Below are 115,343 nucleotides of genomic sequence, written 5' to 3' on the forward strand. Positions count from 1 at the left end.
GTTAACGAAAAAGGCGAAAGCATTGCCACCCGTAAAGCGTCACAAAACACTATTGCAGAATTTGGCGCTGCATTGCCAGAGCTACTCGGTGGCTCTGCCGATTTGGCTGGCTCTAACCTCACCATGTGGAGCGGTTCTAAGCCTGTTACGCGCGAAGATGCCAGCGGCAACTATATTTACTACGGTGTGCGTGAATTTGGTATGAGCGCCATTATGAATGGTATTGCTGCTCACGGTGGCTTTATTAACTACGGCGCAACCTTCTTAATGTTTATGGAATACGCGCGCAACGCTGTGCGTATGTCTGCATTGATGAAGTTGCCAAATATTTTTGTTTACACCCACGATTCCATTGGTCAGGGTGAAGACGGCCCAACTCACCAGCCTATCGAGCAGTTGGCCGCGTTGCGTTTAACGCCAAACCTAAATACTTGGCGCCCAGCGGATGCAGTTGAATCTGCGGTTGCTTGGAAATCTGCAGTAATGCGTAAAGACGGCCCAAGCGCATTGGTATTTACCCGTCAAGGCGTTAAGGCGCAAAGCCACGACGACGAGCAAATAGCCAACATGGCGCGCGGTGCATACGTACTAGTAGATTGCGACGGCGAGCCAGAAGTGATGCTAATTGCCACTGGTTCTGAAGTGGGTATTACCGTAGATGCCGCAGCACAGCTAGCGGGTGAAGGCGTGAAGGTGCGTGTTGTATCCATGCCTTGTACCAATGTGTTCGATCAGCAAGATGCCGCCTACAAAGAATCTGTATTACCTATTGCGGTTACCCATCGCGTAGCGGTAGAAACGTCACACGTTGACTACTGGGCGAAATACGTAGGCATTGATGGCCGCGTAGTGGGCATGACCACCTTCGGTGAATCTGCACCGGGTGGCGCATTGCTTGAGTACTTCGGTTTTACTGTAGAAAACGTCGTAAACACCGTTAAAGAATTGCTAGAAGACTAAGCGTTAGCTTAAGGTTTTCTCGCTAAACAACAGGCCTGCACCATTTTTGCGCGCGATTATTTTTTAATTGCCGCATGAATGGCTGCAGGTTTTGTTGCTTATTGGGCTGTGAACCTTATAATCCGCGCATCGAAAGTATTTGGTCTAAGCTGCTTCTACTTGTTGCCACTATAAATTGGCCGCTAAGCATGCTACACGCTGCCAAGCAGTACTATAAACGTCACATACTCACCTTATCTTTTTTACCTAAGCATGACTCAAGAGGAAATATCCATGGCTGTTATTCAGATGAAGGACCTCGATCTTAAAGGCAAACGCGTTCTTATTCGCCAAGATCTAAACGTACCCCTACAGGATGGTGAAATCACCTCCGATGTACGTATCCAAGCATCATTGCCTACCATCAAAGCCGCAGTAGACGCGGGTGCTAAAGTGATGTTGATGTCTCACTTGGGCCGCCCTACCGAAGGCGAATACGCTGACGAATTTTCTTTAAAGCCTGTTGCTGCACGCTTAACCAAATTGTTGGGCAAAGAAGTGGGCTTGGTAAAAAACTGGCAAGAAGGCGTTGCTGTTGCTGAAGGCGAAGTTGTATTGCTAGAAAACGTGCGCTTTAACGTGGGCGAGAAAAAAGACGACGAAACATTAGCTAAAGCGTACGCAGCATTGTGCGACGTATTTGTGATGGATGCATTCGGTACCGCGCACCGCGCGCAAGCATCTACCCACGGCGTCGCGAAATTTGCACCGGTTGCCTGCGCAGGCCCGCTATTGTCTGGCGAGTTGAGTGCATTAGAAAAAGCCCTAGCCAACCCTGCGCGCCCAATGGTTGCGGTGGTAGGTGGCTCTAAAGTTTCTACAAAATTAACCGTATTAGATGCGCTTTCTAAAATTGTTGATGTAATGGTTGTGGGTGGCGGTATCTCCAACACTTTCGTTGCTGCTGCCGGTAACGAAGTAGGCAACTCTTTATACGAAAAAGATTTAATTCCAGAAGCGCAACGCTTGTGTGCAGAAACTGAAGTTATTTACGCGCACGATGTGCGAGTAACTAAAGAGGGCTTCAGCGATTGGAATCACAACTCTGTAACTGAAGTTAAAGTACCTGCAGATATTCAAGCCGACGAAGAAATTATTGACTACGGCCCAGAAACTGCGCAAAAAGTTGCCGCTATTTTGAAAGATGCTAAAACCATTATTTGGAACGGCCCGTGTGGCGTTTTCGAGTTTGATGCGTTTGCTAAAGGTACCGAAGTGGTTGCGCGCGCAATTGCAGAAAGCGAAGGCTTCTCTATTGCCGGCGGCGGTGACACCTTAGCGGCAATTGATAAATTCGGTTTGGCCGACGGCGTTTCTTACATTTCTACCGGTGGGGGTGCTTTCTTGGAATACGTAGAAGGGAAGCCGTTACCCGCTGTAGTGATGTTAGAAGAGAGAGCTAAGGGTTAAGGGATAGGTGACAGTTGACAGGGAACAGTTAACAGCTTGAAAAAAACCGCCGATTGGCGGTTTTTTTATTAGTGATTAGCTATTCGCGATTAATTATTGGTATCTAGTGTTTCTATTCCGCCAAAGGCTTTTACTAGGTCTTTAATCATTTGCGATAGTTCTACGGTCATAATGGCGAATTCTTGGTCGAATTCTTCGGCCATGCTGTCGGCGTTACTGGATTGGGCTTTTTCTTGGATTATTTCTTCGAATTTTAAGCGTTTGAAGGCGAATTGGTCGTCGATAATTAATTGCACGCCTTCTTTCCAAATAACCGCAATTTTATTTACAACCATACCTGTGTTGATGTGGCTTAGCACTTCGTCTGCGGTTAGGTCTTGGTTTTTGCAGCGAATAATACGGCCATCTTTAGGGGCGGTAAGTTCGCATTCTTCGCCTAGCTCTAAGCCTGCGCTTATGGTGTTGTCACGCAGCCAGCTGGTCATTACCGAGGGCGGTGGTTGCGTTGGGTTGAGTGGCACACAAGGGAAGCTGCCTACTGCTTCACGCAGTGCTGCCATTAAATCTTCTGCGCGTTTAGCTGACGAAGCATTCACCACTAACAATTTTTCGTTGGTATCTATATACGCAAAACAAATATTCGATTTAGTAAATGCCTTGGGCAGTAGAGTAAAAATTATTTCGTCTTTTAATGTTTCGCGTTCTTTACGGCTTACGTGGCGAGCTTCTTGTTCGCTTATTTCTGCCACCTTTTGTTCTAGGTGATCTTTCACTACCGCGCTTGGGAGTATTTTTTCCTCCTGCTTAAACGCCACCATAATGTAGCCGTTAGCAGCGTGCACAAATTCGCTGCCGTGGCGCCCCAGTGGGGGTACCCAGCCGCCGCGCTGTGGGTCGAGCTTGCCACAGGGTTGAAACTCAAAGGGCGCGAGTAAATCGTGCAGCTGCTCGGGGGAGTGCTCGAAGGGTTGGGTAAGGCGATAAATGCGAAGGTTTTTGAACCACATAGTGTAAAAAGTCTGCAGTAAGGGGTGAATTTAGCTGGGGGCGAAGTGTAGCACGGGTGAGCGCTTATGCGGCCAAGAGATAGGGGGGCGGTTATCGCTCAAACATCATTATTAGGGCTGAGAGTGTTAAGCTAAATGGCCGTATGCGCGAGTGTGTGGGGTATCACACTTTGTATCTTTACCTTCCGGCTCGCCGTGCCATTTACCCCCTCCGCCGACTCTGGCTGGTATTTGCGGGGTGAAAATACCACTATAACTGCGCTTCCGTTCATTCGGCGTAATTGGCACCTATAACAATAATACGAATACTCTTTTGTAGCCCAGACAAAGTTCTTGTTTATTCGATCTTAAAAATACCGCACATGCTCGTCGTTTGGTGAAGCCGTGTCGTGCCTGCTTGCTTTGCAAGTTTGGCTGTTCAAAATCTAATAAAAGAATGTCGACTATGAAAAGGCTACTGCATATCACTATGTTTAGCTCACCTATTGGCCGCAAATTATTGCGCGGTTTAATAACGTCTGGGCTACTACTACTCTCGTTACTTTCTATTTCGCAGGCTACTGCGCAAACGAATTTAGCTTTAAATAAACCTATATTTGCCTCTTCCACTCAGGTTAGGTTAGAGGTAACTGCAGCTAACGATGGCAACCTTGGCACACGCTGGGGAAGCGACTGGGAAGACCCGCAATGGATCTACGTGGACTTGGGCCAACCAAGCACGATTTCTGAAGTAGAAGTTGTGTGGGAAGGGGCTTACGGCTCGGATTACGATATTCAATTTTCTAATGACGGTAGTAATTGGGCTACCGTTGCCTCTGTTACCAACGGTACTGGCGGCACCGAGCGCACCGCCGCTGGCGGCAGCGCGCAATATGTGCGCCTGCATTTGTTGGCGCGCGGTACCGGCTGGGGTTACTCGCTGTTTGAGTTTGGTGTGTACGGCTCTAGTGAGCCTGAGCAGCCCACAGACGACACAGACTTAGCCGAAGGCAAGCCCACTTACTCCTCGCTAATTGAGGGAGGTAACAGTGCCGGTGCGGCAACCGATGGCAACGAGTCTACCCGCTGGGGATCGGATTTTGTGGATGACGCGTGGATTTATGTCGACCTAGAGCAAGTGTCGGTAATTTCATCTATCGAGCTTTCTTGGGAAGCGGCCTACGGCAAAGAATACAAAATTCAAACCTCGAACGATGCGAATAATTGGACTGATATTTATTACACCGACTCGGGCGACGGCGGCAGCGACATTATTGCCGTAAACACTTCGGCGCAATTTGTACGCATGCAAGGTATTAGCCGTGGCACAGGTTGGGGTTATTCACTGTGGAGCTTTCGTGTCATTGGTCACGTTGGCGATAACTCGTCCACAATTGTCAATGTGCCTATTGTTGGCCCCTATGTGGAATTTATTAATTTAGGTTTATCGCCCGCCGCTAACGATGGTGTGGATGAAATTCGCGTGCAAAATATTGTGGTGGATGAATCGGTAGCCTACCTTGAAGGTACAACCGTTACCTTTACTAAGGACTTTGTAAGCCTTGGCCCCAATAACGATTTAGAAATTTCCGCAATTGATAAAAACGGCAACCTACTTAATCACTTCCCGTTAACCGTAACCGTTTATGACGGTTTGCAAATACAGGTAGAGGTTGTAGAAAAATCGTCTAATAATGATGATGACTTGGCGTTGGGTAAGCCGGTATATGCCTCTACCGAAGTGGGCGGCAACTACGCGCAGGCGGTGGCCGACGGCGATGACGAAACTCGCTGGGAATCGGAAGCTGCAGACCCGCAATGGATTTATATCGATTTAGATACAGCGCAAACTTTCCAGCGCGTAGTGTTAAATTGGGAAGTGGCTTACGGCGCTAACTACACTATTCAAATTTCTAACGATGCAAGCAATTGGCAAGATGTAGAAATTATTTTGGGCGGCAATGGCGAAGAAGATAACATTAACTTTGCCAATCCAGTAACCGCACGCTATGTGCGTATGTTGGGTAGCGCACGCGGCACCGGTTACGGCTTTTCGCTGTGGAGTTTTGAAGTTTACGAAAACACAGGTAATAGCGATTCGGAATTTGAAATTATTCCAGACCCGTATACCGCACCCGCTAAGCGTCCAGAAGTGGGTGCATTCAGGGTTCAATCACCAAAAGATCGCGTAGTCATTACCAACACCCGCAACCCCGTATTGCGCTGGGATGCTTTTGCCGGTGCAGGTGAATACGACGTGTACTTAAATATTACCCGCAACGACTATGACTTTACCCAAGCCGGTAACTTTTTAGATCGCTATACCAAAATAGGTACAACGTCAGATACACAATTTACCGCACCAGATTTGTCAGATCGCTGGACCTACAAATGGTTTGTGGTTGCTGTGGGCGGTGCGCAAACGCAATCCGATATTGGCACCTTTAGTGTATACCTGCCAGTGATGGAAAACGTAGACGACGGCGTTAATATTATTAATGGTTTCCGCGATGCAAATAAAAACGGTTCTATCGAACCCTTTGAAGATTACACCAACACCATTGATGTGCGTGTAAACGATTTGCTTGGCAGAATGAGCCGCGAAGACAAAGCCATGCAAATGTTTTTTGATAGCAAGGTATACCACAACGCTGGTTTCCATTTTGGCCCTATCACGCCAGCCGAAGATTACCAAATGCAATTGGATCACGCGCGGGCAAACGAAAATGGTATTCCGCCAATCACTACGGCAGACACTATTCACGGCTATGAAACCACTTACCCAGCACAATCGGGTTTAGCTGCTACAAAAAATTACGATTTAATTTATCAGCTTGCCGATATGCAGCGCCGTGAACAATTAGCGGTGGGTGCACGCGGTACCTTGTCGCCACTTGCCGAAGTGGGTACCAAAGTATTGTACCCGCGTATTCAAGAAGGCGGTGGTGAAGATGCCGATGTAGCCGCAGCCATGGTGCGCGCAATGTTGGTGGGCCTACAGGCAGGGCCAGAATTAAACCCGCAATCTATATCTGTAACTACTAAGCATTGGCCAAGCCAAGGTGCGGGTGGCGAACAGCAAATGGTATACGACGGTACAACCGTGCACTACCACATGCGCCCTTGGCATGCGGCTATAGAGGCGAACACCAGTGGCATTATGCCGGGTTATGGTGGCACGCGCTTATTTGGCCCTGATGATCACGGTGCGGGCGATAACCCCTATATTATTGGCTACTTGCGCAATGCCATGGGGTTTGAAGAAGGCCTAATTATGACCGATTGGCTGCCCAGCGGTTCGTGGGTGGGCTCGGCCTTGGCCGGTGCCGATGTAATGGGCGGCGCGGCACCTGCAGTAAAAGGTAACTTCACTATGGAAGTGCCAGAAGACCGCATCGACGATTCCGTGCGCAAAGTATTAGATATGAAATTCCGTATGGGTTTGTTTGAAAACCCCTATGCCGATGCCGAGTACGGAAGTGGTGAGTGGTTTTCTAGCCGCAACTATAAGCTTGCAGTGCAGGCGGCTCAAGAATCGATTACTTTACTTAAAAACGATAATATTTTGCCGATCAATACCGATCGAATAAACAGCATTGTTGTTGATGGGCCGTTCGCAGATATAGGCAACCAGTTTGGCATTTGGAAAAGTGGTTTTCACTATGCATCCGGTGCACTTACCGCTTACAAAGGGATTAAAAAGCGCGGTGAAGAGTTAGGTGTAAATGTGTATTTAAATGATGCGCCTACTCGCCCAGATGTAGCCGTAGTGGTGGTGGGTGAAGAGTCTTATACCCATGGTACGGCATGGCCAAACGAGCAGCCGTATTTACCACAAGCGCAGCTAGATGTAATACGCAAATACCGCAATCAAGATATTCCCGTGGTAGTGGTATATGTATTGGCTCGCCCAAGTGTGCTTACCGAATCGTTAGATTCTGCCAGCGCGCTAATGCTTACCTATCGCGCCGGTGATGGAGCAGGTCAAGCTATTGCCGATGTAATTTTTGGCGATTACGTACCCACTGGTACCTTACCTTGGCAGTTGCCGCGCTCTATGGCGCAAATTGGTAGCGACGATAAAAACGATCAGCAAGAACATTGGGATTTACCCTTCGACTTGGGCGCAACCGCTGCCGAGCGCGAAGAGATCCGCAATAAAATTGCGAATGGTGAAAAAATTCTACCCATATATGGCGACCCATTGTTCCAGTTTGGTTTTGGTTTGCAAAACTATGGTTTGAATGACGATTCTGCCCCAGCAAACTTTGGGTTAGTTGCACCTGGCAACAATACTTTCCATTCGCCCAATTTGCCCAGATTCCGCTGGAATGCAAGTAGCGATAACGAAACAGGTATTCGTCATTACGAAATATATGTAGACGACGAGCACTTAGCAACCGCCAAAAATACTGAGTGGGATCATCGCAATTTAGTGTTAATGAATGGAGGCCACACATGGTATGTAGAGGCCGTAAACTGGGCCGGTGGCAAAACACGTTCACCAACCTTTGATTTCGACTTAAACGATACCAGCGCACCGCCTGCGTTCAACGTTTACACCGCCGCTAGCGAAAACGACAGTAACTACAAAATTTACTGGAGCTTTGCTGCGGACGCAGGTAGTGGTATTGCCTCGTACGAAGTATTAGTAAATGGTGGTTTTGTTAGCGAGCAAGCGCCAATGGTATTGTCGGATGTTGCCGTTGCAGCCAATGGTAACCGCGCTCTAGGTTCTTCAACAATTGTATCTACGTCATCCGCCAGTATTGTGGACGCCGCAACCGATGGCGACCCCGCTACGCGTTGGCAGAGTAAATACAGTGATGCTCAGCATATTATTGTCGACTTGGGTGAAACTTATCTTGTTAATCGTGTAGTGCTTAACTGGGAGAGCGCTTACGGTCGCGCTTACCGCTTGCACGCTTCCACCGATGGTGAAAACTGGCAAGAAATGTATTACACCAACAGTGGTGATGGCGGCATAGATACAATTAATAATTTATCTGCCGTTGCTCGCTACATAAAAATGGAAGGCATAGAACGCGCTAGCGCTTACGGTTATTCGCTGTGGGAATTTGAAGTGTACGGCGATGTATTGCAATCCTATCGCGGCGAAAGCATGCCTTTTGGTAACAACACATGGACGATTCGCGCCGTAAATGGCACAGGCCTGGTTCGCGAAGCGAGTGTTAATCGTTAATTACTAGTCGCCCATCGCTAGTAATTGGCTGGCAATGGGTATTAGTCATTTTGAGTTCATAAGCCCCGCTAGAGATGGTGGGGGTATTTGTCCTACTGTTTTTGCAGGGGATTTGGAAGAGGTTCTAGTTCTTGGATATTCATCAAATCAAACTAATCTTTGGTTTGAAATGATTCGAAGTATGCAAAGAGATATGCAGGCTCAGCAAGCCGCAGAGGCTATGCTGAGGCAGGCCGCGCAGGCTCGGGAGTTGGAGCTTGCAGAGCAGAAACGAGCGTTTGGGAATTGTATGGGCCGCGCAGGATCTTCTCAGTATCAATGCAAAGATGCAGCGCAATTGGCTCATGTTGGCGATGTGAGTCGGTGCGGGGAGGCCGCGAGTAGCAATTTTTCGGGTAATATCAATTTGTCATTTAAAAAGTATATTTCAATCTCACTCGCATTGAGTCCAGACGGAAGGTTGACCGAATGCTTAGCATTAGCTACCGCATTTAGAGATAAGACGCTGTCTAATTGCGATATAATGTGGGATCGAGATATGAATAATTGTAGATCTCAATATGGTTATTAGTGTGAGCTGTACTATGGAGGGGGTATGAGCTATTCAAAAATTACTCGCACGTTTACTATTGCATTTCTGTTTGCTTTTGCTTTGATTGCATTGGCTTTGCTAGTGTGGAATAAAATTAACATGCCAGCATCTATGCCTGTTGAGGTCAAAGGCTTAAAAGGTGAAGCTTACGAGAAAAATATTAAGGTTGTATCGCATTCGGCGGCGGTTATCGATACACCTGAGCCCAGTGAAGAATTATTGGAAGATGAAACTATTCGTATAGGCTTACAATATTTAAGCTCACGCGGTTATGTAGATCCTGAGCAGAGAGATGTTTATCGCAATTATGATATTGCAACGCTAAGCGCTCTGGGGGATGACGGCGACTTAATCGCACTTTCTGTCTTAGGGGAAATATACAGTGGAACGGATAAGTGGGCACAGGGATTAGAGATTTGGCAAAAAGCGTCGATGTTTGGCGCAGTAAATACCGGAATGGCATTGGCCGGTTGGCATAGCGGGCAGAGCAGAGTGTATGCCGAGCTGGATGCTGAATTGAGTCGTCAAGCCTTAATCGAGGGGTTGGGGTGGTTGGAGTTTGTTGAGCTTCGTGGTGGTAGTCCTAGTCTGCAAAGTGAGCGCAAGCGTATTTTATCCGAATCTCAAACGGCATTGAGTAGCGAAGTGTTAAAAGCTGGTCGCGAAAGAGGGATCGCTATCTACGAGGGGCTTTCTCTTAGAAGAAAAGAACACGGGCTTGCGCCGTTCGACAATACTATTCCGGAGGATGCAAAGCCATTTTTGAATATGGTTTCAGAATCAAAGTTATAAATAGTCTTCGAGCTATTTTATTTATTAATACATAGAAAAAATAATATTTTACGGCATATTAACCCCGGTATTTTAACTGCTGGGGTTTACTTAATTCGGGAAAATTTAATAGGGTGTGTTGATTGATGTGATTGGGCCATGTTGATGTTTTTAGAGTGAAGAAATGAAAATGCATTTCGTTGTTTTAAAAACTATTGATTCACGCTTAAATACTCAATACTTTCCTTTATCCTTCCTACCGCACAATCAAGCCCCCTTATCTATTTCGAGTTGAGCATTGCGCTAACTAGGCGTAAAACTAAGCTATCGGAGTAGTCTTTGCTTGTGGTGGTTTTATTCCGCTATGCAATTAGCCGATCAAATACTAATAAAAACTGTGTTCTGTCGCGTTGCGCTATTTTAATTATAGCGGCAGGCGTTGCTTTGGACTTAACAGAAGTATTTCAGATCATCGAAAGATGCATAACCTTAATCGAACAACGAATTTTAACTTAATGTTGTAGCCGCTTTAGTGGGTCACTCATACACGTGATGCACGTATAGCTATTTGAAGTTAAATGTTAGTTGATACCGTTTAATTCAAAAAAAGGCCACGGCGGTTGCCAAAGGGTCGCTCTTGCAAACCAGCAAGAAATAGTGGGAGAAGCACCTGTGAAAAAACAAGCTTATACAACTACACCAGTTAAACCAAATGCGTTAGGTTTAGCCATTCGCACACTGGCCCTTGGTGGCCTAGCTGCGGGACTTGTAAACGTAGCGCATGCAGATTTATTGTCGGTAAATAAAACTGCTACGGCCAGCAGTGAAATGCAAGCTGCAGCTTACGCATTCGATAACAATCAAAATACGCGCTGGGAAAGTGCGCACGCGGTTGATCCAACCAGCATAAGTGTAGACTTGGGCGAAACCTACGATTTAGATAGCATTGTCGTTCACTGGGAAGCTGCCAACGCTGCAAGCTACACCATAGAGGGCTCCGATAACGGTGTTAACTGGACGCAAATAGGCACCTATACCGGTGGTACCTTTGGCAATAGAACCGATACCGTAAACGTAGATGGTAATTACCGTCACGTGCGATTAAATGGTACTCAGCGCAGCGATGGCAATGCATGGGGTTACTCCATATGGGAGCTGGAAGTTCACGGGACAGAAGTAACCGAACCACCTGTAGTGGAACCTCCTACAGAGCCTGGCGAGAATTTGGCAATATATGGCACGGCAACCGCCAGCTCTGGTAACGCCGATGTAGCTATTGATAATAACGCTGGTACGCGCTGGGAGAGTGACCACGGCATCGACCCTTCTAGTTTTACTTTAGACCTAGGCGCAACCTACAGCTTGAACCAAGTGGTTATAGATTGGGAGGCCGCCAACGCCAAGGTGTATGCTATCCAAGGCTCTAACGATGGCACTAACTTTACTACCCTTGCTAATTACAGCGGCGGTGAATTCGGCACGCGTACCGATACATTAAATATTGCTGGTGATTATCGCTATGTACGCCTGTTGGGTACTGAGCGCAGCGATGGCAACGCATGGGGCTATTCTATTTGGGAATTTAAAGTATATGGCGGTGGAAAAACTGAGCCACCGGTTACCGAGCCACCTGTGACAGAACCGCCAGTGGTAGAGCCCCCCATTTTTACCGACCTAAATTATCAGCCACTGTTTAACAACACACACAGCCCAGATACTGCGCAAGAGTGGTACACCAAGCCCGACGGTACAGTGGTAACAATTGCAAGTGGCCGCGCGCGTTCACGTCACGAATCGGAAGATATTTTTTACACTTTCCCAACGCATTATTTTGAGCACCGTACATTTGAAATAGAAATTCACGACCATACCCCTAAGGGCCAAAATTTGGTGGAGGTTTTCTACCACCCAGAATACGCCAACTATGTGCCGCCGGGTTGTCGCTCTTCTTACAGCAATGTTTGGCGTGCAGACTTTAACAACAACGCCGGCATGGATGAAAAACTGCAAACCGCCACCCCAGACGGTAAAGGTGAGCGTTGGGTATGCCGCATACAGCGCGACGCGCACAATGGCGACGACGGCATTTTAGATGTGGGTTCATGGATGGAGTTTGAATTACAACAATTCTTAGGCTTATATGAAGGCGACCCTAATGTGCGTGGCCAGGCCGTTTACTACACCGATACATACCGTTTTAAATTAGGCCAGCCCGGTATTTATATTGTGGGCGATGAAGCCATGGAGGAAAAAATTCGTGCGGGTGGCCGCGCTACAGCGCCTTATGTAAAAGGCGGCGACTCGGTACCTGTTAACGAAGTTATTTCGGTTAATGGCGACAACACACTTACCTACAAAGTAATGGCAAATGGTAAGTGGACGCAAAAAGATAACCCCAACGGCACTGTAGTTACTTTCCCTATTCGCGATGGCATTGAGGTATACGATAACTACGTAGTGGCGAGTGGCGTGGCCGATTGGACCACCTATTTCCGCGAAGCGTTAAATATTCAGTGGGATACGCACAACGCATTTATGCAGGGGCGGCGCGTGTTTCATACGCGTATGGATACCGGCGTACACGAAGAAGTGGGTAACCCAGACTTTCCCGAATTGGCAAATATTGCCGATGGTTTAATGGTGAAAAATTCGTGCTTGGGTTGTCATGTAAACAACGGCCGCGGTATTGCTCCGCAAAACGGCGCGTTATTAGATACGCTAGTCGTTAAAGTAGGCTCGGGTGCGTTCGATAACCTTGGCCAGCCACAACCACACAGTTATTACGGTGGTGTACTGCAAAACCTATCACTAGATGCTGCTGTGCCTGCAGAGGGTTCGGTTCGTGTAACTTACACCGCGCAAAACGGAACCTTTAACGACGGCACAGGCTACAGCTTGCAAGTGCCTACCTATTCGTTAGAAATGAACGATACCAACGGCGGGGCTATTCAGCATATTTCACCGCGCATGCCACAAAACATAACTGGTTTAGGCTTATTAGAAGCCTTACCCGAAAATGAAATTTTGGCATGGCACGACCCAGATGATAGCAATGGCGATGGTATTTCTGGCCGCGCTAATGTTGTTACCTCACCAGAAACGGGGCAACAGTTTATAGGTCGCTTTGGCTGGAAAGCGTCATCAGCAAGTTTGCGTGATTTTGCTGCAACGGCTTTAAGTGGCGATATGGGTGTAAATACCTCTGTGTTACCCAATGCAGATTGTGGCGCACAACAAACCGCCTGTATTCAAAATAGCGGTCAGGGCGTAGAGCTAAGCGACCTGCGTTTGAATGAACTGGTGGTTTACTTGCAAGCGCTGGGCGCGCCTTCGCGCAGGCCAGAAACTGTAGACCAGCCAATGGTAGTGGCCGGTGAGCAGCGTTTTACCGATATAGGCTGTGCCTCGTGTCACCGACCAGAAATGAACACCGGTCATAAGCACGATTTAGCTGAGTTGCGTGGCAACGTTATTCGCCCCTATACCGATATGCTGTTACACGATATGGGCCCAGGTTTGGCAGATAGCTTAACTCAAGCGCCAGAGCTAAATCGCGAATGGCGTACAGCGCCGCTGTGGGGCTTGGGCATGAACTTGGCTGTAAACGGTCACGACAACTTGCTCCACGATGGTCGCGCACGCAGTATTGAAGAAGCCATTTTATGGCACGGTGGGGAAGCGCAAGCCAGTAATAATGCCTATAAAGCACTAAGTGCGCAGCAGCGAGCAGAGTTAATAGCGTTTTTACGCTCACTCTAATTCCCGCTTTTTAAGTAAACCCAAGGCGGCAACGAAAGTTGTCGCCTTTTTTGCGTTTTAGCGCGTTTATCTTTACTTCGTTATTCGTGTGTTTTTAGGCTCAAGGAACCTCTGATTAGCTCCAACCTCTTTTTGGCTTTCAGGCATTTTTGTCCTCTAGGCATTTTGTTTAGGCATACTGGTTGTCTGCCGAAATAAAATAACGACGAGGACGAGAATGCCTGAAAGCCCCGTAGGGCGGGGCCAAAACGTCCATCCGTTTCGCTGTTCTTCTTGCTAAGGACTAAGGCCATTAGCTGCAAAGAACGCCTTGCGGCTGAACGTTTTGGCTCTTGCAAAAAGCAATTGGGGTTAATCAGAGTTTCCTTACTGTGTAATTAAAGTTATGAGTTTTTACCCTTGCTTGCTAGGCTTATGCCTATGTCGTTGAAAAATTTTATAAAACAGCTATCTAAAAGCCGCCACTTACAATATTGGTTTTTGCAATTTGTAGGTTGGACCGGCTTGGCCATATACACCTTGTTATCGCTTACCCTTTACTATCAAGCGAACCCTGAGTGGAAGCACATCGCTCATACCTTTTTACAATCGCCACTTGGCCTTATTATTTCTTTGCCCTTGCGGCCCTTATACCTGCGTATTTGGCACTGGTCGCTTATGGCGCGCCTGTTGGTGGTGTCGCTTGCGGTATTGGTATGCGCATTTATTTGGACTGTTACCCGCATGTTACTATTTATGTGGATGGCAGATGCAGAAGGGTTGTTTCAATCAGATTTTGGGGGCTGGTTTTTCCCCGGTATGTTTGTATACCTAAGTTGGACCTTGCTGTTTTACTGTATTCACTACTATCAACTGCAACAAGAAGAACACCTCATTGCAGTGGATTTAGCCGCGCAGCGCCAAGAGGAATATTTAAAGCGGCTAAAAGCAGAAACCATAGCCAAAGAGGCGCAGTTAAAAATGCTGCGCTACCAAATTAATCCCCATTTTTTATTTAATACCCTTAACGCAATTAAAGGCTTGGTGTACTTAAAAGAAAACGACGTAGCCGCAGATATGATTCTGCGCTTGTCCACTTTTTTGCGTTATTCGTTAGAAAGTAACCCTCTGCTTAATATCTCACTAGAAAAGGAGGTGGAATCGCTTAAAGTGTATTTGGATATAGAAGTGGTGCGGTTTGCCGAGCGCTTAAAAGTAGAGTACAAAATAACGGACAAAGCCAAAAAAGCCAGTGTGCCGAGTATGATTTTGCAACCTATAGTAGAAAATGCTATTAAATATGCCATAGCCCCAAGTGAAAATGGGGGTACTATAGAGATTAAAGGCTGGGTAGACGATACATTCCTATGCATAGCCGTATGTGACGATGGCCCAGGAATAGGCTTTACAACCCCCGCAGACAAGCCCGAAGGCTGCGGCGTAGGCCTGCAAAACACCCAAGAGAGGCTAGTGACCCTCTATGAGGACGATTACCAATTTACCTTATCTAACAAAGCCGGGGGTGGGTTAAGGGTGTATATTAGGGTTCCTTACCAAACGGTAGTAGCTAGTAGCTAATCACTAGCTTCAGCTGTTAGTTGATAGTGATTTTAAACTAGCTATTACAGGTTATAAATTAGAGATTATTTACTCGAGTTTTTACTAATAATTTAAAATAATAAGAGACTAAAAAGCCATGAGCGAACCAAAGCTTCCGAGCCTGAGGACGGTCATCGTCGAAGATGAGCCCATAGCCATGCTGCAAATGAAGAGCATGCTCCAGGGCTGCCCAACTATCGAAATAGTGGGCGAGGCGCGCAATGGAAAGCAGGCGTTAGACGTTATTCAGGATGTACAACCCGATTTAGTGTTTTTAGATATTCAAATGCCGGTGTTAACGGGGTTTGAAGTGTTGAAAGCACTGCAAGGCGATACCTTGCCGCTAATCGTATTTACCACCGCTTACGAAGAGTATGCCGTGCAGGCGTTCGACTTGCACGCCGTAGACTACCTATTAAAGCCCTTTAGCGAAGAGCGTTTAAATAAAGCGCTAGCCCGGGTAATGGAACGCTGGCAACTGGCCGAAGAAGATCAAAAAGGCACACTGTTACAAGCGGTGGAATTTATTCTAAATAAAGGCGAGGGGCCGTCGGTTAGCGCAGGTGCAGAGCCTAAATTAGCCATTAAAGAGTCCGGCGAGGTACTGTTAATTCCGCAAACAGAAATTGATTGGGTCGATGCAGCGGGTGATTACATGTGCATTCACTCCAAAGGGCAAACTCATATACAGCGCTGCACAATGAAGCAGTTGCTAGAAAAACTAGATAGCCGCCGCTTTTGCAGAATCCACCGCTCCACCGTTGTGAATGTGGATCGCATTACCAAAGTAATTCCACACACCAAAGGCGAAAGTTTTTTAATGTTAGATTGCGGCGAAAAATTAAAAGTAAGCCGCAATTGTCGCGAAGCTATTCAGCAATTTTTAGCATCGTAACTGCCTTGCCTTAATGCGAACTTGAAAATTATTTGCATTTACATGGGGTGAGTAGCCGTGCTTTCACCCAATAATAACCGGTGAATGTTTTATAAACAGAAGCCATTTTAGGTGTAAAAAAGGCGAACTAACTCACATCACGCTGGCCACTTTCTCGCGAGCTTAGCAGCCAACTGCTAAGCTCGCGCCATTTCTAGGGCATTGCTCTTGCGGTTTTGCAGACAATGTACAACTCTACCAATCAAAATATGGGCGCAACTGACGCGCCGATTACAATTACCAACCAGTAGAAAGGATTCTCTACTATGCTGCCAGCTAATCAAAAAGACCTTCTTATATCCACGCCAAACCAAGGTATCCCCGTAAGTTTTGCGCCTAAACTCATTGAAGACGCTATAAGCTTAAAGCGCGCCGCTCGCGAGTATTATTACCCGATGATGGCTTTAAAACATTTACGGGCGTTATCTTCCGGTTTAACCGGTAAAAACAACGTCTACATCCCCAATATTAACGATTTTAAAACCAACGCCCTACAGAGGGTTGTGGTATATGTTCCGGGCTTTAAGGCCACTGTTGAACGCCGTTCTAATGGTAACCTTGTGGTAACCGAATTTAAGCCAGATAATGGTTATGAGGGGATTACTAGGCGGAGCAAGGAGAAGCCTGGGGTTTATCAGGTGGATATCGGATCAGAAGATAAAATTCGCCTTACATATAAAAGAAATGGGCGAATAACTCCCGAAAAAGCAAGAAATGTTATTGTTGCTGGAACTGAATCCCACTCTCCGCTGGAAGCTGCAAACCAAGCCATATCCAGGATCGAAAAAACTGCAAGCAGGCATATTGTTACGAGGGGGAGTTTTGATATGTTTTACTCTCCGGTAGGAAAAAATCTAGGTGGTCTGCGGAGCTATACTCCCGAAATACATAAAGAAAGTTATTTATTTGGCGGTTTGTTGGCAGATGCAATGGAGCGAGCCAACAAGCAAGAGCGAGTTATTTGGGCATCGGAGTCCAGTGGGGGTGTTGTACTAACTCAGGCATTGCAGACACTGGCTCTTAAAAATGTATCGTTTGAGGGTATGGGGCACCTTGTGTATATGTATAGCCCAACCACTAATCCTGCTACTACTTTAAAGGCCATTAAAGATGTAAAAATGAAAGCGGATGAGCATTTGGCAAAGGGCGGCGGGCATGTATTCGCAGCTGCAGGAAGTGTATTAACAAATGCTTCTAGGGCGCGGGATAAAGATGACCACTATACGTGGGAAGATTATTTTAATGACCTTTCCGGTGGTACGATGGCTGCACTCGCTGTTGCTGGTGCCGCAAGTTTTGTTGCGACGGCGGTTACTAGCTCTACAGTTGCTTTGGGAGTTGGTACTTTTTGTAGTGCCGCAGGGGCCGCACAGCTTGCCAGTCGGCCAATTCGAAGACTTATCGGAAAGGTAAAACCTTAATGATTGATTGGCTCAAATATTTCCCATTCGCAATGAGATACGACCACAATCCTGCAGAGGTACGAGGTCCTTACTTTACTAAGCCCAAGCTTATTAAGTGGCGTTTCGGTGATTGTGTATTACATTTTAGGGCGCCTAGATCGAACTCCGTTGCAGGTATAACTGGCCGAGGGTGCTCCGTTGATGCGATTCCCGCCCCCAAAGGAGATATATTAAAAATTCTGCGCCCCAATTTCGAGGCAGATAATTGGGATAATCCTAGGTTTAGATGGAAGTTTGATTTGCTTTTTAGAAACAATTGGTTCTTTGTTGGCCCTTGGTTTACAGGTATAAAAGCACGATTGACCCTTCGAGCAAATATTATTTCAGTATCAGAATTGTCGAAATTTTCAGGAAAAAACTTTTTTCACCCGGCTGTATTTGAATCGGCAATAGCCGATGTGCTTGACTGTTTGTACGGTCATCACAAATTTAATACAAAAAAACGAGCGCATTTTCGCGGGCCGCTTAATTGGAAAGTGCAACCCATCTCCAACTCAATAAAGGCGGTTGTGTGTGATATTCATACTGTTGGAAATTCAGGGAAAGAAAATCCTGAGCTTGCTCGACAGATGTATATTCCCATTACTCCAAATCGCTTATTGTTGATTGATCTGGATTTTGGTGGAACCAAGATCTATAACGACGATGTGTGCGCAAAGCCATTGTTTAATCTCTGTAACTCCATAATTGACTCAATACGCTTAGACGTGGGGCCAGAAACACAAGCAGAGTGGGATAAAGTAAAAGCAACCTGCCCCGATATGTCTATAACGGAAACCTTTGGTGAACTCCAGTGGCCCCTAGCGCCAGAAAAGCCGCCAAAAGAAAAAAGAGAATTGGATATTACCCCGCAGTCAGCTGGGTTTGAGAAGCTGCGAAGCATTTAATATTGATGATTGTTTTTTGGTAAATAAAGCACAGCCCAATTGGGATTTTGGGATGTGCTTTATTTGTATTTACCTTTTGTGTTTTAAATGCAATTCCTATTAAAACAAGTCGTGTGGATTGCAATTAAAAATCTGGCTCTTGAATAAATACATTACAAGCCGGTGTTATTTTAAAAAGCGCATCGGCGGCGAGTAGTGTTGCAGCTGCTGTCCAGCTGGTTTTTTCTTCTGGCCAAATGTTATTGTTTTTAAAGTTGTATCCGGTCCAAAAGCCGCCGTCTTCGTCTTGCCAACGGTATAGTTTTTGATACAAGTTTAGCGCCTCATCGCGTCTATTGGCGGCGACTAACGCTAGGGTAAGCTCGCAGGATTCGGCTACGGTCATCCAAGGTTGATCGCTAACACAGCGGCAACCCATGTCGGGCTCTACAAATTCTTGCCAGCGCGCTTGCAGCCGTTCACTTGCTTGTACAGGGCTGTATATGCCTGCCAAAATTGGGTAGAACCAATCCATAGAAAAGCGCTCTTTACTCTCCCATGTTCTGTCAAAACACTCTGGTTTATGCAGTAATGCCGCGGTGAGTTTTGCGTGGGCTTTTAGCCAGTGTGGCTTGGGGGTGCCCAGCTCACGCATAATTTTTATGGCGCATTCAAGGCTGCGACAAATGGAACTGCACGCAGTAACAAGTGCATCGCTGGGCAGTTGTTCGCTCTCGCTTAGCGCCCATTGAATGTCGCCCTGTGGCGTTTGTTGGTTTACAACATAATCTATTGCCGCTTCTAGCATGTCTACATAGTTATGTAAAAAAGCTTTGTTGCGTGTGGCCAGGTAGCAGTACCACAAACCCGTGGCGGGGTAGGCGACAAAGTTTGTTTCTATTTTTGCATCGCTTATTTGCAGCGGTTCGCCAATATAGTTAGCGTGCCAGCTGCCATTTTTATTTTGATTTTGTTGCAGCCAGTCGAAGGCTTTTAAGGCCGCTTGGGTGTGCCCCATAATAGCTAAGCCCATAGCGGCTTCGGTGTGGTCCCACGGGTCGAGCTTGCCGTTGGCAAACCATAATATTGCGCCGTCGCTGCGCTGGCATTGCAAAATGTACTCGGCTGCAGGTGCAAGCACGTCGTGATTAAATTGTTTTTTTTCGGCTAGGTTATTCAAAACACCGCCTTATGATTGTTGTTTTTCATAGTAAAACACCACGCTTTTGCCCATTACTGGGTTAAGCAGTTTGTCTAGGGTGCGGGTTAACCAGGGGCGTTGCATTAAATCCCACACTAAAAATTTATGGTAGAGGCGCACCGGCCAAAGCTGCTCGCCCTCGCGCCAAAATAGGCAGCGCAGCCACCAGTAGGGTGCGTGCAAGGCGTGCGCACCGTGCTGCCCGCGCGCACAGTAGGGGAATTGTGTGACCAAATTGTGAATGTCGGCGGGTTTAAATATATGTACGTGGCCACCTTCTACTTCGTGATAGGCGTCGCTTAGCTTCCAGCAAATTCTTTCTGGCCAGGCGCGCGGCACACTCAAACACAGGTTGCCGCCGGGCTTTAGCAAGCGGTGTAGCTCTGCAAAAAAGCGTTGGTAGTTGGGTATGTGCTCTAATACTTCCGAGCAAATAATATGGTCAAAACTGTGGTCGGCAAAGGGTAGGTTAAAACCGTCGCCGCAAATAAATTGTGCCTGCGCGCCCTGTGCTAATACGTCGTCTGTCTGCCATTCCTGCAGGCGCTGATTGGCGGTGGTTAAATCTTTAAGGCTTAAATCTACCCCTACTATAAGTGCGCCGGGGAAACTTAAATAGGCACCAATGGTGTGGCGGCCTTCGCCGCAGCCTAAGTCCAGTAGTGTATCGCCTGGTTTTACTTGTATGCGGTTAAAATCAATCGTCAGCATGGGGAAGCGTCTCGCTGGCGGTGAGCCTTGCTGGGGCTTTTTTTATAAAAGCGTCGTCTAATAAATGTGTGTATGTTTTGGTTTGAATTATTTTCAAATAATGCTGGGTAAGTTGTTGGGCAACGGTATGCCAGCTAAAAGTTTGCTCGATACGTTCGCGCGCTTTTGCACCTAGGCTTTCTATTTGATGGGGCGTGCTAAACAGCGAAATTATTGCATTGGCAATTGCATCGCTTGAGCCTTTTTCTACCACTAAGCCTGCGTCGCCTACCACTTCTGGCAGGGCGCCGCCATTACTGCTTACTACAGCTAGGCCGCACGCCATAGCTTCTGCGGCGGGTAGGCCAAAACCTTCGTAGAGTGAAGGGCATACTGCAATGCGCGCAGTTTGATATTGTTCTACCAGTGCTTGCGTGGTTAAGCCGCTTTTAAAGACAATGGTGTTTTCTAGTTGTAGTGATTTTAATAAGGTATCCGACGCGCCGCCTTCCTGCAGTTTACCTATTACAGTGAGTGTTGCCTGCGGGAATTGCTTTTTAATAGTTACCATAGCTTCTAATAAAAAGCGCAGGCCCTTCAATGGTTGATCGGATGACGCCGTGGTAATAATGCCAAATGGATGCTTTTTTACACTAGGGTTGGGCGAAAACACTTGGGTGTCTACACCGTTGGGCACTACCGGCACAGACTGTTCAGGCCGCTTAAAAAAGCGTGCTATGTCTGTTTGTGAAACTTTGGATACAGTCACTAGGTTATCCAGTTTTTTGCACACCTTTTCTTGCATGGTTAAAAAGCTATACCAGCGCTTGCGCAATAGGCGGTGCTGCCAGTTGGGGGCGGCATCGATTGCGAGTTTTCTGTCGCGGTGGATTGGGTGGTGAATGGTAGCAATCACCGGTGTGTGTTTTTGAATGCTTAATAAACCGCGACCAAGGCTTTGATTGTCGTGCACTATATCGAACTGGTTAGGCGTTATTAGTTTGCGCACGCGTCGGCTAAACGTGTATGGCTCACCAAAACCGCCGGTGAGCATGGTGAACCATTCGTAAAAATCAGAGAACGATTTTAAGTGGTGCCAGCGCAGCGCTGTTACGTGGTTTTCTTGTTCGTATAAATCTAGGCTGGGTACTTTAACCAGTGTTATTTCGCTATCTAGTTGCGGGTAGGGTGGCCCAGAAAAAACCGTTACCTTGTGGCCGAGGGCATTAAGGGCGCGACTTAAGTATTTAATGTATATGCCTTGCCCACCCACAAATGGGTGGCTGCGGTAGCCAAGTAGGGCGATATTTAAGCGTTGATGTGGCGGCAGTTTTCCGTCGGCGGGCACATTGGCAGCGCTTGAGCTGTGGGTGCTGCTTGCCGTTGTGGAGTTGGCGCGGGTATGAGGAATAGCCACAGACATAAATTAAAATTCTTTTTGTAATTACGGTGCAGGTTGAAAAATGAGTTTGTGCTTTTTTGTTCGTGCGTTATAGCTGTGTTAAAAACTGCGCCGGTGCGAAGGTTAGGTTCAGTCTTTTTAGCTGTTCGCCCTGCGCATCTAAAATAAGCAATGTGGGTGTGCCCTTGGCTTGATAGCGGGCCATAAAGGTTTGGCCTTCTTCGGTATCGTAATCTATGCGCGTAAATATATAGTGCTGCTCTATGCGCTGTTTTACTTCGGGCTTAGCTAGCACGTCTTTATCTAGACGCCTACAAGCGGGGCACCAAGCGGCAGAGAAGTTTGCTAACACTGGCTTGCTCTGCTGTTTTGCCAAGCTAAGAGCTTGCTCGAATGTATGGGTGGGCAGCCCGGTGGCTACGGCTGCATTGCGGCCAAGGTAGCTTTGTATCTCTACATTAATAATGTAAGCGCCCACCAAAAGCACCACAAATATGCCAACAGATTTGGCGGCTTTTACGAAGAATGTGTTGGCGGCGGGTTGGCTCATTGGGTTTTCGCTCTGCTGGCTAATTAGGCGCGAGTGTAACAGTTGTAACGCAAATGCTGAATGATGCATTCACCACGGCCACTAAGCACTGGCAGATTCGACCCAATATACTTGCCGATTCGGCTTAAAACAGCCTATTGCGTAGAGTTAATGGCGGTTAGCGGATATAATCGCGCCCTTAACGCTATTATATGGGTAATTTGCACTATGGCCGATCGTAAGGCACAAGTCAGCCGCGACACATTAGAGACTCAAATTTCGGTTGAGCTTAATCTGGATGGTACCGGAACCGGTAAGTTCAACACGGGAGTGCCCTTTTTAGAGCACATGATGGACCAGATTGCGCGCCATGGTTTTATTGACCTAGACGTAACCTGTAAAGGCGACACCTACATTGATGATCACCACAGTGTAGAAGATATAGGTATTACTATTGGCCAAGCTATGGCTAAAGCTGTGGGCGATAAGCGCGGTATTCGCCGCTATGGCCACGCCTATGTACCTCTCGACGAAGCGCTTTCGCGCGTGGTTATCGATTTTTCGGGTCGTCCAGGCCTTATTATGAACATCCCATTCACCCAAAAACGTATTGGTAAATTTGATACCGAGCTATTTTGGGAGTTTTTCCAAGGTTTTGTTAACCACGCGGGTGTGACTTTGCATGTGGATTGCTTGCGCGGCGAGAATGCGCACCACCAGATCGAAACAGTGTTTAAAGCCTTTGGCCGCAGTTTGCGTATGGCGTTAGAGCGCGACGAGCGTTTAGGCGATGCTATGCCATCAACCAAAGGTACGCTCTAGCCGCAGGCGAGCAGTATTCACCTTATTAGCTGGTTGAGCGTTTTATTCCAGCCAGCTAACAGGGCCCCTCTTTGAAAACAGTTACAAGCCATTGAGAAACCTATGACCCAACAGCGCATTGCAGTCATCGATTACGGTATGGGCAACTTGCATTCGGTTGCCAGTGCTCTTAGCCACGTTGCGCCCACCGAAGACGTAGTGGTTACCGCCGACCCCGACATTATTGCCAGTGCAGATCGCGTTATATTCCCAGGTGTTGGCGCCATCCGCGATTGCATGGCGGAAATACTGCGGTTAGACATCAACACCGTTGTGGATACCGCCATACAAGCCGGTAAACCCGTATTGGCAATATGTGTAGGTATGCAGGCGTTAATGAATCGCAGCGAAGAAAACGGCGGCGTAGATTGCTTAGGTCGTATTCCCGGGCAGGTTAAATTTTTCTCTGCTAGCCCAGAATTTAAACTGGCCAGTGATGAAAGCAGCCCTTCTGGCGAGCGCCTAAAAGTGCCGCATATGGGTTGGAACCAAGTGCAGCAAACCGTCGATCACCCCATGTGGGACAAAATCGACAACAACAGCCGCTTCTACTTTGTACACAGCTATTATGTAGAGGTAGAAAACTCCGATGTAATTGCCGGTCGCGCCCATTACGGCTTGGAATTTACCGCATCGCTGTTTAAAGATAATTTGTTCGCTGTGCAGTTCCACCCAGAAAAAAGTCACCACAGCGGCTTGCAGTTGTTATCTAATTTTGTGCGTTGGAACGGCGCCTCGTAGCATTGGCCGCGTCCAGTTTATTGTTTGATTCAATACTTAATACCCAAGGTAGACCCATTTCATGATAGTTATTCCAGCCATTGATTTAAAAGACGGTGCCTGTGTGCGCTTGCGCCAAGGTTTAATGGAAGATTCCACCGTGTTTTCTGACGACCCCGCTGCGATGGCTCGCAAATGGGTTGAGCAGGGCGCAAAGCGTTTGCACCTAGTGGATTTAAACGGCGCCTTCGCCGGCGAACCAGTTAACGGTGAGGTGGTTAAGGCCATCGCTAAAGCGTACCCAAACCTACCTATCCAAATTGGTGGCGGTATTCGCAGCTTAGAAACGATTAAGCACTATTTAGATGCCGGCGTAACCTACGTAATTATTGGTACCAAAGCGGTAAAAGAGCCCGAGTTTGTTAAGCAGGCGTGCGATGCGTTTCCTGGCCATATTATTGTTGGTTTAGATGCTAAAGACGGCTACGTAGCCACCGATGGTTGGGCGGAAGTGTCTACCGTAAAAGCTACCGACCTCGCCAAACAGTTTGCCGCAGATGGTGTATCTGAAATTGTTTACACCGATATCGCCCGCGACGGCATGATGCAAGGCGTTAATATTGAAGCCACCGTCGAAATGGCGCGCGCAGGCAATATACCTATTATTGCATCGGGCGGCATAACCAATATGGACGATATTAAAGGCCTTATGGCGGTTGCACACGAGGGCATTACCGGCGCTATTACCGGCCGCGCTATTTACGAAGGCAGTTTAGATTTGGCCGAAGCGCAAGCCTACTGCGACGCGCAATAAGCGCAGCCTGTTAAACGGTTTAAAATTTTTGTTGTATAGCTGAAGTCTAAGAGGACACCCCATGCCACTGGCAAAGCGTATTATTCCCTGTTTGGATGTTGATAAAGGTCGCGTTGTAAAAGGCGTGCAGTTTGTGGATATCCGCGATGCTGGCGACCCAGTAGAAGTGGCTAAAAAGTACAACGAACAGGGCGCTGATGAGATTACCTTTCTCGATATTACCGCCAGTGTTGAGGGCCGCGAAACCACTGTGCAAACAGTAGAAAAAATTGCCGCCGAAGTGTTTATTCCCCTAACCGTGGGCGGCGGTATTCGCACCCTTGAAGATATTCGCACCATGCTAAACGCCGGTGCCGATAAAGTAAGTATTAACTCCGCTGCAGTGAAAGACCCTGAGTTTGTGAAAGCCGCTGCTGAGGGTTTTGGTTCGCAGTGTATTGTGGTGGCCATAGATGCCAAGAAAGTTAGCGCAGAGGGTGAGCCGCCACGCTGGGAGATTTTCACCCACGGTGGTCGCAAACCTACTGGCATTGATGCGATTGAATGGGCAATACGCATGACTGACTACGGCGCCGGTGAAATACTGCTAACCAGTATGGATAAAGACGGCACCAAAGATGGCTTCGACTTAGCGGTTACTCGCGCAATAGCCGATGCCGTACCCGTACCTGTTATCGCTTCTGGCGGTGTGGGTAACCTGCAACATTTAGTAGATGGTGTAATCGAGGGCGGTGCAGATGCCGTACTTGCAGCCAGTATTTTCCACTTTGGGGAATACACGGTGCCACAGGCTAAAGAGTATATGCAGGAGAGGGGGGTAGAAGTGAGGCTGTAAAAACAGCCTCAAGAACAGTTATTGCGAGCGAATGTCTTGGTGGTTCGCTTCGCAATGGTCGGGCCTAGTGTGTATCCCTTTGGGCAAGCCAATAGGCACTAGCAGCGAAGACGAATTAAGCTGCTGCAGCGCGACCGTATTTTTCCAGGGTTTGGACTATAGAAGGCTCTGCGTGCATGATGAAATCGATAAAATCGCTCGCACCTACCTCAGCTTCGTGCTGAGTATCGAATGGACCAATATCCACACCTTCTCTTGTGCTGTAATACCAGTAATCGCCCTTCATAAAGAAACGTTTTGAGCGTGCTGGTTCTGAGCCGTTTTCACCTGTTCTGTTCATAAATATTCCTCGACGTAAATACTACTTTCCATGACACCGTTAAGATCGCTGTCCTAGCACATTGGCCTGACTTTGATCGTTGCTAACGCGGGTGTCGTTGCGCGTAGCGTTGGTGAAGATCGTTAAAATTAGCCAGAAAACATTCAACCTGTGTTGATTGGTTGATTCCTATGCCAGTTTTGTTCCATAACGCTCCCTTGCGCTCAAATTATAGGCTGGTTGGGTGGGTTTGCAGTGAGTTAGGTTTAAAAGTGTGATGTATCGCACAAAACTGCATGGTAATTTTTATCCCTAACAACGATTAGTTCTGATAAAAAACTAGCTTCTAAGGTAAGGATATTAAAACTGTCAAAATTACCGGCAGCGATTATGGCCGTTTTAGGCTTGACTGGCCCAGCTACCCTTCGGGCAGAATTTTGTCGGTTTGGCTCTGGCTTAAAACTGGACGGTGACGATTTAATAATAATTCAATACCTACCACTTCTACCCCTTGGGCGGCCAAGAGGGGGAGGCGCGCTTTAAGTGCTTGCAGGGTTTCTGGGTAGGGGTGGCCAATGGCGACGGCTTCCCCGTGCTTAAGGGCTATTGCTACTAGTTTATCTAGCTGTGAATCAATGGCAGGCAAGTCGCGCTCGTTATCTAAAAACACATCGCGCTCATTAAAAGGAATGTTTACTCGCTGGGCTTCTTCTTTGGCAACGCTTTGCGCAGTGGTGCGGCTATCTACAAAAAACAGCTCGCGCTCTGCCAGCGCCTCGCTTAACCACTGCATACTTTCTCGACTTTGGGTGAATAGGCTACCGCCGTGGTTATTCACACCGGTAACGTGGGGGATATCTGCCAACATGGCATCGAGGCTGGCGATAAGTTCGGTGCGCGCCATTGTAGGGTTAAGGCTCGCCTCCCATTTGCTCTCGTTTAAAGTGGCCATGGGGGCGTGCAGCATGACGGGTTTGTTTAATTGTTTGGCTAGCTCCGCTAGGCGCGCGCCGTAGGGGCTAAAGGGTATAAAGGCAAACGTGAGTGGGTAGGGTAGCTCGATAAGCTCGCGACCTTCATCAAACCTGTAGCCTATGTCGTCAATAATAATGGCAATTCTTGGGCTGGTTACCGTTGACTGTTCGGTAATGTTCACTGGTACCGCTGGCTTAGCAATAACTTCTATTGCTGGTTCATCCTCTACTGCCTTAGCTGCAGCGGGCTCATTTTCAGCGGTATGGGTTTGTGTGTGACCGATAGATTCACTTGGTTCACCAGGTTCAGCCGGCTTAGCCGTTATTAAAGGTGGGGTTTGTTCTGTGCGGGGGCGCTCAGTTTTTTCTGCCGGTAGGTTTTCTGAGGTTTGTGTTAATTGCGTGTTGTTTTTTGTCTCTTGGTTGCCGCCATTGCAAGATTGGAACAATGCAAAAATGCACGCCAGCATAACAATGCGCAAGAAAAAGGTACGGCCGTCTGAGGGGCGCGTTAAAAACAGCGAGAGCTGCTGCCAGCTTGTTAGCAGCGTGCTCGCAGGGCTAGATTTAAGTTTGTTGAGAAAGTGCGGCACCTTAGGCCGCTCTATGGTGTTTCTGTGGTTTCGGCAGCGGCTTGTTCAGCAGCTTGGCTTTTTTCTAGTTCTTTTTCTGCCTTGGCTTGCTGTGCCTTTTGAAAAAGGTGCAGGCCGCGCAGAATATTTACCGCTTCGTACAATTGGCTATCGCGCTCGTGCAGTTCGTTTTTGCGCTTGCCTCTATCGCTAGCTTTTACTTCAGCGCCGCCTTTAGCGTTCTTTAGGTGGCCGCTTAAATCGGCTTCGGTTATGTCTGCCTGCGGTTGCACGGCAGTAATTTTTACTCGTTCTACCTCTATATCAGGTTCGATTCCCTGGGCTTGTATCGAGCGGCCGTTAGGGGTGAAGTAAAGCGCGGTAGTAATTTTAATGGCGCGATCTTCGGTAATCGAAATAACGGTTTGCACCGAGCCTTTACCGAAACTGCGGGTGCCAAGCACCAGTGCTCGGTTTTGGTCTTGCAGGGCACCAGCCACAATTTCTGACGCCGACGCGCTGCCGCCGTTAATCAGCACGACCATAGGTAGGCCGTCAACGGCGTCGCCTGGGGTGGCAGAGTACTGGCTGTTGGCATCGTGCATGCGGCCTTCGGTATACACAATCAAACCGTCGTTTAAGAATAGGTCGGCTACTTCTACCGAGGCAGTTAATACACCGCCCGGGTTGTTGCGCAAATCTAAAATCACGCCCTTAAGGTCTGAGTTTATTTTCTGCAGTTTTTTAATTTCGTTGGCGAGGTCTTGGCCGGTGCGCAACTGAAACTGTGCAACGCGCAGGTAGGCAAAGTCGTGCTCGACAATATCCGAGCGCACGCTGCGCACTTTTATCTTGTCGCGGGTAAGCACCAAGTCGAAGGGTTGCTCTACGTCTTTGCGCATAATGGTGAGGGTAATATCGGTACCCGGTGCGCCGCGCATTTTTTCTACAGCATCGCTTAGGGTAATGCCCTTCACCGAGGTGCCGTTAATTTTAATAATAAGGTCGCCGGCTTCTACACCTGCTTTTTGTGCGGGGGTATCGTCTATTGGCGAGATAACCTTAACAAAGCCATCTTCAATACCTACTTCTATACCCAAGCCGCCAAATTCGCCGCTGGTATGCACTTGTAGGTCGTCGAAGGAGCTGGCATCCAGGAATGCTGAGTGCGGGTCTAGCTCGTCGAGCATACCGCGAATGGCATATTCCAGCAGGGTGCGATCGTCTATCTCTTCTATATAAGAAGAGCGAATGTGTTCGTAAGCTTTGGTGAACACACGCAAGTCTTCCAATGGCAACACGCTAATGGTGTCGGCGTCTTCTGGTTCGTTGCTGGGTGTTTGGGCCTGCACAAATAGCGGGGCGCAAGCGGCGAGGGTGAATACACTAAGCTTGCGCAAAAACGAGTAAAGGTGGGGCACTGCGGTTTCTCCGTTATTTATGCTTTAATATTTTTGCTAATTAAATGCTAGGCAGTTTTAAACCAGCGCTTTGGGTCGGTGGGTTTACCGTTATGCCTAAGCTCAAAGTATAGGGCAGATTGTTGCTGGCCACCTGTGTTGCCTACGGCTGCAATGGTTTCGCCTGCGGTAACCCATTCGCCAAGCTCTTTATATAGGGCTTGATTGTGACCGTAGAGGGATAAGTACCCCGCGCCGTGATCCACAATAATAAGCAGCCCGTGGCCGCGCAAGTAATCAGAAAAAACAACGCGACCGTTGTGAATGGCTTTTACAGGGGTGCCACTGTTCGCACCAATTAGCATGCCCTGCCAGTGAACCTTATTGCTCACCCGCGAGCTGCCAAAGCTATTAAGCACTCGCCCCTGTGTTGGCCAAGGGAGTTTACCCTTTAAACCGGCGAACAATTTGGTGTCATTGCGCATTTCGGTTTCATCCAAAATAGCGGTAACTTGCTCTATAAGGCGGGCTAGGTTTTGGCGGTCTTTTTCTAGCTGTGAAAGCTGGCCCGATTTGCTGTTTATATCTTTATTAAGCTTGGCTACGGTTATTTCGCGCTGTTTCTTTTTAGCGTTTAGCGCTTCTTGTTGCTGCTTTAGGTTGTCGTAGTTGCTTTTAAGCTTGGCTGTTTCGAAGGCAAATTCTTGTTCGATGGTGTCTAGGCGGGCAATAGTGGCTGTGTAACTTGTAATTTTTTCGCTGCGGGCCTGCACAAAATAATCGTAGTAGCGAATATTGCGCGCTACGGTAGTGGGGTCTTGCTGGTTAAATAACAGCTTAATGCTGCTTTGTTGGCCTAGCCGGTAGGCGGCGTTGATATGCTGGCCAACTTGTTGTTGCTCATTTTTTTTTTTGAGCTGAAGCTCGCTGCGCTCATCCTTGAGGGCATCTAATTTTTGCTCCCCTTGGTTGATTTGCTTCTTAATTTGTTGGGCTTTATTGCTGAGATCACCAATATTCTTTTCGGTGTCTTCTAAAGATTTGAGCAGCTCTTCGCGCGCACTTTTGGTTTTTTCTAGTTCGGCTTTTAGCGCGGCAATATTTTTGCGCACCGCTTCCAGCCTGGCTTTGTCTGCGGCTTCATCTGCATGGGTGCACACAGCGCAAAAAGAAACTGCGAGTGCACACAACACGGCACCGCGTTTAAGCGCGGTGCCGATATTGGTTTTGATGTTGGCTATAGAGTTACTTGCTGAATTTAACAAGATTGCGGCCATTCATTTCTGTAGGTTGCGGAACATCCAGCAAGGCTAACATAGTCGGGGCTATGTCTGCGAGGCTGCCACCTTGTTCAAGGCTAATATCGCGCTTGCCCACATAAACCAAAGGTACTGGCAGGGTGGTGTGCTGCGTGTGCAGCTGCTGGGCTTCGTCGTCGTACATAAGCTCTACGTTGCCGTGGTCTGCAGTGATAAGCGCTTCGCCGCCCACTCGCTCTAAGGCTGCGAATACTTCTGCAAGCGCAGCATCTACCGCTTCTACAGCTTTAACCGATGCGTCGAAATCGCCGGTGTGACCTACTTGGTCGCAGTTTGCGTAGTTGCAAATAATGGCATCGTAGCCGCCGTTTTCAATTGCATCTACAAGTTTGGCGGTGACTTCTGGCGCACTCATTTCTGGTTGTTCATCGTAGGTTTCCACCTGTGGTGAAGGCACCAATATACGGTCTTCACCTTCGTACAATGATTCCTGACCGCCGCTAAAGAAGAATGTTACGTGAGCGTATTTTTCGGTTTCGGCAATGCGCAATTGCTTCTTGCCGTTTTTAGCCATCACTTCGCCGAAGGAGTTAACTAAATCTTCTGGCGGGTAGGCGCAGCTGGTGTCTATGTCGGCGGAGTACTCGGTAGTCATTACAAAATCCGATAGCGCTGGCACGCGGGCGCGAGCAAAGCCGTCGAAGTTTTTATCTACAAACGCATTGGTAAGCTGACGCGCGCGATCTGGTCGGAAGTTCATGAAAATAACCGCATCGCCATCCTCAATAGTTACCGGCTTGCCGTCTGCATCCACTATTGCGGTGGCTTTAACAAACTCGTCATTTTCGTCGCGCTCGTACGCCGCCTCTAAACCGGCAGTGGCGGATTGGGCGGTAAAGGCAGCTTTGCCATCTACCATTAGGTCGAAGGCTTGTTGCACGCGGTCCCAGCGGTTGTCGCGGTCGAGCGCAAAGAAGCGGCCAATAATGCTGGCAATTTTACCGCCGCCAAGGGCTTTAAGTTTTTCTTCTGTTTTTTGCAGCGGCGCTTTGGCGCTGCGCGGTGGGGTATCGCGGCCATCTAAAAAGGCGTGCATGTACACTTTTTCTGCACCGCGTTTAACGGCCAGTTCCATCATGGCAATCATGTGGTCTTCGTGGCTGTGTACGCCGCCGTCTGAAAGCAGGCCTATTACGTGTACTGCTTTGCCCTGGCTTTGCGCGTCGTCTACCGCTTTGGTGTATACGGGGTTGGTGTAAAAATCACCATCGGCAATGGCTTTGTTAATACGAGTGAAGTTTTGGTACACCACGCGGCCCGCGCCTAGAGTCATGTGGCCCACTTCGGAGTTGCCCATTTGGCCTTCGGGTAGGCCTACCGCCATACCGGATGTGGCAATGGTCGTTTTGGGGTTTTCGGCCCAAATTTTACGCCAAGTTGGGGCCTTAGCTGCGTTGATGGCGTTGTATTTATCTGACTCGGAGTAGCCGAATCCATCAAGAATGATTAGGGCAAGGGGCTTTTTTACTTCACTCATGGGTAGTCCTAGATTAATGCGCTGGGAATGCCAAAATTTGCGGCACGGGTGGGCAGGCCTGTGTTTGCTTGGCTGTTTCGCCCGTAGAGGCGGGTATTTTACGCGTTTTGTGGCGTATAAACCACGACCTAAGGCCCTAAACACGCGCTTATTTAGGCTGAAGCAGCGCATAAAGTGTTGATCGTGTATACTCGCGCGACTTCCTAATCAGTTAATTTTGAAAAAGGCGTGTTAGTGTGGAGTGGATGGCATTTGTAAGTGAGCAGTGGTTACTGTTCAGTATCGTAATTGTATTGGTTGCTGTTTTATTGTTTATTGAAAGCAAAAAGGGCGGCAAGGCGCTTACTTATCATCAGGCGACGCGGTTGGTGAATAATGGTGAGGGTGTGATTTTGGATGTGCGCGAGAAGAAGGACTTCTCTGCAGGCCATATAGTAGACGCTATTCATATTCCTTATGCAAAAGTTGCCGACCGCTTGAGCGAGCTCGAAAAGCATAAAGCGAAAACGATTATCGTGGTGGACAAAATGGGCCAACACGCGGCAGCGGCAAGTAAAACGCTACGTGATGCCGGTTGGAATGCCAGCCGCCTAGCGGGCGGAATGGCAGAGTGGCAAGCGCAAAATTTGCCGGTTGTTAAATAAGCCTATTGTTATAAATATTGGAGCCAAGTGTGCCTGAAGTTGTAATTTACAGTTCTAATTACTGCGGTTTCTGTTTTCGCGCTAAGCAATTGCTGCAAAGCAAAGGCGTGAAATATAAAGAGATTGTTGTTGATGGCGACACCCAGTTGCGCACAGAGCTTGCACGTAAGGCTGGTGCGCGCACGGTTCCACAAATTTGGATAGGCGATAACCATGTGGGTGGCTGCGACGAGCTGTATACGCTAGAGCGCACCGGCTCATTAGATGATTTGCTGGCGCTGTAGAATTTGCGTCTTGAAAAGCGCTGGCGCGTCCCCCATCTAGCTTAAACAACGTAAATATAAACAAGAGCATTTTTGATTAAACCGCGCCATTCGTGTTGCGTGTTGCGGCAAAGGGGCTCAGACCTCCAAATAATAAGGTTATTCAGTATGAGTGAAGAAAATACAACAAATAACGAAGCGGCTGCAGCAGAAGGCAAGGCGCCTGCAGGTTTTGGTATTAAGCGCGTTTTTACTAAGGATTTGTCTTTTGAGGTGCCTGCGGGCTTGGGCGCGTTTTCGTTGCAAGGGCAGCCTAATGTAGGTCAAGATTTGAACACTCAAATCAACCGCGTGGACGACACTCACTATGAAGTAGTGTTAAAAGTGACTGTTACAGTAAAGATGGGCGAAGACAAAGTAGCCTTCTTGGCAGAAGTACATCAAGCAGGTATTTTCCAGGTTGTTGGTATCGAAGGCCCACAATTACAGCAGGTGCTTTCTACCGCTTGCCCACAAATTTTGTTCCCATACGTACGCGAAACCATTGATAGCTTAGCAGTTCGCGGTGGTTTTGCGCCGGTATTGTTGCCGCAAATTAACTTCGACGCCTTGTTTGTACAAGCTGTTGCGCAGGCTAAAGCGCAAGCAGATAGCCAAGCCGAAGCAGACGCATAATCCTTTAGTTCGCAGTAACGTAAAAAGCGGTGTCGGCAGCGACACCGCTTTTTTTATGCCTTTTTTTCATCCCTTCGCTTTTAACCGCTAGCCCTTAGTGATTTGCTTTTGGCGATTAATTTTAGCTTCTGCGGGTTGTTTTCAGAGGTTCAGTTTCTATTCAGTGGTACATGGTTAATCTACCTCTAACGCTTCACAAACAAGAGGAGAGCGCCATGAGAACCATTCCCGTAGCCACCGCAACTAGCCTTGTATTAGTGGCTGGTATTTTCTTCGCCTCCAGCGCATTTGCAGAAAAGCCGCGCCATCACGAGGCGCGTGATGATCGTCGCAGTGAGCATAGAGAGCAGCGTGCAGACCGTCGTCAAGAGCATAGAAGGGAACACCGCCAAGAGCATCGGCAGGAGCATAGAAGAGAGCACAGAGCCGATAGAAATGATCGTCGTGACAGCCATCGTGAGCATCATCGTAATGAGCGCCATCATGCGCATCACAGCGATCGTCGTCACGATAACCATCATAACAACCGCCATCGCAGCACGCACAAGCGTCACGATAGCCACAACAGCCAAGCTGGCGCCTTTTTGGGTGGGTTGGTATTAGGCGCTATTGCGTCAGATCATCACAGTGATCGCCATCATCATCGCTATCACCGCAAGGAGCACCGTACGCATTATGTTGAACCAATTTACGAGCGCAACCGCTATGGGGAGTGTTTCCGTGTGGAGTACCGCAGTAACGGCAGAAAGGTGTATATCGAAGTGCCTAGATATAAATGTGAAGCGCGTTATTGGTAAGTTTTAGTAATAGTTTGAAGTGAGTGAAGTGACCCTATCGCAAGTGCTAATTTGCGATAGGGTGGCATAACGTAACGAGGGAGCCGTTATTCGACTTCTTCTTCCGAGGAGGCCATACCCAACTCTTTTAGTTTGCGCGTGAGCGTGTTGCGCCCCCAGCCTAAAAGGTTTGCTGCATCGCGTTTTCTGCCGGCAGTGTGTTTGAGGGCGGTTTCTATTAATGCGCGCTCAAAGGTGGGCACGGCATCAGAAAGAATATCGCTTTGGCCACAGGCCAAGGCTTGATCGGCCCAGTGGCGCAGAGCCTTTTCCCAGTCGCCACTTGGCGCTTCTGCCGTTCTGGCTTCCATTAGTTCTGGTGGCAGGTCGGCAATATGCACTTCGCGGCCTGAAGCCATTACGGTTATCCAGCGACAGGTGTTTTCTAGCTGGCGTACGTTACCAGGCCAAGATAAGTGGCTGAGGTAAGCTTCGGTTTCGGGGGTAAGGGTTTTTGGTTCTACCCCGAGCTCTTCGGCGGCGCGGCGCAAAAAGTGCTGCGCTAGCTTTGGAATATCTTCGCGGCGATCCGCCATTTTAGGTAGGTGGATGCGAATTACGTTTAAGCGGTGGAATAAATCCTCGCGGAAACGGTTTTCTTCAACCAGCCCTTCTAGGTTTTGGTGGGTGGCCGCAATAATGCGCACATCTACTTTGATGGGGGTGTGGCCGCCCACGCGGTAAAATTCGCCATCGGCCAATACGCGCAGTAAGCGGGTTTGTGTTTCTGCGGGCATATCACCAATTTCATCTAAGAACAGTGTGCCGCCATCGGCTTGCTGGAAGCGACCTTGGCGCTGTGCGCCTGCACCAGTAAACGCGCCTTTTTCGTGGCCGAATAATTCCGATTCAATTAAGTCGCGCGGTATAGCCGCCATGTTAAGCGCAATAAACTGGCCTTCGCGGCGCGGGCTGTGCTTGTGCAGGGCGTGAGCGACAAGCTCTTTACCCGTACCTGATTCACCGTTAATTAATACCGTAATATTGGATTGTGATAAGCGGCCAATTGCGCGAAACACTTCTTGCATGGCTGGCGCTTCACCAATAATTTCTGTATCTACGGCAGGTTGCGCCGCTGGTGCTTCTACGCGTTGCTCCTGGGCGTGCGAGAGCGCACGCTGGGTGACTGCTACCGCTTCATCTACGTCGAATGGTTTGGGCAGGTATTCAAATGCACCGCCTTGGTAGGCTGCTACGGCACTGTCTAAATCCGAGTGCGCCGTCATAATTATTACGGGCAGGTTCGGTATTTCTTTGTGCAAATGGGTAAGCAGGGTGAGGCCATTCATGCCGGGCATGCGCACGTCGCTAATCACGACATCGGGTTTTTCCTGCGCGAGGTGCTCAACGGCCTTATCGCCAGACTCGAAGCTGGTGGTAGTAATGCCGGCCTGCTGCAGCGCTTTTTCAAGAACCCAGCGAATAGAGCGGTCATCGTCAATAATCCACACCAAGTTTGGTTTATGCATAGTGATTTCCCAAGGGTAAGTATATGGCGAACTCGGTTCTGCCCGGCTCGCTCTCGCATTCTATAAGGCCGTTGTGCTGGCCTATTAAATTTTGCGAAATGGCTAGGCCTAGGCCGGTGCCTTCCGCTCTCCCCGTTATCATGGGGAAGAATATGTCTTCGATTATTTCTGGCGGTATGCCCGGGCCGTTGTCTTCAATGCCAATGCGCGCTACCAGCGGAAAGTGCGCCCTGCCAATGGTGTAGCGGCGCTGCACGCGGGTGCTTAGTTTTACTTCTGGCGGCTTTTCTTGGTTGCTGTTTTCCATTAGTGCTTGTACGGCGTTGCGCACAATGTTCAGCGTGGCCTGAATAAGCATTTCTTTATCGCCCAGTACTTCGGGAATACTTGGGTCGTAGTCGCGGCGCAATTTTACCGCACCGCCAATTTCGGCCTTGATTACCGCTGCTACGTGTTCCAATACTTCGTGGATATTTGTTTCTTCGTTTTTGGGCAATGTGCGCGGCCCCAGCATGCGGTCCACAAGGTTTCTTAATCTGTCTGTTTCGTCGATGATAATGCGCGTGTATTCATCGAGGTCTTCATCTTGCAGTTCGCGAGAGAGCAGCTGAGCCGCCCCGCGAATGCCGCCTAAGGGGTTTTTAATTTCGTGGGCCATGCTGCGAATTAAGTTGCGCGATGTTTCTTGCGAAGAGAGTAGGGCTTCTTCACGACTAATGCGCAGCAATCTATCTAGCGGTTGCACCTCTAAGATAATCTTGCCCATTTCGGGGCTGGGGGTAACCGAATAGTCGACAGTTATTTCTTGATGAGAGTGAAGGCTCCAGCGCGCTTTGCGCTTGGTGAAATTGCGATTTTCACGCAATGCTTCAGATAGTGACATGGGGGTGCCGTCGGTTTCGAAAAAGCACTCTTGAATAGGCTTGCCGACAAGCTGCTCGCCGCTCACGCTTAGCAGCATTTCTGCCGATGCGTTAATGTGGGCGATGCTTAAATCGTCTTCCAGCACTATGACTGCCGTAATCAGGCTGTCGAGTATTTGTCGGAAGTTTGCTTGTTCAACCATGTTTTATTCTCATCTAATTAATACGTTATTAGCAAAAACCAAACCAATACTTGCGGGTGGATGAAAAAATTGCGTCTATTTGGGGCCAGCGTGGGTTTTACAGGCTTTAAGTAGCGAGTTTATTGCTGTTTATGACTCAAAATAGGCTGCAGTAAGCATTGTAGAGGTAATTTGATTACGAAAATTGACGTGTTTAGGTGCCAGTAAGAATATCTTAGCCATAATACTGCAATAAGTTGGGTCAGTATGGCGCCATTATGATGCTTTTAGAGGGGGAAAGATATGAGTTGTGCTTCAATATGGTGCGTTGCTTTTTGGGGTGGTGCGCTTAATTTATGGGCGAATAACGTAAAAGGTAACGTTAGCGGAGCTCGCAACTACTTTGCCTGAAGGCATCACCACTTTTACGGAAGCGGTATTTTTTCCGCGCTTTAGGGGGCCAACAGTTACGGTGGTGTCTCTAGTGGGCAACGTTACGGGCAGGCCATTCATAAAGAATTGGAACAGTTCGTCACCTGTTAAATCGCGGTTGCTGCTTAGGCTCATAGTGAGGGTTTTAAAGGCTGGGCCAACTTGTTGCTCGTGTGTTGGGCTAACCAGCGAAACTTTTATGGGTACAGGGCCGTAATTGGGTTTAGGCTTGGGAGCCATTATTTTTTGTGGTGGCTGGGTGTTTATCGGTGGAAGGTCGACTTTTTTTGAATCGTCTACTTTGCTATCGGTATAGGTTACTTTGCCGTTCTCATCGACGTGTTTGTATATGTCGGCCACTAAGGCTGAGCTGAGGGTGCAGCAGCACAGTGCGATAAGCCATTTCATTATCGAGGTGTTGCAATAGCTTTTGCGCATGGGGTCGGCTCCAGCTCGGTATGCTTTAGTTAGCATTAATATATGCTATATCCCAAAAACAAAAAAGCCCGCATAAAGCGGGCTTAGATGTAGAGCACAATAATCTAACTTATACGGAGTAGTACAAGTCGAACTCAAGCGGGTGAGTAGTGTGCTCAATTTTGAATACGTCTTCCATTTTCAACTCGATGTACGCGTCGATCATGTCGTCAGTGAATACGCCGCCTTGGGTAAGGAACTCGCGATCCTTGTCCAAGTTGTCCAACGCTTCGCGCAAGCTGCCACATACTTGTGGAATCTTGTCCGCTTCTTCTTTAGGAAGATCGTACAAGTCTTTATCAGCTGCATCGCCAGGGTGGATTTTGTTCTTAACGCCGTCAATACCAGCCATCAACATTGCTGCGAAGCATAGGTATGGGTTGGCAATTGGGTCAGCAAAACGCGCTTCGATACGCTTACCTTTTGGAGAAGGTACGTAAGGAATACGGATAGAAGCAGAACGGTTACGAGCAGAGTAAGCCAACATAACAGGAGCTTCGAAACCAGGAATCAAACGCTTGTAAGAGTTGGTGCCCGGGTTAGAGAATGCGTTAATTGCTTTGGCGTGCTTGATGATACCGCCGATGTAGTACAAAGCAGTTTCGCTTAGGCCTGCATAGCCGTCACCAGCAAATTGGTTTACGCCGTCTTTCCAGTAAGACTGGTGAACGTGCATGCCAGAACCGTTGTCGCCAACGATTGGCTTAGGCATAAAGGTAGCTGTTTTGCCGTATGCGTGAGCAACGTTGTGTACGCAGTACTTTAAAATCTGAACTTCGTCAGCTTTCTTAACTAGGGTGTTGAATTTCACGCCGATTTCACACTGACCAGCAGTAGCAACTTCGTGGTGGTGAACTTCAACGTCTAGACCCATTTGCATCATTGCGTTACACATTGACGCGCGGATGTCGTGTAGTGAGTCAACTGGTGGTACTGGGAAGTAGCCGCCTTTAACGCGTGGACGGTGACCTAGGTTGCCGTCGGTGAATTTGCTGCCTGATGACCAAGCTGCTTCTTCAGAGTTAATTTTAACGAAGCTACCGCTCATGTCGGCGCCCCATTTAACATCGTCAAATACGAAGAATTCTGGCTCAGGACCAAAGAATGCAGTGTCGCCCAAACCAGTAGACTTCAAGAATTCTTCAGCGCGCTTAGCAACAGAGCGTGGATCGCGCTCGTAGCCTTGACCGGTAGAAGGCTCAACAATGTCACAACGCAAGATAACGGTTGCTTCGTCGGTGAACGGGTCAAGCATTGCAGTGCTGTCGTCTGGCATAAGAATCATGTCGGACTCGTTGATGCCTTTCCAGCCAGCAATGGATGAACCATCGAACATTTGACCGTTTTCGAAGAATTCTTCGTCAACGTATGATGCTGGGATGGTAACGTGCTGTTCTTTACCTTTAGTGTCGGTAAAACGAAGATCTAACCACGTTGCTTCGCTTTCTTTGATCAAATTCAGAGTCTTCTCTGACATGAGGATGCCTCCAGAGTCATGGCCCTAGCCACATTGATGTTATTGATTAGTTGGGATCGGAAGGCTTAATTGTGTGCCCTCAGCGATTCGCCATCTTATAGTAATCTGTTAAAGACGCAAGATGGATGAGCGTAAGGTGGCAAATTATATGCCATAATTGTTGATTGACGTGAAACCCCGTATTACAGGGCTTCGGAGAAGGGTGATCAATTAGCGAGCAAAAAGAGTGCTCGCTATTGGTGCTTTGAATTTATGTTGCACTGAAGTGGTGCGTATGGTTTGTTGTTATGAGATTTGTTGTTCGTTTATTCCCTGAAATATCCATCAAAAGTGCCCCCGTGCGCAAGCGCTGGACAAAAATGCTAACCGATAACTTACGGTTGATGGCTAAGCGTATCCATCCAACCGCTAGGGTGAACAAAGAGTGGGATCGTATCGAGGTGACGGCCAAGGTGGATGACCCCGTTGTGGAGGGGCAGTTAATCGATATGTTGGCGCGTACACCGGGAATTGCGAACTTTTCCCATGTGCAAACGCACCCTTTTGAATCATTGCATGATATTTACGAGTTGGTACAAGCATCATGGGGTGACCAACTTAAGGGCAAAACCTTTTGTGTGCGAGTAAAGCGCACTGGCAACCACGATTTTACTTCTACCGAAGTCGAGCGCTATGTGGGTGGTGGCCTTAATCAAAATAACCCCACTGGCGGCGTAAAACTAAAAGACCCTGATGTGTCTATTGGTTTGGAAGTAAAAGATGATCAGGTGTATTTGGTAACCAAAAAATATCAGGGCTTAGGCGGCTTCCCCATGGGGACGCAGGAGTCTGTGCTATCTCTTATCTCTGGCGGCTACGATTCTACCGTTGCCAGCTTTCAAATGATCAAGCGCGGTTTGCGCACCCATTACTGCTTTTTTAATTTAGGGGGGCGCGAGCACGAGCTAGCAGTTAAAGAAATCGCGTTCTTTTTATGGAATCGATTCGGTTCTACTCACCGCGTGCGTTTTATCTCGGTGCCGTTTGAAGGTGTTGTAGGGGAAATTCTGCAAAAGGTTGGCCCTTCAAATATGGGCGTAGTACTTAAGCGTATGATGTTGCGTGCAGGTGAGCGCATTGCCGAGCGCGGCGGTATTGAGGCAATGGTGACCGGCGAGGCGGTGGCGCAGGTATCGAGCCAAACCATTCCCAACTTATCTGTGATTGATAGCGTTACCGATATGATGGTATTGCGACCGCTTATTGTGATGGATAAACGCGATATTATTGATATCTCCCGCAAAATTGGCGCAGAAGAGTTCTCTGCTGCTGTGCCTGAGTATTGCGGTGTTATTTCGGTAAAACCCTCTGCAAAAGTGAATCGTGCCAAGCTTGAGGCGGAAGAAGAAAAGTTTGATTTTTCTATCCTCGAACACGCGCTAGAAAACGCGGTAGTGCAATCTATCGATGAGGTGATGGATGATGCGCAAGAGCTTGCCGAGGTTGAATTGGTGTCGGAATTGCCCGTCAGTGCCAAAGTTATTGATATTCGCCATCACACCGAGCAAGAACTGCGACCCCTTACTGTTGAAGGGCGCGAAGTGTTGGAAATACCTTTTTACCAATTAAGCACAGCTTATGCAGAGTTGGATAAAGCCGTTAACTATTATTTATTTTGCGATAAGGGGGTAATGAGCGGGCTGCATGCTCGGCATTTGCTAGATGCTGGCTATACTAATGTAGGTGTTTATCGGCCTTAGGCTTCTCTAATCTGTACTCGTACAGTAGGTGCATAACAATATGGCGAGCTCAGAAACTAGAAAGCAACAAATAGTCGTAATCTGTGCGGCAATTTTGGTGGTATTGGCCTCTGTCATTACCACCGTCATTGTATCCGGTGTGGGTATGGGGGGCAGTGAAAAGGCCGGCTATCAAAATGTTACCTTTACTGATGCCGTACATACCTGCAGAAAAAACCTTCGTTCTACCTACGCCAATCAATTGGAATCGTTAGTGGTTGATGATCACTCTAGCCGCTATGACGACGCCGAGTTTGTGTACAAAATATTTTTTGATATGGATTTGAAGAAAAAGGGCGAGCCGCAGCGCAGCGTGAACTATGTAAATTGCTTTGTGCACGCATCCTCCGGCAGGGTGAGTAAGTTGGAGGTGTTTGAGGAAGTGGAAACAAGGGACCCTTCCATTCCGGGTAACGAAACTAACGCTTTCGGTTGGCCTAAATAAGCGCACTTCTATTCATTGTATTTTGTTTCCATCTTCTGGATTACGCTGCTTGAAAAGTGCGCAAATCACCATCTTGTAATCGGTTACATTTGGCGCAATAATGCCGCTTCTAATTTGAAGGTTATATTTTTACGGCTTGCGCGCTATGCTACGCCCCAAAATGGCAGGCTCGCCTAAAACCGTACTAGGAGTGGTGGTTAAATGAATGAAAAGTTGGTGCGCAACACGCAGAGATTGGTGGAATGGTTTAAGCAGGAGGCCCTACCGCTGTGGAGCACTGTAGGCATAAACCCCGATAACTTGGGCAGCTACGAGCGCTTAGATGCCAGCGGCAAGCCGGACCTCGATGTCAACCTGCGTGTTCGCGTGCAAGCGCGCCAAATGTTTACCTATAGCGTGGCCCATTATTTTGGGTGGACAGACGTGGCGCCACAGGTAGTAAAAGGGTTGGCGCAGTTTGTAGATAACTTTGGTCGCCACCCTTCTGGGCAGGGCTACGTGCACTTGCTCAACGCAAATTATGAGGTTATCGATAGTAAGCAGGACCTTTACGATCACGCCTTCTTTTTGCTTTCTCTTAGCTGGCGTTACCGCGCGTTTAATGATGACGAGTCTAAAATGGAGGCCGAAGAGCTGGTAGCGTTTTTAGATGAGAAGTTCGGTCAGAAGTGCGGCGGTTGGAGCGAAGGGGATTACGATGCCCCGTGCCGCAGACAAAACCCGCATATGCATCTGTTTGAAGCCTTTATGTCGTGGTACGAAGCCAGTGGTGATGCGAGCTGGCTTGCGCGCGCGGGTGAGATGTTTGCGCTATTTGAGACGCGCTTTTTCGACGACAGTGAAAACGTACTTTTGGAATTTTTCAACGACGATTGGACCCCATTGGCGGGTGATAAAGGGCGCATTGTTGAGCCTGGTCACATGTTTGAGTGGGTTTGGTTGCTGCGTTGGTATCAGGCGTGTAGTGGCCGCGAAGTAAGCCGCTATGCGGATGCACTGTTCCAAAAAGGGTTGGAAATTGGCTTGAATCAAAACGGTTTGGCTTACGATGCCGTTACCGCAGATGGCAAGGTGCTGGATGCCACCAAGCGCTGCTGGCCGCTTATAGAGTTGGTAAAAGCTGGGCTTGTGCAAGCCACCGCTGGCCATGAGCAGGGCGAGCAAATTGCTGCAGACGCGTTGGAGCGTTTGATTGATCGCTACTTGGTGTCTTCTACGCCGGGTGCGTATATCGACCAATTAAATGCCGATGATGAAGTCAGTGTGGATGTCGCCCCGGCGAGTACGTTGTACCACTTAATCGTTGTGGCGGTAGAAGCGCAGGATTACTTGCAGCAGTTAGAGATGGATAACGAATAATACGTTCCTGCGCTCGGTGATAACCGAGCGCAGTTTTACGTTTAGCCTTCTTTAGCTTTGTCTGTGCTTTTACGCACAATAAAATCGTAAGGTAAAACGTGCTCTTCCTTAGATAGTTCTTCACCCTCAATTAAGCGCAATAGCAAGTCTACCGCAATTTTACCCATATCTTCAGCGGGTTGGCTGATGGTGGTTAAGGGTGGATCGCAGTAACGAGCGTAATCAATATCGTCAAACCCTGTTACTGAAATATCCTGTGGTACGGCGTAGCCGTGCGACTTTAGTGACTGCACAGCGCCAATGGCCATTTCGTCATTCATGCACATAATGGCGGTTGGTGGTTTGTCTAGGCCGCACAATTTGTTGGCCGCATTCACGCCAGACCAAATACTGTATTCGCCCTCGGCAATTAAGCGTTCATCAAACTCAATGCCTGCCTCAGCTAAGCTTTGCTTGTAGCCTTTCATGCGGTCCATGGTGTGCGGGTTGCCGCGTAGGCCAGTAATTATGCCAATACGTTTGTGGTCTAGTGAAATAAGGTAATCCACCATATTCTTTGAGGCCAATACGTTATCTATTCGTATGCACGGCCCAGGTGTGTCTTCGGTGCCGCACAGGTTTATGTAGGGTAGGCCTAATGCTTTATTGGTGGGGGCGTCTGGCGAATGGGGGCGCAGTTGAATAATGCCGTCGGCAAGGCGCGTTTCTACTAGGCGAATATATTCTTTCTCTTTTGCGCCGGAATCTTGTGTATCGCCAAGCAGTACAGCATAGCCTCGCTTCTGGGCTTGATCTTCAATGGCGCGAATAACCAGCGAAAAGAACGGGTTGGCGATATCGGGTACTAACACAACTATGGAATAGGCCTTAGCTGAGCGAAAGTTGCGCGCCAGCATATTGGGGCGGTAGTTCACTTCTTCGATAGCCTGCTTAACCTTTTTCATGGAAGCGGGCGAGACTTTTTCTGGGTGGCTTAGTGCACGCGATACGGTCGCAACAGATACCCCTGCAACGCGCGCTACTTCTCTAATATTCGACATGGTGCCTCTGTTCGGCTAGATATTTAGTTTTATAGTGCGCCAAATGTAACCTGTTTCATGTAACAAAATCAAATAGTCTGTTTCGGCCTAAGACGCGCAATTCGTCATACGAATACTGGTTTTTTTTATTTTTGCACCGCGAGTTGGCTTGCAATTAATGGTGTAACCGATTACATTTATGTTTCTGATATTTTGATAAATACATTCATAGGGTGGGGTGCTTTGCGCGCGCAATTTGTGCGGGCCTAAAACGCAAAAGCCGTGTGGAGTAGTGAAGAATAAATAAAGTTTATTTTAGAGGTTCTGGTGAATGAGTAATTTTAAAAACGCTGTGCAATCGTTGTTTGACGCCCATAGAGCGTTAATAAATAAAAAAAATAGCCCAGCGCAATCAAATGGTATCTACCAGCGTTGGGCCAACCCTATTATCACTGCTGCCCACGCCCCAATTTTTTGGCGTTATGATCTTAACGAAAGCACAAACCCAAAGTTGCTTGAGCGCCAAGGTGTCAATGCAACCCTAAACAGCGGTGCCATTATGTTTAATGGCAAATTTACGTTGGTCGTGCGAGTAGAGGGTAATGATCGCAAATCGTTTTTTGCTGTAGCGCAAAGTGATAACGGCGTAGACGGTTTTGAATTTTGGGATCACCCCATCACTATGCCGCAAACAGATCGCCCCGATACCAATGTGTACGACATGCGCTTAACTCAGCACGAAGATGGTTATATTTACGGTTTATTCTGCACCGAAAGAAAAGATTTAGAGCGTTTAGCTGATACCTCTGCCGCTGAGGCCCAGTGCGGCATTGCACGCACAAAAGATTTAGTTAACTGGGAGCGCCTACCCGATTTAATTACCTACTCTGGCCAACAGCGCAACGTGGTGTTGCACCCAGAATTTGTGGATGGCAAATACGCGCTATACACGCGCCCGCAGGATGGTTTTATTAGTGTTGGCGGCGGCGGCGGTATTGGCTGGGGCTTAACCGACAGCATGGAGCGCGCCGAAGTTAAAGAAGAAGTGATTGTGGATGAGAAGGTATACCACACCATAAAAGAAGTTAAAAATGGCCAAGGCCCAGCGCCCATTAAAACCCCGCAGGGTTGGTTGCACCTAGCACATGGTGTGCGCAATACCGCCGCGGGTTTGCGTTATGTGTTGTATGTATTTATGACAGAACTGGAGCGCCCTTGGGTTGTTACCCATCGCCCTGCAGGGCATTTTATTGCGCCAGATGGTGCCGAGCGAGTAGGTGATGTATCGAATGTTGTTTTTACTAACGGCTGGATACAAACCGACAAAGACGAGGTGTTTATTTATTACGCTTCATCGGATACGCGCATGCATGTGGCGACTAGCACCGTAGAGCAATTAGTTGACTACGCTATAAACACGCCCGAAGACGGTTTAACATCAGCGGCTTCGGTTGAAGCGCGCAACGCATTAATAGATGGCAATTTAGCCGCGATGAAAGCGTTGGGCTTGTAAGATGGGTGTGCCGCTTAAAAAAAATAAATTGAATTATTCCGATTTGAATAATGCTTTTGAATCGGAGTTACACGCTATAGCCGATTGGTGGGTGGACAATACGGTCGATGAAATCCACGGTGGTTTTGTGGGTGAAATGAGCGTAGACAACAAGGTGAACGCCACAGCCGATAAAGGCATTATCCTCAATACGCGTATTCTTTGGTTTTTTAGCGAAGCGGCACTGTTTACCGGCAACAAGCGCTATGCGCAAATGGCTGAGCGCGCATACTATTATATAGTGGACCATTTTTTAGATACCGAACATGGCGGTGTATTTTGGGCGTTAGATTACCGCGGTAACGTTGTAAATAACCGCAAACAAGTATATGCACAGGCGTTTGCCATTTACGGTTTAAGCGCTTATTACAGGCTTACTAAGCAAGCCGACGTGCTGGCGCAGGCGCATGCTATTTTTGAGCTAACAGAAGCCAACGCGCAGGATGAAAATCACCAAGGCTATTTAGAGGCTTTCTCTAATACTTGGGGTCGCTTAGACGATATGCGTTTAAGCGAAAAAGATTTAAATTCGCCCAAGTCCATGAACACGCATTTACACATTCTAGAAGCTTATACCGCATTACATATTGCCGCACCCAGCCCAAAAGTGAGCGCAGCTATAAAGCATTGCTTAGAGTTGTTCGACCGTTACATTATCAACAAGGCAAACTGGCATTTGCGCATGTTTCAAGATATGGATTGGGAGGATGTTTCCGCAAGCTATTCCTACGGGCATGATATTGAGTGCAGTTGGTTGATGTGGGAGGCGGTCGAGTCTTTAGAGTCCGAAGAGTTGCATGCACACTACAAACCCGCGGTTATTGCCTTAGCCGAAACCTGTTTAGAGCAGGGTATTGGCAGGTACAACGAAGTGCTCGATGCATACAACTTTGAAACCCAAACGTTGGTGGATGAGCGCGTGTGGTGGGTGCAAGCCGAAGCCCTGGTTGGCTTTTTAAATGCCTACCACCTTGCCGGTGAGCAGCGATATTTAGATGCAGCATTAAATGTTTGGGAATTTATAAATAGCTATCAAAAAGATAGCGTTGGGGGCGAGTGGCATTGGTTGTCGCGTTTAGATTTACCCCACACGGGCGATTGTAAAATGGGCCCTTGGAAAGCGCCGTACCATAATGGCCGCGCTATGATGGAATCGATAAAGCTTGTGCAGAGAATATTTGGTAATAACGAATAAATTTTTTACAGAACGATAAAATCAACTAAAAAACTAACTATAAAAGCAAAACCCCGGAGACTATTATGGTGAACTACTTAAAGCGCGCTGCCCTGTGCATGCTTGCGCTCGTTGCTGTGGCTTGCGCCAAATCGCAGCCAGAAACAAAAGTTGAAGAGCTGCCTGCCACCAAAACTGCGGCAAATGCCGGTGTGGCAGCGACAGAGTTTGTGCAAGTAAATGGTGGCCGCTTTACATTGCGCGGGCAGGACTACGCCTACATAGGCACTAATATGTGGTTTGCCGCGTATATTGGTTCTACCAACCCTGAATACGGCGATCGCGAGCGCCTAATTAAAGAACTCGATTTATTAAAATCCTTGGGTGTGACCAACCTGCGTATTTTAGGAGCATCCGAAAAATCTCCATTGCGCGATTCCATGAAACCGGCAATTAGTGAGCGCGGTGAAATTAACCAGCACGATATTTTAGAGGGCTTAGATTTTGCGTTAGCTGAAATGGCTAAGCGCGATATGAAAGCCGTGATATTTCTGAATAACTTTTGGGAATGGTCCGGCGGTATGGCGACTTACCTAAGCTGGGTTAACGGTGGCGAAATTGTTGATATGGCAGACCCCACCAAACCATGGCCAGCTTTTGCACTTTTTTCAGCGGGGTTTTACTCTAATGAAGAGGCGAAACAACTATTCAATAATTACCTTACAAAAGTTGTAAGCCGCCGCAATACCATTACCGGCGAGTTGTACGCTAACGACCCCACTATTATGTCTTGGCAGCTCGCTAACGAGCCGCGCCCAGGTAACGGCGATGTGAGCAAGTCTAACTTACCCGCCTATTACGATTGGATAAGTAAAACCACTCAGCTAATTAAAAGCATTGCCCCTAAGCAGTTGGTGTCGATTGGTAGCGAAGGTACCATGGGCTGCTTAGAGTTGGATGAGTGCGTTATTACCGCCCACAAAGAAACAGGTATCGACTACGTTACATTCCATATGTGGCTTAAAAACTGGGGCTGGTTCGATGTGCAAAACGCAGAGCAAACCTACGACAGCGCAGTTGCTACTGCAGATAAATATATCGATCACCACATTAAACTGGCTAACGAGTTAAATATGCCGGTGGTGCTGGAAGAGTTTGGTATGGAGCGCGACGGAGGTGAATTCTCCCCAGAAAGCGCGGTAACCTATCGCGATAAATTCTATGCCTATGTGTTCGATCGCCAAATTAAAAGTATTCGCTCTGGCGGGCCGTTTGTAGGGTCCAACTTTTGGGCGTGGGGCGGTTATGGCAAAGCCATGCACGATGATGCTGTATGGCGCAAAGGCGATAAAACCTTTGTTGGTGACCCGCCGCAGGAGCCGCAAGGTTTAAATGCGGTATTTGCTTCCGATACTTCAACGCTGGAAGTGTTGAAGCAAGCGGCGGACGCTATTCGGTAACTTAATTCACCGCTGTAGCTTGTGCCGGTTTAACGATAAACGCGCCAATGTTGGCGCGTTTTTACTTTTTTCTCCCATCATCTACCGAATCTGCGCGATATATCCCCTATACTTACTTGATATTAGAGCCCCCTTCCGTTTACCGTTGTGTTTTGTTGCGAAACCAGCAAAAGGAACTCTGCCATTCGCATGAGTATTGGTTATTCAAAAATACATATACTTAAACAACTGCTTGCTGCGGTTGGTTTAGGTGTGGCAGCGAATGTAAGTGCACAGGATGATCACGCGCTATTTGGTATGTCCCTAGAAGAGCTGCTAAACGTACCGGTTAAAAGCGCAACGCTTACCGAGCTTGATATTCTCTCTGCACCGTCTTCCATTTCTTTATTTCATCACCAGCAATTCGAATTGATGGGGGTGGATTACCTGCATGAGCTTATTAATTTTGTGCCTGGCTTTCAGGCGTTTAGGCAGGGCGATGGGCCCAACGAATACTACATAAGTGCTCGCGGCCGACGCACTGGTAGCTCAAACCGCGAAATTTTAGTGTTGGTAGATGGCCAGCGACAAAATCGAGATTTTGATGGCGCTTTGGCTGTACCCGTTATATTGCTTGCGGGCGTAGAAAAAATAGAATTTATTCGCGGCCCCGGCTCCGCGTTATACGGCTCAAACGCTTTTATGGGGGTGATTGATATCACCACCAAAAAGGGCGTAAACCGTATCGAGTCGTCGTTGAGTACAGGGGATGCGGGAACTAAAATCGTGCATGCGCAGGCCAGCTATGCGGTATCCAATTGGACCCTTAATGCGCAGCTTACGGGGTTAATCGACGAGGGGCAGCGCTATAATGTTGCCGATACCTTCACTGGGTTACCTACCACCATTACCGACCCGCACTCAGGCACAAGCCTGCGCTTAAGTGCTAGCTCGAATAACACCAGCGTTACTTTTGTTTCTGAGCGCAGGCGTAGTAAAAATTTCTATATACCCGATACCACAGCAGAAGGCACCAGCCGCACCATTAACCCCGTAGACGGGCTGAGCCTTAGCCACCGCTGGCAGGCGGCGCCAGATTTAACGGTAAACTTTAGTAGCTCTTACTCCCATCTGGCCTACGAGGCGCAGTTGTTTATTGCGCCAGTAGGTGCATTGGCGGCGGTAAGCAGCCCATCCGGTACAGACCCTTTTATTATTCAGTTAGAGCAGCCACAGCGAAACCTTGTGGGGGCAGTGCAGGGCGACTGGCAGTGGCAGCCGGATATAAGCTTTCAGGGCGGGGTGGAGTGGCGCAAAGGGCATTATGGCGATTTGCGGGTGCGCAATAATTACGATTTAACCGCTTTAGCCAATGGTGACTACCCAATTGCGTTTTATGGCGACGAAGAGCGTTATAGTTACGTGTACCACGCGTTCGACCGCACCGTGCTAGCAGGTTACTTGCAGGCGCAAGCTAAGCTCAATGACGATTGGGCACTTACTGTAGGGGGGCGTTATGACCGCTATTCAAGCAGTGGTTCTGCCTATAGCCCTAGGCTGGCGTTGGTTAGAACGCTTACGGCTAACCAGTCGTTAAAACTGTTGTACGGCGAGGCATTTCGCGCGCCAACTATTAACGAATTAGCAGCAGAGAATAATATTTATGTTACCGGCAACCCGCAATTAGACTCAGAAAGGGTCTCTACCCTCGAGCTTGTATGGGTTGGGGCGTGGGAGCGCCGCCAGTTGAGTGTGTCGATGTTTCAAAATCAATTTAAAGATGGCATCTTTCAGCGTGTGATGGGCAATAACCGTATCTTTGCAAACTCACAGAATGAAGAGAGCGCAAGCGGTGCAGAGCTTGGCTACTTTGAGCAGTTAAGTGACTATTGGCAGGTGCGTGCCAGCGCCTCACATGTGTTTACACCGCTGGATGAGGGCTTTCGCCTTGCCGATACCACGGGCTCCGTTACGGTTAACTACCAAAAGAGCAAGTGGAACCTAAATGTCGGCTGGGTGTTCACCGGCGAGCGCGAGCAGGTTGTACCGTCTGGTGACCGCCTTACCCTCGACAGCTATCAGTGGTTTACCGCAAAAGTACGCTATCAGTGGGCAAAGAATCGAGACCTGTGGCTACAGGTTAAAAATGCTGCAGATACTAATTACCAAACACCGGCACAAAGCGAAAGCCTCGAATATGGCCTGCCAAATAGGGGCCGCGAGCTAAGTCTGGGGCTTAGTCTTGGCTTTTAAACCCATTAATTTCGCATTGAGCAAAAACTGCGCTATCGTTTGAGCCCCACTACCTCTATAATGCCGCGTCTTTAAATCAGGCTATCCCTGAATCTGTACCCAAAACGAGGCTGTTGCAGTGTCCCTTCCCGATATTACTAAACTTCGCAATGTTGCCATCATTGCTCACGTTGACCATGGCAAAACCACACTTGTTGATAAATTACTGCAGCAATCTGGCACGCTCGATCGCAAAGACCAAGGTGCCGAGCGCATCATGGATTCCAACGACCAAGAGAAAGAGCGTGGAATTACTATTTTGGCGAAAAACACCGCCATCCAATGGAATGATTACCGCATTAACATCGTAGATACCCCAGGGCACGCCGACTTCGGCGGCGAAGTGGAGCGCGTATTGTCGATGGTAGATAGCGTATGTTTGTTGGTTGATGCCGTAGATGGCCCTATGCCACAAACCCGCTTTGTAACCTCTAAGGCCTTTGAAAAAGGTTTGCGCCCTATTGTTGTTATCAACAAAATTGACCGCCCAGGTGCGCGTCCAGATTGGGTTATGGACCAAATCTTCGATTTGTTCGATAACTTAGGCGCAACCGAAGAGCAACTAGACTTCCCAGTGGTATACACCTCTGCATTAAACGGTATTGCCGGCACCGACCCAGAGAAGATGTCAGAAGACATGACTCCTCTGTATCAAATGATTGTTGATGAGTGCCCAGTACCCGAAGTAGACCCAGCTGGCTCGTTCCAAATGCAAGTATCTGCATTGGCTTACGATAGCTACGTAGGTGTAATTGGTGTGGGCCGCATTACCCGCGGTACCCTTAAGCCTAATCAGCAAGTGATTGTTAAGTCTGCCAACGGCAAAGAGCGCAAAGGTAAAGTACTAACGGTTAAAGGTTACTTAGGTTTGGAGCAGGTTGAAACGCAATTGGCCAGCGCCGGTGAAATTGTGTGTATTAACGGCATCGACGGCTTAAGCATTTCTGATACATTATGTGACCCAGAAAACGTAGAAGCCCTGCCAGCACTATCGGTAGATGAACCAACCGTAAGCATGAACTTTATTGTTAACGATTCACCTTTCGCCGGTCGCGAAGGTAAGTTTGTAACAACCCGTAATATTAAAGACCGTTTAGATCAAGAATTGATTCACAACGTGGCACTGCGCGTACAGCAGGGCGATACTCCAGATAAATTTATCGTATCTGGTCGCGGTGAATTGCATTTGTCGGTATTAATCGAAACCATGCGTCGCGAAGGTTTCGAAATGGGTGTATCTCGTCCTGAAGTTATTCAAAAAGTTGTCGATGGTGAAGTGCAAGAGCCGTACGAAAACGTCGTTATCGACGTTGAAGAGCAGCACCAAGGTTCCATTATGGAAGAGCTTGGTTTGCGTAAGGGCGAGTTAACTAACATGGAGCCAGACGGTAAAGGCCGTGTGCGTTTGGAGTTTTTGACTCCTTCGCGCGGTTTGATTGGTTTCCGTGGCGCTTTCCTAACCATGACATCTGGTTCAGGTATTATGACCAGCATCTTCTCTCACTACGGCCCAGTTAAAGTGGGTGATGTAGTAAGCCGTCAAAACGGCGTACTAGTGAGCATGGTTAAAGGCAAAACAGCTGCATACTCGCTGTTTAACCTACAAAGCCGCGGTCGCCTATTCTTAGGTCACGCTGTTGAGGTTTACGAAGGCCAAGTAATTGGTATTCACTCGCGCGACAACGACTTAGCGGTTAACCCAACCAAAGGTAAGCAGCTAACCAACGTTCGTGCATCGGGTACCGATGAAGCCCTAACACTTGTACCACCAATCAAACATACACTTGAGCAAGCGCTAGAGTTTATTGAAGATGATGAGTTGGTAGAAGTAACTCCAGAAAGCATTCGTATTCGCAAAAAGTTATTAACCGAAACCGAACGCAAGCGCTCTAAAAACAGCAAGTAATTAATACGGTTTTTAATACAAATAGTATTTAAGCTGAACCAAATAAAAAGGCTTGACGGGAAACCGCCAAGCCTTTTTTGCATTTGCTAAGGCGTAGAATGCGTTAGGCAAATGTTTCTAAGGAATATTGTATGTTGGACCAACCTCGGTACAGATACATAACGCTAGCAATCGCTTCTACTGTATCCCCTTCGCCAAAAGCTTCCCACTTGCCTTGGTTCGAGTCAAAAACGGCTATATCTTCGCTTTTACCGTAGAGGCTGTATTTTCGATAAATACCAATTGCGTGTGCGCCTTCATCCCCTTTAATTAAAAGCAGCGTGTAGCGTCCATTCTGGGTTAATACTTTGTGTGCGATATCGCGTAGTGCGAGTGCATTGTAATCTCTAACATCCTGTGCAGATTCTATTTTTAGCTCGTGATCTTTAAGTACTTTCCGGGCGTAATCACTGCTCCCTATTCCGTTATTATTTGCACCGTACTCATTCTGAAATTGAATGGCTTCTTTAGCGTAGCCCATGCCTAGAAGCGGCGCTTTTTCATTACTCGCTTTACTGGAGTTTAAATCGTCCCAGAACCGTTGTTCTTCGCCAGTAAAGCCTTTACTAATAGCGACCAGCCACTGCACGGTAAGCCCCAAACATATACCGCCTGGGTTTTGTCTTCCCGTGGCTTCGATTAACTCAGATTGACGGAAATGTATTGTTTTGTTCATAGTAGAGTACATCCTGTTATGAAATATTTTGGATCTATTGCCATTTATTTGTTGGGGCAGCAAGTGCCCCCTAGTGCATATTTGTTTAGCTAGCGGCTAATTCGCTTCTTGCTTGATTTATATATGCTACTTTTGCGTCGCTTGCTTGCTGGCGTTCGTCGGCAATCTGCTCTAGCTTGGCTGAGGCCTCAATAAGGTACGCGCTAAGCTCGTCGCCAGTAATATATGTCCCGTTTAGTCGGTTAAGCTTGGTCCAGCCATCTGCAAAGTTTTGGCAAAACTTATCGGAAACTGCTGTAACAGCATGCCACTCGGCAGTTTGGTTAACAAAAAAGTGGTCTGCGGTTGTAATAACCTGTGCCAGCCTATTTCTGCGCAAAGTTGTTTTTTCTGCTGTTTTGTCAATGCTTTCAACTTGTTGGCTGGCTTCAGTAGAAATTTGGCTCATGAAATCAGCGAAAGATTTAAAAAAGAATGCGATCTCTTGAATAATTTCTTTTGCGCGCTTTAGTGCACTAAGGCTTAGGTTGAGCGACTTGATGGCCAGCTGAATAGTTTCTTCTTCGCTGCGATTGCCTTTGAGTAACGCTTTAATCTTTATAAGCTCAGCAGTTTGATTGCGTTTCTCGTTTTCGTATTCCTCCACTTTGTCGAGCATTTTCATTTGCATTTCACGTAAGCTACTGGCTTGGTCTTGCTGGGTTTGCGACATTTTGCCCATAGTTTCGCTAAGCTGATTTAGGCTTTGGTTTAATCCGGCTAGCGCCGCGCCTATTTGATCGGCATTATCTGTCGCTAACTCTAATTCTTTGCGAGCGCTAGCTATTCTTACTTCAATAGCTTTTATTTCTGGGTTTGAACTAACAGGTTCGTCGTTTGCGGTTGTGGCTTGCGCCTCTTCATCACTCTCTGGCTTTTCGCTATCTTCCGCGTCGTCGGTGTTGGTTGCAGGTTGCTTGCTGCTTTTGTCTGCTTCAATAAGTGCGGTTTTTTGTTGTTCAAGGTCCGATATTTTTAGCAAAATTTCATTTTTCTTTGCGTCAGCCGTTTTCTTTCTGGCCTCTATTTCGGATATTTGCGAGCGCAGTTGGGCTTCGTTCGTGGCGCTGTCTGCAGTGCTGGACGATGTGGAATCTCCCGTGGCTGCAGGTACGTTACCAGTTTGGTTTATGCTGCTCATAGTGGAGGCTGCTAGGAATGACCCTGGGCCGCCAGCGGCCATTGCTACTGCAGGTAAAGCGGCAGATACTATTTGTGCACCAGCTTGTACAATAGACATAACAAATGCGCGCTCTTCTGCGGTTTCCGCACGGCTTTCATAGTCGCGTGCCATTTTTTCAAATTTTGCTACGCGCTCTTGTAAATCGTCTACCAACGACTCCAATTGTTCGCGTCTTGCATTCGCTTCGTTAATTTCTTTTTCGATGGCGGCTTTATCTTTTAGTTTTGTACTTAGTGCTTCTTCGCTGCTATTAGATGCTGATTTGGTTTCGTCAATAATAGCTTCGTAGTTCGTCGAAATGTTTAGTAGATCATTTTGTACTTCTGTTGCTTTGTCTCGAATAATTGTTGCTAATTCACGCATATCCGTTGTTACAAAGTCTTTAATCTCAGCGGCTTCGTTGCCTTCTTTTATATCTAGCCAATCAGGAAAGAAGTCACTAATTTGCTTTTGAATATAATCGGCTATGCGTAACGCTTTACTCATGGTTACTTCGCTTTTTTGTTGCGCCTTAATGAGTGCACTCATAACTTCCGATATCTTTACGCGAATACTGCCGTTAGATTGGGGCGTGGTGTTATATGCGATGTATAGAAGTTCAATAGCGTTGTCGGTATCTTTTTTTGACCTTTCAATATCGTAGCGACCTTTAAGTTTGGTTATGTAGTGCTGGCTTATTGTGTCTGTTGCTTTAGGTAGGGTAATTGGAACTTGGCTGCATATTTTTTCAAGTTCACTATTAATTGATACGTTTAACTTTTGCTCTAGGCTTTCGAATCTTTCGATATTGTTCATTTTTAAATTCCTTATATTAAGAAGTTAGATTGAATGGTAGTAGGTAAAAAGTTAGCTACAATTGGCGCCCTGATGGGCGAGTAGTGATATTGCTTGGTTAATTTTGTTTGGCGATGCGTCGATAATGGCTTGTAGCTGTTCGGAATTTCTATGTATTTGTCGTACCGTGCGCCGCTTCGCTTCATCGTTGTTTACTGCAGATGCATTTGCTAGTGTTTCGTTACAGTTTTCTATTAATTCATTAGAGGAATGAATGTGTTCCATTAACACTGAAGACTGGCCTTTAAGATTGCTTATAGCCTGTTCTGATTCGTCGATGGCCTTATTTGTTTTTCTCGCTTCGCGAGAGGTATTGGTGAATGCGCTCTTTATTGCATTAAATTCATCGCGCGTTTTGTTGTAACGAGACTCGGCGCCGGTGAATTTTTTATTAGCCGTAGCTAAATCGGCATCGACGTTGTCTATTAGCCCAATTAGCTTTCCGAATTCACTCGCCCATTCACAGGTTTTGTTAATGGTCCACCACTGTTTCTTACAGTGCTCTATATCTCGTTTCTCTTGGCGCTTCTTCGCTTCTAGTCGATTTTTCTCGTTTTTTAGTTCTTTGAGTTTTTTAGCCTCGGTGGCCATTAATTTTTTCTGTTCGGAAATTTGCGCTTCCTTGACGGTCATTGATTCTTGCTGCTTTTGCTGTTTCTGGATTAATTTGCCAAGCGTAATTTCTAAGCTGTTTGTTCGCTGACTGATAACCGCTTGCTGAGTTTCCACGCACTGCAGTACGTGCTTGGCTTTATCTTCTAACTGAGTAACCGTGGTTATCTTTGTCTGGTAATCGGTAAGTACAGCGGGGTCGATGCTTTGCGCAAATGCACTTGTTGAGATGGCTAGCCACAGGCATAGGCATACAACAAACGTTATTAGTTGGTTGCTTTTTACTCTATTGCTGGAATACATTTTGATCTCCTTGTAATAAACGACGCATATAAAATATGTTGATCTTTGTGCCAGAGCATCCACTGCTACATATGTCCTTGTTTGACACTGATCTTCCTAGTTGGCAGCGTTTGCTGGTATTGCTCAGCGATTGATATATACCTCTAAAGCGCGCTTACACTGCCCTGCAAAACCGCTCAGCTGATATAATCATTCGCTATTGAGCCGAATCTGCTGTGCGATTTAGTGAGTTTATTGTGCTGTTTTCACGCTGGAGCAGCGAGATCAGCTAGGGTTCACGTTAGTATCAGTTTGGTATCAGTAAGACATTCGCTATTTGGCATAGATGGGGCAGGGCATGATAAATTCGGATGGACGGGTAGCGCTCGATAGAGACAAGCTAAAGGCGCATCGCCGCAAACTGGGGCTTAGTCAAGAGCAAATGGCCTTTCTATGTGCAGAGCAGGGCCTGTACGTGTCTATCGCGTCGCTTAAACGTGCCGAAGCCCAAAAGCGAGTTTTGTATCGCACTGCGCGCGACATAAGTGAGTTCTTTGGGGTATCGCTAGAAAGCATTTTGTTGCAGCCTGAAAAGCTCAGTTCTACATCTGAAAGGGACAACACCGGCACAATTGATGTGTACCGAACTGTGGTGTTAACCAATATTCTTTATGAGGATGGGGTAAGCGAGCTAAATATCGATGCTTATTCTCAGGTGTCGACAATTCTTCACGAATACCGCTTAGATGTTGTGAGCAATACTAAGAGCGGGCTTATTTTATCTTCCAAAACGTCTTATTCCGATGGCAACGAACCGCTGCGAGCTTGTTACGGTGCGAAACAACTGTTGACGGTGTTACCTGCACTTATAGGTCGACGTTGTGCTGCGGTAATTACTGGGCAAAATACGCCATTTTCGGAACATGAATATGCGCATTCCCAATTGGGTGTTTGTGCGAGTACATTTTTCAATAATGGCGGTAGTGCTATATATGTTGGTGAAGAGCTAAAACCAATTGTCGCGCGCTATATTCACTGCCAAGAATGGGATAATGCACCCAGTGAATTGTCGGCCTGCTTTAGTCGGCTTGTGTTTGAATGCTCGTCGGAAGTGCAGCAGTTGGCATTGGCGGGTAGGCAGTTAGAGCTGTATCAGTTTCGCTCCATTATCGATTCCACCAAAAATTACCGAGCGGCGCAGGTTTTTTGTTTAAATGGGGTTGCTGGTATTGGTAAAACGCGTTTACTTAAAGAATGTGTGCACATTGCCGGTGGTGAGGGCTATGTGTGTGCCGAGCTAACCGCTTTAGATCTTCGCGGTATTCATAATGCTAAGCTCATTAGTCAGGTAGTGCGCAAACTATTGGCGCTAGATAGTGCAACATTAAATATCGATGCGCCCGAAATGGGGTCGTGTCGACGATTGCTTACCGATCATGAAAATAGATTGCTAAGGGCGTTAGAAAAAGAAGACCTAGATGAAGAAATCCAGCTCTCATTTGGCTTAATGTCGCATCACGAGATAGTAGAGCAGCAAATCCAGCTGTGCGTAAAACTTACGCGGCATGTTTGTCAGCGCAGCCCTGTATTACTGTGTTTTGAAGATTTACATTGGGCGGATCAAAGTGCATTAGACTTTTTAGCGCAATGGATTCCATTAATTAAAGATCAAGCAATTGTTATTTTATGCACGCATCGCCCTGAAGAGCACATTATCGATGCGATGAATCATTTAGCGCTTTCGGCTCCGTTATCTACTGTAAACTTGGCTCCGCTATCGTTACAGGATGCGCAGTTTATAGCCCAGCAAATTACCAATAAATACGACTATCAGCACCTGTGTATATCTAAGGCACAGGGCAATCCTCTCTTCCTCGAACAACTTTTGCGTACAGAGTTTACCGATAAGCAGCAGTTGCCGTATACCATTCAAACGTTAATAACCGCCAAGTTAGATCAGTTAAAAGCAGTAGATCGACTTGCTGTACTTGCGGCTTCTGCGGTTGGCCAAAAGTTTCCCTTGGATATTATTCGTTTCCTAACTGGAAATGATCAGTATCAGCCCACTGAGCTTATCAAAAGTTTTTTAATATCGAGCGCCACTGGCGGCTATAGTTTTAATCACGCGTTAATATGTGACGGAATTTATCAATCAATACAAGACGAAGCCAAGCACGATTTAAACCTAAGATGCGCGCAGTGGTATGCCGATAAAGATACAACTTTAGAGCTGCGTTACTTATTTAGAATTAAAAGTACGAGTATTGCTAGTAAGCTGCCGACGGCTGTAGATAAACTTATTAAAAACTTTCGCTTCGACCTTGCTCTAGAATTTATAAATAGTGCGCTTGAGGATGGCGTAGAAGGGTTAGATAAATTTCAAACTCTTTATACCAAAGCCGATATTCACAATAAGCTAGGCCAGTTTAAATTGGCGGCAGAGCTTGCCGAGAAAGCGTTAGCGCATGCTGCATCACCCGCCGACAAGGTAGAAGCCTTATTGCTTAATGCCAATGCATTAAATACTTTAGATTGTTTCGATAGCGCCTTAGCAAGTTTGGTGCGGGCAGAAGAAATAGCTAATCAGTATTCAATGCCTAGCAAACTTGCTCGTATTTATTACTTGAAGGGCAATTTCTTTTTCCCGAAAGGTGATATCGATGTTTGTTTGCATAATCACAAGCAAGCGCTAGAGTATGCGAAACAGGCGCGAGACCTCGAAATGCAAGCGCGTGCGTTGGGTGGTTTATGCGATGCCGCTTATGCCGGCGGAAAAATGTATAGCGCCTACGGTTATGTGCGTGAGTGCTTAGAAATTAGCGAGAATCATGATTTTAAAACAGTTATAGCCTCCAATTTATTTATGCTTGGCACTGTGCGTATTTATCAAAATCAATCTAAGCAGGCCCTGCGCGATACGCTCAACGGTATTGAGCTGACTCGGCTGGTGGGGCATTCGCGCGCGGAGATAGTGTCACGTTTAACCGCCGCATGGGTTTACTTGGATATGCTGGAGCTATCTGAAGCAAAGTATCAAATAGACGCTGCTATTAGCCTTGCAAAAAATGTTGGGGCGAAGCGATTTATTCCCTTCTTGCAAGAAAGCTTAGCCCGAGCAGAGTATTTAGACGGTAACTATGATGCCGCTGCTGCGGTTATTGAAGAAGCGATTCCTCAAGTAGAAATATTAAGTGCCCAGCAATTTATAGGGCCTTGGGTATACGCTACAGCAGCATTAGTTGGCGATAATACAGAGGTTACCAAAAGCTATTTAGCCAAAGGTGATGAGCTGCTTGCCGGAGGTTGTATCGGCCACAATTATTTTAGATTTTATGTGCTGGCTATGGAGTCTTGTATCCGTTGGCAGATGTGGGCTGAGCTGGATTATTATAAACAACAACTTATTGACTATACGCGCGAAGAGCCTACACCCTGGTCGCAGTATTATATTCAGCGTGCGACGTTAATACTTAAAAGCCAAACTGAAGATGTATCGCAAGGTGATGTGCGATCACTTATTTTACAGGCACAAGAGGCGGGGTTACTTTCATCGGTTAACGCTCTGAGCGCTTTGCTAGAGAGTAAATTAGGGCAATAGCCCGCGCAGTTTACAGAAACGTATAACTCCATGTGCGCGGGCTTTTACAGTGGTTTTAATTGGCGGAGCCAGATTTAGTCTGAGCAATAATATAGCCGCGCGCTTTGCCTGAGCCGCTATCTATTTTTTGCATTGCTTGCCAAAGTTCTTTGGAGCTTATCCAGAACGGTGGGTATTTATAGCGAGCAACATCCATAATAAGAAAACTGTCGCTGGCTTTGTGGTAGGCCGCGATTGGCGAGAAGTGTCCGCCGCGTTCTGGCGAAGGAGCCCCGGCGAAATTAGCTATTACATAGTGCCTTGGTGTGTTCAGCGCGTTGGTAATGGTTTTCATAAAAGTGTTGTAATCTTGGTCTACGCCGCAATTGTGCGGTGCATCACTTGCAGGTAGTTCGCCTTTGTTTTGCGCGCTGGTTGCGTGTTGGCAATAGGCTTCAACTACCGAGGGCTGATTTTTAACCACAAAAAATATTTCGTTTAGCTCCATCCCTTCGTTAAGTACTTTCGCAACATCTATATGTTCCCTTACTTCATCATTTAATAAATTACATTGTGTATAAAAATTAAAAGGTTGGTAGGGTTGGGTCACCGGGCGCCATTTTCTCGATTCTGCATCGGCATTAAGTACCATAGTGGTAGAGGCTAAACCGCAAAAGGTTTGCGTGGCTTGAGTAAGGTAGGCGGTTGCAAGCGTGGGGTAGTCTTCACAGTAGCTGCATTCTAATAGTCGGGTTTGGCCCTCTTCGCTGCGCAAATCCACCATGTTTTCAGGTAGTGACCAGTCGTCGTTAAAGTGATTTAGCTTGGCATTAACTAAATGGTCAATACACATGCGGCCATTGTCGAATGGCGCGGCGTCGCCTGATGCGGTTTGTTGAGTGGCGTTTTTGTGGTTCGGCATTGATTGACTAGTATCTGCTTTGGTATTTGAAATGCCGTAACAGCCACTAATTAACCCAGCTAAAATTACCAAGTGTATGGTTAGAATACTGCGTTTAAATATGTGTAAATTCACGGGGTGCTACTCCTTTAAATTGCGTAATTTTTGTCGGGCAAAGTGGGGAAGGGGAGTTCGTCGTGAGGCCCCTGATGATTACTATTAGCTTCACAGCAAGGTTTGTACTTTCCTCTGGCCATATCGAGCGTGTACTCAGGAACGATTTCTGCTTGTTTTACTTGTAATAACGCTTCATATTTTTCTGCGTCATTAATAAAGTAGATATAAGCATTGATAACTTCACCGGTGGCATCGTTAGCTAAATCTATTGTTTTTCGCACATAGGAGTTAGTTGTTGATTTCGGATCGTAATTTTCGAGCTTGTCTAGTTGGGCAAGGCCTGCTTCTGAAATAAGGTAAACCTCGCCTTTGAGCTTGGCACTTTGGGATAAAGTCTTCTCTGTGAGAGCGCCAATACGATGAACAAACCTACAACCTTTGTTGGGGCAAAAGCTGGCGAGTGGGACGATTAGTGAAAGAGGTTTAACTGTTGTAAATTTGCCAATAAGATCGCCCAGTACTTCTTTATTGGCGTCGTGGTTAGGAAAACCTTGTTTGAGTGTTCCCCAAGTGAAGTAGTAATGTTTTCGTTTATCTTGCGATGTGGTCATAAGTGCATCCTTGTTGTTGTGGCTTAGCATAATAAAATTACCAGCTATGCTGGGCGTATGCTTTGAGCGTTATTAAATAAGTTAGCTGGGTCGTGTTTGCTTTTAACTTGGCTTAAACGGCTATAGTTTTCGCCGTAATACGCGGTTTCCCAGTTTTGAAGATTGCGGTCGATAAAGTTTTGAAATGCATAGCCATTAAATTCATTTGTCAGCCGCTTATCAAAACCTTCCTGCAGCCATGCTCGAGAATTATCTATTACGCTTTTTTCGTCACCTGGTCGCCAGCAAACGGTACCTTCTAATACGTATTGCGCTTTTCTATGAACGAATGCAGTGGCTTGAGGAGCAGTATCTTCAATGGCCCCCCCCCAGCGGAAGAATGTTAGCGAGCCACTTTTGGTTGTGCTTGGCAGTTCTTCTAACCAATTTATGGCTGTATTCATTGCGCTATCGTTGAAGTCGTTGTCGGTGAATGCCGATTTACAGTAAAAAGCGTTTGGTGCACCTAGGCTCCCTAGGTAGCGGCCTGCAGAAGCAAAATCTAGCGTGCGAATATACTGATAATTAGGCTGGGTGCTAAGTGCGGGTGTTAGAATTTCTTTTAGAGGGGCGAGCTCGCCGCGGTATTGGCCGAGGCCTTCAATTTGAATAGTTCCATTGGGTGTATAGTCAAGCCCAATACGCAAAGAGAAGTCATTGGGTGCGTCTGCAGCGGCTGTTTGTAATGCTCCCCATACTTTGGCGACTGCTTCTTTATTTTTTATGGGCAGTTCCCATCGCAGGCGGTAAACACTAATGTTTTCCATGCTGCGCTGTGTTTTAAAAGTGAACGATGTGTTTACCCCAAAGGTACCGCCGTTTCCTCCGCGTGTAGCCCAAAATAAATCAGCGTTTTCGCGCTCGTTACACACTAGGCGTTCACCGCTTGCTACAACAATTTCGGTTTCAACCAAGCTGTCGCATGTCATGCCAAATTTTCTGGAGTTAAAGCCAAACCCGCCACCTAGCGTAAGGCCTGCAACGCCTACGGTAGCGCATCTACCTATAGGTAACAGCAAGCCTCGCTCTGCGAGCTTGTTTGAGACTACACCTAAGCGAGCACCTGCGCCTATTTTTACTAGTTCGTCGCCTGTAGTGGGGCTAGCACCAAGAAACTTTACGCGATTAATGGGTGCCATATCTAAACTTAAACCGGTTGTTGTTGAGTAGCCCGCATAAGAGTGACCAGCAGCGGAGCGTGGCACTGGTGAGATGCCGTGCGCAGCGGCCCATTTGATAGCGGATTGTACGTTGCGTGAGCTGGTACATACTGCAACGGCCTGCGGGCGAATGTGTGCATAGCTAATATTTCTGGGGAGAGCGAGAGATGAATAGCTGGGGGCTGAAGGTAATACCAGCGTACCAGAAGCATTGGTTCCTAACTCTCGGGCAAGCGCTTGCCAAGCGGATTCGGGAAGCTTGGCTGATTGTTTGCTAATGCAGCCTTGTAATAAAGAGGGTGCGAGAAGTGTGGCACCACCTATGGTTAAGAATTTACGACGACTAATCATATTATTTCTGCTGTTTTTAGTTAGTGTTGTAAATATTAAACATCTAACCTGTTTATTAATAAAGGCTTAATCCGCATGTATTGGCTATTAGGCTAGTTTTGGTGCCAAAGTTTTGGTGCGGTATCTTGTTAAAGCGTAATTTGTTGAATGCAGCGAGTAAAAAGTGGTGGGGCGAGAGACCTGAGATGAGAGGCCGGAGATGAGAGAGAGGGGTGGGCGATGCAGCGAGTAAGTGATTTTCAAATCGCCTTACAAGGCGATTTGAAAATACAGTGCGGTGAATGACTTAAGCGATTTCTTTTTGAATTGTAGAGAGCAACTCTTCATCCGACCAGGGTTTATTTAAATATGTATCCACGCCAGCATTTTTCGCCATGGTGCGGTGTTTTTCGGTGGTTCGCGAGGTGATCATTATCACCGGTATGTTGCGCGTATCTTCCCGCGAACGCAAATGCGCGGTGAGTTCTAAGCCGTTCATGCGTGGCATTTCCAAATCCACTAGCATAATGCTGGGCTTTTTATCTTTTAATACGTTAATCGCATCGAAGCCGTCTTTGGCAGTATAGGCTTCCATTCCCATATCGGAAATAAACTGCGCTAGGGTGCGTCGCGCGCTCAGGGAGTCGTCGACAATTAAAGCGCTAAGTGGGGCTTTGTAGTTTTCTGCTTCTAACGCGGCAATACGTGCGCGTTGCAAACGCTGCTGCTCAATTTCTTGTTGTGATAGGTGCATAGCCGGTAGTTCGAGCAAATCTACCACCGGTGCGACGGAGCCGTCCCCAAGAATGGTTGCGCCCACCACACCTTCAGGGTGGTAGCTAAATTTATTAAGCGGTTTAATTACCAAGTCTTCACTGGCAAGCAGAGTTTGCACGGCAACTGCGGCGTGTGTGCCGTCCGGCTTGGCGCAAATAATTAGCGAGCTAGTCAGTTTTATATCTTGCTCGGAGCGGCCCATAAGCTCGTCGAGCGTATATACCGGAATTTCTTTTTCATCTAACACGTAGTAGTAATGGCCGCTGCGATAAATAAGTTCGTCGGCGCTTGTGTAAACAATACTTTGAATGCTGCGTGTAACTAAACCGTATACAACATTTTGTGTGCGACCGTGGCTGCGTACGAGCAGCGCGTGACCGGTGAGAATAGAAGAAGGTACGTCGATATTAAAGCAACAACCTTCGCCGCGGGTAGATACAATGCTCATGGTGCCCTTGAGTTTGCGTACTTCCTCTTGTACGGCGTCTAGGCCTATGCCGCGACCGGAGGTTTGGCTTACTTCTGCGCGGGTGGAGAAGCCCGCAAGTAACACTAAGTTTGCCATTTGTTGTTCGGTAAGCGGGGTGCTTGCTTCAATAAGCCCTTTGCGAGCGGCTGTTGCATGAATTTTTTTGTAATCTAGACCGTTGCCGTCATCGCGGCATTGGATGCGAATGGATTCACCATCGCTGCGGAAGCTTAAAACAATTAACCCTTCTGGAGCTTTATTGTTTGCTTCGCGCTGTTGGGCGCTGCTTTCTAAGCCGTGGTCTACGGCGTTGCGCAACAGGTGCATAATAGGGTCGGCAATACTAAATAGTACGCGGCTATCTATAAGTAAATCGTCGCCTTTAATTTCTAAGCGCGCGGCTTTGCCTGTTAATCGCGACGCTTGTCGCACACAGCGGGCAAAGCGAGAAGACATAGTAGAAACAGGTACCAGCCGCAGTTTTAATAGTTGCCGTTGGTTTTCTTGGTTAAGAATTTTTTGGCTATAACTTAAGCTGGCAACTTCTTTAATTTGATCTTCCATGTGCTCGATGGCTTCATAGGAGTCAGTGGCAAGCTCAAGTAATTGTTGCGAGAAAGTATGTAGTTCGCTGTAGCGTTCCATTTCAAGAGGATCAATTTCGTTATCCTCGTACTTCATGGATGCCGCACGCAGTGCACTTTGCGTTTGCACCAGTGCTTCTAAATCTGCCGACATGGCGCGAATACGTTTGTGGTATCTATCCGCTAACTCTGCGCTGCTTAACAACGTATCGAGTTGCGCCATTACCTGGGTGTTGTTGATGTGCAATTCACCGGAAAGTCGCAGTAATTCCTGAGCGGTATTTTCTGGTACCGATAAGTGAAATTGCTCGGCTTCCTCATCGCTGGCGCTATCTTCGGCAGGCGGAGTTGTAGTTGCTTCTACTGCACTGGTTTCGCCTGTTGCCGGTGCGACTGGGCTCTCAGCTGCTGCTTCTGCCGCAGGTGCTTCGGGGGGCACTGCCAATTCGGAATCGATGGCCGCCAAATCGGCTTCGCTGTTAAACGGTGCTTGCGCCTCTAATTGGGCGAGGTCGTCATCCGAGAAAGCGAATTCTACTTCGGCTAGCTCTTGTGTTGTATCTGTTTGAGCGGGCTCTGGTAGTTCGGGTTCCGCTGGTTGTGACTCGCTGGCAGGTGTGACGAGCGCTTCTTGCTGTTTTGCACTGCTACTTTCGCCTTTTAGTTTGCGCACCCAATCTAGTAGTTGGCATAAAATATCGAAAATATTATCGGGGGCAGAGCCCATGCCGCAAAGATACTCGGAAGAAATTGCCAAGCAGTCTGCGGAGTCTTGTAATAAATTATCGAAGTCGCTGGTCATCATGGCCGGCTTACGCACCACTGTTTCCAGCAAATCTTCCATATAGTGCATCAAGTTGGCGAGGCCAGTAACGCCCACCACGTTGGCGGCACCTTTAACGGTATGCGCTGTACGTTGGGCGGGGGCGAGTGCATCGGTTTGTTTATTTTTTAAGTAATTTTCTACCGACTGTTCAAACTGCTGCACTTGTTTGGGCAATTCTTGCAGCATGCCGTCGAGCAAGTCTTTGCGTATATCGTCGCCGATAACCAAGCTTGCCATTTCTTGGGTGATTACTGCGGGTAAGTTGTCTTCATCTGCTGGCAAATCTAAATGCGATGTAGAAAACTCTTCAGTAAGCGCGCCGCGTTCTTCGTCAGTAAGGGGGGCCGGCCACAGGTTACTTTGCAGGTGATCGAGTAAACTGTGCACCGCCCCTGCAACTTTTTGTATATCAGAAAAATACTGCAAATAGCCCAGCATTTTTTCTGGCCAGCTGCTCCAAATAAGCGCTTGGTCACTGTTGGCCTGTAATTGTTGCTGCGCTACCTGCTCGAAATTGCGTTGCAAGTGATGAGCACAACTGGCGAGGCCGCTCATGCCTGCCATATTTAACGCGTTGCCAATATGCTCTAAGCGAAAGGTGAGTTCGTCGAGGGAAACTCTATCGTCAGTTTCTTGCGTTGCCCCAAACTGCGATATGCCTGAGTCGATTATGTCGGCAAGTTCATTGCGCAGCAGGTCGACAATCTCCTGCTGCTCTTCGGTTAAATGTTGTGTGGTCATAGTTGCTAAACGCTCTAGCCGGCGGACTGTATTGGTGTAACGTTGGCGCCGGTGGTTACTATGCGTTCCTCACGTTCCATTTCTGGAAGCGAGAATACATTAACCCGCTCAAGTAGTGTTTCTGCGCAGTTGTGCAGGCTATCGGTAAATTCTTTTTGCGCGGCAAGTTGTTTACCGGTTTTTTCAGAAATGGTTCGAATAATGGCTGCGCGGTCTTTTACGCGGTTGGCCACTTCGGCCTGTTGCGTGGCGTGCTCTGCAATGGATTGTACGTTTAACACCAGTGTGCGAGTTGCGCTTTCGGTATCTTCCATTTTCTTGCCGGCCTGTTCGGCTAGGCGTGAACCGTCGGCAACCTGAGAAATAAGCGTGTTCATCAGGGTAACCGTATCAGATGTTTCGATACGGATATTATTTACCATCGCCGAAATTTCATCGGTAGATTGGCGGGCGCTTTCTGCAAGGCGCTGTACTTCGTCCGCAACCACCGCAAAGCCGCGACCAGCTTCACCGGCGCTGGCGGCGTGCATACTCGCGTTAAGTGCAAGAATGTGCGTACGCTCCGCAATGGTGTTGATAAGGTTTACAATACCGGAAATTTCCTGCGAGCGATCACCCAGGCGTTTCATACGTTTTTCTGTTTCGGAAATCGTTTCGCGAATGGTGCGAATACCCGATACCGTCTCAAGTACTGTTTTACGTGCTGCTTGTGTACTTTCAATTGCTTCTGTTGCTGCGGTATCGGCTACACCTGCTTTGGCGGCAACGTCGGTCATTGCGCGTGCTAGTACTTCTAGCGCCTTACTGGTGGCTTGAATTTGACGACGTTCGTTATCGGCAAACTGCATTACAACCGTAGATTGCTCTTGCAGCTTGGCAGATACACCGTTCACCTCTTCCGAAATGTCGCGTACGCTGTGCAGCGTTTTTGCGGTTTCGGTGGTGAGTAGGTTTACCGCATCGGAAATGGTACCGGTAATATCCGACGAAACCGGTACCTTAATGGTGAGGTCTTTTCTTGCAATCATACCCAGAGCGCGAATAAGCGAAATAATCGAGTTGTTAAGCTTATCGTTCTCTTTTGACTGATCTTCTAGCTGTTGAATACGTTCATCTAAAAGTTTGTTAAACGCTGTACCCAAATCGCCCATTTCATCGTGCGACATCATTTTAACGCGGGTTTTACTCTTACCGCGGTTAATGCGGCGTATTACGCTCTGCATGTGCGCCATTGGGAAAATAATACTTTTATAGATGAGGTAAACACCAACGGTTGTTCCCAGTGCCACCACAAAAATAATCGCCGTTACCGCCGCTTCCGAAAGCAGGGTTTTCTCGGAGCCAGCAGCCATTGTTGTTTCTGCTTTTTGCTTAGCTTCGCTTAATAGTTCGTTAGATGCTGTTGCCCAGTTTGCAGCTAATGCTTGTACAGAGGCTAGTTGCTCGGGGGAGGCAGTCGGCTCGTTAACATCTATTTGCGAAATAGAATTCTGTAGCGACCCAGATAACTCGGCAAACTCTTGTTGTTGGCTAGCCGTGAATGTGCTCGCTAAAAACTTTTCTCTAAATGTGGATAAGCCATCGTTTAACCCTTGAATGTGGGTGGGGCTGGCCGACGCTTTAATTTTTTCTAGCAGTTCCTGTAGCTTGCTGAAAGCCATAATGGCTTCTTGCGAGTTGGTGCTGCCTACCAATGCGTTTAATGACGCCATGGTTTGTTCTAATTCTGCCGCGGTGCTTTCGGCAAGCCCTGCTTCGCTTGGGGCGAGTTGGCTAACCGCTTGCGCGTGTTGTTTTGCCGCGGTAGTAACCTGATTGAATGCTTTACCCAGTGATACTTCTACAGCAGAAGCGTTAGCCGTTGATGTAAGTGCATTGTATTGTTCGCTTAGCGCGTTATAACGTTGCAAGGCTGCTGGGTCACCGGTGGTGATGTAGCGTTCAGCCTGCGCAGTTATTTGCGCTTGTAGCATGCCTAATTCGGCGGTGCTGGACTGAAAGCCTAAGCTGCCTCGTTCTAAGTTGCGGTTGGCTTTATCCACATTAATCTGAATGTAGTAGGTTACGCCAATCGCGATAAAGCCGAATATCAAGCCAATCATCAAAGCACTGATTTTGTGAGATATTCGAAGATGTTGTAGAAAATTCATGGGAATCTCCTTAGTGACCTAATTAGTGTGTCCAACGGCTTAGCTGAGTAAACAACACTTTGGGGTCGAGTTGATGCCAGGGGGTATTATTAATCATTAGCGTGTCGGTCACGGCCTCCCAAATAACATCCGGCAAGTCTGTCTTTTGGAATAATGCGGTACTGTCGTCTTTGTTGAGCGTTGTGGCTTGCTCTGTTTCTATCGAGCTGGGGTTGCCATCCACCACTAGCGCTGCGCCAGTCGCAATGGAGCCTAAAATAAGAGCCAATTTAGGGTGGGTGTTCAACCCGTGTTGGCCCGATAGTGCGCCTAGGTTGTAAATTGGCACAAGGTTGCCGCGAACGTTACTTAACCCACAAAAATGTTTAGGCGAGTTTGGCAGCGGAGTAATTGCGGGCTGTGTGAGTAGTTCGCAATACAACCCTTGCGGTAAAAGAAAGTGTATACCGTGCGCAGCGAAGCCGTAGGTGCGTTTGCGGCCTCGGTCAATGCTGGGCAGTTGGGTTGGGTCTAAAGACGCTGTGAGCGCCTCAGAAAGGTGTTCGAGTGCGGATGACTCCCTAGCGTCATCGGTGGCGTTTTCAGGTGAGTTCGGTAGGGAGTCTTGCATAAAATTACGCTTCGTTAATTGCTTGTAAAATTTGGTCTGAAGTATAGGGCTTGGTGATCATGCCCTTGCCGCCTTGTAGTTCGCCCCATACGCGGTCGGCTTTTTGATTTTTACTGGTTACGAAAAACACGGGAATGTTGGCGGTAGATTGATCGCTAGTAATATTGCGACAGGCTTCGAAGCCGTCTACACCGTCCATAACGACGTCCATTAAAATCACATCGGGGTGGAAAGATTTAGCCTTTTCTAGCGCCTCTTTACCGTTGCTCGCTGTTACCACTTGATAGCCCGCTTCTTCGACTATTCCTTTAAGGTGTTGCAATTCTACCGGTGAATCATCGACTACAAGAATTTTGCTAGCGGCCATTGAAGGTCTCCTTTTTGGGGCATTGATATAGTTCTCTATATCTGGGTTGATGGAAGTGTGCTCGTTTGTAATTACTACCTAACCAGAAAAAGTTTAGTTGCAATAATTCGGTTAGCTAGGTTTATTTGTGTGTTGTTTGTACACGTCCTCGAACTCATTATGATTAATAGGTTTAATGAGGTAGGCCGCGCACCCTGCGAGGGTGCCCTTAAACTTATCAAAAGATGATGAGCGACTGGTGAGCATAACAATGGGTGTGCTTCTGTTTAGCGCCGTCTTTTTTATTTGCTTACAGGCGGTGTAACCATCCATGCCAGGCATAACAACGTCTAAAAATACAATGTCGTACTTGCGCTGGCGTACTGCTTCTAATGCAGATTCCGCGTCGGGCACTACGTCTAAATCATCATTTAGCAGCTCAAACTCAATTTGCATTTGTTTGCGCACGGCTAAGCTGTCATCTACAACTAATGCGCGTTTACGTTGTGTGGCGCATTTACCGTCTTGCTGTGTTTGTGTGCGCAATAGTTTTAAGCCGTTAAGCGTAACGTCTTCAATTTCGTTTGTGTCGTGGCCAATTTCAAATTCAGGAAAGTAGTTAAGTTGTTTAATCGTAAAACGATCTAACAGTTTTACTAACTTGCTAGGGTTAACCGGTGAGGTTAACACGTAGTCGCGCTGTAATTTAACGCTTGGGTGGCTGAGATACACCAAAGGTAAGTCGCTGTTCTCTGATTCCTTCCAGCTTTTTTCCCAAGCGCTAATCACGTTGGGGTTAGAAGAGCAAAGTAAAATAAAGTCGACTTCTGAGCGAGCCAATAAATGTTTGGCATCTATTCGAACAGGATGATATTGGCGCGTGCGATAGCGAGTAACAGTAAAAATTCGACTTATTACATCAAATTGAATATCTGACGCTGCCACGATACCAATTTTAAAAGATCGGCTTTGGCTGGGTTTTTGTTTCGCTGCTTTTTCTACTGTGTTTTGCATAGGCGAAAATCGTTTTGCTAAGTTATAGGTGTTTGCTTTGTTTATCACGCATTCCCTTATAGGTACGATTTATTCCATATCAAAAAACGAATCGATTAAACATCGAGTGACAAACAAAACACATAAAAAATATGTATGCGTTATCTTATTTTAGATCTAGTTGGCTATTACACAATGTATTCACTAAATCGTTTTATTATAAAGACTGGGTTATAAAGGCGAATGGTAAATAAAAATGAAACACAAGCGATAGCGTTAATTACTACTTTGGCGCAGGAATCATTTAAATGGGGCGTTTAATTCCATCTTTTTGTATTTAACGTTAACAAATGAATTAAATAGTCTAAGGTGTAAAAAATAAAGGATGCATAAAATTGCTGTTTTGCGTGATGTGCATCACACTTACATGCAGCTTGAATAGTTGGCGCGATTGCGTTGGTTTGAATAACAGCTAGCTTTTAATATTAGGCAAGTGTATTTTCGTCACCCAACTACTCACTCAATTAATTTGTAATTTTCCGGAGGATATATGATGGAAATGACAGAAATGCATACGATGGAAGCATCTTATAATTGGTTTCTTGTTGCACTTTCATTTTTTGTAGCTGTTTTTGGTTCGTTTACATCATTGCAATTAATGCGCGGTATGCGCGGTACAGAAGGTGGCGCGAAAATAGCCTGGATTATTTCGGCGGCGTTTGCGCTAGGTGGTGGTGCTATTTGGACAATGCATTTTATTGGAATGATTGCTTACGAAACAAATATGCCTGTGGGTTATTCAGCTGGCTTAACGGCGCTCTCGTTGATAATTGCCGTTGGCGTTGTGGGTATTGGTATTTTTCTATTAAGTAAAAGCCAAAACTCCTTGCTGGTATTGCTTGTAGCTGGGGTAATAACGGGTTTGGGTGTTGCGAGTATGCACTATACCGGTATGGCTGCAATGGTAATGGCTGCCGATATGGTATACGACAATATTTTGTTTGCCGCTTCTATTGTAATTGCAATTGTTGCGGCAACGGCTGCGCTGTGGTTGGCGTTCAACCTTGAAGGTAACATGCAAATGTTTGCCGCGTCGGTTGTAATGGGCGTTGCAGTATGTGGTATGCACTACACTGGTATGGCTGCAGTGACAATGGTGCCCAATGGCCAAGCAATTGAAATTGAATCTACTGTTGCTCCACTTACTTTGGGTTTATTTATTTTCTGCTTCAGTATGTTGTTGTTGGTGTTATCGCTAATCGTAACTTTAAGTCAGCTACAAAAAAGAATGTACGAAGAGTTTGATGACGACGATGATGAGGAAGACGAAGAAGTTGTTAGTCAGCCTATTAGGAATTAATTTTTATAGATCTTCAATTTAATAGATTAATTAATTTGGCGCCAATTTTGAAAAGGAATTCATGGTGCCAAAATACTCTCCTTTCTCTTCAAAGTTTGAATTACCCCACACTTTTTAGCGCCGAAAGCCGCTAATGTTCAAGTCGTAACAGAATTACTGGAAACCTTCTAATAACTTTCCAAGGAAAGGCAGTTCAATTATTTACTGAGCTTGCATTGCTATAAATGCTTGCTTTGTTAATGAATTGTTGTTTCGCAGGAAGGGTGTTAGAAGGTTTTTTTGGTTTTAACAGAACAACTAATGTGTGCGCAGTTAAATGCGTTCATCGCTGTTACGTGATAGGGCCTCTTTTAAACAAATTGGAACGTTAAGTAGGAGAACTTGGTGAGAATTTTAATTTTATCGTCGGCATTTAGTGGGTTAACTCAGCGCGTGCAGCGCGAGCTTGTTTTATTGGGACACAATATCCAAGAACACTACGATTTGGAAGAACACTCATTGCGCGCGCAACTCGCGAATTTCTCTCCAGATGTTGTTATTTGCCCTTTCCTTACACAGCGCATCCCTGCGGATGTATATCAACAATATTTGTGCTTGGTCGTGCATCCTGGTATTGAGGGTGATCGCGGGCCATCGTCGTTAGATTGGGCTATTAGTGGCGGTGCTGCAGAGTGGGGAGTTACTCTGTTGCAAGCAGATGAAGAAATGGATGCTGGCGATATTTGGGGAACAAAAGTATTCCCATTACGCGAGGCCGGTAAAACCAGTATTTACAAACGTGAAGTAAGCACCGCGGCAATAGCGTTAATAAAAGAAGCGTTGGCGAATATCGAATCGGGTACGTTTAAGCCAAGACCCTTGAATTACAGCAACCCAGAAGTGAAAGGTAAGTTGTTGCCGTTAATGCGCCAGCCAGATAGAAAAATAGATTGGCAGAAAGATAGCACCGATAGCATTGTGCGAAAATTGAACGCTGCGGATACCAACCCGGGTGTACGCGACCAGCTTGGTGGCGCCGATGTGAATTTATTTGGTGTAGCGCGCGAGTCAACTTTACGCGGTGAGCCAGGTGAGTTTTTGGCGGTTTATAAAGGCGCGGTATGTCGTGCAACCGTAGACGGTGCCGTGTGGATAAAGCAAATTAAATGCATCTCCCATCCCACTATTCCGCAGTTAAAACTACCTGCAACCGTTGCGCTGCCATTACTATTAGGTAATGAGGTGCTAAGTAACCTCGGAGCCCCGCAAGACCCGCACGCAATTGAAGATGTATGGGTAGACCGCCGTGGTGATACCGCCTACATCTATTTTAATTTTTACAATGGCGCAGCAAGCACGCAGCAGTGTGTTGAATTGCGCAATGCCATTCGCGAAGCTAAAAGCAGCGATGCCAAGTGTTTAGTGTTTATGGGTGGCGAAGACTTCTTTAATAATGGCATTCATTTAAATTGCATTGAAGCGAGCAAAGACCCAGCGCTAGAATCGTGGTTAAACATTAATGCTATCGATGATGTGGTAAAAGAAATTATCGATACGCCCAATCAGGTAACCGTTGCCGCATTGCGCAATAACGCCGGTGCCGGTGGGGCGGTAATGGCATTGGCCTGCGATGAAGTGATTATTCGCGAAGGTGTGGTCCTTAACCCGCATTATAAAAATATGGGTTTGTACGGTTCAGAATATTGGACTTACCTCATGCCTCGCCGTTTGGGGCTTGCATTAACCTCGCGTATAGTCGAAAAGTGTCAGCCAATGTTGGCTCACGAAGCGATGGACGTAGGTTTTGCCGATGTAATGTTCGAAGAGGATTGGCAGAGTTTTCATGTGCAGTTAATGAATTATTGCGAACAGTTGCCAAGCCGTTTGGATTTGACCGAGTTTTTGCGTGTAAAAGCGCAGCAACGCGCAAGCGACGAGCAAGAAAAACCGCTAGAGCAATATCGTCGCGAAGAGCTAATAGAAATGAAAGAAATATTCGACGACCCAGATGCTTTTTATCATCAGGCTCGCCGAGAATTTGTGTTTAAAATCAAACCAGTTAAAGAGGTTACGGCAGAAGCACAGTCGCAAATGGTTGGTTAATGTTTTAACGAAAGATGTTTGAACGTAAAGGCGAGCCACAAACGGCTCGCCTTTTTTATTCCCCTAAAAAACCGCCAGATTGATGTTGCCAAAGTTTTGCGTAGGTGCCGTTAGCAGCAAGCAATTCTTTATGCGTACCGTGCTCGATTATATTTCCTTGATCTATCACCACAAGTTTATCTAATGCGGCAATGGTAGAAAGCCTATGGGCAATAGCAATAACTGTTTTACCTTGCATTAGTTGATTGAGGTTTTCTTGGATGGCCGATTCAACTTCAGAATCTAATGCCGAGGTCGCTTCATCTAATACCAAAATAGGCGCATCTTTTAAGAAGGCTCGCGCAATGGCTATACGTTGACGTTGGCCGCCTGAAAGTTTTACCCCGCGTTCGCCCACATGGGCGTCGTAGCCCTTTCGGCCTTGGCCGTCTTCTAGCTCTAAAATAAATTCGTGTGCTTTGGCTCGCTGCGCGGCGAGCAGCATTTGTTCTTCACTCGCAGTGGGGTTGCCGTAAAGTAAATTATCGCGCACCGAGCGGTGTAGTAGAGAGGTGTCTTGTGTAACCATGGCAATATGCTGTCGCAAAGATTCCTGTTGATGTGTGGCGATATTTTGGTTATCGATAGTAATGCTGCCGCTCTCTATATCGTAAAAGCGTAAAAGCAAATTAACCAGTGTCGATTTCCCCGCACCTGACCGGCCAACTAAACCAATTTTTTCACCGGGTGCGATGGTTAAGTTAAAGTTTTCAATCACGCCGTTTTCTTTACCGTAGTGAAACGAAACATTGTTGTAAGCTATTTTGCCTTTGGTAATGGCAATAGGCGCGGCTTGCTCGGAATCTAAAACTGAGCGTTCTACTGCCAGCGTGTTCATACCGTCGCGCGCGGTGCCTAAGTTTTCAAACAGCCCAGATACTTCCCACATTATCCATTGCGACATACCGTACATGCGCAGTACTAAGCCCACGGCAATTGCAATGCTGCCAGTGGTAATAGCGTTATTAGCCCACAACCAAATAGAAAGTGACGTAGTACAAAAAATGAGTACCGCGTTAAGCGACCAAACACTGGTGCTTAATTTGGTTACCAGGCGCATTTGAGGGTGAACCGTTTGTAAGAAATTTTCCATGCCTTCGCGGGCGTAGTGTTCTTCGCGCTGGCTGTGCGAAAACAGTTTTACAGTATTAATGTTGGTGTAGGTGTCGACAATGCGCCCAGTCATGTCTGAGCGAGCATCGGCTTGAAGCGACGACACGCGCGCGAGCCTTGGTAAAAAATATTTTAGAATGCTTACGTAAATAATAATCCAAACGGTTAGCGGAATAGCCAAGCGCAAATCGAGAGTGGCCAGCAGGGTAAGCACACCGGCAAAAAACACTGCCACATATAAAATAACATCCAGCAATTTAATAATGGCTTCGCGCACAGAGAGGGCTGTTTGCATTACTTTGGTGGCCATGCGCCCGGCAAATTCGTTTTGGTAAAACGCCACGCTTTGGCCGAGTAGGTGTCTGTGGGCTAACCAACGCACGCGCATGGCAAAGTTGCCAAGCAGTGTTTGATGCAATATTAGCGAGTGAATAAACACGCACAGAGGCAGCCCCAGTAGTACGGGAAGGCCATAAAATAGTAGGTCGCGGCCGTGGGTTTGCCAGTAGGTTGTTGGGCTTGAGTTGTTTAAGTTATCAACCAAATTGCCTAAAAAGTTAAATAGCGACACTTCAAGTATGGCGATAAGCATGGTGAATAACCCCAGCGCGGTTAAAAACCGCCGAGTGCCATTGGCGTAATGTAAGATAAACGCCTTGAGCGTATTGGGCGGTTGCTGTGGCGGCTCGCTGGGGAATGGCTTAATAAGTGATTCAAAAAATGAAAACATAACGGCTTGCTACTTGGGTGATTTTACATTGCGCGCAAGTATGCCATAGATGGGCGACGAGAATGTGATGGCTAGCGGTAGAGTTGGTTTCGCAGGGTAGGTAAACTAAGATTTTGGCCGCAGGCCGTTGTCGTCTCTGGTGTAAGTAGTGTTAGGCAAAATATAAAGGTGGTAGGTAAGTATGTGGTTGCAAAAAGAAATCCGGCTAAGCGCCAAGGCAAGAGGTTTTCACTTGGTAACTGCCGAAGTGGTGCGAGAGTTGCCAGAATTGGCGGATTTTAACGTGGGCCTTGCCCATATTTTAATTAAGCACACTTCTGCAGCACTTACTTTAAATGAAAATGCAGACCCAACGGTGCGCGATGATTTTGGTCGATTTTTCAACCGTTTGGTACCAGAGAACGAGCCGTACTACGTACATACAGATGAGGGGCCAGATGATATGCCCGCGCATTTAAAGTCCAGTATTTTGGGCTCGACGCTCTCGCTACCTATTACTCACGGGCGCTTTAACTTAGGAATTTGGCAGGGTATTTACCTGTGTGAGCATCGTAATTACGGCGGTGAGCGAACTTTATTGGTTACCCTACAAGGGGAATAATGTTAATGGTTGGCCGCTTTCTTTATAAGAATAGCCTCACACCATGCGCGGGCTTCGTCCATAGTGTGAAAAATGCCAATCTTCCAAGACAAATCATCAGCTAAAAACTTGTACCAAGCTGCGAGTGCGTTACCTGTTTCATCTTGATTAATCACCGAAGCGTTAATGGCATAGGGGTTAATTTTACTAATAGAGCGCAGGCAAGCCACCAGCGCTTTTACGTCTTCGGGCGTAATATCTACGTGCGAAATGCGCGACCAATCGCCGATTATTATGCGCACATCATCAAAGCGATCATCCCCACTTTTTTTAAGGGAGGCTTCAATTAGCTCCTGCCCGTTCACTCGCCCAGAATACTGGGTGATGACCGTGCTTTTAGATTCCCAAATATCGTGAATGGCCAAGGGTTGTCTCGCAACGGTAAAATCATAAAAGTAGTGTCAATGCATTTATTATAGCAGTGGCATTGGAAATCGCTTGGTGCAAGGTAAATACTTACAAAGAAATTGCACGTATATGCCTGTTTGGAATCACCGGGAGTGGTGCTAAGCATGGTGCAGAATGAGTTTTAAATTGGAGCTATAACATGCGGCTTTTCTATAGCAAAACGTTGCCAAATGATTGCTCTGTTTTGGTGCTTGTTGCCGAAGGCGGTAGACGTATAGAGTTTTACCTGCGCCAAAGTGTCGAGGGCACAACACTGCTTGCATTGGCGGGCAGCAATGAACCTAGCAAAAGTAAATTGCAGGGGCCATACGAATCGGTTGAGCAAGCAATAGCTGCGCGCAATGCTATCGCGCAGGCATTAATCAACGAAGGGTTTGGTCACGCTGTAAATCATCAACCCTTATGGGAGCTAGCCGCCCAGCGGGCGTGGGGCGAAGTAAAGTCTAAAAATTCGGCAGCTAAAGTAGATACAGCTTTTAAACCGCAGGATGTATTTTTAGATTGGTAGCTAGCTCGACACTGTTTGCACGCCATCGCCAATACGAATAATGCCAGATGTAATGACTCGCGCGGTAATGCCGCCGTGGCCGCGTACAGCATTGTAACCGCCGCTGCCAAAGGTTTTCTCCATGCGAGAGCAGGGGTGGCAAAGGCCCGTGTAGGCCAAGGTGGCACCGCCAATGCTGAACTGTTTACCCTTCAGCGCTAACAGGTTAATACCCGCTACGGCAATGTTGCGGCGCAGCTGCTCGGGAGTTACTTCATCCCAGCCGAGCAGCGCGGCAATAGCAGGTAGGTGTTCTGCTTGAATAAGCGTGACTTGACGCTCGCCACTGCGACCTGAGTACCTATCGCCTACAATGCCTTTGTCGCAACGAGCCTCCAGCGCATCGACCATTAACATGGGCTGTTCGCGCTCTGGCCGCACCCCAAGCCAAGTCACTTCGCCAACCTGTGATACTTCTAATAGATTCTTTAGCAAAATTTGGTATGGTGCCCCTCTAATATATTAATGAACGATGTTCCCATGATCTCTCGAATTCTAACCCTCATTATTGTAATCACTCTAGCAGCTTGTGCCTCTGAGCCAACTAAACAACGTACTGCGCAGCCGGTAAAGCCTACTCGCTCCGGTAGTGCGGTTACGTTTGAAGACTTAGAGCTTGCGACTGCCAAGGGTAAAGATAACCGCTATGGCGTATTGCTTGGGGTTTTTGCAACGCGTATGGACGCTCAAGTGCAAGCCGAGGCGTACGAAGGGGCGTTGTCGAATGTGGGGCTGTTAGATGTACCTTACGTGTCGCTGCTGGTAAAGGATGAGCATGGACGGGATTATTACGTGGCGATTGCTGGGCAATATGGGGATTTGGAGCCCGCGTATTATCTGCAAAACTTAATTACGCGGGCTGTACCTGGTCAGTACAATTTAGTGGTTGTGCCTAAAGCTGTATGGGTGCACTAAGCGCCCTTGTATTCTGGCTCTTCTTCAATTGCCTCTTCAGGCTGCTCCAATATAGGTTTTTCGTGAAGGTTGGCTTTGGTTATGCCTTTGCGGTGCGACAATGCCGATTCTAGTTTGCGTACAGAATCGCCAATGGCGGCGTATAAATCGGTTTTAGAGGACTGTACTGCGAGTGTCGCGCCCCGGTACTGGGTGGTCGCTTCCACTTTTTGTTCATGCTTTTCTACGGTCAGATACACATCCACGCTATCCAAATGGGGGTAGTGAGAGGCAATTTTTTGGAACTTCTCGTTTGCAATGTTGCGAATGGCATCGGTAAGTTCAACGTGGTGACCGGATAGGTTTATTTGCATAATTTCCCTCGTTAATCATCTTTACAGTGAAACGGATACTGCCTTTGGCCAACACCGTTTCGGGTGGATGGAATGTTTTAAACTAGCGTGCTCCTTATGTTGATGAAATGAATAGTATTGTCGAAACCTGTGGCCCAAGGCGTACAGTGGCTTGGGCGGTTATTTATTCTCTCTAATTCTTTAATGTCTCTTCACTAGAGGTGGGGCCGTTTAACGGCGCTTCAACCCTTTATGTCAATTTGGTTGCAAAAACCTTTAGGGGTTCTTAAAGCATAGACCTATTTTTGTGGGCCAGCTTTGATTTGTATCTATGACAGCAGCTTTTACCTATTAGTGCCTTGTAAATGTGCGCTGTTCGCCCCTTTGCCTTATTTTTGCTACGTATTCCCGTTATAATCGCCCTTTTCTTTAGGGAGCAGCACAAACTATGCCGTCTTTCGATATTGTTTCTGAAGTAGATGAACAAGAAGTTCGTAACGCCGTTGAAAACGCTACCCGCGAGCTGAGCACACGCTTTGACTTTCGCGGCGTAGATGCGAGCTTTGAGTGGAAAACCGATCAAACCACTATGCGTGCAGAGGGCGATTTTCAGCTGGGCCAAATGTTAGACATTTTGCGCAATAAATTGGTTAAGCGCGGCGTCGACCCAGAATCTATAGATACCAGCACACCGGTACACTCGGGTAAAAGTTGGAGCCAAGTTGTTACCTTTAAAAATGGTATTGAAGCCAGCGTTGCCAAAAAAGTGGTTAAAGCCATTAAAGACAGCAAAATTAAGGTACAAGTGGCTATTCAAGGTGAAGAAGTACGCGTTACGGGTAAAAAGCGCGACGATCTGCAAGAGGTTATGGCTTTGGTGCGCAACGGTGAGCTAGGGCAACCGTTTCAGTTTAAAAACTTCCGCGATTAATAGGCTAATTACTAGCTTACCCGCCTAAATTCGGTTGCTTTGCAGCCGGGGCAGGGCGGGATATTGCCACTTTTTTTAAAGTGCATTTCTTTGTCGCACTGGCGGCAACGCAATACCCCTGGCGCTGTAACCTGCCCGGTTTTGTAGCATGCGGTGGTATCTGCCCACTCGGCCAACTTATTAAATAAATCACTAGCAGAGTGAGATAGGTGGGCGGTTAAATCTAAAAAGCCCGCTTGAAGTTTGGCTGGCTTTAAGTTTTCTTTTACTTGCTCAGAGGTTACTTCGCCCCAGTGGTGCACATTCTTGGCTGCTTGCTCTAAGTCTCGGCGCAAAAATACTTTGAAATGCTCGGCTTGTTGCTGGCTGAGTTCGCCAGCCTTAATCAAATGCTCCTTGGCAGATTCTATGGCTTTTTCGAGGGAGCTTAACGACTGCTCGCTCGACTTAGCGAAAAACTCCTTGGCTTTATCCGCAAACCGATCGTATGCGGGCCCTTCCTGCTTATCGTGATCGCTCATGGTTTGCTCCCTTTTGTGGCTAAATATTAATCAGTATAGCGTTTCCTGAGCGGTATGCATGGGGGCGCAGTAGCGCTGTGAATTAGCTAATTAATTTCACATTCTGAGGCAGGGTATTGTGATACGGTTGCCAGCGGATTGGGCTTATCGTAAAGCTCAAAAGGAATAATCGAGGAGAGAATAATATGAAAAACGTTTCGAGTTTATTGGCCAGCGCAGTGTTTACCACGTGCATGATGGCCTCGGGAGCGGTATTTGCCGCAGATGCACTGCAAACCAAATTAAGCGCAGCAATGGCCGATAAATCGCGCCCAGCGGGCGACGTTGCGCGCGATGCCAACCGCAAGCCAATTGAAACCTTGGCGTTTTTCGGTTTAAAAGACAGCATGACCGTTGTAGAGATTATGCCTGGCGGTGGCTGGTACACTCGCTTACTTGCGCCAACTTTAAAAGAGAAAGGCAAGCTGTACGTGGCCTATACCAACCCCAAATACATGGGCGATTTACTTGAGCAGCCCGCGTTTGCCGAGGTAGGTAAATTGGGTGAGAAAGCAAGTTTTACCCATGTAGCAGGGCCTGTATTCAATTTGGGCAATGCCCAATTGGATGTGAAAAATGCCGATATGGTGCTTACCTTCCGCAACTATCACAACTTAGATGCAGCAGGTCGTAAAGCCATGAATGAGGCGGCTTACAACGCACTAAAAGTTGGGGGTGTGTACGGTGTGGTAGATCATACTCGTCGCCATATGGAGCAGGATAACGCAGAAAACGGCCGTCGCTTCGACCCTGTACTCGCCATCAAAGAAATCCAAGATGCAGGCTTTATGCTGGTAGATATCTCCGAGCTACACTACCAACCAACAGACGCCTTAGATAAAGAAGTAGGCCACGACTCGGTAAAAGGCAAAACCGACCGCTGGACCTTAAAATTCGTAAAGAACAAATAAACCGAAAAAAGTGTGCAAGTAAAGCACAAACCCCGCACACTTTTTAGTTAGCTGTTAGCTGTTAGCTGTTAGCTGTTAGCTGTTAGCTGTTAGCTGTTAGCAGTTAGCTATTTGTTAATGATGATGCCCACCTGGCCCGTGTGCGTGGCCGTGGGCAATTTCATCGTCGCTAGCTGCGCGAATGCTATCGATAGTTACATCAAATTCTAAAGTAATGCCTGCAAATGGGTGGTTCATGTCTAGGTCGACATTGAACTTGCCAACTTTAATGACTCTGCCGTTAACCGTCCCTTTTTCGGTATTCACACGCACAACCATACCGGGTTGCAAGCGCTTGTATTTACCTACCAAATGCTTGATAGGTACGCGTTGTTGGGCGTTTTCGCGGCGCGCGCCATAGGCTTGCTCGGGCGATAGGGTAATATGCTTTTGCTCGCCTTCGCTCATGCCTACAAGGGCTTCTTCTAAGGCGGTTAGAATATTGCCGTGGCCGTGCAAATAAGCCATTGGCAGGCCGTCTTTATTCGATTCCAGCTCTGCACCACCGCTTTCTTTTAAGGTGTAATGGAAGCTTACTACCGTATCTTTTTCTACAATCATTGGAATACTCACGTGCTCATGTAATTTGGCCGGCATTATACGCGTGTATTGAATGTAAGCGACAGTGCTCGAATTGTGCACGACTTATTGAATAGCCGACTATTAGGTGTATAGTGCGCGGCGAAAATTTAACCGAGAGTCAACGTGCCTTTATCTAAGCCCCTTACACCTAAGTCCCCTACCTTTTGGAAAAGCGTGCTATTGCTTGCCCTGCCTGTTGCGCTGCAAATGCTATTGCAATCGTTATTGGGTATGGCCGATGTGGTAATGGTGGGAGACCTAGGGCCAGAGGCCCTCGCCGCCGTGGGCTTAGCCGCCAAATTGCACTTTTTACTACTGGTTATGATGAGCGGTATTGCCGCCGGTGGCAGTGTGCTTATTGCCCAGTATTCCGGCAGTAAAAATAGCGAGGGCTGTCGCAATACCTTATCGGTTACGCTTGCCGTTGGTGTGGCGGTGATTATGCCACTCGTGGCGGCTTTTGCTATTGCACCCCAGGTTTGGGTTAACTGGATTAACCCCGACCCCATTGTAGTGGCCATTGCTGCTGAATATATCCAAATTACTGCGCTGGTATTACTGCTTACCCAAATAGCGGTTATCTATGAAGCGTCGTTGCGCGCATTGGGCAACACCACGGTTCCGCTTATTGGCGGGGCTGTTTCTGTTTTAGTGAATATTGCGCTTAACTACGCGCTTATTTTTGGTCATTGGGGGTTTCCTGCCATGGGCGTGGCTGGGGCGGCTTGGGCCACACTTATAGCGCGGGCAGCTCATATGATTTTAGTAGTGGGGTGGGTTTACGCCACGCGCCATAGTTTTGCTTTAGGTGTGCGGGATATATGCGCGCGGGTAGATTGGCCCAAGGTTAAGCGCTATATAGTGTTCGCCTTGCCCCTAGTGGCGAATTACACCCTGTGGGGTGTGGGCAACGCCACTTACCACGTGCTTACCGGTTTTGCGGGTACCGAAGCTTTGGCAATTATGGGCGTGATAGTACCCATAGAAAGCCTATTCTTTGCGTTGTTTATTGGTTTGGCTAATGCCTCTGCGGTGCTGGTCGGGCGCGCTCTGGGCGGCGACAACCACGACGAAGCTTGGCGGCTTTACCGGTTTTTTGACCAGCTAACTATTGGCTTGGTGGTAAGTGGCTGTTTGATATTGTGGTTAATTCGCCCTTGGGTAATAGCCATATTCGACCAACTAGACCCTGCTGCCGAAGCTTTACTGGCGGATGTACTGGCTGTGTTTAGCCTGCTTATTTGGGTAAAAGTATTAAACATGATGCGCATAATGGGCGTTTTGCGCGCAGGCGGTGATAACAAGTTTTGCTTGGCGGTGGATATTAGCGCTATGTGGCTGGTGGGTATTCCCCTTTATGCCGCCGGTGTATTTTTTACCGCTGTGCCCTTCGCGGCTATTTTTGCGCTTATGTACTTGGAAGAAGCGCTTAAGTTTATTCCGGTGGTAATGCGTATTCGCAAGCGCTATTGGATAAAAAACCTCGTTAAAGCCGAGGCCAAATAATTGGTTATAGAATAAGCGTTTTGACGTCGAATATATTTACAGTACGACGCGTCAAAGTCATTGTTTTTTTTATAAGGTATTGTTTTTAAAGAAGATAATTTTATGGTATGAAAGATGCTTATGCGTTATTACGTCTTAATGCACGCATTAGGCGCTGAGACTTTCTTGTAGTTGAATATGTAGTTAAATAGGTGTTACCAAATGTTAAGGATATTAGTTCTAGTTGCTAGCTTTGTTTTTGCTGTTTCTGCACAGGCAAACTTGCTTGTAAACGGCGACTTTGAAGATGGCTTAAATGGATGGGGTAGCGAGTTTGGCAGCGTTCAGGTAGTCAACAAAAATGGCAACAATGTTGCCAAATTGAATGACAACAATTCCAGTGGTTTAGAGGTGTTGTGGCAGTCGTTTTACATTCCCACGGAAGTAAACACGGTTAGCTTTTCCTTTGATTTTAAATTCAAAGGTTGGGACAACTCTCGTCACCAGGAAGATTTGGCCGGTTCACTGCTTGAAGTACGCGATGGTATCACCAGCTGGTGGGATTGGAGCCCTTGGAGCATTGTAGAGGCTGTGGAATTTGATCTTAACTCAGGCTGGATGAGCTTTTACGGCGAGTACGACGTATCAAACATAGTTGACATTGATCCCAATGGACGTGTGTTCTTTGGTATTTTTGAAGACAGCGGTTGGTGCGACGATCTTACTGACTCTGTGTTGTTTATCGACAATGTTGTAGTTGCAGCTGTGGCTTCTGTGCCAGAGCCAGGTACATTTGCATTGTTAATGCTAGGCCTAGCAGGCTTGGTATTCGCAAGACGCAAAGCAGTTTAATTGCGTTAGCAAACAACCTATATAAAGCCGTGCTTGTCGCGGCTTTTTTGTGTTTGTCACTTTTATACTTTTATGTCCGCTTTTTACGCGCGCCTCTCTTTCATTCATCATCTTGCACCCTTTTGTCGTTAGTCTCTCTCGTAGTTAATCTTAATAATCTCTTTTATACTCCATGCTATTGTTAACGTGTTTAATGCTTGTGGGCTTGGTTTCGGGCTTAGTTGTTAGCGCCGGCATACATTGAATAGGTTAAATTATTGAATCAACCAAGCATGGCTCCGTGATATTAGCGCTTAGGCATACCTTCATAGCTCGCGGTGGAGCTGGTCGCAAACGCTGTTCGGCTGGTTTGCTGCTATTTATACCTGCTCTCATTGCATTTATTGCGATGCGTGCGGCAGTGCCTGCGGGCTATATGCCCAGCGATGGCGCTGACGGTACTCATGGTGCGTGGTATATGTTGTGCCATGGTGACCGCCTAAGTAAGCAGCTTATTACCAATCATCACAACCACCACGCTCATCACACAATACACTCGGCAGCATCTTCGGATACTGCTGTTGGTGCGGGGCATGAAGGCCACCACAACCATGCGCCGCATACACTAGGTAAGCATCATGCCAAACAGGGTGTGTGTGCTTATGCCGCCCAAATTTTGGTGTTTACGCTGCTTGTATTTGGGCTGTTGTATACCGCATTAGCTCTAACTGAGTCGCTTTATTTTCTATATGGGGTCTATCGTTTTACCTCACCGCGTTTCACACTCGCCACCCCGCGCGCACCGCCCTGTCATTTCATTGCCTAACTGTTTTTAACTGTACTTGTTCGCAATCAGCATAAGTACTTTTGTTAATACTTTTTAACGTTTACGCGCCGTGCACTTTGTACATGGTGCAAGGCTATGGAATACAAAAATGAAAATAAAATTAATTGCATGTATCGCACTTTTGCACTCAGCAAGTTTGGTGAGTGCACACGAGTCGGCACTGCGGGCTGATTCTCACGCGCCTATAGGTATTATGGGCGACCATATGCATAAACAGGGCGAGTGGATGGTGTCTTATCGTTATATGTCTATGGCGATGTCTGGCAACTTACTGGGTGACAGCAGTATAAGCGACGATGAAATAGTGACTACACAACCCAACCCCTATGCGGCTATGCCTATGATGCCGCCCACGCTGCGGGTGGTGCCTCAAGAAATGACAACTGCCATGCATATGGTGGGGGTGATGTACGCGCCTACAGACGATATTACCTTGATGGCTATGTTTAACTACTTGGATAAAACCATGCAGTTAAAAACCTACCAAGGCATGATGGGTACTACGGAGCTTGGCTATTTCGACAGCGCTTCCAGCGGTATGGGCGATACAAAGCTAGGTTTGATGTACCGCCTATTTGACGACGCCACGCACCACCTGCACGCCAATTTAAGCGTTAGCTTACCAACGGGCGCTATAGATAAAACAGGCGAAGTACTAACGCCCATGAATATGCGTATGCAAACACGCTTGCCTTACCCTATGCAGTTGGGGTCGGGCACTGTGGATTGGCAGCCAGGTATGACTTATACCGGCAAAGCGGGTGATGTGACTTGGGGCACGCAATATATGTTAACCCTGCGCAGTAGCGAAAATGATGAAGGGTATCAGCTAGGCAACGAGCAAAAATTGAGTGCGTGGGGGCAGTATGCAATTAGTCACAGTGTAAGTGTGGGCGCGGGTGGCGAGTATTTTTCATCGGATGCGATTAGCGGTGTGGATGATGAAATAATGCTACCGGTTCAAACAGCCAACCCAGCTAATTATGGCCGCGATGTGATTAACGCTAAAGTGAGCTTGAATTGGGTTGGGCAAACCGGTCTTCTGCGCGACCACCGCCTAGCCGTTGAGTACAGCGTGCCAATGAAGCAAGATGTAAACGGCCTACAAATGGAAATGGATTCCATGTTTACTTTCGGCTATCAAAAAGCGTTTTAGTGTTTTGTAGGTAGTAGGTGAGCCAATGAAAAAGAGCGCCATTTAGGCGCTCTTTAAAAGGCTACTGAAACCCCCGCTATTTTTTTGGTGGGGTGTTAAATTTTTCGAGGTATTCAATGGCCTCATCAGATTTAGGCAGTACGCTTACATCCGGTGGGCCTAGTTCGCGACCATCTTGAGAATAAAGCGAAAGCGCTTTAATGGGCTGTTTGGTTTGTGAATCCACAAACTCTAGCATCGAGTTTGTTGGGTCTTGTCGCCAAGTTTCGCACCATTGATGAATGCCTGTGAGTATGGGCATTAATTCCCAACCCTTGCGCGACAATTTATATTCCATTCTTTTTGCCCCTTCTGTAACAGGGCTTTTTCTAATTATTTCGCCTTCGAGCATGGTGTTTAATCGCTCGGTGAGTACATTGCGGGAGATATTAAGCCCCTCGCGCAACTGTTCAAATCGTCTTGTGCCTCCAAAAATCATAAAGTCTCGAAGAATCATCATACTCCAAGTGTCGCCTATTAAACGGGTGGCTATGGCAACACTACAACGTAATTCGTGGTCTATATTTTTTGTCATCTAACTCCGCCCAAGTAACTTTAAGTACATAGTATGCGACTCGTGGCTATTCGCCAAGTTGAAGATTGGTTATCTTTTGAATAATTAGTTGCTTTTGTGAACTGTTGTAACTATGATTGCGTTAGTCTCAAAAAGCAACTAAATTGGGTGGTACTCTATGCTATTAAAAAAATCCTCACTTAAATTCTTATCCGGTTTGGCCTGCTCGGTGCTGGCTGTATCATTGGTGGCCAGTGCACAGGCAGATGTAAAAAGGGTAAACAGCAAAGAGTCCATCAAAGCCTGTAAGGCGCACTTGCTACAGCAAAACACGCAAGATGTGAAAGTAAAGTTTAAAAATAAATCTGCAACCCAAGTAGATAACAACAGCTATAAACATTGGCTGAACGCGGTTAAAACCAATGCCGACGGACGTGAGTCCCTCAAGGTTTTGTGCGAAACAACACGCGCCGGTAAAGTGGTTACCCTCGATGTGCAATCGGGTAGCTGGAAGTTCTAATTTTTTATTTCCTGCAGACGTACACTGTGGCGGCGGGTTAAACTGTCGCCATGAAAAACCGCACCTCTACGCTACTCATCGATGACATTCCCATTGCGATTACCCGTCGCAAAATGAAATCCTTGCGCCTGCGCGTTTGCCCGCAAAAGGGTGACGTTAAGGTGTCGGCCCCGCATTTTGTGGCGCGGGGCGATATTCACGCGTTTGTCGTTAAAAACTTAGATTGGGTGCGTTCTCAACGGGCAGAAATTGCCAATCGTGAAGTGGTACCAGTTAGGTTAATGCAAACTGGGGATAGTATTCCCTTGCTTGGCCAAACCTTTCGCTTGCACGTTGAGGGTGGGGTAAGTAGGCCTAGTCTAAAATGCCTTGCTGATAACCAACTGCTAATGCGCCTGCCTGTAAGCGCTGGCTTAGTTGAGCAGCAGCAATTAATAGATACTTGGTATCGCGACCAACTTAAGTTGGCCGTACCGCCGCTGCTAGAACGCTACGAGCCCATAATGGGGGTAGCGGTTAAACAGTGGGGGATTAAAAAAATGAAAACCCGCTGGGGTAGTTGCAATATTACCGCGCGACGTATTTGGCTAAATTTAGATTTGGCCAGCAAGCCCGCGCAATGCTTAGAGTATGTGGTGGTGCATGAGCTGGCGCATTTGCTGGAGTCGGGGCACACACCTAGGTTTTGGGCCATTGTGGATAAAACCATGCCCACTTGGCGCGCGGCTAATTTAATCCTTAACCCGCGCTCGCGAAAATAAATTTAATTGTTGGTTGCAGCCATCTTTAATCCCACTCTATAAACTCAAATCGCACACTTTGCCCTGCTTGTCGCTGCGCTAATTGCCAGCAGTCTTCCGCTTTTACGCAACCAATTTTAGGGTAGCCCCCAAGGGTTTGCCTGTCGTTAAGCAGCACTATAGGTTGCCCGCTTGGTGGAATTTGCACGCTGCCAAAGGCAATAGGCTCAGAGCTTATACCGCCGTGCTGCCAGTGAATATTTGCGCCTTCTAAGCGGTAGCCCATGCGGTCGCTGTGGGAGTGAATCTGGTAGTTCTCACTGCACAGCTTGTCTATTTCATTTGCGCCGAACTGATCAAATTGATAGCTCGGGTAAACCCTCAATACAAGCTCTTGTTGGTAATTGGGCTGTTTGTACCACGGTGCCATTTTTAGTGGTGGCTGGCTGTTACTTCTATAGCCAACATTCTGTTTGGCGCTTAACTGGCTTGCTGTTTGCGGCCAATGTTCTTTGGGGTTCATTGCGCAGCTATCAAACAAAGTTGCACACTCAAACCCACCTGCAACCGCTAAATATGCGCGAGCACCACTGCGTGCGCCGCCAAAGGCGAGCGTGTCACCTGTATTTACACGGTGGCTGGCCCAGTTGTGCAGTGGCCGGTTGTTAAGCGTTGCGTGGCAATCTGCCCCTGCAATGGCAATGGTAGTAGGAGCGTTAAAGCGCGCTTTAAACAGGCCAAGCGTTATCTCTATGGCGGGGCTATTTGGGGCATTTCCTAATAACTTATTGGCCCATTGGTAGGCGTAGTTGTCTAAGCTGCCGCACTGGCTTACGCCTAAGTGCTGCACCTGCTTGCGTCCAGTATCTTGCAGTAGGGCCAATGGCCCAGTTTGCAAAATAGTCATGTGGCTTGTTGGGTTGCGTGTGGTAAATGTGCTTTGTGATGGTAAATGGTTTTGAGGTTTTGATTGTTCACGCTGCTGCGCAATGCGATTAAATTGCTCGAGACTAATCTGCTCAAATTTAACGGCTTTGCCTACGCTTAGGGTGTTATTTTCTTTTTGTTTGTGTGCACTTTCTAATATGTTTGGGTCCCCTAGCGGGGCTGGGCTACAGCCAATTAAGTGCCAACCACCTGGGGCAGCTAAGGGGTATACCGCCGTTTGGTTTTCGGCTATGGCTACACTGCCGGCAGGCACCTGCGTACGAGGGTTGGCGCGGCGCGGTATACGCAAATTGTCAGGCAGGCCACCTAAGTAGGCGAAGCCAGGCATAAAGCCAATGGCTTGTATTTGGTAGTTTGCTTTTAGGTGCTGGCGAATAACGTCTTGTTCGCTCAAGCCAAGTGTTGTGGCCACGTTATATAGGTCGGGGGCTACGCTTGGGTGGTAGCACACTTGTACTGTTAAGGGCTGAGGGGCTTCTGCCGTGGCATGGGGCTGCGTAATCGTTTGTATATTTTTTAGCGCTGCGTTGAGCGCTTGGCTGATGTCGATATAGGTTAGCGTGTCATCCCACTCAATGAATACTTGGCTGTAGGCCGGTACCGCTTCTTTTATGCTGGTAATATTGTGTCTTAACCAGCCGGCAAGCTGACTTATTTGGCCGTAGCTTAAGGCTTGGCTAAAACCTTGGCTAAAGGCAGCAAGTAGGCTGTGGTCGTTAATACGCTGCAATGTTTGTATGTGAGTCATCACTTACTGGCTAGGCTTTTAAGGTTACTGCTAATGGCGCGAACCGCAGCCAGCGCCGTGGGGTTGTCGCCATGTACACATAGGCTTGAGGCATTCACGTTTAGCCAAGTGCCGTTGGTACTTAGTACGCGCTGGTGGGTAAGTAGTTGGTTTGCCTGCTCTATCACGTCATCTACATTGTGCAATACAGCCCCCTCTATTGTGCGCGCTTGCAAATAACCTTCGGGGGTATAGCGCCGGTCGGCGAAGGCTTCGAATTGCAAGGTTACACCCGCTTGGGCTGCTAGCTGGGCGTGAATGTGTTGCTGGGGCGTAGCTTGCATCATAAGGCTTAGCGATGAAAATTCACTGCGAATAAGCTCGAGTAGCATTTCTAGCAGTACGGGGTTGTGCAGCAGGTCGTTATACAGGGCGCCGTGGGGTTTGACGTATTCTACTTTGCCACCCAAAGCTGTACAGGCTTGGTGCAAGCTGAGTATTTGCTCTGCAATACTCTCGCGCAGCGTGTCTAACGGTATAGCGAGCGAGGTGCGGCCAAAGTTATCTGGGTCGGGGTAGCTGGGGTGAGCGCCAATGCAAACGTGGTGTTTAAGCGCAAGTTGTATTGCTTTGGCCATACTCGCGGCGTTGCCAGTATGGCCACCACAGGCAATATTAGCCTGATGGATAAGGGGCATAATGGCCGCGTCGGCGTGATCTAAACCTTCACCAAGATCACAATTTAGCTTCATTAGTGGCCCGTGCTGTGTGCAGCTTTAGAGTGCGAAGAAAATAAGTACCAAGCCCAAAATGCTTAAGCCAAGAGCAGAGCCGGCTTTGTTTAGCGCGAAAAGGCTATAAAAGTACGACAATGGCGGCAAAAATATTGTTGCAAGCCCCCACGTGTAATCTTCTTTAAAAGACACAATTAACAGTTGAACCCAGCTGGCTAGCAGCAAGATTACGCCAAAGGTCAGCAGTGTGGCGCTTGTGGCTTCCATGGGAGACTCCTTACAATTTTACGTTATTGTTAGTGCTTAGAGATACTTCAGCGAGCCATTCTAGCAAACATGGCGCTTAAGGGAAGTATAGTTCTTGTGCGAATTGAGCAAAAAGTATTTGGGTGGGCGAAGCAGGCTTGAGTTAATGGCGTACAACCTGTGTGTGCACGCCATATTTAACAAGATATTTAGGTGTTAACTAGCGATTAGCGCTTCCCTTCGCAAGATTGACCTCACATTGTAAGCATAAAGGTAACTGGGCCATCGTTAAGTAGGGATACTTTCATATCTGCGGCAAACTCCCCTGTGGCTATAGGGCTGTGTTTGGCTTTTAACAGGTTAACAAACTTATCGTAAAGAGCTTGTGCCTCTGCGGGGGGCGCAGCGCAAGAAAAGCTTGGGCGCAGGCCTTTTTGAGTGTCGGCCGCGAGGGTAAATTGCGAAATGCTTAATACGCCGCCACCAATCTGCTGTACGTTTAAGTTCATTTTGCCTTCGTCGTCGCTAAATACGCGATAAGCCAATACTTTGTTGGCCATGCGCTCGAGCGTTTCTGTGCTATCTGTTTTTTCTATGCCAACAAATAATAATAAGCCTTTGTCTATAGCGCCGATGGTTTGCCCTTCTACGACGACGCTGGCGTGGCTAACGCGCTGTATTAATACTTTCATAGTGTGTTGTGGTTAATGAGAGTTATTGGGGCGACAAGCTTAGCAAAAAAAAGCCGGCGCTAGGCCGGCAAATACACGGTTGTGTTCTTTTTTGCGCGCCCTAGTTATTGCGGGCCGTTTGCTTGGCTAGGTGTTTGCCAGAAGGCAGACCATATGTTGCCGTTGTGCGAGTAATACACGGTATCGTCGTGCATTGCTGCGCGGTCGCTCCAATAGGAGTATGCATTGCTGGCCGAGGTGGGGGAAATGCTACCCGCGTGATTCAAGCCTGCGCTGGTGGTGATGTTATTCACTTCAAATAGCTCGAGGTTGGTGCCCTGCCAGTTGTAATTTTCCGATTTACTTATTGGCAGTGTAAAACGCAAGGTATCGTCATTTGTTTGTAAGAAGGTTAGCGCGTGTAGGTCGTGGGTCGCGGCAGTATCGCTACCTTTGCTACCAATTATGTAGTTGTTTATTTCGGTTGGGTTGGTGATATCAGTAACGTCATAAAGGCTTACTTTAACCCCAGAGCGTTGCGCCCATGGCGAATCTGGGTCTACGTTGTAGCCCACGCCTAGCAAGTAATTGTTACTTACTGAATGCAAGTAAGAGCTAAACCCGGGTATTTCTAACTCGCCAGCAATTGCGGGAGCTTCGTTGTTAGTTAAGTCGACTACGTAGAGTGGGTCTGTGCGCATAAACGTTACGATATAGGCGCGCTCGTTTACAAAGCGGGTTCCGTAAATCTCTTCGCCCGGTTTGCCTATCGGCGCGGGTTGCTCGGCATTGGGAATTTGTGCCACTTGTATCAGGTCGTTATTTTCGCCGGTATCTTTTAATACGGTGAGCTTGTGAGGATAAGTCACGCCCGACCAAGTATCGCTAGATATTACACGCAAATAATCGCTATTTTCGTTTACGAAAAAGCCGGCTTGGTACCAGTTAACTTGGCCTTCCACTGCACCTGTCGCGCGGTAGGTGACTGCACCATCGGCCACGGTAAATTTATGTACCACGGAGTAATACTGCGAAGGCTCTGGGCTAACTGCTACATCCGCGCCATTGCCACTCTCTTGTCTTACTGGGGCATCGAGTTGGCTGGTGTACCAGCTGTTGGCGCCAACGTATAAGCTGGTTGGCGTCATATAAATGCCTTCCACAGGCGAGTTGATACATGTGCTAGAGGTAATGGCCTGCTCTGCAAGATTAATAGCTACTACGCTAACTAAAGAGTGGTAACCGTGATTGGCGGTTATATCTGAAGGTACATAGCAGTTGTCGCCAGTTAGAAGTGGTTGGGGCGTGCCGCCGTTAATCGTGTAGTGAGGTAAGAGCTCAGCTAACGTTTTTTGGTTGTAGCTATTTTGGTCGCTGCCTTCATTTTCATTTTCGGCGTCATGCAGCTCGTAATAAATAAGGCTGGTATTGTGGTTAAGTACCAAATACAGGTAATCGCCCACTTTGCGGCTGTTTTGTAAGTAGCCGTCTATTTCTAGCGCAAAATCGAGCGCTGGGTTGGCTGGGTCTGCCAAGTCGTAGAGGTTGGCTTTAACCGCAGAATGCGATGTGTAATAGGGCAAACTGGTCGCCTCGACGTCTACATCTATAAAAGGTTGTATGCTGTAATAATTTGCTTCACTGCTAAGGGCAAGCAGGTTTGAACCCGCTGCGTCGCCGTTATCTACTAAATACAGCGACGGTGTTGCATAGCTATCTAGCTCGATTTCAGACACCAAGCTGGCGCTAGCATCGCTGGGCGAGCTGGCAAGAATGCGTACCTTGGTGGGGGCGTTGTAGTACTCGCCATATTGCACTGTGTAAAGGTAATCGCCGTCATATTTAAGGTAATCGCCTTCATCTACACCAACTACATAGGTATTGGTGCTGGAATAGTTGCCTGAACCAGAGCTAGAACTGCTGTCGCTATCGCTTTGCGGTGCTGCTTCTGGCGTGGCTATTGCGTCATCTACCGCTTCCCAAGCAACGAACTGATCATATACTTGGTAGCTAATGCCGTTTTTAATGTGTGTCTCCAGTTCGCTGCTTGTCGCCCGTTTTAATTTCGATTGCGTGGCAACGGTAAGCTGCACTTGGCTGCCACCCGAGGAGGAAGCCCCGGAAGAGCTGCCGCCATTTGTACCGCCGGAGGATGAATCTCCGCCGCATGCGCTTAATGCTATTACCGATACTGTTGTAGCAAGTAACTTTAGTGTGTGCATTTGTAGTGCGTGCATTTTTCTTTCCTATCGATTCTTTCCGTGACGGCAGGCTGGCTTCGGGCTAAAAGGGGGAAATATTAGGGGAAATACCGCCCCGCCCAGAAACTGATTTTTTATGATTGCTCGATTGTAGGTGCTTTGCGTGTAAACGTCTGTAATGAAAATGTTAAAAAGTGTGCGTTAGTGACCTATTACAATTTTGTAACGCTTCTGCTGTGGCGAACGAGGCGCAAATCACGTACTTTACTCCCATCTAAAGGCGCTTCATTTTGTAGTTGATTCTGCGCGCTACTGTTTATTGGTTGGTTATTAGTTAGTTATTAGCTATTTAGTTTTACTTGAAATCGAGCGGATACTGTTTGTGTTAATCAATTACTGCCCTCTGCAACTTAAAGGGGGTTCTTACAAAATGCCACTGCGTGCACTTAAAACAGCTGTTGCTGGCGTGCTGTGCTGGTTAATACTTGCCCAGCAGGCAAACGCTTGTACGCAAGATGAGACCGAATGCGTGGAGGTGGGGCGCTGGGACTTATCCGTTGCCATTGGCGCAGGCGTTCGCACCAACCCAATCGCCGGTGGCGATAACCTCCCCATAGTGATTATTCCCAACCTTACCTATTACGGTAAGCGTTTTTATTTAGAAAACTATACGTTGGGCTATTCGCTAGTAGAGCAGCCCATTTACAGCGTGAACCTTGTACTTACCCCCAGCTACGATCAAATTTATTTTCAAAAGTGGGGGCTGGGGAATATTTCGTTTGATTCTGGCGCCGGTGACAGCACTGCGTTTGCTTCGGAAGGCATAATTAATAACACGCCAGCAGAAGGCATGGATGTATTGGCTTCCGATGTTGTGGAGGCCGATGATGTGCAGCGCCCGCCGGTAGCCGGGCCCCCAACCCCTGCAGAACCTAAAGTAGTAGAGCCGGTTTATACCCTAGATTTAGCCGAGTTAGATAAGCGTAAACAAACAGGTTTGGGCGGCGCCGAGTTTACTTATTTTGGCGAAAAGTGGGTGGCGTCGCTTAACGTATTGCAAGAAGTGCTAAATGTGCACGGCGGCCAAGAAGTTCGCCTAGCCGCGTCGCAAAATTTTGCAGCAGGAAAGTCGCGCTATCAGTTTGCTACAGGGCTTACCTGGCAAAGCGTAGATTTGCTCGATTATTATTTTGGCGCGCATGAAGGCGAAGTGGATGAATCCATGGAGTACGAAATTCGCGAAAGTGGTATTACGCCCTTTGTGCGGCTAAGTTGGTCTCGAGAGTTAAATGAGCACTGGCGGCTACTGGCCTCGGTGCATCACAAGCGTTTGGCCGATGCCATAGTCGATAGCCCGCTAGTGGAAGAAAGTAGTGTGACTACCGTATTTATTGGCGGGGTATATCACTTTTAGCATGGGTATATCCACAACAATAAAAATAATTTTTTCAGCTCGAATTCTAATCGCCCTCTTCTCATTGGGGGTGATGGGTAATAGCTATGCAGATTCGCTGCCGCTTATTCAGCTTTCACTTAAGCCGCGTTTATGCGTGCTTTCTGAGGGGGAAGAGGTGTGTCGCGATACTATCGAAATAACGTGGATTGCACAAAAGGCCCGCAGCTTGTGTTTGTATCAAGACGATACCGACTCGCCACTACAATGTTGGGATGCTGCCCGCGAAGGACGCTACACTATTGAATTAGCCGCAAGTGAAAATATTAATTTCTCGCTGCGCGAAAAAAATGAAGACACGTTTTTGGTGACGCAAGCTTTTGAGGTTGTGCAAGAGTCCACCAAGTACCGTCGGCGTAATCGCAACCCATGGAGTTTTTTCTAGCATGAGCTTAATTTTATTAGCCGAAGACGATCGCCGTTTAGCAAACCTAGTAAAAGATTACCTCGGCAATCACGGTTTTGATGTGGTTATTGAAGAAGCCGGCCACAATGTGGCGCGCAGCGTACAAACCTTAGAGCCGGCGTTGGTAATATTAGATATCAATTTGCCAGGTAAAGATGGGCTAAGCGTATGCAAAGATATTCGACCAAAATTTAATGGCCCCATTCTTATGCTTACCGCGCGCGACACCGATGCCGACCAAATTCTAGGCTTGGAATACGGCGCCGACGATTACGTAATAAAACCCGCAGAGCCGCCTGTGTTGCTTGCTCGCATTCGCGCCTTGTTACGCCGCTACAATCAAGAAATTAGCAAACCGCAGGATGAATACACCTTTGGTGAGCTCACCATTCATATGGCCGCGCGCCAAGTCTTTATTGGCGGCGAAGAAATAAAGCTCTCTAGCCACGAATTTGAATTGCTTTGCACTTTTGCGGCGCAGCCGGGCAAAGTGTTAAGTCGTGAATATCTATTTAATATTATTTACAGTCGCCCCTACGACGGTATGGATAGAACCATTGATGTGCGCATATCGCAATTGCGAAAAAAAGTGGGCGATGCATCCGACAACCCAACCAAAATTAAAACCGTATGGGGGCGCGGCTACTTATTTGTTGCCGATGCGTGGTAGTGTGTGAATAGGGCGTTTGTTTCACTTTATGTGTTGCTTGTTTTTTCGGTCGTGGCGGTTGGCTGGGGCACAGATAAACTGTGGCAAGTATTTAACCCTGTCGGTGAAATAGAACCATTCGAACAAGAGTTTTTTGCCATTTTAGAATTCGAATTGGCCGCCGTGCCAGATGAAAAAATATTTGAGCGGGTAGTGGAGCTTAATCAAGAGTTAGAGCTGCATATAGATATTTACGCCCTCGATGAATTTGCCCAATCTAGCATTGCACAAGATATTGCCGGTGGCGGCTTGGTGGCTTTATTTGATGAGCAAGGTGGCCGCCAAATTTACAAACAGCTCGCGCAACGCGACTGGGTAGTAAGGGTTATAAAGCCCAGCGAAATAGCCCCTAACTACGCACTGTATAAAAACGCCTTTCTTGTTTTCTTTTACTTAGCCATTGCGGTGGTGGTGTATTTTTGGGTGTGGCCTTTGTCGCGCGATATGCGCACCCTCGAAATGCAAACCAAAAATGTGGGGCGCGATGGCGTAGTGGATACGGTCAACCTTGGGCCAAGCTCTAATGTGTGGTCGCTGGCCAATGCATTTAATGTAATGGCTAACCGCGTGAAAGAATTAATACATTCTCATCGCGAAATGACCTACGCCGTATCGCACGAATTGCGCACCCCCTTAGCGCGCATGAAATTTGCGTTAACCATGGCGAGCGAAACCGAAGATAAAACCAAGTTACGCGAACACTTAGCCAGTGTGCGCGAAGACGTAAGCGATATGGATGCATTAGTGAATCAATTGCTTAGCTATGCAGGCTTTGAACACGGCGACCCGCGGCTTAATTTTCAGCAGGGCGATTTAATGGCGTTAGCAGAAAACGTTGTTGCCAACCTTTCACCGTTGCAGCCCAATATAGCCGTGAGTATACATAACGCGTTAACCAGCGAGCCTAGGTGCGAATGGGTGTTGATGGAGCGCGCGCTGCATAATTTAATTCAAAATGGTTTGCGCTACGGCACATCCAAATTACACATTACCCTTAGTCAAACCCAACAGCATTACTCGGTAGTTGTAGAGGATGATGGCAGCGGTGTGCCAGAGGACGAGCGAGCGAGAGTTTTCGAAGCGTTTGTACGCTTACAAGCAACCGGCGCCCCTAAGCAAAGCGGTTTTGGCTTGGGCTTGGCCATCGTAAAACGCATAGCCCACTGGCATAAAGGTGAAGTAGCTGTAACCCAATCCCAGTGGGGCGGCGCAAAATTTACATTTACATGGCCGGTATTAATCGCTAATGGCTAATCTCTAATAGCTAGCTAGTAGCTACTATCGATTAGTAATTAGCGATTAGCGATTGAGTTCAACTCGTTTCGTCGCCATCGCCAGAAAGCTCTTGGGCTACGTCGTGGGTAACGCGTACCAACGCATCTACTACGCTGGGCTCAGATGAAGAGTGGCCGGCGTCGCGAATAATATGTAATTTGGCCGTGGGCCAAGCTTCCGCAAGGGCAAAGGCGTTGTCTAGCGGGCACACCATATCGTAGCGGCCGTGAATAATTGTGGCGGGAATGCCCGCTAATGTCTGCGCGTTATTAATAATTTGGTTGGGGCTCATAAAGCCGCAATTTACAAAGTAGTGAGCTTCTATACGCGCCAGTGAAACGGCCATATGGGGGTCGGTAAAGCGGTCTACTACATCGGGGTTGGGGCGCAGGGTAGCGCAGCGGCCTTCCCATTGTGACCAAGCCTTAGCGGCAGACATTTTAGCCAGCTCGTTAGAGCCGGTAAGTTTTTTATAGTACGCACCTATCATGTCGTCGCGTTCATTCTCGGCGATAGGGGCGAGGTAATCCTGCCAGTAGTCAGGAAAAATGCGGTCAGCTCCCGCTTGATAAAACCACTGTAAGTCTTGCTCTCTGCACAAAAAGATACCGCGCAAAATCATATACAACACGTTTTGTGGGTAAGCCTGCGCATACAGTAAGCTAAGGGTAGAGCCCCACGACCCGCCGAAAAGTACCCATTTATCAACGGAGAGAAATTCACGAATCTTTTCCATATCCTCCACTAGGTGTTGGCTGGTGTTGTGCTCCAATTCGGCATGCGGTTTAGAGCGGCCAGCGCCGCGTTGATCAAACAAAATAATGCGGTACAGCTCGGGGTTAAAAAAGCGGCGGTCATGCTTGCTGCAGCCTGCCCCTGGCCCACCGTGTACAAACAGCACCGGAATACCGCCGGGGTCGCCACTTTCCTCTACGTAGAGCGTATGCACGTCATCAACGGCTAGCTCGTGGGTGGCGTAGGGCTTAATTTCCGGAAATAAAATCTGCATTGCGTCCTCGCTTGTGTTTTGGGTGGGCACAGCAACCTTTTTATAGCGCTGGGGTGTTGGCGGTGGCCAAGCACCCAGCAATTATTCATGCACTCTAAAGTTTAGCAGCCTGCCACCCTTTTAGCTGCGCGATTGCAAACAGCGTCAATAGGGGGCAGGTGCAAGTAATTCCATACTGCCATCACTACTGACACACACTGTCAGTAGCAGGGGCCTATATTGGCAACTCGCGGCACTTAATGCGCCAAAAATAGAGGATGCACTATGACTAAGCCATGGTTTAAAGCGTACCACTTTCAGCTCCACCCACAAGCCGATGCGGCCGCCTTGCTACTTGCCAGCGCGAATTGGGATAGGCAGCTACAGAAGTGCCGTGGTTTAATGCACAGAGAGTTGGCGCGCCAGGTTGATGGCAGCTGGGTAGATATGACCGTGTGGCAAAGCCGCAGGGCATCTGGCAGCGACCTCGCTTTTTCGGAAGAGCGCGTTTTTATAGATATGGTTAAACTTATCGACCCGAAAAGCCTGCGTTTTACCCAAGGCGCTGCCCCTAGTGGCTGCGACCCATTTAGCGATTGGTTCGCACAGGCTGCCAGCACCATACTTAGTCAGCAACCAAAACGGCCCCACTATGAACAAAGCAGAGCGGTTACTGCAAACCGTTAACCTGTTACGCAACAGGCGTACAGTATTAACGGCAAAACAAATTGCAGAACGTTTAGATGTATCCGAACGTACCGTTTACCGCGACATTCAATCGCTTATGCTCACAGGGGTGCCTGTGGAGGGCGAGGCCGGAGTGGGTTACCGTATTCAGCGCAATTTTGAATTGCCCCCGCTAATGTTCGATAAAAGCGAAGTAGAAGCATTGTTACTTGGCGCACGCATGGTGCGCTCTTGGAGTGACAAGGCTTTGGCAGCCTCAGCCCATAGCGCACTCAACAAAATACTGGCGGTACTGCCGCCAGACCTACGTGAATTAGAAGAAACATCCGCCATTCGAGTGCCGCAATTCCAAGGGCAGAGTGGTGCGGCTAAATACAGTGAGCGCGTGCGCTTGGCAATAACCGCCAAACAAAAGCTGCTGTTGGAATATAGCGATGTAAATCAAACCCCATCCCAGCGCCTTATTTGGCCCTTGGGTTTGTTTTTTTGGGGCGCGGCTTGGACATTAGTGGCTTGGTGCGAATTGCGCGACGACTTTCGTATATTTCGTTTAGATCGCATGCAAAGTTGCACACCGCAAAAAGATTTTTTTAGCCCAAGCAAAACGCAAAGCCTAGATGCCTATTTAGAAAATGTGCGCAAACAATACGGCGATTGCGGCTTGGAATAACCCAATTCGGCTGCGAGTACGTCCGTAACGTAAATACTGCGCCAAAATTACCTAAATATCGCTTTTCAACATTGACTAGCAGCGCACACTTGCCTATCTTGCTCAAAAATTTTTTTGTGAGCTTAGAGCGCTTATTTATGCTCAAAAAAGCAACTAAATACTCGCAACGTTAATATAGGTAGTAGCGCATGCACAATACAAAAGAGCCACCATTAGTTTTGGTGAAAACTTGGGTGAGCCTTGTTCGCTCGGCCGAAGATGAAGAAGTAAAATCGCGCGCTTGCCAAATGTTAATAGATGCCTTTGGCGACATGAAAGCAGCGGCAGATTATTGCGTTAGGCACAATATACAAATTAGCTAGCCTTTTTGTGAGTAAAAAGAGTGCGGTTAGGTTGTAGCAGGGCCTAATTTAAACTCTATTTTATATACAAAAGGAGCCGCTCGTGTCAGCTGCCAAACAACCTAGCGTTAAAAAACGCCCCGCCAAACCTGCTACTAAAACAGCCGGCCCCGCGCAAGCCTGCCCTTGGTGCGGCAGCGACCCACTTTACGTGCACTATCACGATACTGAATGGGGTGTACCGGAATACGATAACCAAGCCCTGCTAGCAAAACTTATTCTAGATGGTGCGCAGGCAGGCTTAAGCTGGATAACCATTCTAAAAAAGCGCGACGGCTACTACCGCGCCTTCGATCAATTCAACCCAGAAAAAATGGCGCGTTACACCGATGCCAAACTTGAAAAACTTATGCTCGATGAGGGCATAGTGCGCAATCGCTTAAAAATAAAAAGCGCCCGCCAAAACGCCCAAGCTTATTTACGCATAATGAAAAACGGCGGCCCCAACGGCGAAAAAGATTTCAGCGAATTTTTGTGGTCGTTTGTAGGCGGCCAACCCATCCAAAATAACTACCACAGCATGAGCGACGTGCCGGCATACAGCCCAGAAGCCGAAGCCATGAGCAAAGCCCTAAAAAAAGCCGGCTTTAACTTTGTAGGCCCAACCATTGTGTACGCCTTTATGCAGGCGGTGGGTATGGTGAACGATCACCTTGTGAGCTGCCCGCGACATGCGGTGCTATCTTAATTTATAGGCTATTTCTTTAATCGTATTTACTAACTAATACGGTGTTAGCGTTTTTCTTTAGGCAATGAATACGTATGTAAAAAATTGCCGTTAAGCGCGCTGCCACATAGCATGGAGTGCTAGTAAAACGCCCCCGCGTTTAGATGTGTGAATAGGATAAAGAATAATGAAACGAATAATCGCGCTATGTCTTTTGGCCTGTTGGGTTTGCAGCTGTTCGCAACCAGAGGTTAACGCGCCTGAAGAGGCCCCCGAGCAAATGCAAGGTAAACCCGTTGTTTATCAAATGTTTACCCGCTTATTTGGCAATAAAGTTGAGCTAAATAAGCCTTGGGGCACTAAAGAAGAAAATGGGGTGGGCAAGTTTGCCGATATAAACGCTCAAGCATTAACAGCAATTAAAGAAATGGGCGTAAGCCACGTGTGGTACACCGGTGTGTTACACCATGCCTTAATAGCAGATTACACCGAATACGGTTTAACTAACGACGACCCAGATGTAGTGAAGGGGCGTGCTGGTTCGCCCTATGCGGTAAAAGATTATTACAACGTAAACCCCGATTTAGCCGTTAACCCCGCAAAGCGCATGGAAGAATTTGAGCAACTTATTGCGCGCACCCATGCCCACGGCTTAAAAGTAGTTATAGATATAGTGCCCAATCATGTTGCGCGGGCTTATCAATCCACTAATGCGCCACAGGGTGTAGAAGATTTTGGTGCGAGTGACGATACTTCGGTGGAGTACGCTCGCGATAATAATTTTTATTATGTTGTTGGTGAGCCATTTAAAGTGCCCTTAGCCGAAAATGGTTATAAACCTTTGGGTGGCGAGGCGCATCCGTTAAGCGATGGTGAATTTGATGAAAACCCCGCTAAATGGACGGGTAACGGTTCGCGATTAGCCCAGCCAAAAGCCGATGATTGGTACGAAACCGTAAAAATAAATTACGGTGTGCGGCCCGATGGCAGCAAGGATTTCCCCGAGTTACCCGAAGATTATCGCTACAAAAATGCCGAGGCCCACTACCAGTTTTGGCAGGGTAAGAGCGTGCCCAGCTCGTGGGTTAAGTTTCGTCAAATTGCAGAATTTTGGATTGAAAAAGGTGTAGATGGGTTTCGTTACGATATGGCCGAAATGGTGCCGGTGGAATTTTGGAGCTACCTCAATGCTCATATTAAACACCAGCGCGCAGACTTTTTCTTATTGGCAGAAATATATAACCCCGCTGAATACCGCAACTATATTCAACTGGGCAAAATGGATTACCTCTACGACAAAGTAGAAATGTACGATGGCTTAAAAGATATTATTCACGGTAAAAAGAATACCGATGTAATTGAAACTGTGCAGGCAGGCATGGCCGATATAGAGCGAAATATGCTGCACTTTTTAGAGAACCACGACGAGCAGCGTATTGCCAGTGAACCCTTTGCGGGCAGCCCAGAAATAGCCAAACCGGCAATGGTAGTGTCTACACTTATCAGCTCTTCACCGACTATGTTGTATTTTGGCCAAGAGGTTGGTGAGCAAGGTGCGCTAGATTCTGGTTTTGGCAAACCTACGCGCACAACTATTTTTGACTATGCCGGTGTGCCTGCGCATCAGCGTTGGATGAACGGTGGTAAATTTGACGGTGGTAAATTAACCCCTCCCGAAAAAGCGCTGCGGGCATTTTATAGCGAGTTGCTGTTGCTCTCGGCTAGCCACCCAGCAATGCTTGGCCAGTATCAATCTTTACACAGCTTTAACAAAAGCCACAGCCAAGCTTACCCGCTCAATGTTTTTACTTTTGCGCGCTGGGCCGATACAGGCGAAAAGCTAATAGTGGTAAGCAACTTCTCGAATACTGAACCAGCCGATATTCAATTGTATTTACCGGCCAGCTTAACCGGCCAGTGGCAGTTACAAGCCAAAGACTACCCACTAACAGATTTATTGGGCGATTCACACGCTGCAGCGGTACTTGAAGCTAAGCAGCTATTCACTACGCATTTACAGTTGGCGCCATTGGAATCGCGTGTATTGGCGTTGAGTTTATAACGCTACCGTTTTTTCACTTATCAGCGGGTATCGATCTACCCGCGTAAACTAGAGGCTGCACGTTGGCCTCTAGGCTTTTCTTTAGGCTTTTTTAAGCTCTGCGTTAGGCTTTATCTTCCCGCTCTCCGAAGTCTTTCTTTTACCTTTAATATCACGTTGTTTTTTGCGCCAGCTAGCCGGAATTGGGTATGTGCATTGTTGTGTAATACTACTTTTTACCCTGTTCTTATTTCTTAGCTTAATGAGCAGCAATTTTTATAGTTCATTGTCGTCTTAAGCTTTCTCTTATTCCTTTCTGTTGAAAAACAAATCTAATACTTAAGTGTTAGGTGTTGTTTTGTCGTGTATATATTCTTTTTGGTTTACTGTTACGCCATGCAAGCGCTATTTGAGTGTTATTTAACCGTTTTTTTACCTGTGTCACAGTTTTTATACATTGGCGCATACCTAATTTTATTTGAGTGAAAAGTGAGTACGCATGCATTGCTAGTACTTTAGTTTTAGGTAGTATTAGCGGCAAGTATGAGTTTAGAGGGAGTTACTCAAATTTATTCATTTATGCCCAGATGTATCGAGGTAACCAATTAGTGACATATCTATCTAAATGTACTCACTTAACAGCCTTATTGGCTTTCTTTTTTGTTTCCCAATCGGCCTCGGCGAGCGCCACCGCAACCGTAACGTGGGAAACCCCCGATCAACGTGAAAACGGTGATTATCTAAACGCAAATGAAATAGGCGGGTTTGAACTTGCTTATCGCCTTACCAGTGAGCCTGTATATAGCTCAGTAATTGTGGAGCAGGCGACAGCTACCCACTACGAACTCACTAATCTCACCGACGGTGAGTACGAATTTAAAATTGCCGCTTTTGATGCCGATGGTTTGTACAGCGACTTTTCGGACTCCACCATTGCATTAATAAGCACTACCACGTCAGGTAATACCGATAGCAACAGTGGTGACTCGAGCAATGGCACTGGCACAGATAGCAGCACTGGCGGCGACAGCGGCACAGATTTAGTTGATGCTGTTGTTAGCTGGCAAATACCTAGCGAGCGCGAAAATGGTGAAGCTTTAGCTTTAGCTGATATTGGGGGTTACGAGATTGCTTACCGCTCTACCGATGTAAGCGTATTTCAATCGGTGGTGGTTAATAGTGCAGAGCTAACCGAGTATCAACTTACCAACCTACACGCTGGTGAATACGAATTTACAATAGCCGCGTTTGATAACGACGGTTTGTATAGCGATTTTTCTGAGCCAACTTTTGTTGTGCTTGGCGCCGATGGCAGCACAAGTGGTGGCAGCGGTGGTGCTAATGATACTAATACCGATACCAACACCGATACCGACAGTACGGATACTAATACCGAATCCAACGGCTCGAACGATACGGCTAGCGGCACAGGTAGTAATAGCGGTAGTGAAACAGGTGAAAGCGAAACAACCGAAACCGGCAACTTGTACAGCGCAACGGTTACTTGGCAAACGCCTGCCGAGCGAGAAAACGGTGAGTTTTTATCGCATGCCGACATTGGTGGTTACGAAATTGCGTATCGCTTAACACAAAGCAACACCTTTCAATCGCTAGTAGTAAACGACAGTTTGCAAACGCAAATGGTGCTTAATAATTTGGTGGCAGGCGAGTATGAATTTTCTATAGCCGCTTTTGATAGCGAAGGTTTGTACAGCGATTTTTCTGAGCCTACCTATGCGGTAATTGGTGTTGGGTCTGGTAGCACTGATTCTGAAAATACGGGTTCTACAAATACGGGTTCTACAAATACGGGTTCAGAAAACACGGGCTCTACAAATACAGGTTCAGAAAATACTAATAGCGGTAGCGAAACGGGGTCGAACTTGGTTGCTGCAACTATTCGCTGGCAGGTGCCATCGGAGCGTGAGAACGGCGCTTTGTTAGCAATAGAAGAGCTTGGCGGTTACGAGATTGCTTATCGCAACACTAACGACCCCGTATTCGAAGCCATTATTGTCACTAACCGCGAGCAAACTGCTTATGAGCTTGCCAATTTAGTTGCCGGTGAATACGAGTTTAGTATTGCTGCATTTGATAACGAAGGCTTATACAGCGATTTTTCTGAGCCAACCATTGTTGTATTAGGTGGTGGCAGCACTTCGGTTGATGATGGTGACGATGTTGCAAATAACGATTCTGGCAACACAGGTACTAATACCGGTACCGGTGGCGACAGCCAAAACGAAAGCAACACTGGCAATGCAGATAACACCAGCGAGAGTAACACCAACGGCCAGCTGCTTAGTGCAACCATTAACTGGTTAATCCCAACACATCGTGAAAATGGCGAGCAATTGTTAAACGGTGAAATAGGTGGCTTCGAAGTAGCGTATCGCAATACTCAAAGCGGTACTTACACATCGCTTATTGTTGAAGATGCTACTCAAGCAAGTTTAGAAATTACCAACTTAGAAGCCGGTGAGTACGAGTTTATTATTGCGGCTTTCGATAGCGAAGGTTTGTACAGCGACTTTTCTGACCCAACCATCGCGACTATAGGTGCGGACGGCAGTGTTGCTTCATCTTCCGATGATAACAATACTGAACAGAACAATACCGATGTTGCAAACTCTGGAGACAATAGCAGCGGTACTGCAGGAAATGGAACTGATAGTGGTACGAGCGGTGGAGCAGACGCTACAGGCGGCAGCGACACAGAGCAAACCGGCGGTGCAGTATTGGTTGCAACCATTAGCTGGGAAATTCCCACACAGCGCGAAAATGGCCAAGACCTTTTGCTAAGCGAAATTGGCGGCTACGAAATACTTTACCGCCCAACCCTTAGCGCAGTGTATGAATCCATTGTGGTAGAGGATCAAACGCAAACGCAAATAGTGCTTAATAACCTACCCTCAGGTGAGTACGAATTTGTAATCGCAGCTTTCGATAGCGACGGTTTGTACAGCGATTTTTCTGACCCGACTATTGCGATGTTAGGGGATTAATAATCGCTAATTACTAGGTGTTAATTGTTAGTTGATTAAACAGTAAAAAGCAAAGTTAAAAAGATTGAGGGCCTACCGGTTGGGTAGGCCCTTTTTTATTGGTGGTTAGGGTTGTTTACAAATTTAGATAGTAGCCGTAGGTAATTTGTTTGATAGGCGTTGCTGTTTTCTGTTACTTCCCACGAGTTTAATGGCCAGCTGGTATTAAAATCGGCGTAGGATTTTTGCGCAGGTTGATTAAATGGCGGTGAAGGCGGTGCAACACCGCACAGCGCGTTATTGTTACTATTGCCACATTGGTTGGGGCAGCAGGTATCCCAGTTATAGGCGGGGTTTGGGCCGCCAATTACAAAACCTGGCGCAGGGCCGTAGCGAGAAGTTTTTGTGCTGTCCCAATTTTTACTGCCGTTACTAAACCATGTGTGATAAAACTCGGTTACCGAATTTTCGGCGCCGTCATTTTCCATGTTAGATAAGTACACTTTTGCCAGCGGGTTAACGCCGTGCAGGTAGTGAATATAATCTAACGCCGCATTGCTAACCTGTTGTGGGCTTTGTGTACCCAAACTGTAAATAATTTGTTCGTAGAGCATGCTACCTTTTGCGGCTTTAATAGAAGAGCTACCCCATGTGTAATCGGCAAGGTAAGCCCTATACGGGTCGCGCTGGTTTGTAAGTGCGTGCCAGCCGTTGTTGGCGTTTATCGCTTTGGTAAAAGTGTGTGTAATAGTGCGCGCAACCTGTTTACTCGTGCCATCTAAGTGGGCGTAATACAGTAATGTGCGAATAAGTTCTGCTCTAAAGGCACTGGCAAAGTTGTGTTTTAGTAATTCGGTTGTGCGGTAATGGGTATCTACATACTGTTGGTATGTACTGTTGCCGGTTAGCGCAAATAAATAGATTGCGGCAGTGAGCTTTTTCATTTGCCGTTCGTGTTCGTCTACCTCTTGTTGGCCTGCGCCCAAGCCTTCGCTGCCGTGGCTGGCGTCATTGTTTTTAAAAATTACATTGGGGTTGTTGCTGGCCCACTGCCAGGCGCTTTCTGCGCGGGTGCGCAAATTCAATGCGTACTGGCTGACGTTTTTATTTTCGTGTTCGCCAAAAATTTTGCTCGCGAATGCAAATGCCGCGGCTGTGGTAAGCGTGGCCGATGTGTTTGCTGGTCCGTAAAGGCTTTGGCCCTTGGCCGCAGAAGGGGGGCTGGCATGACTTAAGCCCACAATAGACAGCACCGAACCGTCGGCGTTTTGCATACGGGTTAGCCAATCTAGCCCCCATTTAATTTCATCCAATATGTCGGCAACACCATTATTCGATTCGGGTATGCCGAAATCATCACCCCATGCGGCGGGGTTTTCGCTATAGGCGTGCAGCAGGCCTATTACGTAGTTCGCGGTCCAACTGGTGTATTTATTGTAATCCCCTGCATCGTACCAGCCGCCTTGCAAATCGCGCTCGGTTGCAGGGTTGTTGGGGGCGCTATATAGGCGCGCATTGGCATCCTGCAGTGGGCCTAGGTGGCTGGCGCCATCTGCCCATGCTACATCGGCAAACGGCTGCTGTTTGGCAAAGCCTGCACGCTGGTAAAAAAACGCTCTAGCTGCTTGCTTGAGTACGTTTTTGTATACGTTGTTATCAATTAAAAAAGGGTAGGACTTCTCGCCACTGTCGGCGTGGCGCACGTAGTACTCCCCCGCAGTTTGCAGCCCGCTAAAATCAAACCACCACACCTTATCGCCCGAGCCGCTGTGGGTTTTGCCGTTGTTCCACGGCGTAGCTGTACCGCTAAATACCACTTCATGAGTATCTGCGCTTACCACCTCAAAATTAGCGCTTGGGTTAAAACTTAAGTGCGAATCGAACCCTACTTGCGGGTCGCGAATAACGGCTACTTTGCTTGAATTTGGCAAGTAACCAAATTGGTCTATAACTATAAAAACGCGCTGTATTGGAATGCTTGAGGGGCCGACGTTGTTTGAGCTTGTTTCGCCAGTTCTCTCGCAACCGCTTAGTAATAACAGTGAAGCTACTATTGCCGTAATGGCTAATTTGATGGGCGCGGTTTTGGTAGAGGGGGCGAAAAGGCTGCTCATGGCTAAGTCTTATAGTGAGTTTATTCATAAGTAAAGGCTAGCAAGTAGGTGTGGTTTAGTCACGGTTTGTTCGCCATTCGGCGAGCAATTGATTTTGGTGTAAGCAATTGTATGACGATTTGCCAATGCAAATTTGAATAATGCGTAACCAGCACGTTTTTTGGCACTACCAACAACTTTTCGGCTTGTAAAGTTTCTGCATAAATCATGAATACGTATGCAGTGCGACACCAAACTCTGTTGGCGCTAGGTTTGTAAGTTGTTGAAATTAATAAATAAATGTTGTTGTTGGTCACAGTCTGATGCTTTGCATAGTTATGAATACGTATGCAGTTCTATAGGCCCATGCACCCCGCCAATTTAGTATGGGGTTGTAATTTCCAGAATTTCTAAAACAATAAATCAAGCCCCTGCTTTAACAATCGCTTGCTCGAAGTAACTCAATGTTAAACGCAGAAGGTAAACACGTTTTCCGGAGAAGGTTTATGCCTAATTTCAAACCTAACCTATTGTCCATGGCCATACTGGCGTTTGGTGCAATATCCCTTCCTACCTATGCTCAAGATGCATCCAGTACCGAGGACGCCGAAGACGCACTTGAAGAAGTGGTGGTAACCGGCTTTAGACAAAGCTTGGTTAACGCGTTAGATAAAAAACGCGCGTCCGATATGGTTACCGAGCAGCTGTCTGCCGATGACCTAGGTAGCTTACCCGATGTATCCATGGCCGATGCGTTAACGCGCTTGCCAGGCATTTCTGCAGTGCGCACCGGTGGCCAGGCCGCTGAAATTAATATTCGCGGTATGTCTGGCGGGTTCGTATTTTCTACTTTGAATGGTCGCGAGCAGGTTTCCACCAGTGGCAGCCGCAGTATTGAATTCGATCAATACCCATCAGAATTAATTAGCTCTGCAGCTGTGTATAAGTCGCCAAAGGCGTCGCTTATTGAGGGGGGCGTTGCGGGTTCGGTTGAATTAGAAACTGCTAGCCCATTAGATCTTGATCAGCAGCACACCTTCAACGCTAATGTCCGCTCAATGTATAACGATCGCGCCGGTGAAATATCTGATGCAGTTGAGTTTGGTCATCGTTTAAGTCTTGCTTATCAAGGTAAGTTTGCCGGCGACACTATAGGTGTTGCTTTGGGTTATGCGCGTTTGTATCAGCCTAGTGTATCAACGCAATTCGTAGGCCTAGCATACAATAACTTAGTTGATGTTGATGATGTAGAAGGTGATAACGATGGGCCAGTAAATAACCCCGCAGCAGAGTATGTAAGTGAAGGTATGGAATTACAGCATCGCGGCGGTGAAGAGACGCGTGATGGTTATATGGCCGCTCTACAATTCGAGCCAAATGAATCGTTCAGTTTGAAGGCTGACGCTTTTGTATCGAAGTTTGACACCAAGTCATTTGCTCGAGGGTTCCGTGTAAAATTTGATGGTGCTGCAGCGAGTATTGCCAACGAGCAAATACAAGATAATTTTATGGTTGGTGGCACTATTAATCGCCGATCAAATAGCAATACAAGAATAGAAATTGTAAACGACGATAATACTGAGTTTGATGAAGTTCAAAATTTCGGCGTTAATGCAGCTTGGCAAGTGACAGATGTATTGAATGTTACTCTTGATGTGTCGAAATCCAAAGCCACAAGTGATTTTCAAAATGGATTACTTTGGTCTCTTGTTGCCGAAGATGCTAATGCAGATACTCCAGTTCTAGATCGTGATATTTCGATTAATTATCAACTTAATGGTTTGAATCTACCCGATGTCGGCTTTAGTCAAGCGGATGCATTTTCTGACATTGATAGGGTGATGGTATCTAAGTACGGTATTTATCCATTTGTTCACACCGATGAAGTTGACGCCGTTAGGCTCGATATCAAATATGATTTCGATATGCCAGTACTTGCTTCTATTGAGGCAGGTGTTCGACAGTCTAGTCGTGAATACTCGCGCGAGCGCTCGGTATTTGAATACGGTACAGATAACAATTTTAGTGCTGCCGAACCGCCCTTACGCTTAACGTCAGATATGGTAGACGTTATCGATTGGGAAGGCGATTTCTCTCATTTTCCTAGTTATTTAGCTATCGATCTAGATGCTGCGCTTAACGCATGGTTTCCTGAAGGCATTCCGCAACCGGTTAAAACTTGGGGCCCGGGTGGTCCTGGTTTAGTTAACGCTGACTCAAGTGGTGGCGATTCATATTCATGGACAATGTTACAAAGTGGCAGCGTATATGAAGACGTATTTGCTGGTTACTTAATGGCAAATATTGACGCAGAGTTATTTGGAATACCTGTGACCGGTAATATCGGTGTGCGTATGGTAGAAACGGAGCAAAGAGCCACATCTCTAGATGATGTAGGTAGCGAGCCGGAACGCGGTGCGCAATATATAGAAGATGATGTTGGCTATATTAGCAATTTATATGCGCCTTCGATTAAAGGAACGAAATATACCGATTATTTGCCGCAAATGAACTTGAACTTTTCTTTGACGGAAAACGATCAAATACGAATTGCTTCTGCCAAAGTTATGTCGCGCCCCCCCATTCAGCGTTTAGCTTCTGACGCGAGCCTGTACATTAGTGATGACGGTGAAATTTCAGGGAACAGTTCTAATAGTCCCTTCTTAAAACCGTTTTACGCTAATCAATATGATATTTCTTATGAGCACTACTTCGAGAATAGTGATGGGGCAATTGCTGTAGCTCTGTTCTACAAAGATATTGAGTCGACAGGTATTGTTACAACAATTCTTCCTAATTTTGATTTTGCTAGTGCCGGTTATGGTGTGCCATCAAAATGGGTTAATCCAAATACTCTAGTTGAGAGTGCTACTACCAACGGTGATTTTGAAGTTGCATATAATGATGAAGAAGGTGGTTTCGTTCAAGGCGTCGAGGTGGCTTACACCCAAGTGTTTGATATGTTGCCATCGCCATTTGATGGGCTGGGAGCAAACCTAAGTTATTCGTATACCGAAAGTGAGATAGAGAAAGAGCGCATTTTAGGCGTTAGTACCGTTAAGCAAACGCTAGAAGGCTTATCGAAAAATGTAGCGTCTACAACATTATTTTGGAATTACAAAGATTTTGAAACGCGTGTAAGTGTTCGATCTAGAGATAAATTTGTTTCTGATCAAGTAGCCGTTGAATCACAAACGGTATTCTTTTCTGGTGAAACCGTTATTGATTATCAGGCTTCTTACAATATTACAGATAATCTCGGTGTGATGTTTCAAATCAATAATCTTACTGATGAGCCAACACGCAGTTACTTTAATACCGAAGATCAAACCGGCACTATCCAGTTTTTTGGTCGGCAATTTTTCGTGGGCGTGACTTACTCAATGTAGGTCACTTTATTGCAACTCAATAGTTAAAAATAAAAGCAAGCTCATAGAATGTGGAGAAATAACATGAACGCAATAAGAAATATGTTAAAGGTGTCGACCCTTATACTACTGGCAGTCGGTTTGTATGCCTGTGGTGGCGGTAGCACTGTAGAAAGCGGTAAAGAGCTGTTAACGTGTTCTGTACCTCAAGTGCCAAACTCTGCGGGTACAGAGTGTGTAGATCCCGAGCCTATTCAGTGCGCAATACCTACTGTACCTGATGAAAAAAATGAAACATGTATTGTGGGTGCAAACCCAGATGCGCCAGACCCAATTGTTTTCCCTGGCCCAAACCAAGCCATCTTATTTTTCAATAAGGCTGATGGCGATTACGAAGGTTATCGTTTACATAACTGGAATAGTGAAACGTGTAATGCGTATGCGGAGGGTTCTCTAGCTGCGTCGTGGAGTAATGGATTGGTTCACTCTGGGGTAGACCCAGTATACGGCGCATACTGGTTGCTTGACCTAGTAGAAGGTCACGACGACTGCGGTCACTTTATTATTCACGTTGGTACTGACGATGCAGGTAAAGAAATGGGTGGTGGCGATTGGATTATGCCACTTGCGCAAGACGACCCTAAATTTACGCGCATGAACTTTACCTTCTCTGGTGTGGGTTCGGTATTTGAATTCCCTGTTCCAAGTTTAGGGCCACAAAAAGTTGCTATAGCAGGCGCTGCTGCACACTGGTTAGATATAGACACGCTAGTGTGGAACTTAGATACCACTGATGTTGCAGATGTTAAATTACATTACTCTGCAACTGCAGGCATTACAGTAGATGACGACTCTAACGTGTCAGGCTCTACTGCAGACCTAACGTTTGCTACCTTGTCTGAAGAGTTGCAACAGCTTGTGCCGCATATGGCTAGCTGGCCGGCGTTTGGCAATATGTTAACCGCCAGCGATGTTAAGCCTATTGTTAAAGGGCAGCTTATTGCTGTTGCATACAATGCTGACGGTAAAGCCATTGCCGCTACCAAAGTACAGCGTGCACGTGTACTTGATGCGCTTTATACCGCAGGCGAGAACGATGCAGACGAAGCAACTTTAGGTGTTGTTTACGACGGTGCCAATATTAACGTAAGCGTGTGGGCACCTACGGCTACCTCTGTAACGCTGCGCGTATTCGATGCGGCTAAAACAGAAGTTTCTAGTCACACCATGAACGAAGATACCAGCACAGGTATTTGGAGCTTTGCTGGCGATAGCAATTTAGATCGCGTGTTTTACCAGTTTGAGCTAAGCGTATTCCATCCACTTACTCAAGCAATCGAAACTGTAACAACATCCGACCCGTACTCAGTAAGCCTATCTACTAACGGTGAATACTCACAGTTTGTAAACCTAGCTGATGACGATTTGCTGCCAGAAAATTGGAACGGTCACACAGTACCCACCATTGCAAACTTCGAAGATGCCGTAATTCTAGAAGCCCACATACGTGACTTTAGTATTCGCGACGAAACCGTGAGTGAAGCAAACCGTGGTAAGTACCTAGCCTTCACCGAAACAGAATCCAACGCGGTTAAATATTTGCAGCGCATGGCAGAAAGTGGCGTTACCCACTTCCATATGTTGCCAGCTAACGATATTGCAACTGTAAACGAAGATGAAAGTGAGCAAATTAATTTAACCAGCACTGTGGCAGAGTTGTGTGCGGTGAAGGCCGACGCCCCTGTATGTGGTGAAGAAAGTGATAGTGCTACTTTAATTAGCGTTTTAGAAAGCTATCAGTATGAGCCACTGGCTGCTCAAGCACTTGTAGAGAGCATGCGTAGCCTAGATGGTTTCAACTGGGGGTATGATCCTCATCACTTTAATGCACCTGAAGGTAGCTATGCTTCCGACCCTGATGGTGTAGCTCGCATTAAAGAAATGCGTGAAATGAATAAGGCGCTTCACGACTTAGGTTTACGTGTAGTGTTAGATGTTGTTTATAACCATACTTCAGCGTCTGGCCTTTGGGATAACTCAGTATTCGATAAAGTAGTGCCTGGTTATTATCATCGTTATGATGAAAATAGCGGTGGTATTATCACGTCGACTTGTTGTGACAATACCGCGCCAGAAAACCGCATGATGCATAAATTTGTTGTGGACTCCCTAGTACTTTGGGCCGAAGCATACAAGTTTGACGGTTTCCGCTTTGATATTATGGGGCACATTCCTAAGTCCACAATTTTGGAAGCGCGTGAAGCTGTATTGGCTGTTGACCCTAACACTTACTTTTATGGTGAAGGTTGGAACTGGGGTGAAGTAGAGAATAACCGCCTCTTCGTTCAAGCAACTCAAGCCAACATGGCTGGCACAGAAGTAGGTACATTTAATGATCGTCCACGCGATGATATTCGTAGTGCAGCGTTATTTAATGAAGACGGCAGCTTAGATGCTCAAGACCATATTCGATTGGGCTTAGCAGGTACACAGGCTGACTTTATTCTAGAAAGTAATCGCGGCAATATGGGCACCGGTAGTACCTATGCGCGCGCTTCCTACGGGTTAGATCCTGCCGACATTATTAATTATGTGTCTAAGCACGATAACGAAACCTTGTGGGACCAATTGCAGTACGGCTTGCCAGAGTCAATGAGCTTAGAAGACCGTGTTCGCGCTCATAATATTGCAGCTACTATTCCTGTTATGAGCCAAGGTATACCTTTCTTCCAGTTGGGCGTAGATATGCTTCGCTCTAAATCTATGGATAGAAACGGTTACGATGCAGGTGATTGGTTCAACTTTGTTGACTACACCATGGCCTCGAACAACTGGGATGTAGGTTTACCATTAGCGCAAGATAACGAAGTTCGCTGGGAAGAAATTGACGCAATTAGCGGTCGCATTTCGGCGCCAGGTATGTTCGAACTGGATTACAGCTCACAAGTGTTCTCTGAATTTTTACAAATTCGTAAATCTAGTCCGCTATTCCGCTTAACAACTTCTGCAGACATTATCGATCGTGTTGGTTTCCACAATATCGGTAATCGCCAGCAGCAAGGTTTAATTGTAATGAGTATCGACGACGGGACAGGTCTTGCTGATCTTGATCCGGCAAACGATGCTATTGTGGTTGTAATTAACGGCACTAACGAATCGCAATCTCATACTGTTGCTACTGCTGCTGGCTTCCAGTTGCATTCAATTCAGCAATCATCTGTAGATAGCGTTGTTGCTGGTTCAACTTTTACTGCGGGTGAAGGCGAAGGTACATTTACTGTGCCAGCATTAACCACTGCTGTATTTGTGAAGCCACAAGGCGAAGCTCAAGGTGCTGGCTTGTCTGCTGACGTTACTCAAGGCGCACCCGATGTTGTGCCCTTTGGCGATACCGTTGTATATATTCGTGGTGATATGAATACTTGGTCTACAGACAACCCGCTTACCTATGCCGGTAATGGTGTGTATTCCACAACTATCGCTTTAACTGGTGGTACCACCTACGGCTTCAAGTTTGCTGATGCTGAATGGGGTGCTTTAGGTGTTAACTTTGGTGGTGCAGAAGGCGGCGACGGTGTAGTGACCGAAGGCGTAGATAAAAATCTGTTTGCCACAAATACAAACCTTTCGTTTACACCAGCAGTAGATGCAACCTATGTCATTACTTTTGACGCAAGTGACTCCGCAGCACCGGTAGCCAATATTGTTAACGAAGAGCCATACCCTGGTTCAACAATATTGTTGCGTGGCGATATGAATAGTTGGGGGGAAACCGATGCATTCACTTATGAAGGCGGTCGAATTTATACCTTCGAAACTACATTAGATGCTGGTACTTATGGCTTTAAAGTGGCAACTGGAGACTGGAACACTGTTAACTTTGGTGCGGCAGCGGAAGATGAAAACGTTGTAAGCCTTGGCGAAAATGTTTACTTAGGTTCTACCAACTTCAACTTAAGCTTAACCTTAGCAGAATCTACCGAGTTGGTGTTCATCTTCGATATGACCAATTTGGATGAACCTAAGTTGCGGGTTATGAATAAGGCTTTCTTTGGTGATACAGCTGTATATATTCGTGGTGATATGAACAGCTGGGGTGCTACAGATGAAGTGGCTTACGTAGGTGATGGCGCGTACGCCACAACATTAACACTTGCAGTTGGTAGTTACTCTTTCAAAGTGGCAGATGCCGATTGGGCCGATGTAAACTTCGGGCCAACGTCTGCCGAGGCTGCACCGATAGTATTGGGTGCAACAAATGCTACTTTGTTTAATTCACCTAATAACTTTAGCCTAACCGTAGAAACTGCTGGCGACTTCACTTTCACTGTTACAGGCCCAGATGCTACCAACCCGAGCCTAACCGTAACCGCCGCAAACTAATTTATCTGGCGCAAGCCAATAAACGTTCCTCGTTCAAACCTTAAGCCACTGTTCGCAGTGGCTTTTTTTGCTCTAAATTTACTGAAAAGGGCCGCGCCAGAAGGTTAACCTATTATGGTTAACCACCTAGCAAGCCTAACCTGTGCACCAGATTGAACGTATCTAACCCAAGTATGGTAGTCTCCAGCCTAATCTGATTATTAAAGTAAACCGTATACACAAAGCTAAACGGCAAAAGGAGCAGTAATGTTTACGCGAGGCGGGTTGTGGATTGTTGTGGGTTGCTTAACCCTTATTATGGGGTGTTCAAATGTTAAGCAAGATGTTGAGCAGGGCGACACCGGTGGTACAGCTCAACCGGAAGCGCAGGGCAGTGTAGCCACGCCAACAGTGAGTGAGGCGGAGCCGCCCCAAACAGCTTATTCGGCTAACCCTACCGAGCCGAGTGTGGTTAGTTTTACCGACTTTAATGACCCTTTAGAAAAAATTAATAGGCCGATATTCAAGTTTAACCATGC

The 115,343-nt window shown here is 47.2% G+C and carries 93 protein-coding genes (2 of these 93 cut by a window edge); 53 read left to right on the forward strand and 40 right to left on the reverse strand.

Annotated features, from left to right (window positions below; translation table 11 throughout):
* Positions 1–960 carry the end of a transketolase gene (tkt, locus tag SDE_RS02575; protein ID WP_011466957.1) on the forward strand. Its footprint begins 1,044 nt before the window's first position, so 960 of the gene's 2,004 nt are visible here — the last part of the coding sequence; the start codon falls outside the window, past its left edge; it ends in the stop codon at positions 958–960.
* Positions 961–1,233: 273 nt separating this feature from the next.
* Positions 1,234–2,409: a phosphoglycerate kinase gene (locus SDE_RS02580; RefSeq protein ID WP_011466958.1), complete on the forward strand. Its 1,176-nt coding sequence runs from the start codon at positions 1,234–1,236 to the stop codon at positions 2,407–2,409.
* Between the two features lie 89 nt (positions 2,410–2,498).
* Here SDE_RS02580 and rdgC read toward each other — a convergent pair whose 3' ends face one another.
* Positions 2,499–3,416, reverse strand: a complete 918-nt coding sequence (gene rdgC / locus SDE_RS02585) for a recombination-associated protein RdgC (protein WP_011466959.1) — start codon at positions 3,414–3,416, stop codon at positions 2,499–2,501.
* A gap of 445 nt (positions 3,417–3,861) precedes the next feature.
* Here rdgC and SDE_RS02590 point away from each other — a divergent pair, with 445 nt between their 5' ends.
* From SDE_RS02590 to SDE_RS02625, 8 genes are all read left to right on the forward strand, one after another.
* Positions 3,862–8,598: a discoidin domain-containing protein gene (locus SDE_RS02590; RefSeq protein ID WP_158303847.1), complete on the forward strand. Its 4,737-nt coding sequence runs from the start codon at positions 3,862–3,864 to the stop codon at positions 8,596–8,598.
* A 34-nt stretch (positions 8,599–8,632) separates the two neighbouring features.
* Complete coding sequence (locus SDE_RS02595) at positions 8,633–9,169, forward strand: hypothetical protein (RefSeq protein ID WP_011466961.1); 537 nt, start codon at positions 8,633–8,635, stop codon at positions 9,167–9,169.
* 24 nt (positions 9,170–9,193) lie between these two features.
* Positions 9,194–9,982 (forward strand): hypothetical protein, encoded by a 789-nt coding sequence (locus SDE_RS02600; RefSeq protein WP_011466962.1) that lies wholly within the window; start codon positions 9,194–9,196, stop codon positions 9,980–9,982.
* A 651-nt stretch (positions 9,983–10,633) separates the two neighbouring features.
* Complete coding sequence (locus SDE_RS02605) at positions 10,634–13,720, forward strand: di-heme oxidoredictase family protein (RefSeq protein WP_011466963.1); 3,087 nt, start codon at positions 10,634–10,636, stop codon at positions 13,718–13,720.
* A 420-nt stretch (positions 13,721–14,140) separates the two neighbouring features.
* Entirely contained in the window at positions 14,141–15,277 is a 1,137-nt protein-coding gene (locus SDE_RS02610; protein ID WP_158303848.1) for a sensor histidine kinase, read from the forward strand.
* A 118-nt stretch (positions 15,278–15,395) separates the two neighbouring features.
* Entirely contained in the window at positions 15,396–16,193 is a 798-nt protein-coding gene (locus SDE_RS02615) for a LytR/AlgR family response regulator transcription factor (RefSeq protein WP_011466965.1), read from the forward strand.
* Between the two features lie 305 nt (positions 16,194–16,498).
* Positions 16,499–17,653 (forward strand): hypothetical protein, encoded by a 1,155-nt coding sequence (locus SDE_RS02620; protein ID WP_011466966.1) that lies wholly within the window; start codon positions 16,499–16,501, stop codon positions 17,651–17,653.
* Positions 17,653–18,582, forward strand: a complete 930-nt coding sequence (locus tag SDE_RS02625; protein ID WP_011466967.1) for a hypothetical protein — start codon at positions 17,653–17,655, stop codon at positions 18,580–18,582. Before SDE_RS02620 ends, SDE_RS02625 begins: the two co-directional genes overlap by 1 nt.
* 124 nt (positions 18,583–18,706) lie before the next feature.
* Here SDE_RS02625 and SDE_RS02630 read toward each other — a convergent pair whose 3' ends face one another.
* From SDE_RS02630 to SDE_RS02645, 4 genes are all read right to left on the reverse strand, one after another.
* Positions 18,707–19,741: a hypothetical protein gene (locus tag SDE_RS02630; RefSeq protein WP_011466968.1), complete on the reverse strand. Its 1,035-nt coding sequence runs from the start codon at positions 19,739–19,741 to the stop codon at positions 18,707–18,709.
* Between the two features lie 9 nt (positions 19,742–19,750).
* Positions 19,751–20,473: a class I SAM-dependent methyltransferase gene (locus SDE_RS02635; protein WP_011466969.1), complete on the reverse strand. Its 723-nt coding sequence runs from the start codon at positions 20,471–20,473 to the stop codon at positions 19,751–19,753.
* Entirely contained in the window at positions 20,460–21,875 is a 1,416-nt protein-coding gene (locus tag SDE_RS02640; RefSeq protein WP_011466970.1) for a glycosyltransferase family 4 protein, read from the reverse strand. The genes SDE_RS02635 and SDE_RS02640 overlap by 14 nt, the downstream gene beginning before the upstream one ends.
* Positions 21,876–21,942: 67 nt before the next feature.
* Positions 21,943–22,473 (reverse strand): thioredoxin family protein, encoded by a 531-nt coding sequence (locus SDE_RS02645; protein ID WP_011466971.1) that lies wholly within the window; start codon positions 22,471–22,473, stop codon positions 21,943–21,945.
* Between the two features lie 138 nt (positions 22,474–22,611).
* On the opposite strand from SDE_RS02645, the gene hisB reads away from it, so the two are divergent.
* The 4 genes from hisB to hisF all read left to right on the forward strand — a co-directional run bounded on the left by hisB (position 22,612) and on the right by hisF (position 25,613).
* Entirely contained in the window at positions 22,612–23,205 is a 594-nt protein-coding gene (gene hisB, locus SDE_RS02650; RefSeq protein ID WP_011466972.1) for an imidazoleglycerol-phosphate dehydratase HisB, read from the forward strand.
* Between the two features lie 102 nt (positions 23,206–23,307).
* Positions 23,308–23,985 (forward strand): imidazole glycerol phosphate synthase subunit HisH, encoded by a 678-nt coding sequence (gene hisH / locus SDE_RS02655; RefSeq protein WP_011466973.1) that lies wholly within the window; start codon positions 23,308–23,310, stop codon positions 23,983–23,985.
* A gap of 61 nt (positions 23,986–24,046) precedes the next feature.
* Positions 24,047–24,778, forward strand: coding sequence for a 1-(5-phosphoribosyl)-5-[(5-phosphoribosylamino)methylideneamino]imidazole-4-carboxamide isomerase (gene hisA, locus SDE_RS02660; protein ID WP_011466974.1), 732 nt, complete (start codon positions 24,047–24,049; stop codon positions 24,776–24,778).
* 61 nt (positions 24,779–24,839) lie between these two features.
* Positions 24,840–25,613 carry an imidazole glycerol phosphate synthase subunit HisF gene (hisF, locus tag SDE_RS02665; RefSeq protein WP_011466975.1) on the forward strand — a complete coding sequence of 258 codons (774 nt, stop codon included), beginning with the start codon at positions 24,840–24,842 and terminating at the stop codon, positions 25,611–25,613.
* 115 nt (positions 25,614–25,728) lie between these two features.
* Here the strand turns inward: hisF and SDE_RS02670 are convergent, their stop codons facing one another.
* The 5 genes from SDE_RS02670 to gpmI all read right to left on the reverse strand — a co-directional run bounded on the left by SDE_RS02670 (position 25,729) and on the right by gpmI (position 31,674).
* Entirely contained in the window at positions 25,729–25,953 is a 225-nt protein-coding gene (locus tag SDE_RS02670; protein ID WP_041324099.1) for a DUF6316 family protein, read from the reverse strand.
* A 397-nt stretch (positions 25,954–26,350) separates the two neighbouring features.
* A complete protein-coding gene (locus SDE_RS21085) occupies positions 26,351–27,499 on the reverse strand; it encodes a divergent polysaccharide deacetylase family protein (protein ID WP_011466976.1) in 1,149 nt (382 codons plus the stop codon).
* Positions 27,500–27,510: 11 nt separating this feature from the next.
* On the reverse strand, positions 27,511–28,899 hold the full coding sequence (locus SDE_RS02680) for a S41 family peptidase (protein WP_011466977.1): 1,389 nt from the start codon (positions 28,897–28,899) through the stop codon (positions 27,511–27,513).
* Between the two features lie 47 nt (positions 28,900–28,946).
* The gene (locus tag SDE_RS02685) at positions 28,947–30,155 is read right to left on the reverse strand and encodes a murein hydrolase activator EnvC family protein (RefSeq protein ID WP_083762927.1); all 1,209 of its coding nucleotides are present in this window, start codon (positions 30,153–30,155) and stop codon (positions 28,947–28,949) included.
* Positions 30,124–31,674 carry a 2,3-bisphosphoglycerate-independent phosphoglycerate mutase gene (gpmI, locus tag SDE_RS02690; protein WP_011466979.1) on the reverse strand — a complete coding sequence of 517 codons (1,551 nt, stop codon included), beginning with the start codon at positions 31,672–31,674 and terminating at the stop codon, positions 30,124–30,126. Before gpmI ends, SDE_RS02685 begins: the two co-directional genes overlap by 32 nt.
* 245 nt (positions 31,675–31,919) lie before the next feature.
* On the opposite strand from gpmI, the gene SDE_RS02695 reads away from it, so the two are divergent.
* The 4 genes from SDE_RS02695 (at position 31,920) to SDE_RS02710 (ending at position 34,053) form a co-directional block, all read left to right on the forward strand.
* Complete coding sequence (locus SDE_RS02695; protein ID WP_011466980.1) at positions 31,920–32,318, forward strand: rhodanese-like domain-containing protein; 399 nt, start codon at positions 31,920–31,922, stop codon at positions 32,316–32,318.
* Between the two features lie 29 nt (positions 32,319–32,347).
* Positions 32,348–32,602: a glutaredoxin 3 gene (gene grxC / locus SDE_RS02700; RefSeq protein WP_011466981.1), complete on the forward strand. Its 255-nt coding sequence runs from the start codon at positions 32,348–32,350 to the stop codon at positions 32,600–32,602.
* Between the two features lie 147 nt (positions 32,603–32,749).
* On the forward strand, positions 32,750–33,256 hold the full coding sequence (secB, locus tag SDE_RS02705) for a protein-export chaperone SecB (RefSeq protein ID WP_011466982.1): 507 nt from the start codon (positions 32,750–32,752) through the stop codon (positions 33,254–33,256).
* A 215-nt stretch (positions 33,257–33,471) separates the two neighbouring features.
* The gene (locus SDE_RS02710; RefSeq protein WP_011466983.1) at positions 33,472–34,053 is read left to right on the forward strand and encodes a hypothetical protein; all 582 of its coding nucleotides are present in this window, start codon (positions 33,472–33,474) and stop codon (positions 34,051–34,053) included.
* 86 nt (positions 34,054–34,139) lie between these two features.
* Here the strand turns inward: SDE_RS02710 and glnG are convergent, their stop codons facing one another.
* The 4 genes from glnG to glnA all read right to left on the reverse strand — a co-directional run bounded on the left by glnG (position 34,140) and on the right by glnA (position 38,992).
* Positions 34,140–35,561, reverse strand: coding sequence for a nitrogen regulation protein NR(I) (gene glnG / locus SDE_RS02715; RefSeq protein WP_011466984.1), 1,422 nt, complete (start codon positions 35,559–35,561; stop codon positions 34,140–34,142).
* The gene (glnL, locus tag SDE_RS02720) at positions 35,554–36,627 is read right to left on the reverse strand and encodes a nitrogen regulation protein NR(II) (RefSeq protein WP_011466985.1); all 1,074 of its coding nucleotides are present in this window, start codon (positions 36,625–36,627) and stop codon (positions 35,554–35,556) included. Before glnL ends, glnG begins: the two co-directional genes overlap by 8 nt.
* A 333-nt stretch (positions 36,628–36,960) precedes the next feature.
* Positions 36,961–37,512: a DUF4124 domain-containing protein gene (locus SDE_RS02725; protein ID WP_083762928.1), complete on the reverse strand. Its 552-nt coding sequence runs from the start codon at positions 37,510–37,512 to the stop codon at positions 36,961–36,963.
* 73 nt (positions 37,513–37,585) lie between these two features.
* Positions 37,586–38,992: a glutamate--ammonia ligase gene (gene glnA, locus SDE_RS02730; RefSeq protein ID WP_011466987.1), complete on the reverse strand. Its 1,407-nt coding sequence runs from the start codon at positions 38,990–38,992 to the stop codon at positions 37,586–37,588.
* Between the two features lie 287 nt (positions 38,993–39,279).
* Here glnA and thiI point away from each other — a divergent pair, with 287 nt between their 5' ends.
* The 3 genes from thiI to SDE_RS02745 all read left to right on the forward strand — a co-directional run bounded on the left by thiI (position 39,280) and on the right by SDE_RS02745 (position 42,574).
* Entirely contained in the window at positions 39,280–40,731 is a 1,452-nt protein-coding gene (gene thiI, locus SDE_RS02735; protein WP_011466988.1) for a tRNA uracil 4-sulfurtransferase ThiI, read from the forward strand.
* A gap of 40 nt (positions 40,732–40,771) precedes the next feature.
* Entirely contained in the window at positions 40,772–41,215 is a 444-nt protein-coding gene (locus SDE_RS02740; protein WP_011466989.1) for a hypothetical protein, read from the forward strand.
* Positions 41,216–41,416: 201 nt separating this feature from the next.
* Positions 41,417–42,574, forward strand: coding sequence for an AGE family epimerase/isomerase (locus SDE_RS02745; protein WP_011466990.1), 1,158 nt, complete (start codon positions 41,417–41,419; stop codon positions 42,572–42,574).
* A 41-nt stretch (positions 42,575–42,615) separates the two neighbouring features.
* On the opposite strand, the gene SDE_RS02750 is transcribed toward SDE_RS02745, so the two are convergent.
* Positions 42,616–43,614, reverse strand: coding sequence for a LacI family DNA-binding transcriptional regulator (locus SDE_RS02750; RefSeq protein WP_011466991.1), 999 nt, complete (start codon positions 43,612–43,614; stop codon positions 42,616–42,618).
* A gap of 310 nt (positions 43,615–43,924) precedes the next feature.
* On the opposite strand from SDE_RS02750, the gene SDE_RS02755 reads away from it, so the two are divergent.
* The 5 genes from SDE_RS02755 to typA all read left to right on the forward strand — a co-directional run bounded on the left by SDE_RS02755 (position 43,925) and on the right by typA (position 51,956).
* Positions 43,925–45,106: a glycoside hydrolase family 130 protein gene (locus SDE_RS02755; protein ID WP_011466992.1), complete on the forward strand. Its 1,182-nt coding sequence runs from the start codon at positions 43,925–43,927 to the stop codon at positions 45,104–45,106.
* Between the two features lies 1 nt (position 45,107).
* Complete coding sequence (locus SDE_RS02760; protein ID WP_011466993.1) at positions 45,108–46,340, forward strand: AGE family epimerase/isomerase; 1,233 nt, start codon at positions 45,108–45,110, stop codon at positions 46,338–46,340.
* Positions 46,341–46,405: 65 nt separating this feature from the next.
* Positions 46,406–47,779, forward strand: a complete 1,374-nt coding sequence (locus tag SDE_RS02765; protein WP_011466994.1) for a glycoside hydrolase 5 family protein — start codon at positions 46,406–46,408, stop codon at positions 47,777–47,779.
* A 189-nt stretch (positions 47,780–47,968) separates the two neighbouring features.
* A complete protein-coding gene (locus SDE_RS02770; RefSeq protein WP_011466995.1) occupies positions 47,969–50,011 on the forward strand; it encodes a TonB-dependent receptor plug domain-containing protein in 2,043 nt (680 codons plus the stop codon).
* A 118-nt stretch (positions 50,012–50,129) separates the two neighbouring features.
* Entirely contained in the window at positions 50,130–51,956 is a 1,827-nt protein-coding gene (gene typA / locus SDE_RS02775) for a translational GTPase TypA (RefSeq protein WP_011466996.1), read from the forward strand.
* A 103-nt stretch (positions 51,957–52,059) separates the two neighbouring features.
* Here the strand turns inward: typA and SDE_RS02780 are convergent, their stop codons facing one another.
* The 3 genes from SDE_RS02780 to SDE_RS02790 all read right to left on the reverse strand — a co-directional run bounded on the left by SDE_RS02780 (position 52,060) and on the right by SDE_RS02790 (position 55,642).
* The gene (locus SDE_RS02780; RefSeq protein WP_011466997.1) at positions 52,060–52,671 is read right to left on the reverse strand and encodes a YopT-type cysteine protease domain-containing protein; all 612 of its coding nucleotides are present in this window, start codon (positions 52,669–52,671) and stop codon (positions 52,060–52,062) included.
* A gap of 85 nt (positions 52,672–52,756) precedes the next feature.
* A complete protein-coding gene (locus SDE_RS02785; protein ID WP_011466998.1) occupies positions 52,757–54,688 on the reverse strand; it encodes a hypothetical protein in 1,932 nt (643 codons plus the stop codon).
* Positions 54,689–54,739: 51 nt separating this feature from the next.
* Entirely contained in the window at positions 54,740–55,642 is a 903-nt protein-coding gene (locus SDE_RS02790; RefSeq protein WP_011466999.1) for a hypothetical protein, read from the reverse strand.
* 337 nt (positions 55,643–55,979) lie between these two features.
* Between SDE_RS02790 and SDE_RS22825 the strand changes: the two genes are divergently transcribed.
* Positions 55,980–59,219 (forward strand): AAA family ATPase, encoded by a 3,240-nt coding sequence (locus SDE_RS22825; RefSeq protein WP_011467000.1) that lies wholly within the window; start codon positions 55,980–55,982, stop codon positions 59,217–59,219.
* A 55-nt stretch (positions 59,220–59,274) separates the two neighbouring features.
* On the opposite strand, the gene SDE_RS21090 is transcribed toward SDE_RS22825, so the two are convergent.
* The 8 genes from SDE_RS21090 to SDE_RS21105 all read right to left on the reverse strand — a co-directional run bounded on the left by SDE_RS21090 (position 59,275) and on the right by SDE_RS21105 (position 69,921).
* The gene (locus tag SDE_RS21090) at positions 59,275–60,234 is read right to left on the reverse strand and encodes a phytochelatin synthase family protein (RefSeq protein ID WP_011467001.1); all 960 of its coding nucleotides are present in this window, start codon (positions 60,232–60,234) and stop codon (positions 59,275–59,277) included.
* A gap of 14 nt (positions 60,235–60,248) precedes the next feature.
* Positions 60,249–60,827, reverse strand: coding sequence for a gamma-glutamylcyclotransferase family protein (locus tag SDE_RS02805; protein ID WP_041324100.1), 579 nt, complete (start codon positions 60,825–60,827; stop codon positions 60,249–60,251).
* A 44-nt stretch (positions 60,828–60,871) separates the two neighbouring features.
* On the reverse strand, positions 60,872–62,377 hold the full coding sequence (locus tag SDE_RS02810) for an FAD-binding oxidoreductase (RefSeq protein WP_011467003.1): 1,506 nt from the start codon (positions 62,375–62,377) through the stop codon (positions 60,872–60,874).
* Between the two features lie 286 nt (positions 62,378–62,663).
* Positions 62,664–65,753, reverse strand: a complete 3,090-nt coding sequence (locus tag SDE_RS02815; protein WP_011467004.1) for a hybrid sensor histidine kinase/response regulator — start codon at positions 65,751–65,753, stop codon at positions 62,664–62,666.
* Positions 65,754–65,767: 14 nt separating this feature from the next.
* Positions 65,768–67,903: a HAMP domain-containing methyl-accepting chemotaxis protein gene (locus SDE_RS21095; protein ID WP_011467005.1), complete on the reverse strand. Its 2,136-nt coding sequence runs from the start codon at positions 67,901–67,903 to the stop codon at positions 65,768–65,770.
* A 22-nt stretch (positions 67,904–67,925) separates the two neighbouring features.
* Positions 67,926–68,513 carry a chemotaxis protein CheW gene (locus SDE_RS21100; protein ID WP_011467006.1) on the reverse strand — a complete coding sequence of 196 codons (588 nt, stop codon included), beginning with the start codon at positions 68,511–68,513 and terminating at the stop codon, positions 67,926–67,928.
* A 4-nt stretch (positions 68,514–68,517) separates the two neighbouring features.
* Positions 68,518–68,880, reverse strand: a complete 363-nt coding sequence (locus tag SDE_RS02830) for a response regulator (RefSeq protein WP_011467007.1) — start codon at positions 68,878–68,880, stop codon at positions 68,518–68,520.
* A gap of 111 nt (positions 68,881–68,991) precedes the next feature.
* Positions 68,992–69,921, reverse strand: a complete 930-nt coding sequence (locus SDE_RS21105) for a response regulator (protein ID WP_011467008.1) — start codon at positions 69,919–69,921, stop codon at positions 68,992–68,994.
* A gap of 481 nt (positions 69,922–70,402) precedes the next feature.
* Here SDE_RS21105 and SDE_RS02840 point away from each other — a divergent pair, with 481 nt between their 5' ends.
* Both SDE_RS02840 and SDE_RS02845 read left to right on the forward strand, forming a co-directional pair.
* Positions 70,403–71,212 (forward strand): MHYT domain-containing protein, encoded by an 810-nt coding sequence (locus SDE_RS02840; protein ID WP_011467009.1) that lies wholly within the window; start codon positions 70,403–70,405, stop codon positions 71,210–71,212.
* Positions 71,213–71,596: 384 nt separating this feature from the next.
* Entirely contained in the window at positions 71,597–73,294 is a 1,698-nt protein-coding gene (locus tag SDE_RS02845; protein WP_011467010.1) for a hydrogenase maturation protein, read from the forward strand.
* A 55-nt stretch (positions 73,295–73,349) separates the two neighbouring features.
* Here SDE_RS02845 and SDE_RS02850 read toward each other — a convergent pair whose 3' ends face one another.
* The gene (locus tag SDE_RS02850) at positions 73,350–75,176 is read right to left on the reverse strand and encodes an ABC transporter ATP-binding protein (RefSeq protein ID WP_011467011.1); all 1,827 of its coding nucleotides are present in this window, start codon (positions 75,174–75,176) and stop codon (positions 73,350–73,352) included.
* Positions 75,177–75,357: 181 nt separating this feature from the next.
* Here SDE_RS02850 and SDE_RS02855 point away from each other — a divergent pair, with 181 nt between their 5' ends.
* Positions 75,358–75,777, forward strand: a complete 420-nt coding sequence (locus SDE_RS02855; RefSeq protein ID WP_011467012.1) for a secondary thiamine-phosphate synthase enzyme YjbQ — start codon at positions 75,358–75,360, stop codon at positions 75,775–75,777.
* Between the two features lie 2 nt (positions 75,778–75,779).
* Here SDE_RS02855 and SDE_RS02860 read toward each other — a convergent pair whose 3' ends face one another.
* Positions 75,780–76,181: a hypothetical protein gene (locus SDE_RS02860; protein ID WP_011467013.1), complete on the reverse strand. Its 402-nt coding sequence runs from the start codon at positions 76,179–76,181 to the stop codon at positions 75,780–75,782.
* A 182-nt stretch (positions 76,182–76,363) separates the two neighbouring features.
* Between SDE_RS02860 and SDE_RS02865 the strand changes: the two genes are divergently transcribed.
* On the forward strand, positions 76,364–76,732 hold the full coding sequence (locus SDE_RS02865; RefSeq protein WP_011467014.1) for a hypothetical protein: 369 nt from the start codon (positions 76,364–76,366) through the stop codon (positions 76,730–76,732).
* On the opposite strand, the gene SDE_RS02870 is transcribed toward SDE_RS02865, so the two are convergent.
* Positions 76,733–77,206 carry an MOSC domain-containing protein gene (locus SDE_RS02870; RefSeq protein ID WP_041324103.1) on the reverse strand — a complete coding sequence of 158 codons (474 nt, stop codon included), beginning with the start codon at positions 77,204–77,206 and terminating at the stop codon, positions 76,733–76,735.
* Positions 77,207–77,251: 45 nt separating this feature from the next.
* On the opposite strand from SDE_RS02870, the gene SDE_RS02875 reads away from it, so the two are divergent.
* Positions 77,252–77,686 (forward strand): hypothetical protein, encoded by a 435-nt coding sequence (locus tag SDE_RS02875; RefSeq protein ID WP_011467016.1) that lies wholly within the window; start codon positions 77,252–77,254, stop codon positions 77,684–77,686.
* Here SDE_RS02875 and hpf read toward each other — a convergent pair.
* Positions 77,683–78,039: a ribosome hibernation-promoting factor, HPF/YfiA family gene (gene hpf / locus SDE_RS02880; protein ID WP_011467017.1), complete on the reverse strand. Its 357-nt coding sequence runs from the start codon at positions 78,037–78,039 to the stop codon at positions 77,683–77,685. The genes SDE_RS02875 and hpf overlap by 4 nt on opposite strands.
* A 427-nt stretch (positions 78,040–78,466) precedes the next feature.
* Here hpf and SDE_RS02885 point away from each other — a divergent pair, with 427 nt between their 5' ends.
* Positions 78,467–78,949 (forward strand): YajQ family cyclic di-GMP-binding protein, encoded by a 483-nt coding sequence (locus tag SDE_RS02885; RefSeq protein ID WP_011467018.1) that lies wholly within the window; start codon positions 78,467–78,469, stop codon positions 78,947–78,949.
* Positions 78,950–78,960: 11 nt separating this feature from the next.
* On the opposite strand, the gene SDE_RS02890 is transcribed toward SDE_RS02885, so the two are convergent.
* Positions 78,961–79,470: a zinc ribbon-containing protein gene (locus tag SDE_RS02890; RefSeq protein ID WP_011467019.1), complete on the reverse strand. Its 510-nt coding sequence runs from the start codon at positions 79,468–79,470 to the stop codon at positions 78,961–78,963.
* Positions 79,471–79,655: 185 nt separating this feature from the next.
* Here SDE_RS02890 and SDE_RS02895 point away from each other — a divergent pair, with 185 nt between their 5' ends.
* The gene (locus SDE_RS02895; RefSeq protein ID WP_011467020.1) at positions 79,656–80,420 is read left to right on the forward strand and encodes a class I SAM-dependent methyltransferase; all 765 of its coding nucleotides are present in this window, start codon (positions 79,656–79,658) and stop codon (positions 80,418–80,420) included.
* A 114-nt stretch (positions 80,421–80,534) separates the two neighbouring features.
* Here SDE_RS02895 and SDE_RS02900 read toward each other — a convergent pair whose 3' ends face one another.
* Complete coding sequence (locus SDE_RS02900) at positions 80,535–81,020, reverse strand: FKBP-type peptidyl-prolyl cis-trans isomerase (protein WP_041324108.1); 486 nt, start codon at positions 81,018–81,020, stop codon at positions 80,535–80,537.
* 144 nt (positions 81,021–81,164) lie between these two features.
* Between SDE_RS02900 and SDE_RS02905 the strand changes: the two genes are divergently transcribed.
* The 4 genes from SDE_RS02905 to SDE_RS02920 all read left to right on the forward strand — a co-directional run bounded on the left by SDE_RS02905 (position 81,165) and on the right by SDE_RS02920 (position 85,360).
* On the forward strand, positions 81,165–82,547 hold the full coding sequence (locus SDE_RS02905; protein WP_011467022.1) for an MATE family efflux transporter: 1,383 nt from the start codon (positions 81,165–81,167) through the stop codon (positions 82,545–82,547).
* A gap of 201 nt (positions 82,548–82,748) precedes the next feature.
* Positions 82,749–83,378, forward strand: a complete 630-nt coding sequence (locus SDE_RS23000) for a PEP-CTERM sorting domain-containing protein (protein ID WP_011467023.1) — start codon at positions 82,749–82,751, stop codon at positions 83,376–83,378.
* Positions 83,379–83,658: 280 nt separating this feature from the next.
* The gene (locus tag SDE_RS02915) at positions 83,659–84,183 is read left to right on the forward strand and encodes a hypothetical protein (protein WP_011467024.1); all 525 of its coding nucleotides are present in this window, start codon (positions 83,659–83,661) and stop codon (positions 84,181–84,183) included.
* Positions 84,184–84,292: 109 nt separating this feature from the next.
* Positions 84,293–85,360, forward strand: a complete 1,068-nt coding sequence (locus tag SDE_RS02920) for a transporter (protein WP_011467025.1) — start codon at positions 84,293–84,295, stop codon at positions 85,358–85,360.
* 76 nt (positions 85,361–85,436) lie between these two features.
* Here the strand turns inward: SDE_RS02920 and SDE_RS02925 are convergent, their stop codons facing one another.
* Complete coding sequence (locus tag SDE_RS02925; RefSeq protein WP_011467026.1) at positions 85,437–85,934, reverse strand: winged helix-turn-helix transcriptional regulator; 498 nt, start codon at positions 85,932–85,934, stop codon at positions 85,437–85,439.
* Between the two features lie 157 nt (positions 85,935–86,091).
* On the opposite strand from SDE_RS02925, the gene SDE_RS02930 reads away from it, so the two are divergent.
* Entirely contained in the window at positions 86,092–86,433 is a 342-nt protein-coding gene (locus SDE_RS02930; RefSeq protein WP_011467027.1) for a hypothetical protein, read from the forward strand.
* Between the two features lie 50 nt (positions 86,434–86,483).
* The gene (locus SDE_RS02935) at positions 86,484–87,194 is read left to right on the forward strand and encodes a M48 family metallopeptidase (protein ID WP_011467028.1); all 711 of its coding nucleotides are present in this window, start codon (positions 86,484–86,486) and stop codon (positions 87,192–87,194) included.
* 25 nt (positions 87,195–87,219) lie between these two features.
* Here SDE_RS02935 and SDE_RS21760 read toward each other — a convergent pair whose 3' ends face one another.
* From SDE_RS21760 to SDE_RS02960, 5 genes are all read right to left on the reverse strand, one after another.
* Complete coding sequence (locus tag SDE_RS21760) at positions 87,220–88,869, reverse strand: 5-oxoprolinase/urea amidolyase family protein (protein WP_011467029.1); 1,650 nt, start codon at positions 88,867–88,869, stop codon at positions 87,220–87,222.
* The gene (locus SDE_RS02945) at positions 88,869–89,600 is read right to left on the reverse strand and encodes a 5-oxoprolinase subunit PxpA (RefSeq protein WP_011467030.1); all 732 of its coding nucleotides are present in this window, start codon (positions 89,598–89,600) and stop codon (positions 88,869–88,871) included. The genes SDE_RS21760 and SDE_RS02945 overlap by 1 nt, the downstream gene beginning before the upstream one ends.
* Positions 89,601–89,624: 24 nt before the next feature.
* Positions 89,625–89,849 (reverse strand): hypothetical protein, encoded by a 225-nt coding sequence (locus SDE_RS02950; RefSeq protein ID WP_041324111.1) that lies wholly within the window; start codon positions 89,847–89,849, stop codon positions 89,625–89,627.
* 233 nt (positions 89,850–90,082) lie between these two features.
* Complete coding sequence (gene dtd / locus SDE_RS02955; protein WP_011467031.1) at positions 90,083–90,520, reverse strand: D-aminoacyl-tRNA deacylase; 438 nt, start codon at positions 90,518–90,520, stop codon at positions 90,083–90,085.
* 104 nt (positions 90,521–90,624) lie between these two features.
* Positions 90,625–92,736: a beta-propeller domain-containing protein gene (locus tag SDE_RS02960; RefSeq protein WP_011467032.1), complete on the reverse strand. Its 2,112-nt coding sequence runs from the start codon at positions 92,734–92,736 to the stop codon at positions 90,625–90,627.
* A gap of 394 nt (positions 92,737–93,130) precedes the next feature.
* On the opposite strand from SDE_RS02960, the gene SDE_RS02965 reads away from it, so the two are divergent.
* Genes SDE_RS02965 through SDE_RS02980 form a run of 4 tightly spaced genes read left to right on the forward strand, consistent with a single transcriptional unit; the run spans position 93,131 to position 96,522 of the window.
* Positions 93,131–94,114: a MipA/OmpV family protein gene (locus SDE_RS02965; RefSeq protein ID WP_011467033.1), complete on the forward strand. Its 984-nt coding sequence runs from the start codon at positions 93,131–93,133 to the stop codon at positions 94,112–94,114.
* 1 nt (position 94,115) lies between these two features.
* Positions 94,116–94,538, forward strand: a complete 423-nt coding sequence (locus SDE_RS02970; protein WP_011467034.1) for a DUF3019 domain-containing protein — start codon at positions 94,116–94,118, stop codon at positions 94,536–94,538.
* Position 94,539: 1 nt separating this feature from the next.
* Positions 94,540–95,229 carry a winged helix-turn-helix domain-containing protein gene (locus SDE_RS02975; RefSeq protein WP_011467035.1) on the forward strand — a complete coding sequence of 230 codons (690 nt, stop codon included), beginning with the start codon at positions 94,540–94,542 and terminating at the stop codon, positions 95,227–95,229.
* 3 nt (positions 95,230–95,232) lie between these two features.
* A complete protein-coding gene (locus SDE_RS02980; RefSeq protein ID WP_011467036.1) occupies positions 95,233–96,522 on the forward strand; it encodes an ATP-binding protein in 1,290 nt (429 codons plus the stop codon).
* A gap of 58 nt (positions 96,523–96,580) precedes the next feature.
* Here SDE_RS02980 and pip read toward each other — a convergent pair whose 3' ends face one another.
* A complete protein-coding gene (pip, locus tag SDE_RS02985; RefSeq protein WP_011467037.1) occupies positions 96,581–97,552 on the reverse strand; it encodes a prolyl aminopeptidase in 972 nt (323 codons plus the stop codon).
* Positions 97,553–97,816: 264 nt separating this feature from the next.
* On the opposite strand from pip, the gene SDE_RS02990 reads away from it, so the two are divergent.
* From SDE_RS02990 to SDE_RS03010, 6 genes are all read left to right on the forward strand, one after another.
* On the forward strand, positions 97,817–98,218 hold the full coding sequence (locus tag SDE_RS02990) for a hypothetical protein (RefSeq protein WP_011467038.1): 402 nt from the start codon (positions 97,817–97,819) through the stop codon (positions 98,216–98,218).
* Positions 98,184–98,888 carry a helix-turn-helix transcriptional regulator gene (locus tag SDE_RS02995; protein ID WP_011467039.1) on the forward strand — a complete coding sequence of 235 codons (705 nt, stop codon included), beginning with the start codon at positions 98,184–98,186 and terminating at the stop codon, positions 98,886–98,888. Before SDE_RS02990 ends, SDE_RS02995 begins: the two co-directional genes overlap by 35 nt.
* A 188-nt stretch (positions 98,889–99,076) precedes the next feature.
* The gene (locus tag SDE_RS22935) at positions 99,077–99,250 is read left to right on the forward strand and encodes a hypothetical protein (protein ID WP_193339778.1); all 174 of its coding nucleotides are present in this window, start codon (positions 99,077–99,079) and stop codon (positions 99,248–99,250) included.
* Positions 99,251–99,332: 82 nt separating this feature from the next.
* Positions 99,333–99,977 carry a DNA-3-methyladenine glycosylase I gene (locus tag SDE_RS03000; RefSeq protein WP_011467040.1) on the forward strand — a complete coding sequence of 215 codons (645 nt, stop codon included), beginning with the start codon at positions 99,333–99,335 and terminating at the stop codon, positions 99,975–99,977.
* A gap of 166 nt (positions 99,978–100,143) precedes the next feature.
* Complete coding sequence (locus tag SDE_RS03005; protein WP_011467041.1) at positions 100,144–102,018, forward strand: alpha-amylase family protein; 1,875 nt, start codon at positions 100,144–100,146, stop codon at positions 102,016–102,018.
* A 587-nt stretch (positions 102,019–102,605) separates the two neighbouring features.
* Positions 102,606–105,002: a hypothetical protein gene (locus tag SDE_RS03010; protein WP_143710833.1), complete on the forward strand. Its 2,397-nt coding sequence runs from the start codon at positions 102,606–102,608 to the stop codon at positions 105,000–105,002.
* A gap of 95 nt (positions 105,003–105,097) precedes the next feature.
* On the opposite strand, the gene SDE_RS03015 is transcribed toward SDE_RS03010, so the two are convergent.
* Positions 105,098–107,095: a glycoside hydrolase family 9 protein gene (locus SDE_RS03015; protein ID WP_011467043.1), complete on the reverse strand. Its 1,998-nt coding sequence runs from the start codon at positions 107,093–107,095 to the stop codon at positions 105,098–105,100.
* Positions 107,096–107,580: 485 nt separating this feature from the next.
* Between SDE_RS03015 and SDE_RS03025 the strand changes: the two genes are divergently transcribed.
* The 3 genes from SDE_RS03025 to SDE_RS03035 form a co-directional block, all read left to right on the forward strand.
* Complete coding sequence (locus SDE_RS03025) at positions 107,581–110,463, forward strand: TonB-dependent receptor (RefSeq protein ID WP_011467044.1); 2,883 nt, start codon at positions 107,581–107,583, stop codon at positions 110,461–110,463.
* Between the two features lie 63 nt (positions 110,464–110,526).
* Positions 110,527–114,825 (forward strand): pullulanase-type alpha-1,6-glucosidase, encoded by a 4,299-nt coding sequence (gene pulA, locus SDE_RS03030; RefSeq protein WP_011467045.1) that lies wholly within the window; start codon positions 110,527–110,529, stop codon positions 114,823–114,825.
* Positions 114,826–115,071: 246 nt separating this feature from the next.
* Positions 115,072–115,343 carry the 5' end (the start) of an MlaA family lipoprotein gene (locus tag SDE_RS03035; RefSeq protein ID WP_011467046.1) on the forward strand. The gene runs 607 nt beyond the window's last position, so only the first 272 of its 879 coding nucleotides appear in the window; it begins with the start codon at positions 115,072–115,074; its stop codon lies off the right edge, out of view.

It is taken from the genome of Saccharophagus degradans 2-40 (genome assembly GCF_000013665.1).
GTDB lineage: Bacteria > Pseudomonadota > Gammaproteobacteria > Pseudomonadales > Cellvibrionaceae > Saccharophagus > Saccharophagus degradans.

Bases quoted from the DNA above. Each gene is read 5' to 3' on its own strand.
- SDE_RS02960 (WP_011467032.1), bottom strand. From the start codon at position 92,736: ATGCACGCACTACAAATGCACACACTAAAGTTACTTGCTACAACAGTA.
- SDE_RS02920 (WP_011467025.1), top strand. From the start codon at position 84,293: ATGAAAATAAAATTAATTGCATGTATCGCACTTTTGCACTCAGCAAGT.
- SDE_RS22825 (WP_011467000.1), top strand. From the start codon at position 55,980: ATGATAAATTCGGATGGACGGGTAGCGCTCGATAGAGACAAGCTAAAG.
- SDE_RS02875 (WP_011467016.1), top strand. From the start codon at position 77,252: ATGATCTCTCGAATTCTAACCCTCATTATTGTAATCACTCTAGCAGCT.
- SDE_RS02640 (WP_011466970.1), bottom strand. From the start codon at position 21,875: ATGTCTGTGGCTATTCCTCATACCCGCGCCAACTCCACAACGGCAAGC.
- SDE_RS02990 (WP_011467038.1), top strand. From the start codon at position 97,817: ATGACTAAGCCATGGTTTAAAGCGTACCACTTTCAGCTCCACCCACAA.
- SDE_RS02840 (WP_011467009.1), top strand. From the start codon at position 70,403: ATGATGGAAATGACAGAAATGCATACGATGGAAGCATCTTATAATTGG.
- SDE_RS02695 (WP_011466980.1), top strand. From the start codon at position 31,920: ATGGCATTTGTAAGTGAGCAGTGGTTACTGTTCAGTATCGTAATTGTA.
- SDE_RS02600 (WP_011466962.1), top strand. From the start codon at position 9,194: ATGAGCTATTCAAAAATTACTCGCACGTTTACTATTGCATTTCTGTTT.
- SDE_RS02750 (WP_011466991.1), bottom strand. From the start codon at position 43,614: ATGTCGAATATTAGAGAAGTAGCGCGCGTTGCAGGGGTATCTGTTGCG.
- glnL (WP_011466985.1), bottom strand. From the start codon at position 36,627: ATGGTTGAACAAGCAAACTTCCGACAAATACTCGACAGCCTGATTACG.
- SDE_RS02790 (WP_011466999.1), bottom strand. From the start codon at position 55,642: ATGTATTCCAGCAATAGAGTAAAAAGCAACCAACTAATAACGTTTGTT.
- SDE_RS02780 (WP_011466997.1), bottom strand. From the start codon at position 52,671: ATGAACAAAACAATACATTTCCGTCAATCTGAGTTAATCGAAGCCACG.
- SDE_RS02645 (WP_011466971.1), bottom strand. From the start codon at position 22,473: ATGCATCATTCAGCATTTGCGTTACAACTGTTACACTCGCGCCTAATT.
- SDE_RS02925 (WP_011467026.1), bottom strand. From the start codon at position 85,934: ATGACAAAAAATATAGACCACGAATTACGTTGTAGTGTTGCCATAGCC.
- secB (WP_011466982.1), top strand. From the start codon at position 32,750: ATGAGTGAAGAAAATACAACAAATAACGAAGCGGCTGCAGCAGAAGGC.
- pulA (WP_011467045.1), top strand. From the start codon at position 110,527: ATGAACGCAATAAGAAATATGTTAAAGGTGTCGACCCTTATACTACTG.
- SDE_RS02855 (WP_011467012.1), top strand. From the start codon at position 75,358: ATGTGGTTGCAAAAAGAAATCCGGCTAAGCGCCAAGGCAAGAGGTTTT.
- SDE_RS02950 (WP_041324111.1), bottom strand. From the start codon at position 89,849: ATGGAAGCCACAAGCGCCACACTGCTGACCTTTGGCGTAATCTTGCTG.
- SDE_RS02865 (WP_011467014.1), top strand. From the start codon at position 76,364: ATGCGGCTTTTCTATAGCAAAACGTTGCCAAATGATTGCTCTGTTTTG.
- thiI (WP_011466988.1), top strand. From the start codon at position 39,280: ATGAGATTTGTTGTTCGTTTATTCCCTGAAATATCCATCAAAAGTGCC.
- dtd (WP_011467031.1), bottom strand. From the start codon at position 90,520: ATGAAAGTATTAATACAGCGCGTTAGCCACGCCAGCGTCGTCGTAGAA.
- hisH (WP_011466973.1), top strand. From the start codon at position 23,308: ATGACCCAACAGCGCATTGCAGTCATCGATTACGGTATGGGCAACTTG.
- rdgC (WP_011466959.1), bottom strand. From the start codon at position 3,416: ATGTGGTTCAAAAACCTTCGCATTTATCGCCTTACCCAACCCTTCGAG.
- hisF (WP_011466975.1), top strand. From the start codon at position 24,840: ATGCCACTGGCAAAGCGTATTATTCCCTGTTTGGATGTTGATAAAGGT.
- SDE_RS02765 (WP_011466994.1), top strand. From the start codon at position 46,406: ATGGTGAACTACTTAAAGCGCGCTGCCCTGTGCATGCTTGCGCTCGTT.
- SDE_RS02995 (WP_011467039.1), top strand. From the start codon at position 98,184: ATGAACAAAGCAGAGCGGTTACTGCAAACCGTTAACCTGTTACGCAAC.
- gpmI (WP_011466979.1), bottom strand. From the start codon at position 31,674: ATGAGTGAAGTAAAAAAGCCCCTTGCCCTAATCATTCTTGATGGATTC.
- SDE_RS03025 (WP_011467044.1), top strand. From the start codon at position 107,581: ATGCCTAATTTCAAACCTAACCTATTGTCCATGGCCATACTGGCGTTT.
- SDE_RS02615 (WP_011466965.1), top strand. From the start codon at position 15,396: ATGAGCGAACCAAAGCTTCCGAGCCTGAGGACGGTCATCGTCGAAGAT.
- SDE_RS02610 (WP_158303848.1), top strand. From the start codon at position 14,141: ATGTCGTTGAAAAATTTTATAAAACAGCTATCTAAAAGCCGCCACTTA.
- SDE_RS02970 (WP_011467034.1), top strand. From the start codon at position 94,116: ATGGGTATATCCACAACAATAAAAATAATTTTTTCAGCTCGAATTCTA.
- SDE_RS02590 (WP_158303847.1), top strand. From the start codon at position 3,862: ATGAAAAGGCTACTGCATATCACTATGTTTAGCTCACCTATTGGCCGC.
- SDE_RS02595 (WP_011466961.1), top strand. From the start codon at position 8,633: ATGGGTATTAGTCATTTTGAGTTCATAAGCCCCGCTAGAGATGGTGGG.
- SDE_RS03005 (WP_011467041.1), top strand. From the start codon at position 100,144: ATGAAACGAATAATCGCGCTATGTCTTTTGGCCTGTTGGGTTTGCAGC.
- SDE_RS02755 (WP_011466992.1), top strand. From the start codon at position 43,925: ATGAGTAATTTTAAAAACGCTGTGCAATCGTTGTTTGACGCCCATAGA.
- SDE_RS02890 (WP_011467019.1), bottom strand. From the start codon at position 79,470: ATGAGCGATCACGATAAGCAGGAAGGGCCCGCATACGATCGGTTTGCG.
- SDE_RS02965 (WP_011467033.1), top strand. From the start codon at position 93,131: ATGCCACTGCGTGCACTTAAAACAGCTGTTGCTGGCGTGCTGTGCTGG.
- SDE_RS02850 (WP_011467011.1), bottom strand. From the start codon at position 75,176: ATGTTTTCATTTTTTGAATCACTTATTAAGCCATTCCCCAGCGAGCCG.
- SDE_RS02670 (WP_041324099.1), bottom strand. From the start codon at position 25,953: ATGAACAGAACAGGTGAAAACGGCTCAGAACCAGCACGCTCAAAACGT.
- SDE_RS02900 (WP_041324108.1), bottom strand. From the start codon at position 81,020: ATGATTGTAGAAAAAGATACGGTAGTAAGCTTCCATTACACCTTAAAA.
- hisB (WP_011466972.1), top strand. From the start codon at position 22,612: ATGGCCGATCGTAAGGCACAAGTCAGCCGCGACACATTAGAGACTCAA.
- SDE_RS22935 (WP_193339778.1), top strand. From the start codon at position 99,077: ATGCACAATACAAAAGAGCCACCATTAGTTTTGGTGAAAACTTGGGTG.
- SDE_RS02945 (WP_011467030.1), bottom strand. From the start codon at position 89,600: ATGAAGCTAAATTGTGATCTTGGTGAAGGTTTAGATCACGCCGACGCG.
- SDE_RS02930 (WP_011467027.1), top strand. From the start codon at position 86,092: ATGCTATTAAAAAAATCCTCACTTAAATTCTTATCCGGTTTGGCCTGC.
- SDE_RS02620 (WP_011466966.1), top strand. From the start codon at position 16,499: ATGCTGCCAGCTAATCAAAAAGACCTTCTTATATCCACGCCAAACCAA.
- SDE_RS02625 (WP_011466967.1), top strand. From the start codon at position 17,653: ATGATTGATTGGCTCAAATATTTCCCATTCGCAATGAGATACGACCAC.
- SDE_RS02760 (WP_011466993.1), top strand. From the start codon at position 45,108: ATGGGTGTGCCGCTTAAAAAAAATAAATTGAATTATTCCGATTTGAAT.
- SDE_RS02895 (WP_011467020.1), top strand. From the start codon at position 79,656: ATGAAAAACGTTTCGAGTTTATTGGCCAGCGCAGTGTTTACCACGTGC.
- SDE_RS02740 (WP_011466989.1), top strand. From the start codon at position 40,772: ATGGCGAGCTCAGAAACTAGAAAGCAACAAATAGTCGTAATCTGTGCG.
- SDE_RS02745 (WP_011466990.1), top strand. From the start codon at position 41,417: ATGAATGAAAAGTTGGTGCGCAACACGCAGAGATTGGTGGAATGGTTT.
- hpf (WP_011467017.1), bottom strand. From the start codon at position 78,039: ATGCAAATAAACCTATCCGGTCACCACGTTGAACTTACCGATGCCATT.
- pip (WP_011467037.1), bottom strand. From the start codon at position 97,552: ATGCAGATTTTATTTCCGGAAATTAAGCCCTACGCCACCCACGAGCTA.
- glnG (WP_011466984.1), bottom strand. From the start codon at position 35,561: ATGCATAAACCAAACTTGGTGTGGATTATTGACGATGACCGCTCTATT.
- hisA (WP_011466974.1), top strand. From the start codon at position 24,047: ATGATAGTTATTCCAGCCATTGATTTAAAAGACGGTGCCTGTGTGCGC.
- SDE_RS02935 (WP_011467028.1), top strand. From the start codon at position 86,484: ATGAAAAACCGCACCTCTACGCTACTCATCGATGACATTCCCATTGCG.
- glnA (WP_011466987.1), bottom strand. From the start codon at position 38,992: ATGTCAGAGAAGACTCTGAATTTGATCAAAGAAAGCGAAGCAACGTGG.
- SDE_RS02815 (WP_011467004.1), bottom strand. From the start codon at position 65,753: ATGACCACACAACATTTAACCGAAGAGCAGCAGGAGATTGTCGACCTG.
- SDE_RS02885 (WP_011467018.1), top strand. From the start codon at position 78,467: ATGCCGTCTTTCGATATTGTTTCTGAAGTAGATGAACAAGAAGTTCGT.
- SDE_RS02635 (WP_011466969.1), bottom strand. From the start codon at position 20,473: ATGCTGACGATTGATTTTAACCGCATACAAGTAAAACCAGGCGATACA.
- SDE_RS02725 (WP_083762928.1), bottom strand. From the start codon at position 37,512: ATGCTAACTAAAGCATACCGAGCTGGAGCCGACCCCATGCGCAAAAGC.
- SDE_RS02975 (WP_011467035.1), top strand. From the start codon at position 94,540: ATGAGCTTAATTTTATTAGCCGAAGACGATCGCCGTTTAGCAAACCTA.
- SDE_RS02785 (WP_011466998.1), bottom strand. From the start codon at position 54,688: ATGAACAATATCGAAAGATTCGAAAGCCTAGAGCAAAAGTTAAACGTA.
- SDE_RS02805 (WP_041324100.1), bottom strand. From the start codon at position 60,827: ATGACCACATCGCAAGATAAACGAAAACATTACTACTTCACTTGGGGA.
- SDE_RS03015 (WP_011467043.1), bottom strand. From the start codon at position 107,095: ATGAGCAGCCTTTTCGCCCCCTCTACCAAAACCGCGCCCATCAAATTA.
- SDE_RS21100 (WP_011467006.1), bottom strand. From the start codon at position 68,513: ATGCAAGACTCCCTACCGAACTCACCTGAAAACGCCACCGATGACGCT.
- SDE_RS02580 (WP_011466958.1), top strand. From the start codon at position 1,234: ATGGCTGTTATTCAGATGAAGGACCTCGATCTTAAAGGCAAACGCGTT.
- SDE_RS02710 (WP_011466983.1), top strand. From the start codon at position 33,472: ATGAGAACCATTCCCGTAGCCACCGCAACTAGCCTTGTATTAGTGGCT.
- SDE_RS02685 (WP_083762927.1), bottom strand. From the start codon at position 30,155: ATGGCCGCAATCTTGTTAAATTCAGCAAGTAACTCTATAGCCAACATC.
- SDE_RS23000 (WP_011467023.1), top strand. From the start codon at position 82,749: ATGTTAAGGATATTAGTTCTAGTTGCTAGCTTTGTTTTTGCTGTTTCT.
- SDE_RS02830 (WP_011467007.1), bottom strand. From the start codon at position 68,880: ATGGCCGCTAGCAAAATTCTTGTAGTCGATGATTCACCGGTAGAATTG.
- SDE_RS21095 (WP_011467005.1), bottom strand. From the start codon at position 67,903: ATGAATTTTCTACAACATCTTCGAATATCTCACAAAATCAGTGCTTTG.
- SDE_RS02810 (WP_011467003.1), bottom strand. From the start codon at position 62,377: ATGATTAGTCGTCGTAAATTCTTAACCATAGGTGGTGCCACACTTCTC.
- SDE_RS02770 (WP_011466995.1), top strand. From the start codon at position 47,969: ATGAGTATTGGTTATTCAAAAATACATATACTTAAACAACTGCTTGCT.
- SDE_RS21760 (WP_011467029.1), bottom strand. From the start codon at position 88,869: ATGACTCACATACAAACATTGCAGCGTATTAACGACCACAGCCTACTT.